This window comes from Aquimarina sp. TRL1, from assembly GCF_013365535.1.
GTDB lineage: Bacteria > Bacteroidota > Bacteroidia > Flavobacteriales > Flavobacteriaceae > Aquimarina > Aquimarina hainanensis.
The window spans coordinates 3959773-4075115 of sequence record NZ_CP053590.1 but is presented as its reverse complement, the minus strand read 5'-3'; the positions used below and the strand labels follow the sequence as shown (position 1 = coordinate 4075115).

The 115343-nt window shown below is 34.3% G+C and carries 98 protein-coding genes (2 of these 98 only partly in view); 54 read left to right on the top strand and 44 right to left on the bottom strand.

Going from position 1 to position 115343, the window contains the following annotated elements:
- Positions 1–1095, bottom strand: partial view of a M12 family metallo-peptidase gene (locus HN014_RS16700; protein ID WP_176029990.1) — the 5' portion only. 1038 nt of this gene lie to the left of the window's left edge; 1095 of the gene's 2133 nt are visible here — the first part of the coding sequence; it begins with the start codon at positions 1093–1095; its stop codon lies off the left edge, out of view.
- A gap of 360 nt (positions 1096–1455) precedes the next feature.
- Positions 1456–3555: a M12 family metallo-peptidase gene (locus HN014_RS16695; protein ID WP_176029989.1), complete on the bottom strand. Its 2100-nt coding sequence runs from the start codon at positions 3553–3555 to the stop codon at positions 1456–1458.
- 439 nt (positions 3556–3994) lie between these two features.
- Here HN014_RS16695 and uvrA point away from each other — a divergent pair, with 439 nt between their 5' ends.
- From uvrA to HN014_RS16675, 4 genes are all read left to right on the top strand, one after another.
- On the top strand, positions 3995–6829 hold the full coding sequence (gene uvrA / locus HN014_RS16690) for an excinuclease ABC subunit UvrA (RefSeq protein WP_176029988.1): 2835 nt from the start codon (positions 3995–3997) through the stop codon (positions 6827–6829).
- Between the two features lie 11 nt (positions 6830–6840).
- Positions 6841–7530: a TIGR00730 family Rossman fold protein gene (locus HN014_RS16685; protein WP_176029987.1), complete on the top strand. Its 690-nt coding sequence runs from the start codon at positions 6841–6843 to the stop codon at positions 7528–7530.
- A 301-nt stretch (positions 7531–7831) separates the two neighbouring features.
- Positions 7832–10663, top strand: a complete 2832-nt coding sequence (locus HN014_RS16680; RefSeq protein WP_254884027.1) for a metalloprotease — start codon at positions 7832–7834, stop codon at positions 10661–10663.
- Between the two features lie 204 nt (positions 10664–10867).
- Positions 10868–13282, top strand: a complete 2415-nt coding sequence (locus HN014_RS16675) for a thiamine pyrophosphate-dependent enzyme (protein ID WP_176029986.1) — start codon at positions 10868–10870, stop codon at positions 13280–13282.
- Positions 13283–13303: 21 nt separating this feature from the next.
- Here HN014_RS16675 and HN014_RS16670 read toward each other — a convergent pair whose 3' ends face one another.
- From HN014_RS16670 to HN014_RS16660, 3 genes are all read right to left on the bottom strand, one after another.
- A complete protein-coding gene (locus tag HN014_RS16670) occupies positions 13304–13906 on the bottom strand; it encodes a hypothetical protein (protein ID WP_176029985.1) in 603 nt (200 codons plus the stop codon).
- A gap of 44 nt (positions 13907–13950) precedes the next feature.
- On the bottom strand, positions 13951–14703 hold the full coding sequence (locus tag HN014_RS16665) for a hypothetical protein (RefSeq protein ID WP_176029984.1): 753 nt from the start codon (positions 14701–14703) through the stop codon (positions 13951–13953).
- Positions 14704–14879: 176 nt separating this feature from the next.
- Positions 14880–15722 carry a 1,4-dihydroxy-2-naphthoyl-CoA synthase gene (locus HN014_RS16660; protein ID WP_176029983.1) on the bottom strand — a complete coding sequence of 281 codons (843 nt, stop codon included), beginning with the start codon at positions 15720–15722 and terminating at the stop codon, positions 14880–14882.
- A gap of 155 nt (positions 15723–15877) precedes the next feature.
- Here HN014_RS16660 and HN014_RS16655 point away from each other — a divergent pair, with 155 nt between their 5' ends.
- Entirely contained in the window at positions 15878–17074 is a 1197-nt protein-coding gene (locus HN014_RS16655) for a hypothetical protein (RefSeq protein WP_176029982.1), read from the top strand.
- Positions 17075–17194: 120 nt separating this feature from the next.
- Complete coding sequence (locus HN014_RS16650) at positions 17195–17707, top strand: hypothetical protein (protein WP_176029981.1); 513 nt, start codon at positions 17195–17197, stop codon at positions 17705–17707.
- Positions 17708–17727: 20 nt separating this feature from the next.
- Here the strand turns inward: HN014_RS16650 and HN014_RS16645 are convergent, their stop codons facing one another.
- From HN014_RS16645 to HN014_RS16620, 6 genes are all read right to left on the bottom strand, one after another.
- Complete coding sequence (locus tag HN014_RS16645; protein WP_176029980.1) at positions 17728–18561, bottom strand: S1 RNA-binding domain-containing protein; 834 nt, start codon at positions 18559–18561, stop codon at positions 17728–17730.
- Positions 18562–18835: 274 nt separating this feature from the next.
- Positions 18836–19177 (bottom strand): DUF2853 family protein, encoded by a 342-nt coding sequence (locus HN014_RS16640; protein WP_176029979.1) that lies wholly within the window; start codon positions 19175–19177, stop codon positions 18836–18838.
- 103 nt (positions 19178–19280) lie between these two features.
- Positions 19281–21008 (bottom strand): 2-succinyl-5-enolpyruvyl-6-hydroxy-3-cyclohexene-1-carboxylic-acid synthase, encoded by a 1728-nt coding sequence (gene menD, locus HN014_RS16635; RefSeq protein WP_176029978.1) that lies wholly within the window; start codon positions 21006–21008, stop codon positions 19281–19283.
- A 55-nt stretch (positions 21009–21063) separates the two neighbouring features.
- Positions 21064–22143, bottom strand: coding sequence for an isochorismate synthase (locus tag HN014_RS16630; RefSeq protein ID WP_176029977.1), 1080 nt, complete (start codon positions 22141–22143; stop codon positions 21064–21066).
- Between the two features lie 4 nt (positions 22144–22147).
- Positions 22148–22573, bottom strand: a complete 426-nt coding sequence (locus HN014_RS16625; protein ID WP_176029976.1) for a PaaI family thioesterase — start codon at positions 22571–22573, stop codon at positions 22148–22150.
- Between the two features lie 383 nt (positions 22574–22956).
- Complete coding sequence (locus tag HN014_RS16620) at positions 22957–23832, bottom strand: haloalkane dehalogenase (RefSeq protein ID WP_176029975.1); 876 nt, start codon at positions 23830–23832, stop codon at positions 22957–22959.
- Positions 23833–23994: 162 nt separating this feature from the next.
- Here HN014_RS16620 and HN014_RS16615 point away from each other — a divergent pair, with 162 nt between their 5' ends.
- The 18 genes from HN014_RS16615 to HN014_RS16530 all read left to right on the top strand — a co-directional run bounded on the left by HN014_RS16615 (position 23995) and on the right by HN014_RS16530 (position 38945).
- Positions 23995–24882 carry a LysR family transcriptional regulator gene (locus tag HN014_RS16615; RefSeq protein WP_176029974.1) on the top strand — a complete coding sequence of 296 codons (888 nt, stop codon included), beginning with the start codon at positions 23995–23997 and terminating at the stop codon, positions 24880–24882.
- 208 nt (positions 24883–25090) lie between these two features.
- Complete coding sequence (locus tag HN014_RS16610) at positions 25091–26002, top strand: PLP-dependent cysteine synthase family protein (RefSeq protein WP_176029973.1); 912 nt, start codon at positions 25091–25093, stop codon at positions 26000–26002.
- 182 nt (positions 26003–26184) lie between these two features.
- The gene (locus tag HN014_RS16605) at positions 26185–26946 is read left to right on the top strand and encodes a phospholipase D-like domain-containing protein (RefSeq protein WP_176029972.1); all 762 of its coding nucleotides are present in this window, start codon (positions 26185–26187) and stop codon (positions 26944–26946) included.
- 646 nt (positions 26947–27592) lie between these two features.
- Entirely contained in the window at positions 27593–28051 is a 459-nt protein-coding gene (locus HN014_RS16600) for an SET domain-containing protein-lysine N-methyltransferase (protein WP_176029971.1), read from the top strand.
- Between the two features lie 559 nt (positions 28052–28610).
- Positions 28611–30491 carry a type VI secretion system tube protein TssD gene (tssD, locus tag HN014_RS16595; RefSeq protein ID WP_176029970.1) on the top strand — a complete coding sequence of 627 codons (1881 nt, stop codon included), beginning with the start codon at positions 28611–28613 and terminating at the stop codon, positions 30489–30491.
- 3 nt (positions 30492–30494) lie between these two features.
- A complete protein-coding gene (locus HN014_RS16590) occupies positions 30495–31079 on the top strand; it encodes a hypothetical protein (protein ID WP_176029969.1) in 585 nt (194 codons plus the stop codon).
- Positions 31080–31265: 186 nt separating this feature from the next.
- Positions 31266–31844, top strand: a complete 579-nt coding sequence (locus tag HN014_RS16585) for a hypothetical protein (RefSeq protein ID WP_176029968.1) — start codon at positions 31266–31268, stop codon at positions 31842–31844.
- 299 nt (positions 31845–32143) lie between these two features.
- Complete coding sequence (locus tag HN014_RS16580; RefSeq protein WP_176029967.1) at positions 32144–32530, top strand: hypothetical protein; 387 nt, start codon at positions 32144–32146, stop codon at positions 32528–32530.
- A gap of 31 nt (positions 32531–32561) precedes the next feature.
- On the top strand, positions 32562–33176 hold the full coding sequence (locus HN014_RS16575) for a hypothetical protein (protein ID WP_176029966.1): 615 nt from the start codon (positions 32562–32564) through the stop codon (positions 33174–33176).
- A gap of 249 nt (positions 33177–33425) precedes the next feature.
- Complete coding sequence (locus HN014_RS16570; RefSeq protein WP_176029965.1) at positions 33426–33776, top strand: hypothetical protein; 351 nt, start codon at positions 33426–33428, stop codon at positions 33774–33776.
- A 48-nt stretch (positions 33777–33824) separates the two neighbouring features.
- Positions 33825–34379, top strand: a complete 555-nt coding sequence (locus HN014_RS16565) for a hypothetical protein (protein WP_176029964.1) — start codon at positions 33825–33827, stop codon at positions 34377–34379.
- Between the two features lie 55 nt (positions 34380–34434).
- Positions 34435–35031, top strand: a complete 597-nt coding sequence (locus HN014_RS16560; protein ID WP_176029963.1) for a hypothetical protein — start codon at positions 34435–34437, stop codon at positions 35029–35031.
- 188 nt (positions 35032–35219) lie between these two features.
- Positions 35220–35570 (top strand): hypothetical protein, encoded by a 351-nt coding sequence (locus tag HN014_RS16555; RefSeq protein ID WP_176029962.1) that lies wholly within the window; start codon positions 35220–35222, stop codon positions 35568–35570.
- A 48-nt stretch (positions 35571–35618) separates the two neighbouring features.
- On the top strand, positions 35619–36209 hold the full coding sequence (locus HN014_RS16550; RefSeq protein ID WP_176029961.1) for a hypothetical protein: 591 nt from the start codon (positions 35619–35621) through the stop codon (positions 36207–36209).
- Positions 36210–36314: 105 nt separating this feature from the next.
- Positions 36315–36779, top strand: coding sequence for a hypothetical protein (locus HN014_RS16545; RefSeq protein WP_176029960.1), 465 nt, complete (start codon positions 36315–36317; stop codon positions 36777–36779).
- Between the two features lie 33 nt (positions 36780–36812).
- Complete coding sequence (locus tag HN014_RS16540) at positions 36813–37328, top strand: hypothetical protein (RefSeq protein ID WP_176029959.1); 516 nt, start codon at positions 36813–36815, stop codon at positions 37326–37328.
- Positions 37329–37455: 127 nt separating this feature from the next.
- Positions 37456–38319 (top strand): alpha/beta fold hydrolase, encoded by an 864-nt coding sequence (locus tag HN014_RS16535; protein ID WP_176029958.1) that lies wholly within the window; start codon positions 37456–37458, stop codon positions 38317–38319.
- A complete protein-coding gene (locus tag HN014_RS16530; protein ID WP_176029957.1) occupies positions 38316–38945 on the top strand; it encodes an alpha/beta hydrolase in 630 nt (209 codons plus the stop codon). The genes HN014_RS16535 and HN014_RS16530 overlap by 4 nt, the downstream gene beginning before the upstream one ends.
- Positions 38946–39253: 308 nt before the next feature.
- On the opposite strand, the gene HN014_RS16525 is transcribed toward HN014_RS16530, so the two are convergent.
- The 5 genes from HN014_RS16525 to HN014_RS16505 form a co-directional block, all read right to left on the bottom strand.
- Complete coding sequence (locus tag HN014_RS16525) at positions 39254–39634, bottom strand: nuclear transport factor 2 family protein (RefSeq protein WP_176029956.1); 381 nt, start codon at positions 39632–39634, stop codon at positions 39254–39256.
- A gap of 4 nt (positions 39635–39638) precedes the next feature.
- Positions 39639–40151, bottom strand: a complete 513-nt coding sequence (locus HN014_RS16520) for a DinB family protein (protein WP_176029955.1) — start codon at positions 40149–40151, stop codon at positions 39639–39641.
- Positions 40152–40323: 172 nt separating this feature from the next.
- A complete protein-coding gene (locus HN014_RS16515) occupies positions 40324–42909 on the bottom strand; it encodes a phosphoenolpyruvate carboxylase (protein ID WP_176029954.1) in 2586 nt (861 codons plus the stop codon).
- A gap of 97 nt (positions 42910–43006) precedes the next feature.
- Positions 43007–43486 carry an Lrp/AsnC family transcriptional regulator gene (locus HN014_RS16510; protein ID WP_176029953.1) on the bottom strand — a complete coding sequence of 160 codons (480 nt, stop codon included), beginning with the start codon at positions 43484–43486 and terminating at the stop codon, positions 43007–43009.
- A gap of 76 nt (positions 43487–43562) precedes the next feature.
- Positions 43563–44720, bottom strand: a complete 1158-nt coding sequence (locus tag HN014_RS16505) for a M14 family zinc carboxypeptidase (protein ID WP_176029952.1) — start codon at positions 44718–44720, stop codon at positions 43563–43565.
- 362 nt (positions 44721–45082) lie between these two features.
- On the opposite strand from HN014_RS16505, the gene HN014_RS16500 reads away from it, so the two are divergent.
- The 6 genes from HN014_RS16500 to HN014_RS16475 all read left to right on the top strand — a co-directional run bounded on the left by HN014_RS16500 (position 45083) and on the right by HN014_RS16475 (position 50810).
- On the top strand, positions 45083–45607 hold the full coding sequence (locus tag HN014_RS16500) for a helix-turn-helix transcriptional regulator (RefSeq protein WP_176029951.1): 525 nt from the start codon (positions 45083–45085) through the stop codon (positions 45605–45607).
- 67 nt (positions 45608–45674) lie between these two features.
- Positions 45675–46046: a DNA topoisomerase IV gene (locus tag HN014_RS16495; RefSeq protein ID WP_176029950.1), complete on the top strand. Its 372-nt coding sequence runs from the start codon at positions 45675–45677 to the stop codon at positions 46044–46046.
- A complete protein-coding gene (locus HN014_RS16490; protein ID WP_176029949.1) occupies positions 46046–46837 on the top strand; it encodes a TerC family protein in 792 nt (263 codons plus the stop codon). The genes HN014_RS16495 and HN014_RS16490 overlap by 1 nt, the downstream gene beginning before the upstream one ends.
- Positions 46838–47013: 176 nt before the next feature.
- Entirely contained in the window at positions 47014–47547 is a 534-nt protein-coding gene (locus tag HN014_RS16485; protein ID WP_176029948.1) for an HD domain-containing protein, read from the top strand.
- Positions 47548–47619: 72 nt separating this feature from the next.
- The gene (locus HN014_RS16480) at positions 47620–48396 is read left to right on the top strand and encodes a LuxR C-terminal-related transcriptional regulator (protein ID WP_176029947.1); all 777 of its coding nucleotides are present in this window, start codon (positions 47620–47622) and stop codon (positions 48394–48396) included.
- A gap of 68 nt (positions 48397–48464) precedes the next feature.
- Positions 48465–50810, top strand: coding sequence for a TonB-dependent receptor (locus tag HN014_RS16475; protein WP_176029946.1), 2346 nt, complete (start codon positions 48465–48467; stop codon positions 50808–50810).
- Between the two features lie 73 nt (positions 50811–50883).
- Here the strand turns inward: HN014_RS16475 and HN014_RS16470 are convergent, their stop codons facing one another.
- The 3 genes from HN014_RS16470 to HN014_RS16460 form a co-directional block, all read right to left on the bottom strand.
- Positions 50884–51729, bottom strand: a complete 846-nt coding sequence (locus tag HN014_RS16470) for a mechanosensitive ion channel family protein (RefSeq protein ID WP_176029945.1) — start codon at positions 51727–51729, stop codon at positions 50884–50886.
- Positions 51730–51804: 75 nt separating this feature from the next.
- Positions 51805–54471, bottom strand: a complete 2667-nt coding sequence (locus HN014_RS16465) for a DNA gyrase/topoisomerase IV subunit A (protein ID WP_176029944.1) — start codon at positions 54469–54471, stop codon at positions 51805–51807.
- A gap of 26 nt (positions 54472–54497) precedes the next feature.
- Positions 54498–56357 (bottom strand): DNA topoisomerase IV subunit B, encoded by a 1860-nt coding sequence (locus HN014_RS16460; protein WP_176029943.1) that lies wholly within the window; start codon positions 56355–56357, stop codon positions 54498–54500.
- Positions 56358–56699: 342 nt separating this feature from the next.
- On the opposite strand from HN014_RS16460, the gene HN014_RS16455 reads away from it, so the two are divergent.
- The 5 genes from HN014_RS16455 to HN014_RS16435 all read left to right on the top strand — a co-directional run bounded on the left by HN014_RS16455 (position 56700) and on the right by HN014_RS16435 (position 62560).
- Positions 56700–57119 carry a heme-binding protein gene (locus tag HN014_RS16455; protein ID WP_176029942.1) on the top strand — a complete coding sequence of 140 codons (420 nt, stop codon included), beginning with the start codon at positions 56700–56702 and terminating at the stop codon, positions 57117–57119.
- 408 nt (positions 57120–57527) lie between these two features.
- The gene (locus HN014_RS16450; protein ID WP_254884026.1) at positions 57528–59885 is read left to right on the top strand and encodes a GH92 family glycosyl hydrolase; all 2358 of its coding nucleotides are present in this window, start codon (positions 57528–57530) and stop codon (positions 59883–59885) included.
- Positions 59886–60193: 308 nt separating this feature from the next.
- Complete coding sequence (locus HN014_RS16445) at positions 60194–61243, top strand: NAD-binding protein (protein ID WP_176029941.1); 1050 nt, start codon at positions 60194–60196, stop codon at positions 61241–61243.
- A 49-nt stretch (positions 61244–61292) separates the two neighbouring features.
- Complete coding sequence (locus HN014_RS16440; protein ID WP_176029940.1) at positions 61293–62174, top strand: hypothetical protein; 882 nt, start codon at positions 61293–61295, stop codon at positions 62172–62174.
- Positions 62144–62560, top strand: coding sequence for a DUF3293 domain-containing protein (locus tag HN014_RS16435; RefSeq protein WP_176029939.1), 417 nt, complete (start codon positions 62144–62146; stop codon positions 62558–62560). Before HN014_RS16440 ends, HN014_RS16435 begins: the two co-directional genes overlap by 31 nt.
- Before the next feature lie 66 nt (positions 62561–62626).
- Here the strand turns inward: HN014_RS16435 and HN014_RS16430 are convergent, their stop codons facing one another.
- The 4 genes from HN014_RS16430 to HN014_RS22560 all read right to left on the bottom strand — a co-directional run bounded on the left by HN014_RS16430 (position 62627) and on the right by HN014_RS22560 (position 67010).
- Entirely contained in the window at positions 62627–63058 is a 432-nt protein-coding gene (locus HN014_RS16430; RefSeq protein ID WP_176029938.1) for a hypothetical protein, read from the bottom strand.
- A 36-nt stretch (positions 63059–63094) separates the two neighbouring features.
- Positions 63095–63472, bottom strand: coding sequence for a PH domain-containing protein (locus HN014_RS16425; protein ID WP_176029937.1), 378 nt, complete (start codon positions 63470–63472; stop codon positions 63095–63097).
- A gap of 90 nt (positions 63473–63562) precedes the next feature.
- Entirely contained in the window at positions 63563–65278 is a 1716-nt protein-coding gene (locus tag HN014_RS16420; protein ID WP_176029936.1) for a helix-turn-helix domain-containing protein, read from the bottom strand.
- A gap of 562 nt (positions 65279–65840) precedes the next feature.
- Entirely contained in the window at positions 65841–67010 is a 1170-nt protein-coding gene (locus tag HN014_RS22560) for a helix-turn-helix domain-containing protein (RefSeq protein ID WP_217704340.1), read from the bottom strand.
- A gap of 482 nt (positions 67011–67492) precedes the next feature.
- Between HN014_RS22560 and HN014_RS16410 the strand changes: the two genes are divergently transcribed.
- The 5 genes from HN014_RS16410 to hmpA all read left to right on the top strand — a co-directional run bounded on the left by HN014_RS16410 (position 67493) and on the right by hmpA (position 73838).
- Positions 67493–68059: a hypothetical protein gene (locus tag HN014_RS16410; RefSeq protein ID WP_176029934.1), complete on the top strand. Its 567-nt coding sequence runs from the start codon at positions 67493–67495 to the stop codon at positions 68057–68059.
- A 179-nt stretch (positions 68060–68238) separates the two neighbouring features.
- A complete protein-coding gene (locus HN014_RS16405) occupies positions 68239–71283 on the top strand; it encodes a two-component regulator propeller domain-containing protein (protein WP_176029933.1) in 3045 nt (1014 codons plus the stop codon).
- Between the two features lies 1 nt (position 71284).
- Positions 71285–72040, top strand: coding sequence for a LytTR family DNA-binding domain-containing protein (locus HN014_RS16400; RefSeq protein ID WP_176029932.1), 756 nt, complete (start codon positions 71285–71287; stop codon positions 72038–72040).
- A gap of 143 nt (positions 72041–72183) precedes the next feature.
- Complete coding sequence (locus HN014_RS16395; protein ID WP_176029931.1) at positions 72184–72666, top strand: HPP family protein; 483 nt, start codon at positions 72184–72186, stop codon at positions 72664–72666.
- Positions 72636–73838, top strand: a complete 1203-nt coding sequence (gene hmpA, locus HN014_RS16390) for an NO-inducible flavohemoprotein (RefSeq protein ID WP_176029930.1) — start codon at positions 72636–72638, stop codon at positions 73836–73838. Before HN014_RS16395 ends, hmpA begins: the two co-directional genes overlap by 31 nt.
- Positions 73839–73900: 62 nt before the next feature.
- Here hmpA and HN014_RS16385 read toward each other — a convergent pair whose 3' ends face one another.
- The 14 genes from HN014_RS16385 to ychF form a co-directional block, all read right to left on the bottom strand.
- Positions 73901–74608 carry a hypothetical protein gene (locus HN014_RS16385; RefSeq protein WP_176029929.1) on the bottom strand — a complete coding sequence of 236 codons (708 nt, stop codon included), beginning with the start codon at positions 74606–74608 and terminating at the stop codon, positions 73901–73903.
- Between the two features lie 327 nt (positions 74609–74935).
- Positions 74936–75856, bottom strand: a complete 921-nt coding sequence (locus HN014_RS16380; RefSeq protein ID WP_176029928.1) for a multidrug resistance efflux transporter family protein — start codon at positions 75854–75856, stop codon at positions 74936–74938.
- Positions 75857–76128: 272 nt separating this feature from the next.
- Positions 76129–78006: a PDZ domain-containing protein gene (locus tag HN014_RS16375; RefSeq protein WP_176029927.1), complete on the bottom strand. Its 1878-nt coding sequence runs from the start codon at positions 78004–78006 to the stop codon at positions 76129–76131.
- Positions 78007–78265: 259 nt separating this feature from the next.
- Positions 78266–78901, bottom strand: coding sequence for an outer membrane beta-barrel protein (locus HN014_RS16370; protein WP_176029926.1), 636 nt, complete (start codon positions 78899–78901; stop codon positions 78266–78268).
- Positions 78902–79119: 218 nt separating this feature from the next.
- Positions 79120–79584: a hypothetical protein gene (locus HN014_RS16365; RefSeq protein WP_176029925.1), complete on the bottom strand. Its 465-nt coding sequence runs from the start codon at positions 79582–79584 to the stop codon at positions 79120–79122.
- A 115-nt stretch (positions 79585–79699) separates the two neighbouring features.
- Positions 79700–80626, bottom strand: coding sequence for a DUF4249 domain-containing protein (locus HN014_RS16360; protein ID WP_176029924.1), 927 nt, complete (start codon positions 80624–80626; stop codon positions 79700–79702).
- 16 nt (positions 80627–80642) lie between these two features.
- The gene (locus HN014_RS16355; protein ID WP_176029923.1) at positions 80643–83231 is read right to left on the bottom strand and encodes a TonB-dependent receptor; all 2589 of its coding nucleotides are present in this window, start codon (positions 83229–83231) and stop codon (positions 80643–80645) included.
- Positions 83232–84194: a FecR family protein gene (locus tag HN014_RS16350; RefSeq protein WP_176029922.1), complete on the bottom strand. Its 963-nt coding sequence runs from the start codon at positions 84192–84194 to the stop codon at positions 83232–83234.
- A gap of 75 nt (positions 84195–84269) precedes the next feature.
- On the bottom strand, positions 84270–84581 hold the full coding sequence (locus tag HN014_RS16345) for a hypothetical protein (protein WP_176029921.1): 312 nt from the start codon (positions 84579–84581) through the stop codon (positions 84270–84272).
- Between the two features lie 320 nt (positions 84582–84901).
- Complete coding sequence (locus HN014_RS16340) at positions 84902–85285, bottom strand: hypothetical protein (RefSeq protein ID WP_176029920.1); 384 nt, start codon at positions 85283–85285, stop codon at positions 84902–84904.
- A gap of 67 nt (positions 85286–85352) precedes the next feature.
- On the bottom strand, positions 85353–85865 hold the full coding sequence (locus HN014_RS16335; protein WP_176029919.1) for an RNA polymerase sigma-70 factor: 513 nt from the start codon (positions 85863–85865) through the stop codon (positions 85353–85355).
- A 17-nt stretch (positions 85866–85882) separates the two neighbouring features.
- Positions 85883–88087, bottom strand: a complete 2205-nt coding sequence (locus HN014_RS16330; protein WP_176029918.1) for an ATP-binding protein — start codon at positions 88085–88087, stop codon at positions 85883–85885.
- 154 nt (positions 88088–88241) lie between these two features.
- Entirely contained in the window at positions 88242–89138 is an 897-nt protein-coding gene (locus HN014_RS16325; RefSeq protein WP_176029917.1) for a DMT family transporter, read from the bottom strand.
- Positions 89139–89262: 124 nt separating this feature from the next.
- Positions 89263–90357, bottom strand: a complete 1095-nt coding sequence (gene ychF, locus HN014_RS16320) for a redox-regulated ATPase YchF (protein ID WP_176029916.1) — start codon at positions 90355–90357, stop codon at positions 89263–89265.
- A gap of 343 nt (positions 90358–90700) precedes the next feature.
- Here ychF and HN014_RS16315 point away from each other — a divergent pair, with 343 nt between their 5' ends.
- Positions 90701–93526: a TonB-dependent receptor gene (locus HN014_RS16315; protein WP_176029915.1), complete on the top strand. Its 2826-nt coding sequence runs from the start codon at positions 90701–90703 to the stop codon at positions 93524–93526.
- A gap of 52 nt (positions 93527–93578) precedes the next feature.
- Here HN014_RS16315 and HN014_RS16310 read toward each other — a convergent pair whose 3' ends face one another.
- Together HN014_RS16310 and HN014_RS16305 are read right to left on the bottom strand one after the other, a co-directional pair.
- On the bottom strand, positions 93579–94190 hold the full coding sequence (locus tag HN014_RS16310) for an outer membrane beta-barrel protein (RefSeq protein ID WP_176029914.1): 612 nt from the start codon (positions 94188–94190) through the stop codon (positions 93579–93581).
- 128 nt (positions 94191–94318) lie between these two features.
- A complete protein-coding gene (locus tag HN014_RS16305) occupies positions 94319–94669 on the bottom strand; it encodes a 4Fe-4S dicluster domain-containing protein (RefSeq protein WP_176029913.1) in 351 nt (116 codons plus the stop codon).
- A 66-nt stretch (positions 94670–94735) separates the two neighbouring features.
- Here HN014_RS16305 and HN014_RS16300 point away from each other — a divergent pair, with 66 nt between their 5' ends.
- The 6 genes from HN014_RS16300 (at position 94736) to HN014_RS16275 (ending at position 99999) form a co-directional block, all read left to right on the top strand.
- Positions 94736–95797 carry an acyl-CoA reductase gene (locus HN014_RS16300; RefSeq protein ID WP_176029912.1) on the top strand — a complete coding sequence of 354 codons (1062 nt, stop codon included), beginning with the start codon at positions 94736–94738 and terminating at the stop codon, positions 95795–95797.
- Between the two features lie 126 nt (positions 95798–95923).
- Positions 95924–96988 (top strand): 3-phosphoserine/phosphohydroxythreonine transaminase, encoded by a 1065-nt coding sequence (gene serC, locus HN014_RS16295; RefSeq protein ID WP_176029911.1) that lies wholly within the window; start codon positions 95924–95926, stop codon positions 96986–96988.
- 27 nt (positions 96989–97015) lie between these two features.
- Positions 97016–97966: a D-2-hydroxyacid dehydrogenase gene (locus HN014_RS16290; protein ID WP_176029910.1), complete on the top strand. Its 951-nt coding sequence runs from the start codon at positions 97016–97018 to the stop codon at positions 97964–97966.
- Positions 97967–98228: 262 nt separating this feature from the next.
- Positions 98229–98864, top strand: a complete 636-nt coding sequence (locus HN014_RS16285; RefSeq protein ID WP_176029909.1) for a DUF937 domain-containing protein — start codon at positions 98229–98231, stop codon at positions 98862–98864.
- Between the two features lie 148 nt (positions 98865–99012).
- Positions 99013–99438: a DUF6146 family protein gene (locus tag HN014_RS16280; protein WP_176029908.1), complete on the top strand. Its 426-nt coding sequence runs from the start codon at positions 99013–99015 to the stop codon at positions 99436–99438.
- 39 nt (positions 99439–99477) lie between these two features.
- The gene (locus HN014_RS16275) at positions 99478–99999 is read left to right on the top strand and encodes a DUF6787 family protein (RefSeq protein WP_176029907.1); all 522 of its coding nucleotides are present in this window, start codon (positions 99478–99480) and stop codon (positions 99997–99999) included.
- On the opposite strand, the gene HN014_RS16270 is transcribed toward HN014_RS16275, so the two are convergent.
- Both HN014_RS16270 and folE read right to left on the bottom strand, forming a co-directional pair.
- Complete coding sequence (locus HN014_RS16270) at positions 99996–100295, bottom strand: hypothetical protein (protein ID WP_176029906.1); 300 nt, start codon at positions 100293–100295, stop codon at positions 99996–99998. The genes HN014_RS16275 and HN014_RS16270 overlap by 4 nt on opposite strands.
- A gap of 57 nt (positions 100296–100352) precedes the next feature.
- Entirely contained in the window at positions 100353–100949 is a 597-nt protein-coding gene (folE, locus tag HN014_RS16265) for a GTP cyclohydrolase I FolE (protein ID WP_176029905.1), read from the bottom strand.
- 342 nt (positions 100950–101291) lie between these two features.
- Between folE and HN014_RS16260 the strand changes: the two genes are divergently transcribed.
- Together HN014_RS16260 and HN014_RS16255 are read left to right on the top strand one after the other, a co-directional pair.
- Positions 101292–103721: a DUF5916 domain-containing protein gene (locus HN014_RS16260; protein ID WP_176029904.1), complete on the top strand. Its 2430-nt coding sequence runs from the start codon at positions 101292–101294 to the stop codon at positions 103719–103721.
- A 65-nt stretch (positions 103722–103786) separates the two neighbouring features.
- Positions 103787–104449, top strand: a complete 663-nt coding sequence (locus HN014_RS16255; RefSeq protein ID WP_176029903.1) for an ABC transporter ATP-binding protein — start codon at positions 103787–103789, stop codon at positions 104447–104449.
- An 82-nt stretch (positions 104450–104531) separates the two neighbouring features.
- Here HN014_RS16255 and HN014_RS16250 read toward each other — a convergent pair whose 3' ends face one another.
- On the bottom strand, positions 104532–105377 hold the full coding sequence (locus HN014_RS16250) for a M57 family metalloprotease (RefSeq protein ID WP_176029902.1): 846 nt from the start codon (positions 105375–105377) through the stop codon (positions 104532–104534).
- A gap of 1266 nt (positions 105378–106643) precedes the next feature.
- Between HN014_RS16250 and HN014_RS16245 the strand changes: the two genes are divergently transcribed.
- From HN014_RS16245 to HN014_RS16230, 4 genes are all read left to right on the top strand, one after another.
- On the top strand, positions 106644–107408 hold the full coding sequence (locus tag HN014_RS16245) for a TIGR02757 family protein (RefSeq protein WP_176031142.1): 765 nt from the start codon (positions 106644–106646) through the stop codon (positions 107406–107408).
- Between the two features lie 186 nt (positions 107409–107594).
- Positions 107595–109058 (top strand): alkaline phosphatase PhoX, encoded by a 1464-nt coding sequence (locus HN014_RS16240; protein ID WP_176029901.1) that lies wholly within the window; start codon positions 107595–107597, stop codon positions 109056–109058.
- 68 nt (positions 109059–109126) lie between these two features.
- Entirely contained in the window at positions 109127–110854 is a 1728-nt protein-coding gene (locus HN014_RS16235; RefSeq protein WP_176029900.1) for a cytochrome-c peroxidase, read from the top strand.
- 199 nt (positions 110855–111053) lie between these two features.
- Positions 111054–112256 (top strand): GAF domain-containing sensor histidine kinase, encoded by a 1203-nt coding sequence (locus HN014_RS16230; protein ID WP_176029899.1) that lies wholly within the window; start codon positions 111054–111056, stop codon positions 112254–112256.
- A gap of 11 nt (positions 112257–112267) precedes the next feature.
- On the opposite strand, the gene HN014_RS16225 is transcribed toward HN014_RS16230, so the two are convergent.
- Positions 112268–112990, bottom strand: coding sequence for a copper homeostasis protein CutC (locus HN014_RS16225; RefSeq protein WP_176029898.1), 723 nt, complete (start codon positions 112988–112990; stop codon positions 112268–112270).
- A 32-nt stretch (positions 112991–113022) separates the two neighbouring features.
- Positions 113023–114576, bottom strand: a complete 1554-nt coding sequence (locus HN014_RS16220; protein WP_176029897.1) for an NAD(P)/FAD-dependent oxidoreductase — start codon at positions 114574–114576, stop codon at positions 113023–113025.
- A gap of 326 nt (positions 114577–114902) precedes the next feature.
- Here HN014_RS16220 and HN014_RS16215 point away from each other — a divergent pair, with 326 nt between their 5' ends.
- Positions 114903–115343: the 5' portion of a class I SAM-dependent methyltransferase gene (locus HN014_RS16215; protein ID WP_254884024.1), read on the top strand. It continues 231 nt past the right edge of the window; only the first 441 of its 672 coding nucleotides appear in the window; the start codon lies at positions 114903–114905; its stop codon lies beyond the right edge, outside the window.

The following is a 115343-nucleotide window of genomic DNA, read 5'->3' as shown; positions in this document are numbered from 1 at the left end:
ACACGCATGCGTATGTCTAGATCCAACATTATGTCCTATTTCATGAGAAAGAAGGAAAACATCAAAAGAATAAGTAGGTACATTACTGAAAGATCCTTTTATTCCTGAAATAGCTCCTCTACGTCTGGAGTTACAAAAGGTTCCGAATCCTCCGGCGATACCACCACCTAATCCATAAGATACATAATGACCTAAATCACCATTAATACCATTTTGATTTAAATATGCCAAGTAGTTATCTAAGTTTCTACTCATATTTTGACCATCTGCATTAAATGGTGTGTTTGTTGTCCAAGCTTTTGTTCCAGATAATTTTAATGCAATATTATCATTCGCATATAGTGCAATCACCTGATTAAATAAGCTTTGCATAAAGTTAGTTGCTTGCTGAGCTCCTCCTTTATCATTTACAACATTACGTCCGATATCAAAAAATATCTTTACACATTTAGCTGCAGCTTTACTATTAGAAGGCTCTTTTAAGTCTTCTGCAGTATACCCTTTGGCATCATCTTCTACTTGACATCCAAGTTCATATAAATGCCCCATCTGCTTATCCTTATAAATGATGTGGTTTTTACTGTTTTTTACTTCTCCTAAAACAATATTACCGTGTTCACCACCTACACTGATAAAACCTCCTACTTTTTGACCATAAAAACTAATAGCTACTAAAGAATTAGAATTACCTTTTACAATTCCTCTATAGTGTGCTACATCTTTATTACGTGGCAACACTCTCCCTGAAGGCATTTCTATCGCCTGATAATCATCAGTAAAAATGTCTACTTTTACTAAGTCTAATGACATGGCTGATTTTTGTCCTGGTACAGAAATATTCATTGTCTCAGGAAAATCTCCTCTCATTGACTTCATTTTACTTTCATCAACAGTAAATAGGGAATACTCAGTCAGTTCTTTAGGGAGTTCTACATTACTTTTTTGTTGGTCACTTAAAGAAAAAAGCTCTACATGGTTAAATTTCGCGCCCGAGGATTTTTGTTGGGCTACCAGTTCACTGGGTTTTTGAAGTTGTGTTTGCGAAAAGCTCATCACCGTAAAAAAGGCAATGGCAATCATTACAAATCGTTTCATTATTTTAAGTTTTAATTTTTGAATTTTTACCTTTTTTATAATTCTGGCCCCATAAACCGATTATGGAAAAAATTCAAAAGAGTTTGTGTACCACAAAGTTACGAACTAAAAACCTGACCTAAAACACTCCCACTAAATAGTATTAATATACTGGCTGAATTCATATAAACAGCATTTTATTTTGTCTATTCTTCCCTTTAGAGTATTTAATCCTATTACACATTAACAAACAAAGCAACTTAACTCATTAATTTACAATTAATTCAAGCCCCCTATATCTATACATATATTTACAAAAAAAAAGCTGTCTTATAAAAAGACAGCTTTTTCAGGGCCGTGTAAATTATTTTTAATTACCTTTTATTGGATAAATACCTTTTTAGTAATTGTTTTCTTAGTATTTGTCACCTGTATAAAGTACATACCTGTCGACAACTTGCTTACATCTATCCTTTGTGTCATTACTCCACTTGGTGGGGTACTTAACTCAATAGATTTTAATGCTCTTCCATTCATATCTTTAATTTTGATATGAGAAGAGTTTGTACCAAGATTACTGATTTCTAAATTAATAAATTCATTTGCCGGATTCGGATATGCTAACAATCTAAACTCATTAGCTGTAATCTCTCCATCTAATGGAGGCATTGAAACAATGGTATTTCTGGTACTTCCGCATCTTCCTAAATTTCTCCATCCTGTAGCCGTTTTTTCGAATAAACTACCTTGATATGTTACTCGATCTCCTACAGAGTAAGTAGTTCCTGCTGACCAAGGTCTAACTCCATCACATGGATCGTTTGAAGTTGTACAGGCACCTAAGTTCTTCCATCCTGTCGCAGTTTTCTCAAATAGATTTCCTCTATATGTCACTCGATCTCCTACGGAGTAAGTAGTTCCTGCTGACCATGGGCTAACCCCATCACAGTTACCTCCTGTTCCCCCTCCACAAGACCCGGAAGAAGAATAAGTTGTTTGATTACAAACAATTGAGAAATTATCCACTGTAGCTCCTGACGATTTTTTGGCTTGCCAGCTATTTCCTACTCTTGTATTTGCTCTATAGGTACCTCCCGCATTAGCAGAACCTTTACGAGTATTATTCTCATAATACTCTAATGTACAGTCTGTATTATTTCTAAAGGTTACGGATACCTGATCTCCTGTATTACATCCTCCACCATCACAACTTTGCACACAGCTAGCTCTATTAATGAAATTACGCATTACATTTGCTGGTTGAGATCCAAATCCTTTATTAAAATTGATTCCTGCCCCTGTCAAATGGCAATAGCTCATAATTGTACCTCCACCGGAAGGAATTGCCGGTTTTGCACATCCTCCTTCTGTAGTATAGCAACCATCAATGGCTGTATTGTTTCCGTTCCATACACAGGCATGCGTATGATTAGATCCAAAATTATGTCCTAATTCATGCGCTATTACTCCAACTGTCCATGAATATGTAGGAACGTTGCTATAGTTTTTATTAATTCCTGATAACCCATACTTACGAGAGCCACATAAAGCACTTAACCAGGCTACCCCTCCAGAATAGTTATAGGTAACAAAGTGTCCTAAATCTCCATTAAAGCTATTTTGATTCCTGTAGCTTCTAAAATTATCAAGATTACTAAATGGCGTAGACGATGTCCACACTTTCATTCCTGATAATTTGATGGATATATTTTCATTCGCGTATAATACTGCTACCTGATTAAATACAGCCTGAATAAAATTGGTTGCTCCCTGGCTACCTCCTTTATCATTAACAATATCATTTCCTACATCAAAAAATATTCTGGGACATTTTGCTGCCGCTTTGTTATTAGTATCTCCTCCAAATAACTCTTCTTTGGTATAGCTTTTTACTTGTCCTTCCATTCTACACGCAAAATCGTTCAGATGGCTAATCGCATTATCTTTATAGAGGATATGGCTTTTATTATTATCCATCTTCCCCATTACGATATTACCAGTCTCTTCTCCTACGCTAATGATTCCTGACATTTGATCACCAAAAAAGCTGACAGCTGCGATAGAATTAGGCTTTCCTTTTACAATCCCTCTATAGTGTACAATATCACTATTGGTTTGCAATACTTTTCCTGATGGCATTTCTATAGCCTGAAAATCATCTGTTGCAATGTCTACCTTAACTAAATCAAGGGACATAGATGATTTTTGACCTGGAATAGGTAAGTTCATTGTTTCAGGTCTTTTAGACTTGAAAGACTTCATAGCACTTTGATCAAAAGAAAACAAGGTAAATTCCTTTAGCTCTTTAGGGAGTTGAGCATTACTTTTTTGATCATTTACGGTGGTAAAAAGTTTGACTTGTTGAAAATTCGAACCCGAAGATTTTTGTTGGGCTACCAGTTCACTGGGCTTTTGTAGTTGTGTTTGCGAAAAGCTCATTACCGTAAAAAAGGCAATGGCTATCATTACAATACGTTTCATTATGTTTAAGTTTTAATTTTGAATCTCAGGCAACAATAAATCCGGCCCCAGGTAAGTATTAATCGCCATAAAATCCAAAAGAGTTTGTGTATCACAAAGTTACAAACTTAAATCCAGCTCTAAAATACTGCTAACAAATAATATAAAAATACTGCTTGGTGTACATCTAATAGAATTTTATTTCATTTTATTAGATAATGAAAAGTTTTTTTACCTGTGCTATTTTAACATCCTAAAAATACGCTATCTCTTTTTCCTAGTCTCAAAACAAGTAATTACTAACGTTGATAAGGAAAGATTCCTCTTATTAATTTTTTATGTTTTCCATTTCCTCTTCTAACCAACAAATGTGGTAATGTATTCATTATTAAAAACAAAGACAATCTTGTTTTACAAAGAGCTCGCAAATAGTTACCTTTGCATTCTTGGTTAAAATTTTATGGCAATATCTGAAGAAAACATAGAGGTTTTAGGAGCGAGAGTTCATAATCTTAAAAATATAGACGTTACGATTCCTCGTGAAAAATTAGTAGTAATCACAGGTTTATCCGGTTCCGGAAAATCTTCTCTGGCATTTGACACTATTTATGCAGAAGGGCAAAGAAGGTATATTGAAACTTTTTCTGCTTATGCCAGACAATTTCTAGGAGGCTTAGAACGTCCGGATGTGGATAAAATAGATGGGCTTTCTCCTGTAATCGCGATAGAACAAAAAACTACCAGTAAAAGTCCTCGAAGTACTGTAGGAACTATTACGGAGATCTATGATTTTTTGAGATTGTTATTCTCCAGAGCCAGCGATGCTTATAGCTATAATACCGGAGAAAAAATGGTAAGCTATAGCGATGAGCAGATCAAAGATCTCATACTCAAAGAATATGAAGGCAAAAGAATCAATATTCTTGCTCCGGTAATTCGCTCCAGAAAAGGGCATTATCGCGAATTGTTTGAGCAAATTGCCAAACAAGGGTTTGTAAAGGTTCGAACTGACGGAGAAATCAGAGATATTACCAAGGGTATGAAATTAGACCGATACAAAACACACGATATCGAAATAGTGATTGATCGGTTAGCTATTTCCAAAAACCAAGACCTGTCAAAACGATTGATGGAAACCATCAATACAGCAATGTATCACGGAGATGATATTCTTATGGTTATTGATCAGGATACATCAAGTGCTCGTTTTTTTAGTAGAAATGTAATGTGTCCTTCTACCGGAATTTCTTATCCAAATCCGGAGCCAAATAACTTTTCTTTTAATTCGCCAAAAGGCGCATGCCCAAAATGCAATGGTATAGGAAGTCTATATGAGGTCAACATAAATAAGATTATTCCTGATCATTCCAAATCAATCCATGCAGGAGGTTTAGCTCCTCATGGACCGAAAAAGAATAACTGGGCCTTTAAGCAATTAGATTTTATAGCCAAAAGGTATAATTTTAAGCTTACTGATCCCATTAGTAGTATTCCTCAGGAAGCGATGGAAATTATCCTCTATGGAGGGAAAGAACAATTTAGTATTAAAAGTAAAACATTAGGAGTTACACAGGAGTACAAAATCGATTTTGAAGGAGTTGCCACCTTTATAGAAAACACCTATCATGCCAATGAATCTACCTCTCTAAAAAGATGGGCTAAAGAATTTATGGATAATATTTCCTGTCCGGAGTGTCAAATGGCCAGACTTAGAAAAGAATCGCTATATTTTAAAATCAACGATAAAAACATAGCTGATTTAGCCAAAATGGATATTAGTGAACTGGCTGAATGGTTTAAGGAACTTCCTAAATACCTTTCTGAAAAACAATTAAAAATTGCAGGAGAAATTCTAAAAGAAATCAATACCCGAATTCAATTCCTGATCGATGTAGGATTAACTTACTTATCTCTCAATAGAAGTAGTAAATCTTTATCAGGAGGAGAGGCACAACGAATCCGTTTAGCGACTCAAATCGGATCTCAGCTAGTCGGGGTATTATATATATTAGATGAGCCAAGTATAGGCCTTCACCAACGTGATAATGAAAAACTGATCAATTCACTGGTTCAGCTAAGAGACATTGGTAATTCTGTCATTGTCGTAGAGCACGATAAAGATATGATTGAACGCGCAGATCACGTTATCGATATTGGTCCTAAAGCAGGAAAACACGGAGGAGAAATTATTAGTGAAGGTCCTCCTACTGACTTAAAAAAGCACCAAACACTAACAGCTGATTACCTCTGTGGTAAAAAAGAAATTCCTATTCCTTCTGAAAGACGGAAAGGAAATGGAAAAAAGATTAGCCTAAAAGGAGCTACTGGAAATAATTTAAAAAATGTATCTATCGATATCCCTTTAGGAAAGATGATCGCAGTAACAGGAGTTTCGGGAAGTGGAAAATCCACGCTTATCAATGAGACACTTTATCCCATTATGAATGCGCACTATTTTAATGGGGTAAAAAAACCAATGCCCTATAAGAGTATTAAAGGTTTAGAGCACATTGATAAGGTAATCGATATCAATCAATCTCCGATTGGAAGAACCCCCAGATCCAACCCAGCTACCTATACAGGAGTATTTTCTGAAATCAGAAGCTTATTTACCAAAACTCCTGAAGCAATGATTCGTGGTTATAAACCCGGTCGATTTAGTTTTAATGTTGTCGGGGGACGATGCGAAACCTGCAAAGGGGGTGGATTACGAGTTATCGAAATGAATTTTTTACCAGATGTATATGTAGAATGCGAAACCTGTCATGGAAAAAGATTTAACCGGGAAACATTAGAAATACGATACAAAGGAAAGTCAATAGCTGATGTATTGGAAATGACCATTACCGAAGCATGTGCTTTTTTTGAGCATATTCCAAAAATTGCCCGAAAATTAAAAACAATTCAGAGTGTTGGTTTAGGCTACATTACACTGGGGCAACAATCTACAACGCTCTCAGGAGGAGAAGCCCAACGAATTAAATTAGCTACAGAATTATCCAAAAGAGATACAGGAAATACCTTTTACATTCTGGATGAGCCAACCACCGGACTTCATTTTGAAGACATTAGAGTACTCATGGAAGTACTCAACGAATTAGTAGATAAAGGAAATACCGTTTTAATTATAGAACACAATCTGGATGTTGTAAAAATGGCAGACTATATCATTGATATAGGCTATGAAGGAGGTAAAAACGGAGGTCAAGTAATTGCCAAAGGAACACCGGAAGAAATTGTAAAAAACAAAAAAAGTCATACCGCCCGATTTCTAAAAAAAGAACTGGCAAACTAAACATAAATCACATGAGAAAAGAACAACACCACAAAGGCTGGAATGAAATAAAAACCAATGACTCTTGGGCTATTTTCAAAATCATGGGAGAATTCGTCAACGGATTCGAAAAAATGAGTAGAATTGGTCCCTGTGTATCCATTTTTGGTTCCGCCAGAACTAAAACTGATGACAAATATTATCAACTGGCTGTTGATGTTGCCAAAAAAATAGTAGATCACGGATACGGAGTAATTACCGGAGGAGGTCCCGGGATTATGGAAGCTGGTAATAAAGGAGCTCACCTTGGAGGTGGTACTTCTGTCGGACTTAATATTGACCTTCCTTTTGAACAACATGACAACCCGTATATCGACAGTGATAAAAGTCTTGATTTTGATTACTTCTTTGTCAGAAAAGTAATGTTTGTCAAATATTCTCAAGGATTTGTTGTAATGCCAGGAGGTTTCGGAACATTGGATGAACTATTCGAGGCAATCACTCTTATCCAAACTAAAAAAATTGGAAAATTCCCGATCATATTAGTAAGTTCTGACTTCTGGGGAGGACTACTTGATTGGGTAAAAAACACTTTACTAGATAAGTTTGGAAATATCAGCCCAGAGGATCTGGATCTTATTCATTTAGTAGATACTCCTGAAGAGGTATTACAAATATTAGATAAGTTCTACGGAAAATACAACCTAAGTCCTAATTTCTAATCTGAAAAAAGTATTTTAAAACCTCCGGGATCGAATCCCTTTTTAGATTTCAAAAAACACAAATTGCTTTCTGTTTACTTCAGAAAGCAATTTATACTTGGATATTGTATTTTATTTACGATTTCATTATTTTTTTATTAAAAACGCAACAGTTTTAACAAAAAACAGTTATTATTAAATAATAGTTCAATGAATTACGATATATTTAAAAAAAATTAAATCATTTTTATGACTTTTATCAACAACACACTACTATATTTCGCCTCCTTAATAAATAACTAATATTTCTTTTGCTACTTTCTTGAGAAACCATAGATTTCTTCATATCGTTCTATTGTACTTTGCATTTATATGTACGCTATATTCTCAACATCAAATCACGATTAGCAGTACATTATATCCGGAGTCCAATACAATTCAAATAGAACAAGAAATCGTATACAACAATACATCCAATGATACATTAGCTTCGCTCTATCTAAACGATTGGGCAAATAGTTTTTCCAGTAAGACTACCCCTCTCGGCAAACGTTTTTCCGAAGATTTCCTAAAGCGTTTTCACTATGCCAAAGAACATGAAAGAGGCTATACCGCTATTAAGTTTATTACTGCTGATGATAGTAGAATTGCATCGTGGAAGCGATATGATTCTGTTCCTGATATCGTACAGGTTCAACTACGCACCCCCTTACTTCCTTCAGAAAAGATCGCTTTTAGACTTCAATATGACGTAAAATTACCCAGCGATAAATTTACCCGATATGGCTATCATGACAATGGTGATTTTAGCCTTAAATATTGGTATATATCGCCTTCGGTATACACTAATAAGTGGAATACTTACAGTAATAAAAACCTAAACGATCTATACAATCCGTTATCAGACCTGCATATAAAAATGAGGCTTCCCTCATCTTATAAAATACACAGTGAATTACAACAATATATTATTCCAGATGAAACAACGGAAGAAACACAAACCATACAACTAACCGGAAAACAGCGAAATAAAGCAAATCTTTATATCGAAAAAGACAGTTCTTTTTATGATTACCAAATTAACGATCTAAAATTCATCAGTAATATTGACGAAAAAGATATCGCTCCAGAATTAAAATCCATTGCTATTCACAAAATACTAACTTTTCTGGAAGCACGCTTAGGGAAATATCCTTTTGAAAAAATTATTACTTCTCAAAAAGAATATAAGAATAGCCCGGTATATGGTCTTAACCAATTGCCAGATATCCTCCGCCCTTTCCCCGATGGGTTTCAGTATGAAATAAAACAACTCAAAACCATTTCTAAAAACTATATAGAAAATACCTTATTGATCGATCCCAGATATGATGCCTGGATAAAAGATGCGATTCATGTCTATCTGATGATTGCCTATACAGAGCAATATTATCCAGAAATGAAAATGATAGGTAACCTCAGTAAGATAATAGGTGTAAGATGGTTTCATGCAGCAGATCTGGATTTTAATGATCAATACTTTTTAGGGTACAAAAATGTAGCTCGATTGTTTCTTGATCAGTCACTCACCACCCCACAGGACAAGTTAGTTAAATTCAATAAAAATATTGCGAATGCTTATAAAGCAGGTGTTGGCTTCAAGTACCTGGAAGACTATCTGGAAGACGACAATGTTATTCCGCTTAGCATCCAAAAGTATTATTCGGAAAATTTATTAAAGCTAACCGATTCTAAAAAATTTGAAGCCACCTTAAGCCCGCTTACACCTAAAAATATAGAATGGTTTTTTGAGGATTATATCAATACCAATAGTAAAATAGATTTCAAATTTAAATCCGTCAAGAAAAGGGAAGATTCAATTGAGGTCACAATTAAAAACAAAAGCTATAATGCAATGCCTGTATCTGTTGTTGGGCTTAGAAAAAAAGAATACGTATCAAAAACATGGGTAACAGATATAACAGGAACCAAAACGATCAAGATCCCTAATGAAGGGCTTACTAAACTCGTTCTCGATTACGATCAAAAAATTCCGGAAACCAACAGAAGAGACAATTACAGAAACCTGAAATGGATTCAAAACAAACCCTTTCAGTTTCGCTTCTTTCAGGATATAGAAGACCCAACCTATAATCAGATCTTTTTTATCCCAGAGTTTGAGTTTAATGTATATGATGGATTTACTATTGGTTCCAAGTTTCACAACAAAACTGTAATCAGAAGACCCTTTAACTACAATATCACGCCTAGTTATGGCTTTAAATCACAAAAATTATTAGGTTCAGCTTCTCTTTCATACAGAAGGCAAATTGCTGACTATGGATTATATCAAATCCGTTATGGAATCAGTGGAAACACCTATAGTTATGCCCCGGATCTATTATATCAGCGGGTATCTCCTTTTATCTCTTTTTCTTTCCGACCAGAAGACCTCCGGTCTAACCAACGACAACGTTTAACCGTTAGAAGTGTGAATGTATTCAGAGAACGTGCAGAAGAGAATCCGGTAAATACTCCCGATTACAGCGTTTTTAATACGCGGTATTTGTACAGCGATAACAATTTACTCAATATCTTTAATTATTCAATAGATTATCAGCTGGCCAAAAACTTCAGTAAACTATCCACTACCTTTAAGTACCGAAAGATATTTTTGAACAATCGTCAACTAAACCTCCGTTTATTTGCCGGAACATTTATTTTTAATGACACATCTCGTGATGGAGACTTCTTCAGCTTTGCATTAGACAGACCTACTGATTATCTGTTTGATTACAGTTACCTGGGACGAAGCGAGTCGACAGGATTGGTCAGTCAGCAAATTATCCTGGCAGAAGGGGGCTTTAAGTCTAAGTTAGACTATTCATTCTCTAATCAATGGCTCACCACCTTTAATGCGGATTCTAATATCTGGAAATGGATTTTTGCATATGGGGACGTAGGTTTTGTCAAAAACAAAGGGGTTTCTCCCAAATTTGTTTTTGATACAGGGATCCGGCTAAGTTTAGTAGCTGATTATTTTGAAGTCTTTCTTCCTATTGCTTCTAATAATGGATGGGAAATTGCACAACCTAACTACAACGAAAAAATACGGTTTATTATCACCCTTAGCCCCCAGACCTTAATAAGCCTGTTTACCCGAGAATGGTATTAAACTTTTTTAGCCACACCAACCTATAAAAAAGGAAGTTTTAAAAATTAAATATTCCTCAAAAAAACCTCATTTTAAATACATAAAAATCACTTTTAATCATCAAAACAAGTGTTTAAATATCAAATTCGTAATAAAAATACAAATACAACATTTGCAAATCCCTCTAATTTTAATTAAATTTGTATCGAATAAAAAATCGTTCGTATGCAGCCTGAAACAACAACTACTCCTAATATTTCTTTTGAAGAATATAGAAATCAAATACTTAAAGATTACAAAACAGCATTATTAAGTAGAGAATGTAGTTTATTAGGCCGACGAGAAGTACTTACCGGAAAATCAAAGTTTGGTATTTTTGGAGGAGGAAAAGAACTTCCCCAATTAGCAATGGCTCGAGTTTTTAGAAATGGAGACTTTAGATCGGGTTATTACAGAGACCAAACATTTATGATGGCAATTGACCAATATACTGTACAGCAGTTTTTTGCCGGATTATATGCACACACAGATATAGAAAAAGAACCTTTTGCAGCAGGAAGACAGATGGGAGGGCATTTTGCTACTCATAGTCTTAATGCAGATGGCTCCTGGAAGAATTTGACTGCTCAGAAAAACTCCAGTTCAGACATCTCTCCTACTGCCGGGCAAATGCCTCGTCTGTTAGGCTTGGCACAAGCTTCTAAAATATACAGAAACGAAAAAAGTGTTGCCGGAGAAAATAACTTCTCTATCAATGGAAATGAAGTTGCCTGGGGAACAATTGGTAACGCGAGTACCAGTGAAGGATTATTTTGGGAGACCGTTAATGCTGGAGGTGTTCTTCAGGTACCAATGGTTATAAGTATTTGGGATGACGAATACGGTATTTCTGTTCATGCAAAACACCAAACAACTAAAGAAAACATTTCTTTAATTCTGGAAGGTTTCAGAAGAGATGACAAACACGAAGGGTATGAAATTATCTGTGTAAACGGATGGGACTACCCGGCATTAATTGATGCCTATAAAACAGCAGAAGATTTAGCTCGTGAACAACACATTCCCGTTATTATTCATGTAAAAGAATTAACGCAACCACAAGGACATTCTACTTCTGGCTCTCACGAGCGTTACAAAAGTGAAGAACGCCTTAACTGGGAAAGAGAACACGACTGTATCAAAAAATTCAAAGAATGGATTATTGATCACAATATTGCAGAGGCAGATGAATTGGTCGCTATAGAAAAAGAGGCGAAAAAAGAAGTTCGCTTAGGAAAAACCGCTGCCTGGAATGCATATCTTTCTGAAATTAAGACTGAACAGCGAGAAGCAGTTTCTATCCTTAGAGATATTGAAAAAGTAAGTGCTAATAAAAATTTTATCTCTCCTTTGATCAATGCGTTGGAAAATAAGGATGAGCCGATACGAAAGGATATTATGGAAGCCACCAGAAAAGCGCTTCGATACCTTATTAAAGAGGATTCTGTAGAAAAAACACACTTACAAAACTGGATCAATTCCTATTTTAACAAGATACAACCAAAATACAGTGACCACCTGTATAATGAAAGTGATAACAAAGTTACTGCTATAGAAGAAGTAGCTCCTGTATATGGGAACGATGCTCCATTAGTAGATGCACGAATTATACTAAGAGATAATTTCGACCGTATTTTCGAAAGACTTCCTGAAACAATGATTTTTGGTGAAGATAGTGGAAAAATTGGAGATGTAAACCAGGGATTAGAAGGGTTACAGGAAAAATATGGTGAATTACGTATTTCCGATACCGGAATCAGAGAAGCTACTATTATTGGTCAGGGAATTGGATTAGCCATGAGAGGGCTGCGTCCTATTGCAGAAATACAATACCTGGATTATATTATGTATTGTATTCAAGGACTTAGTGATGATCTGGCGACATTGCGCTACAGAACATTTGCCAAGCAAAAAGCTCCTATGATCGTAAGAACCCGAGGACACCGACTAGAAGGTATCTGGCATTCCGGATCTCAAATGGCTGGATTAATTCACTTATTAAGAGGAATACATATCCTCGTACCAAGAAATATGACAAAAGCAGCTGGTTTCTACAATACCTTATTAGACAGCGATGAGCCGGCAGTTGTTGTAGAATGCTTAAACGGATATCGACTAAAAGAAAAAATGCCTAGCAACTTAGCAGAAATACGTACCCCTGTTGGTGTTGTAGAAACGGTAAAAGAAGGAAACGATATTACATTAGTTTCTTACGGATCTACCTTACGACTGGTAGAGCAAGCAGGAAAAGAGTTACTTTCTGTAGGCATTAATGTAGAGATTATCGATGTTCAATCACTTGTGCCATTTGATCTTTCTCATGATATTGTAAAAAGTGTTGCCAAGACGAATCGATTACTAGTTATTGATGAAGATGTTCCTGGAGGAGCTACCGGATATATCCTGCACAAATTAATCGATGAGCAGAACATCTATAACTACCTGGATAGTAAGCCTCAAACATTGAGTGCTAAAGCCCACCGTCCTGCTTTTGGCACAGACGGAGATTATTTCAGTAAGCCTTCTGCCGAAGATATTTTTGAAACAGTCTACGATATTATGCACGAAGCAAAACCTGCAACATATCCTAAACTGAGATAATATAAAAAAGAAATAAGGAAATCAGTCTACGCTATTTTCTATGCGTAGACGTTTTCCATTTTTATATGATATCACAAAAATATTCTTACTAAATCCCAGATCTATTAAAAGCTTTCGGAACTCCTGGGCTTCTTGCAAAGTTTCAAAAATTCCCAAACTTAATTTATAATAAGAGGTATCACTATAAAATCTCATATTAGTAAATTTTTCTGAGATCAAAGAAGTTTTATTCGTAGAAAAAGACCGAAGCTGCACTGAATATACCGTATCTTTATCAATGAGTTTTCTATAGAGGTACAGCGTTTTGATCTCTTCGAGATTAACCTTATCCTCTCTCAATTGCCTCAATTGCATTTTTAGAGAATCCATCTCTGTTGAGAATACCGCCATATCCTGATTCGCATCTTGTTTTATTACAGCATCTTCTCCTTTAAAAAAGAATGCACCAATACATGCGATTAACAATACTAAAGATACAATAGACAATATTTTTTTGATTCGATTGTTTTGATCAAATTCCTTCTCTCTTTCTTCCAGAAACTCTTCCAGTTCCAGCTGTTTCGTCTCTGCTTTCTCTATTTGATTATGTAACGATATAAGATCTTCGTCTTCAATATGTGGCATTATATTTTTTTTGGGGTGAGGGTTACTATATATGCATTCGCTAGTTATACCGATAAATCTTTTTTGAAAATCCCATATACCACACCATCACTCATTTCCAAAACCAAAAGCGATTTATCTTTAATTATCTTCTGAAATAGCGCCAAAGAATAGTTAGCTTCGGAACTATTTTTTATATTTTTTAATCGTACGTTATCATTTACTTTTAGAACTCTGATCTTAGGATTCACATTGCTTACAAAATATTTTTCCGGTAGGGAGTACAACGTATCTCCTTTACTGGTTATCGCCTGCATTGCCTTTCCTTGTTCTTTTGCTTTTTGAACTGCCTTTTCTCCTTTAAAAAAATCTACAAAATCAGCTTCTATAAAAATTATACCATTGTTTTTATACACTTTATTAAGAATACAGTATCTTCTTCTATACTCTTTCTTTTCAGATGCTTTTATCAATGTTTTTCGAAGCTTTTCTTCTTCTTTTAGCTCATTTTTATACGAATTCACATCACTTTTTACTGCGATGAGTTCATTTTTAATTTTATGAATTGAAACCACATCCACGACGCTGGTATGTTTCGTTTCATTTTTTTTAATTATACCTCCCCAATGATACAAACACAAAAAAACAATGGCACTAAAAAAAACCAATATTCCTGATAAAAAATACCAGTACTGCTTTCGTTCCTTTTTAATTTTCCCTGAAACAGCGTTTAGTTTCCCTTCTAAACTTTGTTGTTTCAATAATGTTTTCTCAATTTTATATCTTATGGATAAGTACTCCCCTACTTTAGTATCCATACAATATTTATTTTCCCTTATTCTGATGACAAAAATAGCATCAAAACAAAAAATAACCCAACATATAAACGCATTGTAGCTGTTCTTAATACATTAAACATTAAAAAACAGCTACGAAAACGTATATTAAGATATAAAATCTTTAGCAGACTTCATCTTTATTTTTTATTTAATTTTTAAGGAATCCACTTGATATCCTTGAAGTTAGGTTTTCTTTTTTCCAAAAATGCATTCCTTCCTTCCTTTGCTTCGTCTGTCATATAGGTCAATCGTGTTGCTTCCCCTGCAAACACCTGCTGTCCTACCATACCATCATCTGTAGCGTTAAAAGCAAATTTCAACATTCGTATAGAAGTTGGCGATTTTGCTAATATTTCCTGTGCCCATTCATAGGCTGTTTCTTCTAATTCATCATGAGGAATCACTGCATTAACCATCCCCATATCATGAGCTTCTTGCGCAGAATAGTTTCTCCCTAAAAAGAAAATTTCTCTCGCTTTTTTCTGTCCTACCATTTTTGCCAGGTACGCGGACCCGTAACCTCCGTCAAAGCTGGTTACATCAGCATCTGTTTGCTTAAAAATCGCATGCTCCTTACTCGCCAAGGTAAGATCACAAACTACATGAAGGCTATGTCCTCCTCCAACTGCCCATCCCGGAACTACCGCAATGACAACCTTAGGCATAAAACGAATAAGACGCTGAACTTCCAGAATATTTAATCGGTGCATTCCATCTTCTCCTACATATCCCTGATGACCACGAACACTCTGATCTCCTCCGCTACAAAATGAATAAACTCCATCTTTTGTAGAAGGTCCTTCTGCTGATAACAACACAACTCCTATAGAAGTGTCTTCTCTGGCATCTAAAAAAGCTTCAAATAATTCGGTTACTGTCTGCGGTCTAAATGCATTTCTTACATTAGGTCTGTTAAATGCTATACGTGCAACTCCTTCTGATTTTTTATAGGTTATATCCTTGTATTCTTTTACTGTTGTCCAGTTTATTAAGCTCATTATTTACTATTTATTATCTACCAAAAATAATACATTAAATCGTATTCTGCACATGATTTTATAAGTTAACAAAAAGTAAAAATACCAACTGTTTTTAACACCGCCTTAATAGTACTTTGCACAGTTATTGTATTTACTGAAGAAAAAAATTAAACATGAAACAATTTTTACTTATACCTCCAAAATTTCCTAAAATTACCCACACCAACTTTACAGTGATAAAAACAGTTTTTTTCCTAACTGCATTTTGCATGCATCACACCTCCTATACTCAAGAAAAATTACTACACATAGAAAATATAGAAGCTAATGAACATAAAGTAATCAAGGCGTTTGGTAAATTAAAAAAAAGACCCAAAAAGAAAAGGCTACAAGAGAAGTTCTCTATAGTATTCAACAACGCTATCTCAAAACACAAGGATCGTTTACATACGTTATCACACCCCAGTCCAATAGAAGACAAAAACTGGGAAGGACTAACAAACGCTCTGCGATCAATACAATTCTTAAATGAGCTCGCAACATCGTCTGGCATCACACCGCTTACTAAAACTCCCTCTATAGACAGCATTACTGCATTAGCTACTACTGACCTCTATACTAAAGGAAAAGCATCTTTAAACAAAACAGAGAACAGTTACGCCTATGAAATTGCCTATACATATCTCACACGTGCACTCCAATTCACCCCTAATTACAAAGACCTGAAAAAACTAATCGATATCACTATTGCAGAAGGAACCAGGAATGTATATTTCACCCCTGTAACCTATCAAAACCTAGGTAATTATGTTGAATGGGGAAATGATAATTCGAGTGTAAGTAGTGATTTCATTATTGAACATTTATCAAAAGACATTTCTGTAAATAATGTCGGGAGTCATTTTGTTCAGAACAAGTTAAAGGCTGATCGAGTTATCGCGATAGAATGGGTTTCAATAAATATATCTCCAGAAAAAAATCACCAGTATACAATCAAAAGAAGCTCGCAAATAATGGAAAACGGAAAAGAAAAAACAGTATCCGCTACCGTGCACTATCACAAAAAACATAAAGACATTACCGGAACACTAAATATTAAAATAAAAGATACTAAAGCTGCCCCGTATTTAATTAATGAAAACCTTTCTGGTACCAGAACATTCGAAAAAACAGAAGTTACTTATACAGGGGACAAAAGAGCATTAACTCAAGAAGACAAGAGCTTCATAAACAACTCTTATGGAACTAACAACCTGAATTTTAACTACACCAATAATTACAATCTGATCACAGAAATGTATTTAGATACGATCCATAACCAAGTACTCAATCACATTGGGAAATTATTAAATTGGAATTACAATATGTAACAGACAATGATCTGATTTCGATACATCTTTTTGCCTTAAAAAGTAAAGGCACTACCATCCTGGTGCCAAAAAACGGATACAATTACTGAATCATCAAAAACATTTTAATTTTTATCAGCAATGAAACATTTTTTATTTTTATTCTTATTTACACAGCTGATCGGCTTCTCTCAGCAATCAACTAATTTTTTTAACACAAACTACGCGGTTTACACCATACCTGTTTCTCATATATCCCAAACTCATCATTCCGGGAATCAGCAAATTTCCTCTTCTTCTATATGGTACAAGTTTACCTGGAGTAAGAAACGAGTAAAAGTCAAAGATTCTTCTAGTATTGCTTCCCTACAACAAAGAAAAAGCAGTAACAAGAAAACTTCTAAGAAAAAAGCAACAGCAGAAAGTTATCAAAACAGTAAATTCCTCGACAAGAAAACATTTGAATACGATCGTATTGGTTACCTGACGGATTATATGCGGTATCGAAAATCTTACCAAGTCAGAAATCTTTGTTCCCGAGTATTTTATTCTCCGGATAATCCAGAAATCCCTATTACGGATGGTATCATCAATCAGGCAGTACTGGAAACAATTCGCCCCACTATTGATCCATTCTGCATTCCTAATCAGTAATTTATCAGAGAAAGCTGTTTTTATTCCACAAGTCGGATCCCATCTTTTTCGATCAGTATCTGTCGTTTTTTATAAAGTGTCCCTATCGCTTTTTTAAAACTCTTTTTACTCATCTGAAACACCTCTTTAATATCCTCCGGATCTGACTTGTCATTCAGGTCTATAAAGCCTCCACTGGCTTTGAGTTCTTTCAGGATCTGATCTGCATTCGGGTCGATACTTCGGTATCCGTGCCGCTGAAGTGTCAAATCTATTTTTCCGTCCGGGCGTACTTTTTTCACATAGCCTTTAAACGTATCTCCCACTGTAATTTTCTGAAAAATTTCATCCTGATAAACCAGCCCCAGATATTTCCCATTCACTATCATATTCCAGCCATATGGAGAAGGATGGGATGCAATCAGGCTTACCTCATCAAATGGCGCTAATAATACCAACGAGTTATCCAAAAATGAGTTTGTCTTACTCGAGGCTACTAATCTGTCCGTTTCTTCATCCAAATACATATAGACCAGATACCAACTCCCTTCTCTCATCTTAGATGCTTGTTCCTTAAAAGGAACAAAAAGCTCTTTATCTACCCCCCAATTCATAAACGCTCCTATTTTGGATACGGTAGTACATTTCAGATACGCAAATGAATTGACAGTGATAAATGGTTCCTGGGTAGTAGCTACTATACGCTCTTCATTATCCAAATACAAAAACACCTTAATCGTATCTCCTATTTCAAAAACCTCAGGAACAAACTTATTAGGTAATAAAACTTCATTTCCTTCTTCATCACTCAAAAAAAGTCCCGGATCCCGGTCTCTTACAATCTCTAATGTGTTATATTTCCCTAGTTGTAGCATGTCATTTGTATTTTGCGGCAAAGATAACTCTTTAACCGTGATTATGCATTAAAAAATCATTACAGTCCGAAACTACTCTAAAATATACGTATGGTTATATTTCTTATATTCCCGCATTGGTGCTCGGCTGAATTTGATGAAATATTATTTTTTGTGTTATTTATAAACTTTAGCTCCAGGTTCTAACACACCAATCTAGGTTTAACGTTATTTTCTACACAAAAAAAAGGTACTCCCAATCGAAGTACCTTCTTTTGCTAAAAACAAGATTTTTTTAGTTGTATATAGCCTCTTTACCAAAATGTTTTGTTAGTAAATAATATACTACGGCTCTATACTTATTTCTATTAGACTTTCCATACTGTTCGATAACAGCATTGATCGCTTCGTCTAATTTTGGTCCATCACTAAGACCTAATTTTTTTATCAAGAAATTATTTTTTACTGTCTTCAACTCTCCTTCATCACTACCAGAAACTGTAGAGGCATCACTATTATAGATAGATGGCCCACAACCAATAGTAACTTTAGTCAATAAATCCATATCTGGAGTCTGACCGATTTTATCTTTAATATCAGCTGCGTATTTTTGAATTAGTTCGTCTCTTTTACTCATAAGGTAATAATAGTTTAAGTGTTAATAATTAGTTCTTACTCTCTCAAATATAAGATAATTATAGCGCAATTATTTACTGATTATCAAGATTAAACTTCTTTTTTCAGACGAAAGACCTAAAATAACCGATTAAAACCTTATCATTCTCTATTCTTGGGGTGAAAATTTCTAATAAAGCCGGAACATCGTCTGAAGCATACAGGGACTCCATTCCCGAGACAATGGCTTCTTCTGAGCTCGCTTTATGATACACTATTCCATACATAGCACATAATTGTTCTGCCGTTAACGAGTGTTTTGTTTCAAAAAAAGTAGAAAAGGCTTCACTTTCTTCTTTTCCCGGCAATATTCTAAAAATCCCTCCTCCACTATTGTTAATGACAATAATCTTAAAATTAGCAGGGATATATGCATTCCACAAGGCATTACTATCATAGAAGAAACTAAGATCTCCTGTAATTAAGGTAGTAGGTTTTTGAGAACCAATTGCTGCTCCAATAGCAGTAGAAGTGCTCCCGTCAATCCCACTTGTCCCTCGATTGCAAAACAGCCTGAATGAAGGACTTAAAGAAAACAACTGGGCATATCGCACCGTAGAACTGTTACTCAACTGGATATATTGTCCTTCGGGCATCTGCTCAAAAATTCTTTCAAAAGCTTTTAGATCAGAATACGCGACTTGTTTCAGGTATGCCGCATGCTTATGCCTTCTTTCTTTTCTAACAGCCAGCCAGTCTTTTTTATAGGTACTCGCTACACTTACCAATTCATCCGCTAATGTTTCAAAAAACAAATTGGGATTCAACTTAATATGCTCTGTCAGACAGAAATAGGTATCAAATGCTTTTTTCTCATCAATATGCCAATGTGATTGTGGCTGGTATTTTCTCAAAAAAGCTTTGATTCTTTTAGAAATTACCATTCCTCCTATTGTCAGCAGTACTGCTGGTTGTAATGCCAAAAACTCTTTATCACTAAGAGGTGTTATCAACTGATCGATACAGTTTATATGAGAATCGTGGTAAATATTAGAGGTCGTCTCTGTCAATACCAGTACCGAAGGGTCATTAGCCAATACATCTACCCATTTTTGATCTAGTGTGTTCAGACTATTCACTCCTATAAGAACTATTTTCTTATCGGTTGTATTCCATCGTTCCAGCATTTCTTTTTTCAGTGATTCAGAAAAGTGATAGCGACTATCTTCCAGTGGAATATTTTTCGGAAAAACGGTTTGGTTTTCAAGCTTATCATATAGAGGTTCATAAAAAGGTGCGTTGATATGTACCGGTCCTTTTTGCTCGATTGCTTTATTCAATGCCAGATTTACTTCTCTCGCATTGTGTTTATACACCTCATGATGGCGTTGTTTAACATGAATATCGACCACCTCCTGAGTAGCAACTACCTCAGAATAGAGACTGGCAGAATACAAAATATGATTTTCAAATATATTTTTTTGCCGTATGGTTTGTCCATCACCAATGTCAATTCGTTCTATAGGTCTGTCTGCACTGATTACCACCAAAGGAATATCACTGTAATACGCCTCTGCCACTGCCGGATAATAATTAAGCAGTGCACTTCCCGAAGTACATACCAGCGCTGCAGGTTTTCCGGTTTGCTGTGCTAATCCCAGGGCAAAAAAAGCAGCACATCGTTCATCAACTATGCTATAACAGTTCATTCTCGGATTTCCGGTAAACCCAATTGTCAATGGAGCATTCCTCGATCCCGGGGATATTACAATATGGTGAATTCCTTTTGCTTCACACAAGCTTACGATTGTCTGTGACAACGGAATTTTAGAGTAGTAGCTATGTTTTTTCATTCTGGATGCAAAATACAATATCAATACTTTTTTCGCTAAATTTTTTTAGCGATTATCAAGTACCAACAATTCGCAGTACTTTTTTCATGGTTTCTGTTTTCTTTACTGTTTCTTCCCACTCAGACACTGCAACAGAGTCTTTGGTGATTCCTCCTCCTACGAATAGCTTAACATGTGCTGCAAATACCTCCATACACCGCAGGTTTACAAACAGCTCGGATTTCTGTGCTACTCCCATATGCAGTGGTCCAAGAAATCCGGTATAGAATGTGCGTTTATAACCTTCATTGGCCATAATAAATGATTTCGCTTTTTCTTTAGGAAGTCCGCATACAGCCGGAGTCGGATGCAGGACTGTAATGATGTCCTTCAGATTTGTTTTTTCTGCAATAGTACATTTCAGGTCCGTTCTGAGATGAAACAAAGAACCTGCCTGATGGGTATACACTGCTGATTGCTGCAGGTTATCAGTTATATGAGATAGCCCTGACACAATAAAATCCGTTACTATTTGCTGTTCTTCTTTCTCCTTATCTCCCCATATGACAGGAGTACCGTCTTCTGCTGTTTTTGTCCCGGCCAGTGCCATGGTAGACAATATACCTTGTTCTACTTTTAGAAGGGTTTCCGGAGTAGCTCCTACCCACTGCCCTACCTGAGGATGGTACCAGAAATACACAAAGGCATTGGAATACAATAGAGTTAACTCATGAAACAATTGCAAGGCATCATCCAGCTGGGTCGTCACTTTTTCTGTACGAGAAAGTACTACTTTTTCTAAACTGCTGTTTTGTATTTCGTGAATCCCTTTTTCTACCAAGGTAATATGGGCCGTTTTCTCACAATCAGCTACCTTATCCGCTATATTCTCAACTCTATCTACATCAGAAAAAGGCATGGTTGCCGACGTAATCACCTCACTCTTTGCATACGGCATAACTATCGCTTGCTCGCTTTCCAGGTCAAAGGGTGCGAATACGAATCCTGCTTCTGAATAGCTATTGGTAGTATATACCGTCGCATCCTGCTGCAAAAAAGCAGTACAGCTATTTTCTTCTTTTTTTCTATAAATGACAAAAGGAAGTTCATTGTCTAATTGTGCCCCTATTTTAGCATACACTTCTGCTAAGTTCATATTCTTATTTATTTTTTGGCAGGGCAATCGTTGTCAATTTAACCGAAGAAATAAGCTGTTCGTTTTCATCCTTAATTTTGATATCCCACAACTGGGTAGTTCTCCCTCTGTGAACCGCACGAGCCGTAGCATATACATATCCCTCTCGAATGCTTTTTACGTGATTGGCTGAGATTTCTATCCCACGGATATAAAATTCACTGGAGTTTAAAAAAATCATGGAAGCAGCACTCCCTACACTCTCTGCTAATGCTACCATAGCGCCTCCATGCAATACCTTATCCGGTTGGTATACCCGGGAGGTTACCGGCATTTTTGCTACCAGATAATCTTCTCCCACATCACAAAAATGTATCGCCAGTGTTTCCATCAAGGTATCCTTACAGATTTTATTACATTCCTGCAATATTTGCTCTTTTGTCAAATCCATCTATACGTCAATTTTCAAAGGTAAAAGTACGCATTGATCCGCAATAATTCTATTTTTAGTAACAAGGGTACTCCTCCCCTGATCAGAACACCATCTGTTTGTTTTTATACACCTCGCAAAAAACACTGCTATACAATCGATTAGACCCGCCAGTATACATTTCAGGAATCAGGATCTTTATCTGATTTTTTTCTGACTTTGAGAAATAATAGCTTCCTCCCTCTTTTCTTTTTGATCGGTATCATTGACTAATCAAAACAAACATCCATATCAGATAAAAAAATAGTAGCCATTATCTGACTACCATTTATAAAATAATATAAAAATATTCAAAAACATTTGAGCCCGAACATTATACCATTTACACTACTAAACATATGATATTATCCCTTAAGTTTTAGAACAAATTCTCTAATTTTTTCTCCTATTAATTCTGGGTTATCCTCTTGAATAAAGTGTGTTCCTGAACCAATATTTACGACTTCCGTATTTGGAATGTTTTCAATAATCCAATTGCGTACCTGCACTGGCATAAATGCTCCAGGTTCTGCATAAAAAAATAATTTTGGAATATTAGCTTTTTGTAATTGCTCTCTATAGTTTTTTACAACAGCAGCTGTTAACTCTGGTTTTCCTTCAAACGGTACTTGAGAAACGAATTTCCAAATAGGTTTTCTGCTTTCTACTGTTTCAAAAGGAGCTTTATACGCTCTCAGTTCTTCCTGGGTCAATTCTCTAACAACCCAAGTAGGTAAAACTTCATTTAAGAAAATATTATCTTCTGCAATCATTTTATAGCCATTTTCTCCTCTCAGTTTTTTGAAAAAAGCCTGCGTATCTTTATCAAAAAAAGTACTTATATCTTGTAGTATCCCTTCCATAAATACGATTGCTCTTACATTGTCTTTATAATTCGTATAATAGTGAAACCCCAACGCTGAACCCCAATCATGCAGTACCAGAATAATATTTTTAAGCTCCATTTGTTTTATTAGCTTTTCTACATATGCATAATGTTCCATAAAAGTGTAATCAATCGCTGGTTTATCCGATTTCCCCATACCTATAAGGTCAGGAACAATAATACGATACCCCGTATCTTCTACATACGGCGTAATATTTCTCCATAAAAAACTATTAGAAGGGTTTCCATGCAAAAAAACAATAGGATTGCCCTCCTTTATCCCATATTCCAGCACATGTATCTTACTCCCGTAAATTTCATAATAACCTGATGTCGACTCTGCTTTTTGTTCCATAATGTTTGTCTTATAAATATTAATTTAAGTAAGAAAAAGCCCCTTTTATTACTTAAAGTTTAATCCGTGTTTATTGTACTTAAAACTCTACAGACAAAGGTATTTTTTTGTTATCATAAAAAAAATGAATTAATTTTATCAAATCAATAAAAAAATTGAATATTGGATATATCATTACGAAATTTAAAACTGGTCAATGTTATTGTAAAAGAAGGTTCTGTAACCAAAGCTGCGGAAAAACTCTTCCTTTCTCAACCAGCATTAAGTCATCAATTAAAAAAACTGGAAGAAGAAATAGGTCTTAAAATTTTCAACCGATTAAACAAAAAACTGATTCTTACAGAAGCCGGACAAATACTCTATGAAACTTCTGAAAAATTATTAGTCTCGTTTCATCTTCTCAACTCCGAACTAGAAGAATTAAAAAAAGGGAAAAAGAAAAAAATCCGTTTGACAACGGAATGTTACACTTGCTATCATTGGTTACCTAAAGTTGTTCAGGAATTCAGAAAAGAGAATCCGGATATAAATGTTCAAATTAATACTGAGGCTACAAAAGAACCTCTTCAATATCTTCTCGAGGGTAAAATTGATATGGCTATTGTAAGTAATCGGTCAAATAGCCCTTCTATACACTTTGCCCCTTTAATAACGGATGAAATGGTTGTTATTATCTCAAAAGAGAGTGATTTGAGGGATTTTGAGAATCTCGTACTATCTGACTTAGCAAATCAAAATCTAATTCTATACGATATCCCTGAAGAAAGAAATTATGTTTTAACCAATATTTTGAGAAACGATCTTAGTCTGGTGAAGTCTGTTCAAAAAATACAACTAACAGAAGCTATCATACAATTGGTCAGTGCGAACTTAGGCATTTCTATTATGGCAAAATGGGCTGTCGAACCTTTCTTACAAAATAATTATCTAAAAATTATTCCTTTTAAAACAAATCAAGGACAAAGGAATTGGTTTATTGCCAGTCTCAATAAGGCAGCAGAAATAGAAAATTCATTTATCAAGCAGATCAAAAAAAAATTTAATCAATAAAAATCTGATTCAGAAGTTAAAAACAGTTAATATCTATACATCAAACTCCGGATCTATCAAAACAAACTATTTGCTTTCTTCCTGCAAACTATCAAACGGGATAGCGTATAGCGTTTATTTTTTATTTTTATCTTTATCCATACCCGCTACATCATAAAAATCAATCTGTAGTATCTAATCATCTTGTACACAATTTCAAAAAATTCAGATGGAAGGAATAGGAAACACCCCACTTATCAGGTTACAACAACTAACGGATACAGATAGTGCAACTGTTTATGTCAAATTTGAAGGAGCAAATCCCACAGGAAGCATGAAAGACAGAATGGCATTATCGATGATTGAAGGTGCCGAAAAACGAGGGGAATTAAAGGCTGGCGGAACCGTTGTTGATTATACAGGAGGAAGTACCGGAAGCTCTTTGGCGATGATCTGTGCTATAAAAGGATACAAAGCACATTTTGTATCATCGGACGCCTTTTCTGAGGAAAAACTACAAACAATGCGGGCTTTTGGAGCGACATTAGATCTGGTTCCTAGTGAACAAGGAAAAATAACAGCTAATGTTATTGATACAGCTATCAAAAAAGTAAGTGCACTCGCAACCCAGCCCAACACCTTCTATACAGACCAGTTTAAGAACATCGATAATCGAAATGCGTATCACAAAATGGCGTATGAGATAATGGATGTTTTAGGAACAAACATCCATGAGTTTATAACAGGTGTAGGAACGGGAGGTTGTTTTTCGGGAAATGCAGAAATACTAAAAAAAGAAATTCCTGGTATTAGATGTATTCCTATAGAACCTTATAATGTCAGAACCTTATCCGGAGGGGATACTTCTGGTACACATCGACTCGAAGGAATGGGCGCCGGATTTATTCCTGCAATTTGTAGAATGGATTTAGCTGATGAGATTATTGCCGTAACAGATAAAGACGCCTATAAAACCGCCAGAATATTAGCCAGAACCGAAGGGATTTTTGGAGGCATCACCTCTGGAGCCAATGTATGGGCAGCTTTGCAAAGAGCAAAAATAATCGGAAAGGGAAAAACAATTGTAACCGTCGTTTGTGATTCTGGTTTAAAATATCTAAACGGAGATCTGTATACATAATATCCATTCATAGTATTTCTGCATGGAAGGTCTCCTTTATAAACGTTCCCAGGATATTATATTCTCCAACAATACCACAGTACTCCATACCTCTTTTTATCGATATTCACTTTCGGAATTCCGTAAGGTACTTTTATTTTTTATCTTTATCATTGGCAATCAAAACAATAAAAAAAAACAGCATGTTTTACAACGGTGCTAATTGTGATATTTATATCGGAAAAGGAGCTGGAAAAAAACTCCTAAATGATATCCGGAACGCTAAAAAATCTATAAAAATTGTTTCCCCCTTTCTTTCGCCATTTTTAATCGCTGAGTTAATCCGTTTCAGAAAACGAAACTTAGATATAGAACTGATTACAACCGACACTATTGAAGATTTTTATGGGGATTATGAAAGAAATATACATCAGCTGATTCTCCAAAATAAAGAAACAGACAGAGAAGCAGTCGAAAAACGTGAAAAATGGAAAGATATTTCAAAAATTCTAACCTACATCACCTTGGGGCTTCTAGCAATATGCATTGGAATTGCCTATTTCTTTAGAGATATAAAAATTGCCCTGGCGCTCATTCCTATTGGTATAATGGTACTGATCATAAAGCTTTATAAGAACAAAATAAAAAACCAAAGAATCTACTCCTATTGGTATTCACAGCTTTTTCCCTTTAAGGTGTATATGTCACCCGATACGACAGCATTAAGTGATACATTTATTCATGGAAAAATTTATTTGATAGACGATCAAATTGCCTATTTAGGTTCCTTGAATTTTACCGCAAGCGGAACAAAACACAACTATGAAACCCGAATACGAACAACTGATCCTAATGTGATAAAAGAGATCAAAGAAGAGCTGTACCAACTCTTGCATCATTCTGATATACCAGAAAGAGACATACAGTATTGGGGAAAACAATTGTACCCTGAGCCTATTAATTAAAAATAAGAAGTAAATCGGGTGGCTCTGCAGTAATTAGTATAGACTGATAAAAATAACATATTCAGTAAAAAACACTAAAGAGAGCAGTACGAAATGTATTAAGTCGCTTTGATCATAATTATCAGTCTTTAGATCGTAAGATTATAAAACGAGTAAATTTCAGAATGGGACAATTAGCAAATCAACTCTCATTTCATTTCCCGGTATTCAGTGACATACATATAGAACGAGTTTCTTTTGTTCCTGTTATTAATTAAGAATGAATTCATAGAAGTATAGAGGTTGCTTATATTCCTAAGTCAAATGTATCCAAATATGGAGGTGCTGGTTATCCCGGAAAAGAAAATGGGCAGTTCTGCGAATATCCAAAAGGGGTTCCGAAATTTTATACGTGGAATGAATTTCTATGTCGATGGGAGGTTTGTTTTCTCTTTTTATTATTGATTTAGTTGCCGGATGTAACACCTATAAAACCATAGTGTTCCTCCCCCTTTTTTATTGGTTTCACCTTACGGAAAACCGTAAGGTATTTTTGTTTATTCTCTTTATTATTACCTGATCAAACATATAGACTCTATATGTTTTGATACATATATCTAATTGTCTTAATCAACCAATAAAAGAAACATTTTACAAATTAAGAATAATGAATAAAGTAAAAAAAACAACCTTAAAAGGAGATGGAGTGTTCGCTGAAATTTCTTATAAAAAAGAAGAAACTGTACTAGTTGGAAGAATAGAAAAAGAACTAACAGCTAACCATTCACATGCCTCACAAATAGGTTTAGATAGATTTGTATTCCATAATGAGATAATCCGTATGGTAAATCATTCTTGTAACCCTAATTGTGGTATTAAGGTTAATCCCACTGGGGCTCACAATATTGTAGCCATGAGAGATATTCTAAAAGGAGAAGAGATTACATTTGATTACGCTATGAGAAATTATACAGTTCAGTACTTTCCTTCTTTATGTAAATGTGGAGCCGAACAATGCCGTGGAAAAATTACGGGTTGGAAAGATTTACCAATTAATAAAAAAGAAGAATATAGTCGTTGGGCTGCCCCTTATCTTTTAGAATTAGACGCAGTGAACCTTTCTTAAAACTACTGATCTCCACAGCTGTATACAGTAAACAAGGGGGCGACCCCCTCCGGCTATAGGGTCTAGCCCGGCAAAAAGTATTTCGAAGCATTAAATTAATATTTCGAAGGCTTCCGGGACGGGTTCTAAACCTTGCTGTTCATAGCTGTTTGCCCAAAATAATAGAAAAAAGGGCGTTCATTAAGGGGCTTATGCCCAAAACTGTGGATAGACAAGCATTAAATGAATGTTTCGATTGATTAAAAGCATTCTTCGAAGCAGTTCGGGAATGCTTAGAACGTGTGCTATAAGGAGTTCTAAGGAGTATCAGCACCCATCGATCCTCTATAAGACAGGCTATAAGGGGTTGCGATGGGGGTTCACCCCTGTTTAAGTGTGTGTGTGTTCTTTTTTACATAAAAACACTGCTTTTATCCCCTTACGTGCTTCTTCTTCTTAACAAGTAGCTATTAACCAGGATCATTTCCAATAACTAGAATACGCTTTATATACTGGGCATCGATACACTATTTACTGAAACTACTGCAAAAAAAATGGATACTATTGTATACAGTATTACATGATTAGTTATATTGTGCTATCAATAGAAACACAAATCATCAACAGTATGGGCTTTAAAGCAGAACTAGTACTAGACAATAAGATATATCCGCTATTGCTCTGTGATTATGAGTTCTCACAGACAGCAGATCATACAGGACGCCCCAATCCCTATATTACTGCGGGGATTATCGATATTCGGGTTCCTATGACCCGGGACGATGTATTAGTGGATTGGGTATTGCAACCTTCTCTAATGAAGAAAGGAACCATCACCATCTATAAATACGATTTGAGTGCTGTAGAAACGACTATTAATTTCTATAATGCACATGGATTACACTACCACTTAGCATTTGATGCCGAATCTGCACAGACTGCCTATATCGATTTTAGAATCAGTGCGGGAGAATTACATCTTAATGAGCTGATCCATGAGAATAGATGGAACCCGGAGAGACATCAAGCGGTAGTGACGCCAAGAGAGGAAGAAACTGTTTTAAACCCCAGAATCGTATCAGGTTGGTGGTCGTATGACAGAGAAGGAAAAGACCGCTACCTACAAGAAAAGGACGGAAAAAAAATTGCTTTAGAATTAGGACAAAGTATGTACTTTCATGTAGAAACCGCTGAGATACCCGCAGGGGGAGAACTACAGTTACAGCTATTTGATTATGACCATTTTTTATGGGTAGATAACCTAAACTATGATACTTCTAAGTTTCCCAATGACCCTGTATATAAAAATGCTATTGTAGAAGCTGTAGAGGGAAAAAGTATTGCCACGGTACAGGTTGATCTAGATGATAGTTGGGAGCCTGTAATAACAGATGATCATGACGAACCCTCTATTGATCAAAAAATAGAGTTGTACTGGGATATTTCTTATACTAAAAATGATGGTGCTAGCATATCAGCAACTATGCCCAGAAATCAAAGAGATTTCTTAAAAGTGGGGTATAACACTAGAGACTTATATATACAACCTAGTTTAATTGATGCTAATATACCAGAGTTTAGACGAGGTGATAATGGTAATCATTTACTAATTCTTAATTTTGGTATCGATTATGTAAAAGGGAAAGTAACAGATAAAGTTAGTGAAACCATAGGCGAAGTGGTAAATGCTAAAGTAGATAACATTACTCATAACTTTGCCATAGGAGAGCTAAAAAAAGGAAAATTAGTAGATAATTTTGGCAAAGTATATCAGAACCCCAAATCTAAAACTTATATATCAGACACCTATACTAATGAAGGAGACCTGATAAAAGATGTTGAGCGCAGAAAAGACTTTACCTACCGTTCTCCTGAAGGAGTAAGAACTACTAAAGGAATCAATCAATATGATTATTTTAGCAAAAATGGGGCGACCCATATAAAGGTATTAGGTTTTTTAAAAAATGCTCTTAATGGTGTGGACACGATAACACAGGCATTAGATGTAATGAAAGCAGGGGTTAGTGAAGCTTCTCCCTTTGATGAACCTTTAAACCTAGATTTTTTAATCGGACTTACTAAAAACCATCCGTTAGTTATTAAGTTTACATTTGCTCTAAAGATTGCAGGAGTACTTATACAAGGGGTAAAATCTGAATGGGATGAGGAATTAGAAAATTCCTTACAACATGATTTGGATATCGCCAAAGCAAAAGGGTTACAAGCAGTTAAAAATTGGGTGTTTTCCTATGGAAAAAAAACAGGGTATAAGATTTCAAAAATTACTACTGAAGCAGCTAATAAAATGTTACAAGGAGAATTAACAAAAATGGAAGAAGTACTCAATTATAGAAATAAATCTGAATACCCCGAATATATCTCAATATTGTATAAAGAGTTTTATGACTCTAACTCTGATAAAACAATTACTATTTTAGAGAGTTTTTATTTAAATAATTAAAAGATGAGCAGACTTTTTTTAAATGCATTAGTGTTTATGTTATTCATTAACTGTTCTAATGTAAAGAATATAATAGAAGTGAAACAACTAGAAACAGATGTTCCTGTAGTTCTGTGGGTTAACCATAAGTATAAAAAAATTATAACAATTGATATTCCCTTTAAATTCAAAATACACAATAAATCTTTGATAAACAAGAAGTTTACTTCTTATGAATATTATGACAATGATATTCAAAGTAAGAGAGGTTTTGTATTGTATCTAGTTAAAGGTAATCAACTTATTAAACAAGGTTTTCAACCTAAAACCATTAAACAGAATAGTTCAGGAGATTACATAGCTTACACTTCTCATATATTAGATTCTCTACCCAATACACAAAATAAATTAAGAGCTTATCTTGATGATATGTTAATTAACAAAAAAGACTCTCTATTGGTAGGTTCTTTAAAATCCTTTTCTAAAAATCACAATGAATTAATTCAAAAAACAGTTAAAAACGATACTATTATAATTAATTTTCTAGAAAAAGAATCAAAAGGAGGAACATGGTCTGAGGTCAAAACACCCATTGATTCCTGGTTTTAAAACAAGTATAATAGGAATATATTCAGAGGTTTAGATGTGGAAAAAGAGAGTTTAATACTTTTAAGGAGTTTGATGTATTCAATACAGAGAATGTGTTTAGGCGTGAAAATATTGAAATTTTATATCGAACAACAAGAAACAATAATCGAAAAGAAGATATTTATATAATTGAAACAATTTTTATCAATGAATAATTTTTTACTGCTATTATTCTTGTTTTTAACACAATGCAAAAGTGTAAATCAAAAAATCGATATTACACAAAAAGAAGTTAATCAAGAGATAATTATTAGGACTGCTAGTGATGATAAAATGAGCATTATAACAATACAGTTTCCTAATTCAATTGTTTTATCTAATAATTCATCAATCGATAGAGATTTCTTAACCATTGATTACAAATACAACAATATTCCATATAATAGAGACTTAAATTTAGGTTTATATGTAATGAATGAAAACGGTAAACTAAAAAGGGTAAGAAATAATAAAAAGAAAACGATTCTTTCTAAAGAAAAGCGTAGCTTTATTTACTACTCAAGGCATTTTGTAGATTCTTCAAAATCTACTCAACAGTATTTTAGATCTTATATAACTAAAATGCATGAAGAAAATAAAGATACACTACATATAGGCACTGTTTCAGAATTTAAAAAAAAATATGAAGAATTATTCAAACAGTTAACACAAGGGGATAGTATATCTATACGGTATTTAGAGGGTAACAAAATAAGCGGGCGGACAATTATACCTATAAAATGGTAAGTTTGATATGTAATAACATGATTTTAAAAAATGTTTTAAGTGATAGCTTGCTTACATTTTTAATAGGCTTTATTATATCCTCCCTTGGTACTTATTGGTCGGGGAGCATTCCCTGACCCGGGACGATGTATTAGTGGATTGGGTATTGCAATTGAATTTAAACCTTCTGATATAAGCTTTATTGAATGGAACAAGCCAAATGGAGATAGAGAAAAAAAATATGGGTATCGATAAGTGTGTTTTTATTAAAAGAAAATGACTCATTTATCGGAAGAGTATTAAAATCATTAATTTTTATAATGAAACCTGATAAAGAAATTTTAAGCGATTACGGAAAAAAAGTAATCTCAGAATGTTATGATCCTGGGATTGCCTATATAGATCAATTAAAGATGGAAGAAAACCCACCTTTTATAATAGCAGATGAAGTGGATTTTGTAAAAAACCTTACAGATAATCAGATAAAAGGTTTAAAAAAAATAATTCATCGTACTCAAAGCAATTTATTATTTTCTTTATTTAGGATTTTCGAAGAATGTAATGAAGAATATAAGATATTTTACAAAGATGATAAAAAGATGGTGGATCTTGTAGAGATTAGCGAGATGCTAAAAGCTGAACATATGATTAAAGGAGGGTGGATAGATCGTTTTAGTAAAAAAGTTAAAGATGATGAGGCTATATAATTATCATTAAAAAACATTAAAAGAAAACAACATGATTAACCAATGGAAGGCTCTTAGTTTTAGGTCTCTTTTATTCGCAATACTTTTTTCGAATTGGTTATATCCTCAACATAAAGATCGTACCATAGAAGACATAACTCTGTCATGTGTTTACGAAGCATTTACTAAAGGGGGAGTTGATCTAAAAAAAGAATTAGAATCATATGAAGCTTTTTTAGTGCAGAACAACTTCCTGAAAAATAAATCTGGAAAAGAATATATTGCTTTTTTGCAAGAAATGAATAGAATAAACTATATTCCTGCTACTCGACCAAATGCTTTATTCATTAGATTGTTGGAGGCTGATTTCAAGACAAATTATGATAAAGATTGTGTTCTTAAAAAAGTTATAACAGAAGGGAATTTTTCTTCTCTATCTGATTTTAAGAATACAAAATTACATCGATTAGAGCAAGCTGTAAAAAAAGTGATGTATCGAAATGAAGCTGATTTTAAGACGATATCTAAAGTACATTTGGACATCTTAGACGAAAGTGATTATGAGAAACCATATTTTAAAACGATGTTTCTTTTATCAATAGCGTTAGGGTCAAATGAAGAAGGGCATGAAGTATTTGAGAAATTGCCTCCTCTTCCAGATAATTAAATTTCTATCGTCAAAATTAGAAGAAATATAAAAGTATTACTTATGAAAAAATAAGTATATGAAGTTCCAGAGGGCAAGATAATAATTCCCCAAAATTAATTTTTTGGGGGTGTTATTTGTAATACTCCCCTCAAAACATGGACTTCTTTTATTCGAAAAAATAATACTGAAAAATAAAACAATGATAAAATATTTCAACAAAAACAAGAATATAGCCATATCCACTTGAATTATAAAAGATAATCTATTATGCATTTTGAAAATATTAATCAGGCAAAAAAAGAGTTAGTTGAAGCTATATTAATTCAACACAAAGCACTACTTGAGGATGATGATAAAACTCAGGAAAACAGTATAAATAGAGCTTTTAAAATCGATGAGTATATTACTCAAAACTTTGATTTAAAAGAAATGAAAGATTTACTGATGTATAATGATCCTGGTGTTAAATCATGGATTGCAAATATGTTACTACCTATATATGAAGATATATCTTTAGAAATTCTGAATAATATTTACAAACAGAATATTCCATTTATATCAATGAGTGCTCGAGCTATGTTTTGTAAATGGAAAAATGAGCCTATTTCCTTTGATTAACTACAAACTAATAATACTGACTTATACTCAATTAAACCCTAACTAACCATGAAACCTGCATTTATAATATTAGTGTTCCTTATATCTTCATGTCAATCTGGGAATACTGATTTATTAGAAAAAAACACTTATCAAATAGTTTCTCTATTAATAGATGAATTTGGAACTTCCTTGAAGTTTGATCATCCCCAAGGAGAAAAAAAAGCGGATTTAGATACTAATTCTAATCCTACTATAGGAATAAATAAAGTATTAAAGTTTACAAGGGAAAGGCTTAATCTATCAAATAAAAAAGAAGAAAAATCCTATCTAAAGCTATTAGAAACATTTAATACCTTTAGAGAAGATATTAATCTTGATCTAAAAAAAATAAAGGTTAAAGAAGGATATAATTTAATATTTATAGACACTACAAAAACAAAACAAGAACAGTATAACAAGTATGATAGACAATTGTATTTGTCTAGAATTTCGTTTGATAAAAACTATAAAAAAGCCCTCACGACAATATCAATAAAAAATGGAGGATATTATTTATGTCTACTAAATAATATCAAAGGAAATTGGGAAATAGAGAAGAGTGAAATGCTATACATCTATTGACAAAGATTGATAGAGTACGATAGTTTTTTTAATAGTCTAATAACTGTAACTAATAATGAAAAATGTATTTTTAATAATTGGGGGGCTATTTTTTTTAAATTCTTGTCAATTTAATGAAAAAGAGAAAGAAAAGAATACATATGAGATCATATCATTGCTTATCGATAAGGCAGGTAGACCTATTAAGCCACCTCCACCACCAGAAGGTCAAGAACCATTTTTTACAACTAACCAAATTGATTCTATTATGAAACAAAGTCAAGATGTAGCTTTATTTCCAGTGTTAGAACAGGAGAAAAAAAGATTTGTTAAAGATGATAGTTATGGGGAAGAGTTTAATAATCTTTTAAAAAAATTAGCTACACTTAATGATGAGGTGTTAATTGATATATCCAAAATTGAAGTTCCCAAAGCGTTTAAATTGGATATTGTTGACACTCTTTTGTTAAAATCAGATAAGAGACATATAAATAAGAATTATGATATTCTGATTTATTTTTCAAATATATCGTTTAGTGATAATTATACTAAAGCTGTTTTGTCAATAGGTACTACAAGAGGATATTTAAACGGTAGTTCAGCTATCGTTTTTTTAGAAAAAAAAGATGGTGTCTGGAAAATAGTTTATTCGAAAGAGTACGAAATCTCTTGATTAAAACAACAAAGAAAGTTAACTAACAACCAAGCTATTGTAATCTAAATAAAAGGGAGTGTTACATTAAAAGATACTCCCCTTTATTGAATTTTTGGTGAGTACATGTTTATGTCTAGAAACTATGTAGTACCTTAATAATTAGTTGATTACAAAGAGATACGTGAAATTATCAGAGGAAAACAAGAATGCATTTTGAAAATATTAATCAGGCAAAAAAAGAGTTAGTTGAAGCTATATTAATTCAACACAAAGCACTACTTGAGGATGATGATAAAACTCAGGAAGACAGTATAAATAGAGCTTTTAAAATCGATGAGTATATTACTCAAAACTTTGATTTAAAAGAAATGAAAGATTTACTGATGTATAATGATCCTGGTGTTAAATCATGGATTGCAAATATGTTACTACCTATATATGAAGATATATCTTTAGAAATTCTGAATAATATTTACAAACAGAATATTCCATTTATATCAATGAGTGCTCGAGCTATGTTTTGTAAATGGAAAAATGAGCCTATTTCCTTTGATTAACTACAAACTAATAATACTGACTTATACTCAATTAAACCGTAACTAACCATGAAACCTGCATTTATAATATTAGTGTTCCTTATATCTTCATGTCAATCTGGGAATACTGATTTATTAGAAAAAAACACTTATCAAATAGTTTCTCTATTAATAGATGAATTTGGAACTCCAACAATACCACCTAGAGAAATTTATGGGTTAAAACCTTTTACCAAAATTCAGATTGACTCAATAAAAAATCGGAAACAAAAAATAGCTTTATACCCTAAACTTCAAAGCTCTGATGAAGAGTTTGTATATAATGATGATTTTGACAAAGAGTTTAACAAATTGGTAAGTATGCTAAAACATATAAAAGATAGTAAAGCAATTGATTTGACTAAAATAAAAATTGATAGACCATATCAATTATCTTTTATTGATACTGTAGCAATGAAAAATGATCGACGCTATATCGAAAAGAATTTCGATAAGTCGTTATATTTTTCTCGAATATCTTTTAACCAAGATTATACAAAGGCAGTTTTAATAGTAGGTGTTAGTATGGGACCTTTAAACGGGTATGGATCATTAGTGTTTTTGGAAAATACTAATAATACATGGAAGATAAAGGGAGCTGATACATTTTCTATCTCATAATGTGCTTTAAAAAAATATTAAACATAATGAGGTTATTCTTATTAATGCGATAACAATAAATATGAAAGACAGGAAAACACATCAAAAATAAAGGCGCTACTAATTATGTGTAACTTAAAGATAAGTTTAGTGTTGTTCTTTATCACTTCTACTCTAGTGCATTGTCAGAGTAAAAAAACATCTAATGAAGAAATGATAACCTCTTTTTTTAATACGGTTTATAAATCGAATATTCCTTCTGATGATTTATATAAACAATACTTTTTTGAAGACTCTAATGCTATCGAAATAAGGGATCGTATAATGAAACTTTTTAGGAAGCATATTGTTCATATAAAATCTAAAAAAAACTATTTGTTAAATACGAAATCCGAATTTGAGGTTGAGAATTATTCTCAAAGTAAAAGAACTGATTTAGTTAAATTTATAGAAAATGATGATAAAGAAAATATTTACTTTTTGACTGTAGATAACAAAATAGAATTTTATGTTTTACTTAAACAAAATAAGATATATTCCTTTGAGTATGTAAAGAAGGGAGGAGAAGGACTTTTTATAGCTTATTATTAAGTTTGGTTTAATGATGCATTGTAGTATAATACTATGGAATTTGAAAAATTATTAGGAAAACATATTTCTGTATTTGAAAAAGTAATAGGAAATGACTTCGAGAACAAATTGCATGGAAAATATCTTTATTATATTCCTAATAAGGATATTAAAAAGTATTTTCTTGAGGTATCATATTATGCGATATCAATTGTTGTTGATAAAAGCGACGTACTCGAATCAATCTCATTACGTTTTTATAAAATTATAGATAAACAATTTTATTCCTCGTTAGTTGACAAATATAGAGTGCCTAATTCTATTTTAGTGCCTTCTGGATCATACACAATAACAAGTGAAAGTATCACAAAAGAGGATTCAGACAGTATCGTAGCAAGTACAAGAAAGAGGGAAGTTGATCTAAGAGAAGGTACTTTTAATGAGAAACCATTCGTTATGATATGGAAAAAGGAAAACTTCTATATTCAAGCTTTTTTAAGATATGAGCAGAATATTAGTGAAATTACATTTAGTATAGACGGTTCTCCTTTTATTATAAAACCAAAGTAAAAGAATTGAAATATCAAAGCTGTTATATCAATAGATATAACTTCCTTGTTTCTCAAAATACCGTATTATTGTTTTCTTTCAGACAATAAGAACTACTGTTGTACAATCAAAAAAACAGAGAACATATATGATTCAATACCTGCTTCCCTCATTTGATTCTTTTCCTATTTCAGTTCATGAATTTACTCCTGAATGCTCAATACAAAAAACCATTGTTTTTGCCCCGGCAGTTGCTGTTCCTCAAAAGTTTTACTTCCACCTGGCTACTTACCTATCTGAAAAAGGATATCACGTAATCACTTTTGATTATAGAGGAATCGGATCTTCGAAACCCAAAAAAATTACTCGCTTAAAAAAAGATGGGTTTCTTTCCTGGGCACTGGATTTTAAAACGGTTTCGCTTCATGTCAAAAACAAATACTCTCATCATGCGCTATACATGATCGGTCATAGCTATGGAGGTAATACAATTGGACTCAGTGACGTATATCAGTATTATGACAAACAGCTTTTCGTTGCTTCGCAATTTGGAGTTTTTAACAATTTTTCTGCTACAATGCGTTTTTTAATCACTCTCAATTTCAGGTATCTCATTCCTATCACCACATTCCTGTTAGGGTATTATCCTGCCGGCTGGTTTGGGTTAGGGAATTCATTGCCTTCTCAAGCAGCCAAAGATTGGGGGACCTTCTTATTACATCCGGATTCCATGCTTTATTTCGCCAAACAAAACAACACTACACACCACACACGAATTCATACCCCTATGTTATTGATCAGTATCGAAGATGACACCTATGCTCCTACAAAATCTGTAGAAGCCCTGACCCAAAACGTATATACAAATGCGATGAGCGAACAACTGCATCTCTTGCCTAAAAATTACGGATTGTCTCAAATCGGACACTTTGATTTTTTTAGACAAAAAAATAAAGATATATTGTGGCCGATTGTAACAAACTGGTTCGAAAAACAACATAAAACCCCATGAACAAACAGGTCAATTATCAGGCTTCCAATACTTATGATACATTAAATTCACTTACAGATCACACCAAAAATGTATGGTTGGTCTTTCACGGAATCGGCTATCTCAGCAGGTACTTTATTCGGTTGTTCTCCAGTTTTCCTCCAGAAGAAAACTATATAATCGCTCCGCAGGCACCTGCCAAATATTATAAAGACGAGCAATATAAGCGTGTCGGATCGAGCTGGTTAACCCGGGAAAACACCCTTATAGACACACAAAATGTACTGAATTATATTGATGCTATTATGACCTCAGAAAACATTCCTAGTCATGTAAATCTCAATGTTTTGGGCTATTCTCAGGGAGTAAGTATTGCCAGCAGATGGATTGCCAGCAGAAAAATTAACTGCAATGCGTTGGTACTGATATCAGGAGGATTTCCTAAAGAACTGACTAAAGAAAACTTCTTGTTTTTGCCAGAAACAACGCAAAAACTACACATCTTAGGAGCGAATGATCCCTATTTCGAAAAAAGTAAAGTAATTGCTGAGAAATCCAGAGTACAAGATATTTTACCTGGTATCAGATTTATTACCCATCAGGGAGGACATGAATTAGACTGGAAAACCCTACAGCCACTACTCTAGTCTTCTATTGGTAAACTACCTTGGGGATTATCCTTTTTTTGAGTGTCAAAAAAAATACTTCTTCACCTGATTACGTGGTCAAGTGAAGAAGCTTTATGTACTAAATACATTCTTACAGTCAATGGTAAAAGTAAACCTATCTTCTGTGCTATCCTAGAGGAAAAACACGGTTTTTACAGAAGGGAAATTTCCCCATAAAGGTCATAAATACAACTGTAGCCCTACCCTGTGTATATTTTGTTTCTTACGTAAGAAAGAAATCGATTACTATTGTAGTAAACTATGCTTACCTTACATCAGAGATGGTATTACTCTAATTGAGAAAAAGCTTCTTTGGATCTGGCAGTATCATAGATAATTTTTAAGGTCGTTATCTTATTATCTGAATCAAACTCCAATACATCTACTACATTAAAAATAACCTGCTGATGATTACGTAGTTTCCATTGGTATTCAAAAAGTATCAATATTCTGCTTGAAGTAGGCTCACTAAAAATACCATCTAACCTCAGTGTAGATGACATTGTATCTGCAAACAACTGGGTATAAAACAATCTTGCCGGCATTCGCCCGTATAGCGGAGATTCAATAACTGCGTCTTCTGCAAATAATAACAGGGTCTCTTCTACCAATGCCTTTTCCAGACATGACAAGTATTTTTTGGCTATGGTTTCTCTGAGTTGATGCATCTGTTTATAAATAACGTTCTTGTAGTACCTGAAAATGATGAATCTGATGTCCCTGCAATATATACCCTACAGCTCGGGCGCTCATTGGGCTTCCACTTGCGTTTCCTATTCTGGTTAACATCTCCTCGGTAAAACCGGAAAAAAGAGTGATCGTACCACTTCTTACTGCCTCGAAATCTGCTACTAACTGCGGAATTGTATACTGATTCGCATTAGAAAACGGGACATACTCATCTTGCTCAAATCCCATAATAGGAGTTTTATCATTTCGCGCAAATCGCAAAGCTCTGTATGCAAAGATCCGTTCTGTATCGATCAGATGCTGAAAAACTTCTAAGACAGTCCATTTGCCATCAGCATAGGCATACCGGTGTTTTTCAGAAGGAATTGCACTGATAAAATTGACAAACTCTTGTTTTCTTTCCCGAAGCCCTTCAAGGATATTTGCACTTGTTGCTTTTTGTATATACATACGATAATATGTATTGTATTCCTCTGTAGTTAGCTGATCTATCATATGCTAAAAAATTAAAAGTGAGGTAGAAATTTAGCATTTTCCACCTCACTATATATGTTTATTAACATTTTTTTATCCGATAACCGGGATATAAATGCTCTGTGAGCACTACTTCTTATTAGAAATACCAAACAGAGGTTATAAAAAAGCGACCTCTGATCGCTCTGCAAATTTATGCAGAATTACGACTGGCATTAATATTTCCAAAAAGAGAACGGGTAACCATTTTTTCATAAATCGCAAGCACCTCCGGAGTAGCATCTCCTGACTCGTTTAACTCCTGAATCATCTTCAGGGCATACTGTTGGATCGTAAGCAACGGCAATACGATTTTTTCTCTGGCTTCTACAGAGGCTTTTCCTGCCGGTTCATTCTCCATCAGTTCTGTATATCCTGTTAATTTAAGCAGTAGTTTTTTGGTTAGCTTGTACTCATTATAGATAATATCCCAAAAAGCACCGTATTCTTTATCTTCTTTCATATAGGCAGTAAGACCAAAGAATGATTTTGATAAACTCATCATACTATTTCCTACTAATGCTCTAAAGAAAGCGGATTCATTATACAGAGCAACTACCTTATCAAAAGCTCCTTTATCTTCGAAGTGTTTTAAAGCAGTTCCTACCCCGTAAAAACCGGGTACATTTTGTTTCAACTGACTCCAGCTTCCTACAAAAGGAATAGCTCTCAGATCTCCAAAGTCCAGAGTAGCACTCTTACTTCTCTTGGATGGGCGGCTTCCTATATTGGCTTTTCCATAATACTTCAGCGTACTCATATGCTCCAGATATGGAAGGAATTTAGGATGATTCTTAAAATCAACATATGTCTTATAGCTTACTTCTGCCAACTCCTCCATTGTCTCTTTATTTGCTGTAGAGAACAGGTTTTTCTCATTATTGGTCAATTCATTTTCAACTCCTGCTCCTAATAGTTGCTCCAGGTTGTACTGACATGAATCCAATGTTCCAAAATTAGAACTAATCGTTTGTCCCTGAACAGTTAATTGAATTTCTTCATCTTCTACTGTGGGACCTAATGAAGCATAGAACTGATGTGTATTTCCTCCTCCACGAGCTGGTGGTCCTCCTCGTCCGTCAAAAAACATCACCTTTACATCGTATTGTCTGGAAATAGCTGTCAAGGCTTCTTTGGCTTTGAATATTGCCCAGTTTGCCATCAGGTATCCTCCGTCCTTGGTTCCATCAGAGAATCCTAACATAATGGTTTGCTTCATACCTCTTCGTTTCAGGTGTTCCATATACACCGGATTGGTATATAATGCTTCCATTACCTGATGGGATACTTTCAGATCTGGTACGGTTTCAAATAACGGAATCACATCGACAGTAGGCTGCTCCCAATCACATAATCGGATCATCGCAAAGGTCTCCATAACATTCAAAACACTTCCATTATTACTTATAATGTACCTATTCGATCCGCGCTCTCCGTTATTTTTCTGGATGGTTTTTATCGCATAGATTGACTCTACGGTTGCTTTCGTAATATTTTCATCAAAAATTGAAGGGTCTAGCGTTCCTTTTACATTAGACAATACCTCAATTTGTTCTTCTTCTGACAGGCTTGTGTACGTTTTTGGAAAAATCCCTAAATCCAACGCATTTGTTTTTTCGACAATTTCTGTCAATACTTTATGGTGTACACGGGAGTCTTGTCGTATATCCAACGCTCCAAAATGGAATCCAAAGATTTTGACCTTGTTGATCAAGTCTTGCACATCTTCTAAGAACAACGATTGATGTTTTGCTATCAATTCTTCTTTGATCTCTTTTAATCCCTCCATTAAGGTTTCCAGCTTTAACGGTGCTGCTGTTTTGGCATAATAGAAGTTATCATATAGCGCATTTTCTAACACTGCTATCTTATCCTGAAGATTTCCGAAAGTAATTCTCCTCTTTAGTTCTCGTATATCTCTGTAATAGTTGATCAGAATCGTTTTCCGCAACCTCTTTGCTACTTTTAGGGTAATCTCAGTGGTTACAAACGGGTTCCCATCCCGGTCTCCTCCAGGCCAGAATCCCAGATTGATTAAATCATTCGAAAGATCTTCTCCTTCAAAAATATTTTGCTGTACGTAGTTATATATTTTTCCTACAGAATGATAAAACACATTTTCTAAATACCAGATAAGACTAACGGCTTCATCAAATGGTGTTGGTTTTTCTTTTTTGAAAAAAGCAGTTTTCCCTAACTGTGCCAATAGTTTTTTTATCCGTAATAAATCATTAGCTCTGATCGCAATATCCAGGTCATGAATAATTCCTAAAACAGTTCCCGGATAAAACTGGGTGGGATGCGCTGTTAAGGTTGTTCTAATTTTGAACCTTCTCAGGTATTCTTGTAATTCTTTAAGCTTTCCCTTGGCTTGTGCTTCTTCTTTTATACTTCGTAAGGTACCACGCCCATCCATATTATTAACAACAGGAAAGGCTGCATCTTCTATTGCATCAAATAATACAACCTGACGTTCTATATATTGAATAAACCGAAATAATAAATCGTGTTTATCTTTATCCGAAGGATTGTTTTGATACTGCTCAAAAAAACTTTCTACAATTTCTTTTGGGTTTTGCTTATCAGCATACCCTTTAATACATACTTCCTGAAATAATGGGAGTAGTACTCCTGTGTTTGTAATCGTATCAAACGGTAAGGTAATAAATATACTATTGTATATCTGATACTTAGAGAGAACGTTGTGGTTAAAACGTTCGATTTTTGGTTCTCTTGCCATCTTAGGTTATTGGTTACTATATGGTTAATAATCATAAAAAAGCCCCTTAAAAGGTATCTTTTAAAGGGCCGTTATCTTTTCTAAAGAGAAAAACCCTTTACAAATCTTTAAAAATAGAATGCATTAAACGTTTCTTATCATTAATGCTTTCCTCTAAAGAGATCATAGTTTCTGTACGGTACACTCCTTCGATATCATCTAATAAAAAGATAATGTCTTTTGCATGAGTAGTATCTTTCGCTCTAATCTTACAGAAGATGTTGAACTTTCCTGTAGTGATATGTGCTACAGTTACAAAAGGAATATTGTTAATCCTTTCCAACACAAACTTAGTTTGTGATGTGTTTTGAAGATAGATCCCTACATAAGCTATAAAAGAGTAGCCTAGTTTTCTATAATCTAATGTTAAGGAAGACCCTTCTATAATTCCTGCTTCTTCCATTTTCTTTACTCGTACATGAACTGTACCTGCAGAAATCAATAATTTTTTCGCAATATCCGTAAAAGGGGTACGGGTATTTTCAATCAACATGTCTAAGATCTGGTGATCAATTTCGTCTAATTTAAACTTTGCCATAGTTCGTTTTTATAATTTTCCCTATTATTTATATATGCAAAAATAAAAGAAAAATAATGTCTTAACCTGCGTATCGTTAACTTTTTGACAATTCTAATGAGAATATTTCAAAATCCAGGGTGATTTTAGGTAACACAACCTCTCGAACTATCTCTACTACATCGTTATAGTAGCGTATCGCTCTTTTTTTTCCAAAAATCTCTCTATGACCAAATTTTTTTTCCAAATTTCCAATTTCAGCCACTTTTGGGATGAATTTCACTTCATTTTCGATCAATTTTTCCTCATACTGGACACCTATATCGACAATTTCCCCTTCCAGAAGTACCTCCCTGATGATGATATCATAAAAGCATTTTTCATTTTCCGGTATGGTAAAATATGCTTCGAACTGATCTCCTGTCACAGTATTTGATGCCAGATATAACGCAGACGATATCAGTGAATAGTAGATAAGAGCTCTTGTTTTCTCTCTATCATAATCGGTAGGGTAATGTCCCGCTTCAAAAAGAACCGTAGGAATCCCTCTAAACTCCATCGTATCTCCCGTACAATTGATATTAAACCCATCATCATATCTTCCTACACTATCCGGGATGCATTGCTGTAATATAGTATTCATCTCTGCAATTACCTCCATCGCTATTTTTCGACTGGGAGATATCGATCTTTCCTGATCTCCTGCCGCAGACAAAAAAGAAACAATAGCTGATGCATTCGTTTCACCTGCACTAAAAATAGTACGTTGCCCATGTAGATTAAAGGCAAAATCAGGTTGTAATTCATCAATTACCTTTTTAAGAACCACACTTTCTTTCTGTGTTAAGTCCTGAGCATCTCTATTAAGATCAACCGAGTTATAATTTAATCGGGTATACGCTTTTGCGCCATCAGGATTAAGTATTGGTATAATATATAAGCTGCAATTTTCTAATACTGTAGAAGATATTTCGTTATCAGCAGCTATCAATGTATTTATAAAATCAAAGACCGCCTTAGTGGTGGTACTTTCATTTCCATGCATCTGAGACCAATATAATAGTTTCTTTTTTCCGTTTCCTAAACGAGTCATATAAATAGGAGCATTGTTTTCTGAACGCCCAATAACAGTTACCTCAATGGTGTCTGACAAGGATTTTAACAACGGTTCTATATGTTCTAAATGGATGTATCTCCCAAACAAACTCGATTCTTTATAGTTTGCAAATGCGGTCTTTAATCTCTCTATATTCATAAAAATGTATCGAAATGGAAACACGAAAATACTATAGTTTACTTTGGTATCATAAGAAAAAGAAAGAAAGTTACAATTGTAAAACCCTTCCTTGTTTACAACTGTAAAACACCTGTATTTACAAATGTAAACCAATGTGTATTGATTAGTTGTTTAGTATTGTAAACAGTGGTTTATGGCAAAAATATTTTACAACAAAAGCTTTATTAAAATACTTTCAATTAATTAATTTCTAGATATTTAAGTGTTATTATATAAATTTATAGTTTAATACTGTAAAATTCTTTTTTACAGGGTTTACCATTTGTAAACACTCTTTTGTTTATCTTTGTAAACATATAACTTTTAAACTGTAGTTTACAATGGTAAACAGTGAAGATTTCTCAAAAAGATTGGAAGAATTAATGAATTATTACGCACTGTCAGCTTCTGCTTTTGCGGATTCTTTATCTATAGGACGTTCTTCTATTTCTCATATTCTCTCAGGAAGAAATAAACCGAGTTTGGATTTTGTTTTAAAAATTACGGAGCGTTATAACGAGGTTGAGTTGGAGTGGTTACTTCAGGGAAAAGGAACTTTTCCTGCTAGTAAACAAACTGCCCCACCGGTAACGAGCTCCCCTCCTGTTTCTGTTTCTCCACAGGTTCCTGCTGAAACAGCAACTGACACAGCTCAGGATTTATTTTCAGAACCAGCATCGACACCAGTCGTAAACACACCTGTACATGCCCCCACTGCTCCCTCTTCACATCAAGTGCCTGATACATCTGCTCCTGTAGAGGCTATAAAAAAAGCAATCGTTCCTTTTAGTAATGATATTGATCGAATCGTTATTTTCTTTTCTGATGGGACCTTCACCTCCTATCGTCAAAAAAAATCTCAATAATTTTTTTCAGCATTCTTGTATTTTTTCTGGAAATAGATTTATTTTCGTTCAGCCTTATTATTCATATATGAAGCCAATCGCTTTTATCTGCATTTTTTTAATGCTTACCGGATGTTATCAACAAGAGAGGAATTGTAAAAAATTTCAAAACGGGACATTTGAGTTTGAAACATACCTCGACGGGGAACTCGCCAAAACCCAATTCATCAGAAATGATTCTATAGAAATTGATTTTTTTCTTGGCAAAAGTGACACTTCCAGTGTACGCTGGATAAATGATTGTGAATATATCGTCAAGAAACTTCATCCTAAAAACAGATCTGAAGAAAAGGCTATTCATATGAAAATTTTGACAACCGATGGAGATTCCTATACTTTTGAATACGGACTTGTCGGGTCGTCGACAAAACAACGTGGAACCGCTAAAAAAATAAAATAATGTTTGACATTTTATCATCCCCGGATGCATGGGGAGCCCTGGTTACTTTAACCTTCCTGGAAATTGTATTAGGAATAGACAATATCATTTTTATATCTATTGCTTCTAGTAAGCTAGAAAAGACACAACAAAAAAAAGCCACTAATATTGGATTATTCCTGGCTATGATTATGAGAATTGTATTGTTATTCGGTATTTCTCTTCTGGTAGCGATGGAAGCTCCATTCTGGCATATCAACCTCCCCTGGTTAGAAGCGGGAATTAGTGGTCAGGCACTTATACTATTTGGAGGAGGGATTTTCCTTCTTTATAAAAGTGTACATGAAATCCACGAAAAAGTGGAAGAAAAAGGAGAAGAAGAAAAAGAAGTCAAGGCAAAAAGCTCTAATTCACTATCACGAGCTATTCTTCAAATCACTCTGATTAATATTGTTTTTTCATTTGATTCAATCCTGACAGCTGTAGGAATGACAAGCGGTCTTAGCGAAAATCCTAATGATGCGTTGATCATCATGATTATCGCTGTCGTTTTATCTGTTTTGGTTATGATGATTTTTGCTGTACCTGTCGGACGTTTTGTCAATAAACACCCTTCTGTTCAAATTTTAGGTCTTTCTTTCTTAATCCTGATAGGGTTTATGCTTATCACAGAAGCTGCCCACCTGGCTCATTTCAAAATTTTTGATGAAGAGATTGGTGCAATTCCTAAAGGGTACCTGTATTTTACCATTACCTTCTCTCTATTTATTGAATTTTTAAACTTTAAGCTGAGAAAAAAGAACAGTCAATAAATTTTAACATATACCGGGAATACCAAAACCCGTCATACAATATATTTAAAGCTAGTATACTATCAGATACTAGCTTTTTTGTTTTGCTTCGCCTCCCCTGTTCTTCTTTCAATTTCCTGTAGTATAATTTGCTGCTCAATTTCCTTAATAGTATATTTATCGAAATCACCTATGTTTTGACAAACGAGTTATATCAAAAAGCGATCAAATTTGCAGGGGAAAAACACGCTACGCAAAAAATTCCCGGATCTGAGGCAAATTATCTGGTTCATATTTCTAATGTCGCTATGGAAATCCTAATGGCATATAGTGCACAGAAAAATTTCAACATCGATCTCGCAATTCAGGCAGCAATTTTGCACGATGTAATCGAAGATACTGACACCACCTATGAAGAGGTAAAAAAGAATTTTGGAGGTTCAGTAGCAGATGCTGTATTAGCGCTGACCAAAAATGTGAGCCTTCCTGATAAACGGGATCAGATGAAAGATAGCCTATCCAGAATAAACAAGTTATCAAAAGAGGTAGGCATGGTGAAACTCGCAGATCGAATCACCAACTTACAATCCCCTCCTCCTCATTGGAAAAAAGAAAAAATACAGGCATATCATGAAGAAGCAAAATTAATTGCGGATACATTGACAGAAAAAAATACTTATCTTATGACTAGATTACTAGAAAGAATAGAAGCATACCATCAATATCTATAAATCTTTTTTGTAACGAATACTATCTAATTATAATCTTCTTAAAATTATTAATAAATCTAACCCTTTAAAAAAATGGATGATTTACAAAAAATCATGCAAGAATACTACACTGTTCTTGACCAACAAAAATTTGTAGAAGACACCCTTGATTATTCTATATTCGAAAATCAAATTCCTTTTTTGGACCAAATGGCAAAAGTAAATAATAGTGGAATTACTGTTTTTGACCTTTTTCAGAAAAGACATATTTATTCTTCACGTAACTTACAGGATATTTTTGGATATGATACCGAAAAAGTAAAAGATACGACTAATGAATACAGTAATTCCAGAATACATCCTGATGATTTAATGCAATTAACCGCACATGGTATTGCTCTATTAAAATTCATGTATTCCATCGCCCCGGAAAAAAGAAAAGACTATAAACTACAAAATGAATACAGGGTCCTCAACCACGAAAATCAATATGTTCGTGTTATAGAACAGCATATGGTCTTAGAATTAGATACGCTTAATAATTTTTGGCTAGCTCTTAATGTTATGGACGTATCTCCCAACCAAGAAAGTTATCCCGGAATCAAAAGTCAATTGATAAACAGTAAAACTGGGGAAGTTTCTTCTGTAAAAGAACAATTTCTTAAAAACAATACTACAGATCTGCTCTCTAAGAGGGAATCTGAAATTCTAATTTTGGTAAAAGAAGGTTTTTTGAGTAAAGAAATATCTAATAATCTGTCAATTAGTATTCATACAGTAAATACACACCGTCAGAAAATACTCAAGAAATTAGGAGCGAACAATTCTTTCGAAGCAGTTGAATATGCCTCCCGTTTAGGCTTAGTATAATATAAATACTGATTAATCAGTATTGCGGTTCCTTATAAAGAAAGATAGTTTTGATATCAAAAAAGTAAATGAATATTAAAGCTTTCTTTCTTTATGTACTACTCTTTGCTTTGGCTCCATATTGTGTTTTTTCGCAGGAACTTACACAAAACATTAAGGGAACCATCATTGACGAAGTTACCCAAACCCCGCTACCCTTTGCTACAGTAGTATTAGTCGGTACAGATCCTGTTATCGGAACAACCAGTGATATTGATGGTCAATTTTTGTTTGAAGATATTCCTGTAAAACGATATGATATTCAGGCTTCTTATGTAGGATATGAACCTGTTATTATCCCTGAAGTTTTAGTAACCAGGGCTAAAGAGGTGGTACTGACATTCAAACTAAGAGAAATGGCTGCCAGCTTAGACGAGGTGGTTATCAAACCGAGAATCCAAAAAGAGAAGGCATTAAACGCCATGGCTACTGTTAGTGCCAGAATGCTCAGCGTAGAAGACGCTAATAAATATGCCGGAGGATTTGATGATCCGGCACGACTTGCTTCTGCTTTTGCTGGAGTAGCCAGTAGTGTCAGTAGTAATGCAATTGTGATTCGTGGAAATGCTCCCAAGTTTCTACAATGGAAAATTGAGGGGATAGAAATTCCCAATCCTAATCATTTTGCAGATCTCAACTCTTTTGGAGGCGGTGGATTAAGTGCTTTAAGTAGTAACTTACTGGCGAATTCCGATTTCTTTACCGGAGCTTTTCCCGCAGAATATAACAATGCCCTTTCTGGTGTGTTTGATATTCGTATGCGATCAGGAAACAGTGGTAAGCATGAACATAGCGTACAATTAGGATTGATTGGAATCGACGTGGCTTCTGAAGGTCCTTTAAGTAAAAACAGCAAGGCATCTTACCTGTTTAATTATCGATATTCTACTCTTAGCCTTATCTCTCCTATTCTTCCAGAAGGAACAGAAGGAATAAATTATCAGGATCTGGCCTTTAAATTTAAATTTCCAACCAAAAAGGTCGGTACTTTTTCTCTTTGGGGAATCGGACTCATCGATAAATCCGGGAATGAAATAGAAGAGGTTGTTGCCGATCGTCAGTATTATGATGATATCGAAGATGAAGATGCCAGACAATACATGGGAGCTGCCGGAATCAATCACAAGATTATGCTCTCGGATAAAAGCTTTCTTAACTCTACCCTAGCGATAACAAATAATGGGCTGGATATAGAAACAGACCGGTTAAACAATGCTCAGCACCTGGTACCTCAAAGTACGATTGATAATCGCTATTATAACATTGTTTTTAAATCATTTATCAAAACAAAGTTTTCTAAAAAGCATGCTAATAAAACCGGGGTTACTGCCACCAGAATGGCTTATGACTTATCGCTTAAAGATGCTCAAAATACAGGGAACCCGCTAAATACCATTGTTTCTGAAAACGGATCTAGTAACCTGCTGGCTTTCTTCTCTAATTCCAAGTTTTCTGCACAAAACTTTACCCTTAACCTCGGTATAAATGCTCAATATTTTACCTTAAATGACAATTATACGATAGAACCGAGAGTTGGACTTGCTTATCAACTGCACAAAAACCACGAACTGAGTATCGGATATGGATTACACAGTAGACTGGAACCTATTAATTTCTACTTTATAAAACCACAAACTGCTAATGCTGCTGTGACGAATAAAGAGCTTGATTTTACAAAAGCACATCATTTTATTCTTGGATATGACTGGAATATTAATGAGCACTTGCACCTAAAAATAGAACCTTATTATCAGTTATTATATGATATTCCTAGTATAGAAAACAGTAGTTACTCACTTTTAAATTTGCAAAATGACTGGTTTATTACCGATACTTTTACCAATTCTGGAGAAGGAAAAAACTACGGAGTTGATGTAACTCTGGAACGGTATCTCGATAATGGACTATACTATATGTTTACCGGGTCTATATTCGAATCAAAGTATAAAACTGATCTAAACGAATGGTATAATACCCGATTTAATAAAGGATACTTAGTAAACGCTCTAATCGGAAAAGAGTTCCCTATGGGAAAAACCAAACAAAATATACTGGGAGTAAACCTGAGAGTAGGACTTCAAGGAGGAGAAAGACATTCTTTAGTTGATGAAGAAGCTTCTCTAAATGCAGAGAAGGTAATTTATGATGAGACCACTCCATTTACAGAACAGGTTGATCCTTCTTTGGTTTCTCATATCACTGTCAATTATACTTGGAATAAAAAGAAATCATCTCAACAATTGTCACTAAAAATTATAAATGCGAATAAAAGTGAAGAATTTTTCGGGCATCGCTACAATTTTAAACATCAGACCGTAGATGAGCAAAATGAAACCATCATGATTCCTAATATAAGCTATAAACTCTCTTTTTGATTTTTTACATATACCCTGAGTGCTGTCTATGTTGAATTGCAATAAGCCTATTTGACGCAGGCGGCACTCCTTCTTAAGCTTCTGAAATAATTTTTCTGAGAGGAATCGGCATCTCTACCCCTTCTGCCAGAAAGCGCTTATGTATATTTTCTTTCAGTTTGCATTTCATTTTAAACTCTTCAAAAGGTTCGGTTATCCATACATAAGCACGAACATGAATATAAGATTCATGTACATCAATCACCCGTACTTCTGAAGCATCTTTTACTTCATTACTAAAATCCGCAATGTATTCCAGTTTATTCGCCTCCTCCAAAATGATTTTTCGCACCAGATCCAAATCTGCATTAATCCCCACTTTAAAATTATTAAAACTCAAAACCTTACTATCCTCGATTGTATGATTCAGGATAGATTCTGTACTAATAATGGAATTAGGGATAATTAATCGTTTATTCTCAAAGGTATTTATCACGGTATGTCGAAGCGTGATATCTACAACAATACCTACTCGCTCCAAATCCAATTTTATATAATCCCCAATTCTGAAAGGCTTGAAGATAACGATAAACATCCCCGCAATAAGGTTAGAAATCGCTGCCTGCGCTGCAAAACCTATAATTGCTGCAAGAATTCCTGCCCCTGAAAAAATTAAACCTGCTTGTCTTCTTAGAAAAGGTACTGTGCCTATTACAATAATAAAGGCGATTATAAAAAATATAAATCGCACCGAATTACTGACAAATCGCAAGCTGGTCACACTATACCTGGATTTTTGCTCTTTTTTATTCAGAAAAAGCATCAGCATTTTCCTGAAAACTATTGAAATTCCCCAGCTAATAAAGAAAATAATGAAACTGTATAGAATAATACCTTCTATACTATCTACATCTATATATTTTTTAATAATCTCTGTCAAAACATCACTTCTTTATGGGATATTCACTCCCTGAGATTCTACTATTCCTAGATCGTATCAAAAGACTTTTTCTTTCTAAAAAAGAGAAGTTTGCTCTCCATTATCTTCAGAAAAATCATCATCAAGCTCTATTGTTTCTCCATTTGCTGCTCCTGCCGCTTCATCTTCTGTAGCTTCTTCCGCATCAGGAACATCTGCTTCCTCTTCCGGCAATTCATATGGCAATGGATCCAGCAAGTTTATCTGTTTTATTTTTTCTGTTGTCAACTGATTCCCTAGTGCTTTTAATCCTTTGATAGCAATAAACTCTTCCAGGTTTACTTCCCAGTTTGGTTTTTGGTCTTTTCCTCTGATTTTAGAATAAACTACTTCGGCAATAGGTCTGTAATCCGTAGAAACGATCTCCATTCTCGATTTTGGATGGTCTGTAATAAACAGATCTTCTCTGTCAGCACTTTCTATCAGGAAACGTTTCACATAATACCGTTCTTTATCCCCCTCCCAATAAATAGCTGAAATTGGCTTTTTAGGTTCCCACTTTTCTAATACAATCATATCAGAATCAAAATGCAAGGTCATTTCTGGTACTAAGGTTTTGATATATCCTTTCTGAGTAACAATTAACAAGCGGTCCTCTCCTTTAAATTCTCCTAACAACTCTCCTCTTCCATCAACATTTAATCGCTGTACCGTATCATCAAACCATATTTTTCTCGGTTTTAAGGTAGAAACTCCTTGTTCTTTTAATTCTATTCGTTTGATATTATACTTAGTTACTACATTCCCTTTTACGCCTCTTCCTTTGATCAACAAATCGGCAAAGTTAAGGTCGAATTTCAGTTTTTTGATACTTCCTGCTTGTCGTAATAAAATGGTTACTACTTCAGCTTCTCCATTTGGATTTGCAGAAAAATAGGTAACCTTAGAACCTTTTTTTCCTTGTGTAAGATCGTATTCTTTATCTCTGGTTACTCCTGTTACTGCGAATCGTTTCACATAGGATGTACCTCCTCGCCCATCCTGATAGATCATATTATAGATGGTTCGTTTATCTTTTTTCTTAAAGACTGCTACGTGAATAATATCCTTACCGACAAAAGTTTTGGAATCAACTCGAGTAATCATCATTTTTCCTGACGCCATAAAACAAATTACATCATCAATATCCGCACAATCTGCAACATACTCATCTTTCCGAAGAGAAGTCCCTACAAATCCTTCTTCTCTATTCACATAGAGTTTAGTGTTTCGGATTACAACCTTAGTTGCTTCGATATCATCAAATATCTTCATTTCTGTTTTTCGCTCTCTTCCTTTTCCGTAAGTATCTTTTAATCTTTGGAAATAAGAAATCGCGTATGCTACCAGATGTTCCAAATTGTGTTTTACCGCTGCAATATCTTCTTCTAATGCCTCGATACGTTGCTGTGCCTTATCAATATCAAATTTTGAGATTCGCTTGATTCGGATTTCTGTAAGACGAACAATATCTTCTTCTGTAACATCTCTTTTCAGATGTGTTATATGTGGTTGCAGCCCTTTATAAATAGCAGATATAACTCCTTCCCAGGTTTCTTCTTCTTCTATTTCCCGGTAGATGCGGTTTTCTATAAAAATTCGCTCTAAAGAAGCAAAATGCCACTGTTCCTGTAATTCATTTAATTGAATTTCTAGTTCTTGCTTCAATAATTCTACTGTATTATCAGTAGACCTTCGAAGCATTTCTGATACCCCAATAAAATTAGGTTTATTATCTTCAATTACGCATCCCAAAGGAGAAATTGATACCTCGCAATTCGTAAATGCATACAATGCATCAATTGTTTTGTCAGGAGATATTCCAGAAGGCAGGTGTATCAATATTTCGACTTCTGCCGCAGTATTATCTTCTATCTTCTTGATTTTTATCTTGCCTTTATCATTTGCTTTAAGAATAGAATCAATCAGAGAAGTCGTAGTGGTAGAAAAAGGAATTTCTGTTATGACCAGGGAATTCTTTTCGTGCTGTGCTATTTTAGCTCGTACTCTCGCTTTTCCTCCTCTATTCCCATCATTATAGTTTGTAAAATCCGCAATCCCCGCAGTAGGGAAATCCGGATATATCGTAAACTTTTTCCCTTTCAGATGTTTTATAGAAGCATCGATTAATTCTATAAAATTATGAGGCAATACTTTGGTACTCAACCCTACTGCAATTCCTTCTGCTCCTTGTGCTAATAGTAAAGGGAATTTTACCGGTAAGTTTATAGGTTCTTTTTTCCTCCCATCATATGACAATTGCCAGTCGGTAACTTTGGGATTGTACACAACATCCAATGCGAACTTAGACAATCTGGCTTCGATATACCTGGAAGCAGCCGCCCTGTCTCCTGTGAGAATGTTCCCCCAGTTTCCCTGCATATCGATCAATAAATCTTTTTGACCAATCTGCACCATCGCATCTGCGATACTGGCATCTCCATGTGGGTGATACTGCATCGTATGCCCGACTATATTGGCAACCTTATTATACCTACCGTCATCCAGGTCCTTCATAGAATGAAGAATCCTTCGTTGTACAGGTTTTAACCCATCTTCGATAGCCGGAACAGCACGTTCCAGAATTACATAAGAAGCATAATCCAGGAACCAATCTTTATACATTCCGGATACCTTGGTTATCACTTCTTGTTGCTCTTGATGCTCCGAAGATTCTGAAGGGTTATATAATTCTTCGTGTTCGTGTTCGTTTTCTATATCCATATACTATAATGCCCTCACTTTAATAATTATGCTTCATCTTCCGGGGTATCTAATTCCACTTTTAGATTATCAATGATAAACTCTTGTCGCTGTGGTGTATTCTTACCCATATAGAACGACAATAACTCTTCTATTGACTTATCTTGATCCAACATTACAGGATCTAATCGTATATCATCTCCGATAAAATGTACAAATTCATCAGGAGAGATTTCCCCAAGTCCTTTAAATCGTGTTATTTCAGGTTTTCCGGATAGTTTATTGATCGCTGCAATACGCTCTCTCTCGGAATAGCAATAAATCGTTTCTTTTTTATTTCGTACCCTAAAAAGTGGTGTTTGCAATATATACAGATGTCCTTCTTTGATCAGCTCCGGAAAAAACTGCAAAAAGAAAGTTATCAATAATAAGCGTATATGCATTCCGTCGACATCGGCATCGGTAGCGATCACAATATTGTTATATCGCAAATCTTCCATTGATTCTTCGATATTGAGCGCCGCCTGAAGCAGATTAAATTCTTCATTTTCATATACAATCTTTTTAGTCATATTATAACTATTCAAAGGTTTCCCTCTAAGACTAAAAACCGCCTGCGTATTTACATCTCTTGATTTCGTAATGGAACCACTCGCCGAATCTCCCTCCGTAATAAACAAGGTACTCTCCAGGTTTCTTTCTTTTTTACTATCCGAAAGGTGAATTCTACAGTCTCTTAGTTTTTTATTGTGTAAGCTTGCTTTTTTAGCTCTGTCTTTCGCTAGTTTCCGAATTCCCGAAAGCTCTTTTCGCTCTCTTTCTGCTTGTAGTATTTTGCGCTGTAGTTTTTCTGAAGTCTCCTGATTTTTATGTAAGAAATTATCGAGATCTCTTTTTACAAAATCATTGATATACGTACGCACGGTAGGTAAGTCTCCTCCCATCTCCGTAGACCCTAATTTTGTTTTTGTCTGACTTTCAAAAACGGGCTCCATCACCTTAATGCTGATCGCAGAAACTATTGATTTTCTTATATCACTCGCCTCGTAATTCTTTCCATAAAATTCGCGAATTGTTTTTACTACTGCCTCTCTAAATGCTGCCTGATGGGTTCCTCCCTGGGTGGTGTTTTGCCCATTGACAAAAGAGTGGTACTCCTCGCTATACTGAGTCTTACTATGCGTTAGGGCAACCTCTATATCATCTCCTTTGAGGTGAATAATATCATACAGTCTGTCTTCTTCCTTGATACTTTCTGATAATAAATCCTTTAATCCATTTTCCGAAAAATACCTTTCTCCATTAAAGACAATGGTCAACCCCGGATTCAGGTATACGTAGTTTTTCAGCATTTTTGCTACATACTCTAACCTGAACTTGAAGTTCTTAAAAATCGTTTCATCAGGAACAAAAGATACTTTGGTTCCTCTCCTTCTGGAAGTTTCGTCCAGGCTCTCCTGATTCGTCAGGTTTCCTTTTTCGAATTCTGCCGAAGCTGATTTTCCATCCCTGGTTGATTCTACTCTAAAATAGGTGGATAATGCATTTACTGCTTTGGTACCGACTCCGTTTAGTCCTACCGATTTTTTAAATGCTCTGGAATCGTATTTTCCTCCGGTATTCATCTTTGATACCACATCGACAACTTTTCCTAATGGAATTCCACGTCCGTAGTCTCTGACAATCACTTTGGTACCTTGTATGGATATTTCAATTATTTTACCGGCTCCCATCACATATTCATCGATAGAGTTATCCAGTACTTCCTTGATCAAAATATAAATCCCATCGTCTGCCGATGAACCATCTCCCAACTTTCCTATATACATCCCGGGACGCATTCGAATATGCTCTTTCCAATCCAGGGATCGTATATTATCCTCTGTATACTTACTTTTTTGACTCATATATTTTTAGGTAGAATGCTTGCTAATATAAGGTTTCACCTAAAGAATTAAAATAGTGTTCTTACAAAGTAATTAACAATTATTCCCTCTTTTTTGTTGATTATTTGAAACAGAATATCTTACCTTTTCCCGCATTACTTTCTACAAATAAAAAACTAAAAGTCTCCTTCATTATTGTCTTTCTTTTACTACCTTAGTTTGGTACTAGAGGAGCAACATTGTTTGTTGTTACAAGCCGATTCTTTTTTACTGAGTATGCAATATTATAATTAGTAGGAATACCGGTAGTATCAAAAATAGTATTCTCCTAATTTTATTAATCCTTTAATTTCACACATAATCATGAGTATCACCCTAAAACAAGCCGAAAAAATTATTGAAGTTGCCAAGCAAAAATCTATTGACTTAGACACAAAGATGAATATTGCTATTGTAGATTCTGGAGCGAATCTATTGGCATTCGTGCGCATGGACGGAGCCTGGATTGGTTCTACTGATATTGCTCTCAAAAAAGCAAAAACAGCTCGTTTATTCGATATGAATACTGGTAATATCGGTGCCTTATCCCAGCCCGGAGGCACTCTGTACAATATAGAACATTCTAATAATGGACTGATCACTTTTCCTGGTGGAGTTCCTATCAAAAATCAGGAAGGAGATGTCGTTGGTGCTATTGGTGTTAGTGGTAGCACTGTAGAAAATGATCACGCCGTAGCAGAAGCAGGAGCTAATGCATATAGCACTGCTCCGGTACTACAATAGAAACGTTCGCTAATAAATAGTAAAAACCCCTCAGGTATGATCAATGCTTGAGGGGTTTTTAAGTATTCTCCTGATCATCAAATGAAAATATTTAATTTTTAGTCATTAAAATAACATTCATTAGTAGATAGAAAACGGCATTTGGGATAGCAGGATTCAAAAAAACTCTTATCGCATACCATAAAAGGAATAAAAACTACAAAATCTCATTATCCCCATAATTATCACTTAATTTTAGCTTATAAAAAGAATCGATGATTAAGTTTTGTATTTTGGGCAATAGATTTTAATAAAAACAGATGACGATTTCCCGAATTAAAAGGAGATTGTATCCTCAAAATGACCTAATGAGTCATTTTAGTTTTTAACTATTTTCTCTGAACTATGAAAAACACAAAGAACAAACGAATGAAACAACTAATCATTCTCTCTGTATGCCTTTCTATGGTATATAGCTGTAACTCGGAAAAAAATACTTCTACTAAGGAGGAAACAACTCCAAAAGAGGTGGATACTCCCAAAGAAACACCTCCTGTTTCAGATCTTGCTCAATATGTAAACCCCCTGATCGGAACTAAAAATATGGGACATACTTTTCCTGGTGCTACAGCTCCTTTTGGAATGGTTCAGCTAAGCCCTGAAACAAATCAGCAAGCCATGTTCAAAGAAGATGGCAGCTACAATAAAGACACGTATAAATATTGTTCTGGATATCAATATGATGACCAAACCATTTTTGGGTTTAGTCATACTCATTTTAGTGGTACCGGACATTCTGATCTTGGAGATTTTCTGGTAATGCCAACTACGGGAGAACTTACCTTGGAACCAGGGAAAGCGGAAACTCCTAAAAGTGGTTTTCATTCTCAGTTTGATCACGCCACAGAAAAAGCAACTCCAGGGTATTATGCTGTAGATTTAGCAGACTATGGAATCAAAGCCGAGTTAACAGCTACAGCCCGTGTTGGTTTTCATCAGTATACATTCCCAAAATCAGATAATGCTCATATTATTCTGGATTTAATTTCCAATATATACAACCACGATGATAAAAATGTCTGGACCTTTGTCAGAATTGAAAATGATTCCCTGGTGACCGGATATCGTCAGACCAATGGATGGGCACGAACTAAAAAAGTGTTTTTTGCCATGCAGTTTTCAAAACCTTTTCATAGTTATGGTCATAAACGATATGAAAAAGTTATTTATAACGGATTCTACAGACGCTTTAATGAAGAGGAGAACTTCCCTGAAATGGCAGGAAAAAATATACGAGCTTATTTTAACTTTAAAACAGAAGAAAACGAGAAAATAAAAATAAAATTTGCCTTGTCCCCTGTTAGCACAAATGGAGCTGTCAAAAATCTGGAACAGGAAATTCCACACTGGGAATTCGACCAGGTAAAACAAGAAACAAGAGATAAGTGGAATACTGAGCTTTCCAAAATACAGGTCAAGACAAGCACTAAGGAACAAAAAGAAACATTTTATAGTGCACTGTATCACACCATGCTAGGACCTATTATCTACGAAGATGTAGATGGATCTTATAGAGGACTGGACCAAAATATCTATCAATCTGAAGGATTTACGAACTATACGATCTTTTCTTTATGGGATACCTATAGAGCACTGCATCCACTGTTCAATATTACACAACCTTCCCGAAACAATGATATGATCAAGTCTATGATAGCACATCATGATCAAAGTGTTCATAATATGCTTCCTATCTGGAGTCATTATGCGAATGAGAATTGGTGTATGGTAGGATATCATTCTGTATCAGTTATTGCGGATGCGGTTGCCAAAGGAACCACAGATGTCAATTTGAACAGTGCTTTGACCGCAGCAACTAATACCGCGACAGTTCCTTATTTTGAAGGTCTTGATAGTTATATGGAAAAAGGATATGTACCAGAAGACAAAAGCCCCTACTCTGTTTCCAAAACATTAGAATATGCTTATGACGATTGGTGTATTGCCCAAATTGCAAAAAAGAACAACAATCAGAAAGTAGCTGATCTCTACACCAAAAGATCTAAAAACTATCTTCATGTTTATGACAAAGAGATCGGATATATGCGCCCTAAATTATCTGATGGAAGCTGGCGCCCAAAATTCGATCCAATAAATACACATGGACAAGGTTTCATAGAAGGGAATGCCTGGAATTACGGGTTGTATGTTCCTCATGAAACCGAAAATATGATTCGTATCATGGGAGGAAAAGATGCTTTCTCTCAACATCTGGACAAAATATTTACCACTGAGATTGAAGATAAGTATATTGAGAAAAATGAAGATATTACCCGCGATGGAATTATTGGTAATTATGTACATGGCAATGAACCCGGTCATCACATTCCTTATTTATACAACTGGACGAATGATCCCTGGAAAACACAAGCACGTGTACGAATGATTCTGGATACCATGTATAGTAATGGTGTAGATGGTTTATGTGGAAATGATGACGCAGGACAAATGAGTGCCTGGTATGTATTTAGTGCATTAGGTTTCTACCCTGTTAACCCAGGATCTGATCTATATGCAACCGGAAGCCCAATGATAGAAGAAGCAGATATCTATCTGGAAAACGGAAAAAAATTAACAATTAATACTGTTAATCAAGGAAAAGAAAATGTTTATGTATCCAAAATAGAGATTAATGGTAAAACTTTAGAAGGTACCAACATCCGACATAAGGACATAACAAACGGAGGCATTATTACTTTTCATTTAAGTAACACCCCTAAAAAGTAATCATATTTTTTTATTTTTTTCCCTTTTCGTATCTATTCACAGGTATGGGAAGGGATTTTTATTTTTATGATTTACCGTTATAACGTATCTTCTTTAGGTTATAGTTCCCTTAAAAAAGGACAAGCTGCACCACCCGATATTGATTAGCAACTCATTATTAAGATTTTAACAAAAAAAAACCTTATTAAATAGATTTCTAAACAAACTGTTAAAATAAGCACAAAAGACTCATAAACAAAACATTAAAAGTGTACAAATCATAAAAATTGTGATTAAGTTGCTGTAAAAACAACTTAAAACCACATGCTATGAAAACCCTGTTTCAATTTATTGATTCGATAAAGAAAGAGTATCCAGATTCGGAACTCCCTTTTCTAAAACGACAATTAAAACGAGTACAATCGTCAAAACCCTATCAGGGAATCCGTATTCTTCACAATATCCCCTTTACTAAAGAAACCATTGTCAAACTGGAGGTTTTATATGCTGGCGGAGCAGATGTTACGGTAATTTCCCCCTCATTTATGGAAGTAGATCCGACTCTGGTAGCTTCATTTATTGATGCGGGAGGCATATGGAAAGACGCTCTTACTCCTAATGATTCTTTCGACATTCATTTAGACTGCGCAGCAGAGTTACTAACTCATAAACAACCAGCCATAGGTACCGTAGAGATTACAGGTACCGGAACCAATAAATATAAAGCAACTACCACATACCCTGTTATCTCTGTGGATCAAAGTGCTATCAAGATGTTAGAAGGAGTACTAGGAACAGGGGAAGCATTTATACGAGCTTTTAAACAACTTGCTACAGAAGAAATACATAATAAGCATTTCATGATATTCGGGTATGGAAAAGTAGGGAAAGGCATTGCTCATTATCTAAAAAAAGAAACTCCTCATATAACAATCGTAGAAAATGACCCGCTTAAGGTAGCACAAGCCCAACAAGCAGGGTTCAATGGATTAATTGCCCGGGAAACCACTCAAGTACAAGCGGCAGCAGATAAAATGGATGCAATTGTCACAGCTACCGGAGTTAGAAATGTAATTTCAGATACTTATGACTCTACATTCTTCGCTTCTAAATATCTGGCCAATATGGGAGGTGAGGATGAATTCGGGACCGCTTTTGCTACAGAAGATGTGCTGTGCAATAAAATGCCAATCAATTTTTTTATAGAAAAACCAACACTGATGCGGTATCTAGATCCTGTTTTTTATGCTCATAATTCAGGAGTCGACCTCTTATTATTTGCTAACTTAAAAAATGGGCTCCATCCTTTTCCTGCTTTTATAGCAGATGAAGTTGTAGAAGAATGGAAAACACTCTTTAAGGAATCAATTCCTTCTTAACTTTTTTTCAAAATAACTATCTCTTAAACAAACAAATCAGCTTACTCTTATGAAAACCTTACGTAAACTTGTCAAAGACTGCGATTTAATTGCTGTCAATAAAGGGAAATGTCCTATGCTATTAAAAATAGCAACAGAGTATAAAAACAAGTATCAAATCAAGCACAAACATCATCGATACCGGGATAAGATGTGTCAGAAAGCAGGCGTATTAATTGCCGATCTATTCGAAAATGCTGTACACAGCCCTTTTGATCCAATGGTACAGGCAGCATATACTCAATTAGCGGAAGAGGTCGTGTCTCAATTCTCCTTTCTGAAATCCAAAGAGAATATTGTTTTCGAGCCATATACAGGAGAAGGAGAACCATATGCTGATAGTTTTGAAATGTTAAAAGACATACATCAACATCATCTGTACTTCTTTACTACTTCTTCTGGTTTTGGAGAAGATACCCTTCCTGAAAGTAGTATTATGCTACAAAAAACAGGTATCTATATCGATGATTACGAATTGGTGATCAACGATATTTTTAGAATTGTTCATGATATTTTCGGGCATGCCATGGAAGGTTATGGATTTGGTCCTATTGGAGAGGACTACGCTTGGTTCGAACATCTCAAAATGTTTTCTCCTCTGGCAGCTGCTGCCCTTACTACAGAAACCAGAGGTCAAAATTGCTGGGTTAATTTTGGTCCTCATATGAGAGATGCGAAAGGTAATTTACGTTCTAAAGAAGACCCTAAGTGGCTTGCTCCTAATAAACGCCCTTTTGCCGAACAAAAAATGGCTTTATTACCTGAATATGTCAGCGGAATACAAATTACCAAAGAGAATACAGAATTTAAAACCTCTTTATTTGATTTTTGGGATCCTTGTCTTAGTCTAAAACATGATGCATGGAAACAAGCTTATACAACGCCTATTTAGAGACAACCTATCAGATCAGTCAGGGTAGCCTTCCTATTTCTCTAAAAATAGGACATAAAAATGGGAGGTTTAAAAAATGGTGCGAGGAAAAAAAAGTACTTTCCTGGGCAATTATAACTGCATACAACCCTTATTCTATGCTGTGTTCCAATGTAGAAAACGAAAACCGGCAACAGATACTCAAAACTTATTTGGTTCAAAATAAGCTTTGTAGTATTAATGCTCTGGGGGTTCCTGCTGATGCTAACTGGGAAGCTGAAAAAAGTCTTTTTATCTATAACCTAACTATTGATAAGGCAAAACAAATCGGGAAGCTTTTTGAACAAAATGCCATCGTTTATGGTAATATTCTCACCCCTCCCCGATTATGTGTTCTCGTGACGTAACCCCCTAATAACTCAAGAAGTGTTTTAGCAAACACTTCTTGAGCTTACTAAAGTATTGTGATTATGTTATGGAATAGTAATCATTCCTTCAAACCAGTATGTATCGTTTTTTTTTCTAAACATATAAATTCGATTCCATCCTTCTAGCCTAAAAATATTCTCTTGAAACTCATAACTGATTCGTACAATGGAATCGTCCTCATAAACCGTATATGATCTGTTATTTAACTCATTCTTATTGTATAATCGGTCTCTGTAGTTCTTATATACTAGCCAGGCAGGGAATCGTTGTTGGTCTGCTCTCTGATTACAGTCTACACAATCAATCGTATCTAGTGAATGTGCTAACAAATATGCTACATCTCCTGTTTCTATTTTTTTTGTAAAAACTTCCCAAGCCTGATGTTTTTCACTGCTAATATCAGACCGACAAGAGCTAGTTGTTATCCATAGAAGACAATAAATACCAGCAAGCTTTATACAATCTTGTATTCTCATAATTTCATGGAATTAACAGCTACTAACTAAGTCTACTTACATGACTTTTGTAGCCAGATATCTTTGCACTTCATAAATATCAATACTCTTATTAAATTTTTTGCTCACTGTGGGGGTATTCTCACTCGATATCCAGATTTTTAGTTCTGCATCCAAATCAAATGTCCCTGCTGTCTCGAGAGAAAATCTGGAAATGTTTTTATAGGGTAAGAACTTATATTCTACTTTGCTACCTGTAAGCCCTTGTACATCTATTAAGATTAAACGCTTATTCGTAAACATAAACACATCTCTCAGCAGCATAAATCCTAATTCTATTTCTTCCTTTTCAATAAGGAGTTGTCCATATTTTTCCTGAAGTTTATCAATAGAGACTTCGCTGGCATTCCCTAACAATTTATTTAGTATTCCCATTTTTTTGATTGTTTAGCTACTAAAATAGTAAAAGAAAGCGTATGATTTCAACCAATAGGAATTATCGTGGAGTCGATCAATAAGTAAGGGTTATACGACTTCTTTTAACTCTCTGATATAGTGAGAAGGACATACTCCTACATTCTTTTTAAATATTTTAGAAAAAGAAGAAGCATTAGAGTATCCTACATCTTTTGCTATTGCATCTAACGAGTGTTTCCTTAATCGAGGTTCTTCCCGCAATGCTTTCATTATATATTGAATACGTAAATTATTAATATACTCTTTTACTGTTTTTTCTGTATGGTGATTTATTATTTTCGAGACATATGAAGTATTACTTCCTAGCTCTTTGGCTATATAATTAAGGTTAAAATCATCTCGTAAAAATGCTTTTTCCTTTTCTAGTTTTGTAAGCCCTTCTATAACCTTTTCTACAATCTCTTTTTTAATGTTCAACTGCATGGTTTGTGGTGGGGATACTTCCTCCTTTAGATTAACTACTTCTGTCTCTTTTATCCTGGTTTTCCCTGCTAAAAGCTCTTTCTCTTTCTTCTTTTTCTTTTTTGAAATTTCGGTACAACAAAAGCGCCCAATGACTATTAATAAAAGTATTAATCCTACAGCAACAATGATCTTATGTTGAAACCAAAATGACTTCTTTTGCTCCAACAATAACAACTCATTTTCTTCCTGTATCTGTTTTAAGGCTAAAAAATTAAGTTTATCCAAGCCTTTACTTTTTAAGGTGTCTAGTTTACTGTTTTCGATTAAGGCCAGGGCTGAAAAATTATAGGCTTTTTGTAGCTCCTGTAGCTGATGGTGTGCATTGGCTAATAATGTATAACATTCCAACTTTAACTGATCATTCCTTGCGTATTTTTCATTTTTTTTCAGGAATTGATTGCCGTAATAGATAACAGAATCTGGTTTTTTTAATTTATCGAATGTTTCTGCTATTAGAAAATCTATTTTTTGGTCCGTAAAATGTCTGATCTCTATCAAGGGGATTTTTTTTGCCCTTTTAAAATATGATAGCGCTTCTTTCGTATTTCCTTTATGTTGTGCAATAACGCCTTTATTAATAAAATTCAATTGTTTGGTATAAGCTTCTTGCCCCTTGAGGTCTTTAGCTTGTTCAAAGTGTTTTTCATAATATATCTCTGCCGAATCAAGATCTGTCTGTTGCTGAGAAACTTCATAGTTTTTTATATATAAATCTCCCAAAGCCATATAAATAGATGGGATTGAAAGATTGCTTAATAAACTTGTGGCATCATCAAGCAAAATATTATGTAAAGTTGTTATTGCTTCTTGATACCTCCCTAATTCTTTATATATCAATGCTGATTGATACAATACGGAGATTGCTGATCTTTTCGAGGGGGGTTCTTTAGTCGCTTTTAACAACTTCTTATTCATCTCTATATATTCCAGTGCTTTTGTGTAATTCCCTAAGCACTTTTCTATATACATCAGCCTGCCTAGAACATGGGATTTTAATCGCAAATAGCATTTTTCATCTTGTATTTTATCCAGTTTTCCCAAAATATTTTTGCATAGCTGTTTTGACGCTTCACAATCTCTCGAAAAATAGATAGCATTCGCTTCGAACATTACTCCATCGACATATTGACAGGATGAAGTTGCAGTTTCTTGCATCTTTTTGGCATAATGCATTGTACTGTCATTATGTATTCTGTAAAATTCATCTGTTTTTTGACGCCAATAGGAGTACTCCTGGGAGTCTTGTTGTCCGTGTACAGAAAAAAGAATCAAAAAAGGAATAAAATACAATTTGCTCATGGAGGGGTTATTAATTTCTGTGTACAAATAATTTTATAATGTTTTTTTACGTGTCACTTACTTTATAAATGATTCGTTAGCTGCTCTATATACTAATGTCTTCAATCAGAAAATTGTTACAGGCTTTCTCTTATTTTTATGGGTCTTTTTAAAGCCTATTCTCTAAAAATTATCTCTTTTGATCATCGGGAAGTCTCCAAATATCAACAGCATCTACTTTTACAACAAATAAACAATGGTTCAACCTTTTATTCGCCCCAATAGAAGACTTGATACCTTTTTTAAAACTCTGTTTTACTATCTAATAAGGGAATTTTTTCTATTTTTTTTCTGAATCGTATCGAAACGTATCTGATAGATTTCTCATGTATACATTTTTATCCATACGGAATAATACAGCCTTATATATCCTGCAAAGAAATAGTACATTATACTCTTATACCTGACACATTTGTGACTAACTTATTTTTATCTTTATTGGCACCGCCAAAGAGTATAACATCCTTAGACACTTGCCATAAAATTGAAAATTTGTTTCTAACGAATGCCCCAGGTAGTTTATTTATAGCTGTTTTGTATTGCTATCTGAATGAAGTTTTTTGTATTCGGATGGAGAGATTCCTTCTATTTTTTTAAAAATTCTATTGAAGCTTGTTTTTGAATTAAATCCACTGTCATATGCTATTGCCAATAAGGTAAGATGATCAAAAGTTCTATCATTTATTTTTTTCTTTACCTCCTCTACCCGATATCCATTTATATAATCATAAAACGATATGTTCATATATTGATTTAATAATGCTGATAGTTTTTTATCTGTTATCGAAATTAAGGACGCTAATGATTTCAACGATATATTGGGGTCTAGAAAAGGTTTGTCTTCTCTCATTATTTTTTTTAATAACCCAATCTGTTCTTTCACTTCTGAAGCATCTATTTCTTCCCCTTTCTTTTGTTCTTTTACAGCAGTACCTCCAGAAGACTTTTTTTCTATATCGAATGTGTCTTTTAGTAAAAACTCAGGTAATAGTACCTTTGATTGCATAATCCCATAATACCCCACATATCCAACAAATACACTAACTCCTATTGCTATAACATAAAATGAATTAAACGGTAGTTCTTTTTCATCTATCAACAACTCCATGATGGTCGTAAAAATATCCAGGCTGATAACGATAATACCTCCATATAATAGTTTTTTTATCCATATCAAATCTATTCCACTGGTATTGGAATAATAATGCTCCATGATATGACGAACTTTTTTCAAGACATTCAACGATACAAAACAATATATCAAAGAATAAATAATTGATAATGAAGATAGATCTTCAACATATTCGAGATAGGAAAAAATAAACAACTGACTCCATGTAGAAACAAGAAATGGTATACTGATAAATATGAGATAAAAGAAAGGAATAATAAAATGTATCAGATTCTTCTTTATCAATGAATCTGTTGGTAAAAAAATGGACTTTACATAGAGTAATAATAAAGGACCAAAACAAACATTTGATACATCTTCAAAAACAAAAGTGCTATAAAACAGAAATGGTATTTTATGTAGAAATCCGTAGAAACATATCAATACTAACAATACCAAAAAAAAGATAGCAAATAATATTCTCCTGTGATATTCTTTATGCTCATTTTTAAAAAGTATAAACAGAATCATACTATTTACCAATAGTCCCATTACTAAAATGAAATCCAGTAGTAATTTCATATACAAATTCGATATCTCTCGTTGATAAATTGTTTTTAGAGAAATCGAAGTTACTACTATTCATGTTTAAAATTTCATTTTAATGTTATTTTTTTAACAAACAACAAACTGATGCTCTTTCTAATATTTTATAACCATAATGGCATTCTATCACAGGTTGACTACAACAGAGATCCCATAACATTATCTGTTTCAATACGGTATAGTCCTTTTCTCTATACCAGAAGAGTCAGTCCTTTAGAAATTGCTTGTTATGCTGTAATATTAAGCAGATAACTACAATGCAATACACTATCAAAAACGAATTCTAGTTAGGTATCGACGAATTCTAGTTTACCTACATTTCTCATGTGTTTTGACTGTACATTTACATCACAAATCATCGGAATATTTTCAAAATATGAGAAACGGATTTGCCTTATGCAATCCGTTTCCATATAACAAAAAACGATGTTATTCAGTAATCATTAAAATCCAAACAGATGAAAAAAATAGCTTTTATATTTATCTTGATTTTGAGTTTACACACAATTAGTGGTCAAGAGTTCACAGCTTCTACTGACTACATTTACACGAAAACGATCAAAAAAACAGGTAAAGAATATCCATCGTATGTGATTGATTTATATCAGAATAGTGATAACGATAAATCGCTGGTTTCTTTTACTATAGAAGACACAGAATTGTTTGAGGGTATCTTCTTATCTGTCAATAAAACTCCTGGATTAGAGGGTATCACTGAAGTTATAAAAATAGAAGTTGAATACCTGGGGTGTTGTGCTCATGTAGATGCATTATATTATATGCTTACAGATGAGAACAAAGTAATCAAACTTCCTAATCTAACCAATGTGTATTGTACAAATTCTAATGCTGATTTTCAATATACATTTCCAAATCAGCAACACGGTATTAAAAATAATATCTTAAAAACTAAAACTACCTATACAGATTCGCACAATAAAGGATTTGTGACCACAAAAGAAAGTTTCACATGGAATAACATGAATTACGCCCCTTCTCAGTCTACAGCTATAACAAGCAACTAACTATTAACACAAACTCAACAACAAGTATACAAAAGAAGGGGAATCCTTTTGTCTATTCGCCGGCTATTCTATTACGTGAGGAATAGTCGGCTTTTTCTATGATACAATAAATTGGTTTATTTATATTTGTGATACTCACAGAACGAGATAAATATCATAAAAACACTTCGGTTCTTCTTATGCAATCATTTCTATATCGATATGTGCAACTTTTATTCTTCTTTCTTCCGCTACTATCAACAGCTCAAAATAGTCAACTAAGAGCCTATTCTTCTGAAGATGGGTTACCGCAATCAGAAGTATTTGATATCATACAGGATGATAAAGGGTATTTGTGGATTGGAACACAAGGAGGCGGTCTTTGTCGTTTTGATGGAGATGAAATAAAAGTATGGAATGAGAACCAGGGATTGCCATCTAATTATATCAACGCTTTATTATATCAGGCTGATACGCTTTTTATTGGTACAAAGCGAGGATTATCTTTAAAGACTAAATCAAGTTTTTATCATGTAGAAGGTCCCAGAATCAACAAAATATTCACGATAAAAAATACGCTATATCTCAGTAGTACGATCGGATTATATACGTATAACAAATCAAATGGAATCCAAAAGGTTCCCCTCCACCCCAAAATCAATACCAGTAGTATTAAAGATATTGTATACGATGGAAAACTATATTGGATTGCAACAGATAAAGGATTGTGGAAGCTCAATTCTCTACAACAAAATGCTAGTATTATTGACCTTCATAGTCCCTATCATTTTACTACAGCCCGAATGCATCAGCATATTCTCTATGCTGCCGTAGCCAACACGGGAATTTTACGAATTAATACTCGTGGAAAAAGTTATGAAAACATCTGGATCAGGCACCGAAATATCAGAATTAACCAACTGTCATTTCAAAAAGAAAATGAACTATGGATGGCTACTGATAATGCGGGTATTATTATTTTAGACTTACATAACTACCATATAAAAGAAAAAATAAACCGAAGAAAAGGGCTTGCTGTTTCTCATATAAAAAAGACATTTACCGATACACATGACAATATATGGATTGCAACTGTAGGAGGCGGTTTTTATAAATATTTTACGAATAATTTTATTCATTATAATAAAAACAATGGCTTAAAAGGCAACCGGGTATATGCGGTTCATCATATCAAAAATAATATATGGGCTTCTAACTCTGAAGCCGGACTGGTTCAAATTGATTCCAGTGGTGTTACACACTTCGAACAACATCCATCATTATCAGATGTCCGTATCAAAACAATTACACATGATTCTAAAGGAAGCCTATGGGCTGGTACCGAAGGAAAAGGAATTCTCTATAGGCGTTTTTCATATAGAGACAGTATTGTAATTGATAGTAGTATCGCTACATTACCCAGTATTGACACAATACGAAAAAAAGTGAGTACGGATTATGTCATTGATAAAGCGACCTATAAAAAACTCCCTTCTGATTGGATTAAAGTACTCAATGCGCATAAAAATACGATCTGGGCAGCTTCTTATTCTTCAGGTATTTTCAAATTTCAATTTGACCCTGATCAAAAAAAGATACAAGAACTTACAGTTTTTAGAAAAAAACAGGGGATTAAAGACTTGCTTATTAATGATATGAAGACAGATTCGCTGGGAAGGGTTTGGTACAGTACCCAAAACGGTCATTTAGGATACATCCTAAACAATAACGTCTTTCATTTCGATAGTATCATCAAGCAAAAAACCTCTATCCGTTCTATTTTATTTCACAAAGGAATTATTTATATCGGAACCGCTGGAAAAGGTATTTGGGCTGCAAAAATGACCGACAAACCATACTTCACACAATTAAAAGGTGTCAAAAAACTGTATTCTAACAATATTTATCAAATTATCTTCGATAATGAAGGGTATTTATGGGCTGGAAGTGAAAGTGGTGTCGATAAAATTAGTCTGGATAAAAAGGGGGCGATTCTCGATGTGTTTCATTATGGAAGAAACGATGGTTTTCTGGGGATTGAAACCTGCCTTAATGCAGCTACTAAAGACGACGATGGGAACTTGTGGTTTGGAGCCATATACGGATTAACCAAATACAAGCCTTCAACTATTGAAAAACGAAGCCATGCTCCCTCTATTTATTTTGAAAATATAGAAGTATCCTATAAAAGTATTGATTCCATCAACCTCAACCAATGGGTACAAGAAGAAAAAGTACTACAACTTACCCCAGAACAAACTGAACTATCCTTTGATTATATAACAGTAGATATCGATCACCCACAGGATATCGAATACCGGTTTAAACTCAACAATTCGGAATGGAGTGATTGGTCAACCGATAGTAAGCAAAATCTGGCAGGGTTAGCATATGGTCCTCATACTTTCACAGCACAATCCAGAAACTACCGATGGCAGGAAAGTAATCCGATATCATTTCATTTTTTTATAGATAGTCCCATCTATGAAAAAGTATGGTTTCAATGGTCCATGGTAGGGCTTAGTATCTTTTTATTACTCGTTATAACTGCTTCCTATATCAGACGAGTAAAACGTGCCGGGAAAATTGAACGGGAAAGATTAGAACTTAAGAATCACCTTTTATCATTAGAGCAGAAAGCATTGCGACTACAAATGAATCCTCATTTTATCTTTAATGTACTGAATGGTATTAAGGCTATGGGAACCCGGGATCCTGAACGTATGAATACAACAATAAATACATTTGCTGTATTACTAAGAGAAACTCTATATAATTCGAGAAAAGATTATATCTCCCTGGATCAGGAAATAAAAACTATAAAACACTATATCGAAATTGAACAGCTGATGTCCAGCAAGCTGTTTACTTATGAAATTAATACAGATACAGAACATGATCCAGAAGAGATTCTAATTCCCCCTATGTTAATTCAACCTTTTGTAGAAAATGCCATTCGGCATGGAATTCTTAAAGCAATCTACCCTGGACACCTAAAAATATCATTTCATACCAGTGAAGATTTCTTATATTGCAGTGTACTTGATAATGGGGTTGGTATTTTTCAATCTCAAAAATCAAAAACCAGTACAGATCATCAATCAATGGCACTTACTGTAACGGAAGAAAGATTAGTTTCTATTTCAGGAAAAGATGCGCTGAAAATTAGTGAGATCATTGATGATGATCAAACCGTAAAAGGTACACAAATACAATTTAAAATTCCCCTAGAAACTGAATATTAATATGAGCCTACTAACTGCTATACTTGTTGAAGATATGCCTGATGCGCTTCAGCTTTTAGAAAAAGAAATAACAAGCCACCACACTGACATAAGTATCTTAGGAACAGCTCAAAGCGTCGTAGAAGCAGCAAAACTCCTACGGGTCAAAGAACCGGATATTCTCTTTCTGGATATTATGCTGGGTGATGGAACCGGTTTTGATATTCTCGAAATTTTCCCACATCTAAAGTCTAAAATTATCTTTGTTACAGCCAGTGATGAGTTTGCCATTCGCGCATTCAAATTTGCGGCTATTGATTATGTATTAAAACCCTATTCCAGTGAAGAACTAAGCCTGGCGATTAGCAGAGCAAAAGCTCAAATACACCCTACTAAAGAGCGATTGGATATTTTAAAAAACACCTTATCTGCTCCAGAAGAAAAACCGAATAAAATTTCTCTTCATACACTAGATAAAATTATTATTGTCAGCCTGGATGATATCATTCGCTGTGAATCTGATAGTAATAATACTATTTTTTATCTCCTGGACGGTCAGAAAATATTTGTAACCAAAACATTAAAATATTTTGCTGATATGCTTAAGTCATATCAGTTTATTCGGGTACATCAAAGTCATTTAATCAATTTACAACAAATCAGTGCTTTTATAAAAACTGACGGAGGGTACCTTTTATTAAAAAACGGAGAAAACATCCCTGTATCCGTTAGAAAAAAAACAGAAATCATAGAAATTCTGGATCAAATGCACCGCTAATTTCTTTAGTTTACTAACTCAATAACCAGCTCTAACATATTCATACGCTTTTTTTCTCTTTTGCGTTTATGATTCTAATCATAAACACCTCTCTATACGAGGTATTATTTTTGCCTTCTCAAAAAAATGTACAAGTGAAAAGAATGCCTGAAATACTTTTATCATTTATACTGGTAGCTAGTTGCTTCTCCTGTATATATCTGGTTCATGCTATCTTTTTTGCTACAATAAAGGAAGATGCCATTCTTGCGGCATTTGGAGCTTCTGCCGTGTTATCTTTTGGAAGTCAAACCACTTCCTATGGTACCAAAGACGCCTTTTTTGGTGCAGTTATCGGAGCTATTGTAGGTGTTAGCATTACCTATCTGGAAATTCCCGCTACTGTAGGCAGTATTCTCTCTATAAGCATCTGCATTGCAATAATGCAGGCAAGTCAAATTATCTATCCTCCCGGAGGAGCAATATCTTTAATCCCGATTATGGCAAATCAGCAGCTACAAGAACTCGGGTTTTTATTTGTCTTATCTCCTGTTTGTACAGGAATCTGTGTACTACTATTATTTTCTAAACTTAAAAACCTCATAAATAAAACCTCATGGCAAGTACAAAAACAATCGAAATCGTAAAAGCCACCGCTCCAGTACTGGAAGTACATGGAGAGACCATTACAAAAGTCTTCTATAAAAGACTCTTTAACCAGCATCCTGAGCTCAAAAATATTTTTAATATGAGTCATCAAAAACAGGGAACGCAACCAAAGGTCTTAGCAAATGCCATTTTTCAGTATGCACGTCATATTGACCAATTAGATCTATTAAAAGGAGCTGTAGAGTCCATTGCTCAAAAACATAGCAGCTTATCAATACGCCCGGAGATGTATCCTATCGTAGGAGAAAACCTATTGGTAGCAATAAAAGAAGTATTAGGCGATGCTGCAACTCCTGAAATCATGAATGCTTGGGAAGAAGCTTATGGGGATCTGGCAGCTATTTTTATAAATAGAGAGGAACAACTCTATAATGAAAAGGAAAAATCCCTTCATGGATTCAGAGGGCAAAAAGAATTCATCGTTTTTAAAAAAGTAGCAGAAAGTAATGTCATTACCTCTTTTTACCTAAAGCGAATTGACGGTACTCCTGTTCCTAGCTTTATTCCCGGACAATATGTAGGTATTACACTGGAAATTCCCGGTACCTCTCATAAACACACCCGTAATTATAGTTTATCAGATGCTCCGCAAAAAGACTATTTACGCATCAGTGTCAAAAAGGAGAAAGGAGACCCTGATGGGATTGTTTCTAATTATTTACATAATAATATAGAAACTGGTGATACCTTATCTGTAGGTATGCCATCAGGAGAGTTTGTAGTAAGAGATTCTAATGCTCCTGTTGTCTTATTAGCAGGAGGTGTCGGAATCACTCCTCTATTAAGTATGTACAAAGCTTTGGTTAAAAATCCACATAGAAGGGTGATTTTTATTCAATGTGTATTACATAGCGGTACTCATGCTTTTAAACAAGAAATAGCAACCCTAGCACATCCTGATGTTTCATCTGTTCATATATATAGTGCTCCTCTGACAACTGACACATTAGGCGAAACTCACGATTTTGAAGGGTTTCTGAGCAAGGAAATTCTCAAAACGGTTGGTATTACTGCAGAAAGCGACTTCTACTGCTGTGGTCCTGCTCCTTTTATGGCTAATGCATTACACCTATTAGATGAATTGGAGATTCCCACATCTCAAATTCATTATGAGTTTTTTGGTCCCGCAGAAGAACTGGAATTGGTTTAATACTAAAAATAGCACCTCTTTTTTAGAGGTGCTATCTAATTTTCTCTCCTATACCGGAAATATCACCATACTTCCACAAAACCGAGACTCTCTAATCGATTAGGTTCTCTGGATATTCCAGGAATTCTAGGTGCAGAAGTCAGACTCTCTTCTATAATTGGCGTACCTATAATCTCTCCCGTATCTTTTCTTAGTTTATAAAATGACCCCTTATATGCGCTATTGGGGTTTTCTGGCTTTTCTTCTATAGCATAATGATCTAGTTCTTCAAAAATGGTCATTTTTATATTCCAGGCATATGTATTAATAGCTACCTGCTCTCCATAAATTACCTTCATGGCTTTATTAATAATATTTCTATGATCAACAGATTCAAGATATAGTTGTGTTTTAGAGGAAAATCCGGTACCACTTGCTTCATAAAAATTCCCTTTATTACCATAAAAATTATTACGATACCCACTTAATTGTACTTTTCCTGAAGGCAATTCTACTTGTATGTCATAAAAAAACTTAGCATACATAGGAACGAATCGTACATTTCTTTCAAAGGAAACGATTATTTTTCTTTGATTAGTCATAACTCTCACAAAGTCAAAATCAGCAATTGTCATAGCTGGTCGAATCGTTCTGTCTTGTTTGATTAATTGTAGCGCAATATCTATGATTTTTTCCCTACCTAATCTTAACGTTTGTTGAAGGTTATACCTCTTTTTGATGTTTTCTAATAAAAATAATTGCCCTTTTTCTCCAATAACTTGCGTGTTCATAGTCAAGATTTTTTCTTTTAGTTTTAAGATGTAATATGGTGGGGATAAAGTAAGCTAGTACATTTCATATTTTTATAAATAAACAGGTATGTGATTAAGTATAAAAACCATATGTACTTCTTATAGTGCTATATGGATATTATATGTATTGTACTTCTGTAAAAGTAAGAGGCTTTTCTTCAGAAAACAATAGCTCAAAGGGGGGATTTTTCCCCTAATTGCAATAGTTTCAGTAGATTTTTAGAATAATGAAGATGATAAATTTTCATTATTTGTTTTTTAAAGCATTTAGATAGGATTTCTTTGAGAATAAGAACTATGATATTCTTAAGACATAATACTATGCAAAACCATTCCTATACAAATCAGTAGCATACCAATAATTGCATATTCATCGGGCATGTGTATTTGTAAGAGAATTACCTCTCCTAAAAATGCGAATACAACTTCTGTTGCTTGAGTTGCTTCTACCGCTGCTAGCCTATTTTTATTTGTTCTAACCTTATCTGTAGCCATAAAAAATAAGGTAGTTGCTATTACTCCCGATGCTATAGCAACAATAAAAGTTTGAGATACTTCTACTATGGTGGGTTGAGGTGCCGTGAAAATTCCAACAATGGTTATCACAAACCAAAATGGCATACTTGCTATGGTCATTCCTAAAGTACGTTGCAATCCACTCAATTTCCCATTCGTTAATTCCATCATTTTTCTATTCCCTAACGGGTAAGCAAAAGCAGCTAGAATCACCGGTAGTACACTTATAAGCAAAAGGGATCCTGATATTTGTTCTAGTTGCCCAATTTGAGTTAAGAAAACACCTGTCAATATGATCCCTGAAAAAAGATATCCTTTTTTCTGTTTATTTTTATGATAAAAGGTCCCTTTGGATAAGGTATCTAATATAAGTCCTGCAACAATGGTTATCTGCCAGGTACAAGCAATTAACCAGGAGGGAGCATATGAAGCTGCAAAAGTAAGTGGTAGATAGAATACCCCAAAACCAATAGTACTCCAGATCATCCATTTACTTGGTTTTTTTAAGATCTCTCTTATCAATGGTTTTATTTTTTGTTGGCTTCCTACTACAATTAGTAATAATGGCAACATCCAGAAAAAACGAAAAGAAGCACTCCATATCCAGTGACCGCCAGATACAGACATAAAACGATTCAAAACAAAAGTGACTGCAAAGAACAATGCTGATAATATCCCTAAAAAAATTGGGATTAATTTTCTAAACTTCATAACTAATATTTTTTAATGGCCCGCAAAAAAAAATATTATTGTGTTATGAAAATTGTAAAAAAACGAAATATAAATTCAAAACATTAGCACACACCTCCTCTTTGCTAATACACATGGCATTCATATTCAGAGTAATCCTCAAGGCATTTAAACCTTATTATCCAGTAAAATACTTTATATGGACAACCTTATAGATTTATCCCTATAAAAAAGCAGCAGTGTTAATTATCGAATTAACACTGCTGCTTTTTATTTTATTTTCCTGAAAGGTTTTATCCTTTTAACCAAGATTTTCTAAGAGATTGTTGTTGTTCTGTCGCGTTTTCTAAAGTACCTAGTATTTTACCAACGGTATAAGACTTGGCAACTTTGGTATCTATCACTACTTCTTTACCTGCTCTATTTAGTTTTAGAGTAACCGGGTCTCCTTCCTTCCACTGCATTGTTGCTCCTAATACATCTTGCGCATTCATAATGGTTACTTCTTTCCCATTCAATGAAACGATCTCATCATTAGGTAAAACTCCATTATCAGCCCAGAAGCTATTATTTTTAACCAATTCATTAAAGTAAATGGTTCGTTTCTCCTGATTACCTGCCAGAATTAATGCCCCGTTATTCATAATATAATTGGTTTCGACTTTTTCTTCTTTCTTTCCCAATCCTACTTTATCAAAGAATTTTTGATAATCAATAGGGGTTGTTCCTACTACATGAGTTTTTAGAAATTCTCCAACAGAAGGATATGTCATTTCTGTAATTTCATCAATAATTTTATCATCTTCAAAAGGTTTGTTTTTTCCATATTTCAATGATAACTCTTTCATTAATGATAATATTCCTCTGGTACCATTACTTTCTTCTCGCATAAGGATATCAATACACATTCCTATCAGTGCTCCTTTTTGATATACATTATAATAGTTCGGAGCATAAGGGTCTTCCAGAATATTTTCACTCATCACTGTAAAACTCATGGAATCATCCATCGTTTTTGAAGTTTCAATTTTTTCAGTGATCTTTTTATAGAATTCTTTTTCTGACACTAAATCCTGATCTACCTGAAAAATACTTGCAAAATATTCAGTTACTCCTTCATACATCCAAAGATGTTTAGAAAAAGTCGGTTGGTCATAATCAAAATAATGAACATCTTCTGAATGTACACTTAGAGGAGTTACAATATGAAAGAATTCATGAGAGACTACATCAATCATTGATTGCGCTAAAGCATCCGCAGGCATTTGTTCTGGTAATACTACTACTGTAGAGGTATGGTGCTCTAAGGCTCCAAACCCTGTTGGTGCTGTTTCTGTTGCTGGAGCCAAGTATAAATAGATATCGTATCTCGGAGTACTATTAATATCTCCTAAATATGTCTTCTGCGCCTGCATCATCTTGTATACAGTCTCTTTTATCCCTGCTGCAGTATGTACTTTATTAGGAGAATACACACTCAATACAATTTTGATATCTCCTACCTGAAATTCTTCTACATCCAGATTTCCATAAAACATCGGATTATCGGTTATATCGAAATAACGGTTTGCTGCATACTTATCAGTAGTAACTGTTTTTGCTTCGTTTTGTACAGAACTTACTTTTTGTAATGCAGAAGTTCTCTTCATAGAACTAGCTGCTGATACATCTAATGAATACTGTGCATTTTTTAACACATCAAAATACCCAATAAATCCGTGAAGGTTTAGTACGAAGTTATCTGGTTCTATGTTTGTTCCTGATGGAGAAAAAGGAATTTCTTCTTCTTTATTTTCTATATCATACGTATCATTAACCTTATAGGTAATTTTATCTAATTCTTTGGCATTGACAATCCTCCAGGAATTCGCATCCTTTTTTTCTACAGATAACTCATTCCCGTCATAATCCAATGCTTTAAAATCGTCTACAAATCGCCCAAAATCACTTACAGCATATGTTCCCTGTACGACACGTGGCAATAAGTATGTTACGGTGTCCTGTGTAAACCTACCAGGGTTTACGGTTACCGGAACTTTATCCTCTACTACTTTTGTCAAGTCTATAGAGGTAGCTATTGGTGTAGTTGTTGCACCATCTGTAATTTGTTTAGTCGCTCCACATCCAACAAGTAACATTCCTATCGAAATTGTGGCTAGTGTATTTTTCATCTATAAAGTTTTTTGTTTTCATACAATTACTTTTACAATAATAACCTTCTTTCTCAGTCTATCCTAGAAAAATAAATTGTATTGTAAAAGTAGACGCTTATTATGGGGCAATGTTACATATTCTCAAATTAAAATGACATTTTTATTTTTAATTCGCAGCTAATCATGTTTTTTTAGTTTAAAAAATTTCAAATTAATAAAAAACTCCCCCAGATAAACTATGTCTGAGAGAGTTTTTAAATGCTTTTATATTCTTTTTTTAGAATTGATATGAAATTCCCACATTTCCAATTCCTTTATATCCATATCCTGCTTCTAATGATACGCCCAGACGCTTTCCGAATCGCACTCCCAATGCAGTAACATGAAAGTTAATCAGGTTTTCATTCTTTTTATAAGAAACAGCACTACTATTCGCTGATGATCTAAAATCTTCTTTGACATTTGTGAAACCAAGTCCTAAACCTGAATACAACTTGAACCAATCTTTATTTAGGTATTTATAATTAGCTTCAATAGCTATTGTTCCATGCTCCTGCTCTCTTTTTCCCAAAAGGTTTTTTCGGTCAGAAACTAATTGTCTCTCAACAATATCATCTTTAATTTGTTCATACGATACAAAAAGACCTAATTGAAACCTTTCTGATATGGAATGATTGTATGCCAGATATAATGTTCCTGTTCCGGATTTAAAATCACTTTCTAGCTTATTAAATCCCTGGCTTATACGAAAATCTTTTCCCAAATCTGCACTCTTGATACTGTTTTTAAAAATTAAACTTGATGAAGGTAGTCCCAAACCAATTTTCACTTCATGTTTTTTACTCTCCTGAGCATAAGTAGTATAACTACTGATTGCCACTACTAAAAATGTAATTACTTTAATTGTTTTCATAACTATTTATTTATTAATTATTAGGGTATTTATAGATTGAGTACTCTACACATAGAGTAAGTTTCATTACTCTAAAAAATCCAAATTACACCTCGACAGCTGTGTTTTTCGATAAAAGAAACCTTTACTTCTAATAAGTTCTCTATGATATCTTTTTCTCCAATCCAGCTCTTACTTAAGTGCACTTTGAAAGGTGTGAAGTTCTCAGGTTATTCATTTTAATTTTTATTTGTTTCGAGAAAAGTAAAACTATAGGTATCAGACACACTCACATGCCCTTTACTATCAATAGCCTCTACACTCCAGAAAACTCGTACTGGATTTAGTACTTCTACTTGATTTCCAGCTGTGAGAATACTTAAATCATTTAATTGTTGAATTCTTCTCGCTAATTTTTGAGAAAAAACAAATGAGGTTTCTTCCCCTACATCAAATTTTTCTTCCAGAGAAGTTAATGAGGTATACACTATTGTTACCCGATATGTAACCGCTTCTTTTTCTTTAGAAACCGATGGAGTCCATTTTAATTTTAAACCTTCTAAAAAAACGCGCTTTGCATTATTGATGGGCAATACCAACTTAGGTGGTGATAATAATGAACTTTTAATCGGTGTATCTTCTTTTTCACAGGAAGTGAGTATACATAGAGTGGTCATTACAAAAATGAAAATACTCTTTTTCATAGTTTTAAAATCGTTAAAAATTAATAATACAAGGGCTGTCTACCTACATTTTGTAAGCAAACCACCGTGTAAAAACCAGAATATATTATACTGGTTGGTTATAAAAAATGATTGATTATTGGACGACTACAACATTGGATTGTTCGAATAATTGATATCCGCTAAACACGCCAATTCCATTAGTAACATTACTTCTAAAATTGGAGGGTTCATAGAATGGGTGATTAGGATTGTATTCTGACAACAATTTATGGAAATCATAATACAGTTTATCGACGGTGTATAGATATGTTTTAATTCTCATCTTCTGTCCTTCATCTCTAGTAAACAAGGCCTTTCCATAGAAATCGATAATTCCATCAGGAGATCTTTTATCGGTTAGAAATTTAGGCGACGGATAAATTTCATCAGATATCTCTGAATAAAAATTATCAAGCATATCACTATTAATCCCAAAAGATATCGCCCTTTCTGTACCATCTGAAGGTCCATCCGAAGTTTCGTAAGTATCTGTAGCAAACACAATATAATAGTTCTCTTGATCTGGTATATCCCCGATCTGAAAAAACACATTTTCTGTCTGATTTGTTCCCCCAGAAAAAAACTTAGGTTCCAAAATTGTAGTATTCATAGAAGGGATGGTTGTCTCTGCTGTCACTTTTTGGAAACCATCTACTATAACTTCCAGGGTATACATCTGCCCTTCTTTTATAGGAAACTCAGTACCTGGCAACATATATTTCTTACGAACCGGGTTATATGATAACTCTTTTCTCAGTCCATTTCCCTCAATGGTTACTTTGGCATCTTTAACCAATAAATCATCCAGTAAGGTGTCTTCCAATCCTAACTGATCAGCTCTATTAAATGATTTTGACACATTTATCTTTATAGTATCTTCTTGAGGTGATATAAAACCAAACACTACTATTTTTTCTCCATATATGTCTAATCTATCTGATAAATCTACTTCTTTTTCACAGGATGAACTGCATATTAGCGCTATGCATAGTACCCCATAAAATAACTGTATATTCTTCATGATCTTATGTTTTTTTTTAAAATTCTAATTTGTATGAAAAAGAAGGAATAATCCCCAATAGAGATATACGCTGTAATTCATACAAATTAGAATCGTAATTTTTCTTTATTCGATACCCAAAAGGGTTATATCTGGCATACGCATTATATATACTAATCTCCCAAGTTCTTTTTCTTCCTTTCTTCTGTTTGTGAAACTGAATCCCTAGATCCAATCGATGTGTACTCTCTCCTCTAAAATCATTTTTTTGACTAAAAACCCCTAGATTACCGATAACATCGTCTCCATTGGGTCTGTACAAATCATTAATCGGAGTATTAAAAACAGTTTTAATACCTCCATTAGCCAAGCTATAGTTATTTCCTGATCCATATATCCAATTCGCTCCTAATGTTATTTTCTTGCTCGGTTTATAACTCAATACGACAGATGCATCATGTCTTCTATCGTATTTTGCTAAAAACTTTTTCCCAAAATTAACGTCATCAAATTGTCGTTCTGACCAGGATAATGCATACCCAATCCACCCAGAAAACTTTCCAAATTTCTTTTGTAAAAAAAACTCTGTTCCGTATGCCCATGCTTTTCCCGATGTTACTACTTCATTAAAATCGAATTGTTCTACACTTGATGAATTTGTTCCCAAAAAACCAGCTCCTTCCTTATAACCTATTACATTGTCTGATTTTTTATAATACGATTCTATTGAAAGTGATATATTATTTTTAAAATCTTTTATTGCTCCTATTGCTAGTTGTTTTGAAGATTGGGGTCGGATTTTTTCGGTAGATGGTACCCATAAATCTGTGGGTAATAAAGCTCCGGAACTGGTTAATAAATGCACATATTGATTCATTGATGAATAAGAGGCTTTTATTGCCAGGTTTTTTTGTATTCTATAACCGAATGATATCCGTGGTTCTGGTTTAATATAAATTTTACTCCCGCTTTTAAAACTACTGATCCGCGCTCCGATATTAGCCTTCAATCGTTGGGTTATTTTCCAGTCATCTTCTACATAAACTGCCAACTCATTATTGATATATTTTCTTCCCAGAAAAGTCGAAGCATTGCTCGAATGGTCTACTGATAATACCCCTGGATTAAATTCGTGATTTGTAAAATGTACTCCTGTTCGAATATGATGTTCCAGAGATGGTATTATATCCATGTCATACTTAATCCCCAAATCCCTTATATTCGATTCATACATGGTTGCGACAGTATTTTTTTCCAAACTTCTCTCTGTTTTAATATAGAAAGAATAATCACTATAGATTAAAGAGGTATTGGCAAAACTTTTGGCATTGAATTGGTGGTTCCATCGAAGGGTTGTAGTTGCATTTCCCCATGACATTTCTGAAAAATCATCTCCAAAAACTTTATCTTTTTCTTCTGAACCAAAACTATCCCGTCCAAAATACCCACTGGCATACAACTTATCTTTTTTACCCAGTTCAAAATTGACTTTCATGTTCATATCAAAAAAACTAAGTGTCGGACGTATATCATCTTTTTTAACAAGAGGTCTTACAATTAAATCGATATAACTTCTCCTTCCTGAAAACAAAAAGGAACTTTTATTTTTCTTAATTGGTCCTTCTAAGGTAACATTCGAAGAGATTAATCCTATTCCTATTTTTCCGTGATATTCTTTTTTATTCCCTTCTATCATTCTCATATCAATAACAGATGATAAACGCCCCCCATATCTGGCTGGAAAGGCACCTTTGTATAATTTTGCACTTTTTAATGCATCTCCACTAAATACTGAAAACAGCCCCAAAACGTGATTTACATTATACACGGTAGCATCATCCAATATAATCAGATTCTGATCTGGTCCTCCTCCTCTTACGTACAGCCCGGTATTCCCTTCTGCTCCTGCATGTACTCCCGGCATTAACTGAAATACCTTGAGCATATCTTTTTCTCCTAATAACATGGGAACATCTTGTGCTTGTTTTATCGGTAACCCTATTTCACTCATCTGAGAAGATCTGCTTTCTTTTTCTTTTTCTTTTTTATCAGAGACTACCACTACTTCATTGAGATATGTAATATCTTCTTCCATAAAAAAATCTTCTTGTATGTTTGATGTCAAAACAATGTCTCTGGAGATTGTTTTAAACCCTAAAAACGAATATGTAATTTCATGTGTCCCCTCTGGTAATGTCAATGAATAAAAACCATATCCATTGGTTATTACTCCTTTCTGTAAAGAGGTTGCGTAGATCGCAACTCCTGGTAATAACTCCTGACTATCTTTATCTTTAATATATCCTGAAATAGTATATTTTTTTGGAGGTTCTACTTCAAAAATCACGACTGTTTCTCCTATATATTTATAGGAAAGAAACGCCGGGGATAATATCTCTTTTAATATGTAATCTAGACTTTTATTTACATACGTTTTATCTATTTTATTTTGAAGCGATTTCAGATTATTATTGAAAGAAAATGAACCTTTTTTGGTATTCTTTTCTAATTTTTCTAATGCTTCTTTTATTGTTATATTTTCTAATACTATTGAAATACCACTCTCTTGCGCTTGTATTGTTTTTGCAATACAGAAAGTGAATAAAATCCAAATAAGTTGTCGCATTTATTCTATTTTATAACCCTCTTTTTCTTCTATTATCTGAATTCCACATGTAATTCTTAAAATTTCGATAACTTCTGAAAGGGCTATTTTACTAAACTTGGTTGATAAATTACAATCTATTGATGTTTCATCAACTACACTAATTTGTTTTTCGTAATATTGATTAAGATATGTTATTACTTCGGTAAGCGGTGTATTATTAAACTCGAATATTCCTGTCTTCCAAGACATAAAATTTTTGTCTCTGTTTTCATATGCTACTAGTTCATGAGCATTCAGGAATGCAGTATATCCGGGAGTCACCACAACAGAAGCATTTATATGAGATGCTTTTACCCCAACTTTTCCCGTTGCTACTGTCACTTTTGTTTCTGTACTATCGTTTTTAATATTGAATGAAGTTCCCAGTACTGTTACTTCTGAATCATTCATTGTAATTACGAAAGGTTTCTCTTTATTTTCTGCTACATCAAAGAACGCTTCTCCTTTTAGCTCCACATTTCTTATACTAGAAGAAAATCGATTCGGATATTGTAGTGTTGCATTTTTATTTAACCATACCTTTGTTCCATCAGCCAGTATAACTTCTTTTCCTTTTGAGGTATTCGTATTTTCTGCTATAACAATGTTCTCCTCAGTCATATCCGAATACAAATAATAGCCGGCAGCAGTAACCATAAATAGCACTACTAATATCGCAGCTATTCTTCTTAGATACGTATATAATGGAATGACTTTGGGCGTTTCTTTTTTTCTAGCCTGAACAGCTTTTTCGATCTTATCCAATGCTGTTTTTGTATCAAAATCAGTTATATTAACCTCTGCCCCTTCTAAGTCCCATAGCCGCTTAAGCATTAGATATTCAGTTTTATTTTGCTCTATAAACAAACTTACTTGTGCTTCTTCTGCAGCTGTTGTTTCTTTTAAAAAGTGCTTTGATAATATTTCATAAAAATTATCCATATTCTGGTGTTCTTAGATGGCTACACTAATATGTCGATAAAAATTGACCACCCCCCTATTCCGAGCTTCTTTTTTTTAATTGTATCTCGTTGGTTGGTCAAAAACCATGATATCATATAACTCTCTCGTCATTTTATCAAACATTGCAGTAAATTCTTCATTCTCGTTTTGAAAAGAGCATTTAGTATTCTTTTTACAAAGGCGCTTCTCTCTTCCTTCCCGAGAATTCTTTTCTATTTTTAGCAAGCCTCCATCTAAATTACTAAAAAACGGAAAGACAACTGATATTTCATTAATATTATCACATCTTTTTATGATATCAAATCGTAACTCATTTGAGTCTGATACTGCTATAAAAGCAATCATAAGTAACACATATAGTTTCATATCGATCCTTTTTATGGGTATTACCCTATTAAAAGATAGCCGATATTTAATTTGTGCTCGAAAACACCATTGAGCAAAAAAATTATCCTAGATCTAAATTCCTCAAAGGTTCGTACAAATCATATATCAAAACTTCCTCGCGATTTTTAATTCCTAATAAATTCATTAACAAAGCTGGTTTCTCGTTTTTCTCATAAAAAGTTCTTTCTGAGAAAGTGTTTTTTTTTGGGTACATCATATTAATTTGTTTATTTCTATGTCGAATAAAAAAAGAAAACACCCCTATAGGTGGATTTCTTTTTTTAATATTTATCTTATTTTTAAGCTATAATTCCTAATAAATAAATCAAAATAAGAAAATCATGTCTGCTTAGGATTTTATACATATGTCTGAAAGTTTTCTCAATCTGACTTTGTATAGAATCATCTTTTACGGAAAATTGTGTAAACATTTCCAGGTACGATATATTTTCTTTATTTTTTTCAAAAAAGAACTCTCTTATATTTGGAGAAAGCTTACAAGCAAAATATTGAAGTAAGGTACCTAAATATTCATTGTCCAACCGAGTCGTCACATAGGTCTCTAAATCATAGATTAGAAATTCGTTTTTGATTCTCTCTTTGAATTGCATAATCATCATTTGCTCCTGATGATTATTTTTTCCTAAGATTGATTTAGACAAAACATAATTTATACTATACATAAAGCAACATCTTTAATAGTTCTTTTACTTTATGTCGTAAGAAAACAGTCCCTCCCCTATTCTGGGATTAAAAAATTTTAAGTAGAACTAATAATGCGAAGAAATCATGAGTTTTGAGAAGGCTTCTCATTTCTTTTAAAGCTTTTCCCATTTGGTTTTCGACTGTTTTTATCGATACTCCTTGTTCTTCTGCTATTTCTCTGTATGTCAGACCGGATTTTCTACTTAAAAGAAACACTTCTCTGGTTTTGGGTGGGAGTTTAGAAGCAAAAAACAATAGTAGCGGTTCAATATCCTGTTCATCCATATCTGCAGTTTCTACAGTTCCAAAATCAGAAAAAGAATCAACTGCTACTTCTTTTTGAGTAGTTTGTTTCCGTAAATAATCAATACATTTAAATTTTGTACTTCTCAGGAGAAAGCGCTCTGGTTTATCTATAGTAGTAACCTTATCATTTTCCCATAATTGTATAAACAACCCTTGCACAATATCTTCTGCAATATCATTGTTATTGACAATTTTAGTCGCATAATTACATAAGGGACTATAATACTCCTGAAATAAATCTTTGATTGACAATTGGAATTTTTTTGGGTCTATTCACGCTGTAAAGATAAATTTTTTAGAATTATATTTTTCAAATCATCTTTATTTAACGGTTTATTTATGATATCATTCATTCCGATTTCAAAGCATTCTTCCTGAACCTCACCTAATTCCGAGGCTGTTAACGCTATGATAGGAATGCTGGTATTAAACTCCCGAATCTGCTTGGTAGCTTCTACACCATCCATATATGGCATATTCAGATCCATTAAAACAAGGTCAAAATCGTATTCTTCGACCATACGTTTTGCATTAAATCCATTCTCTACAATAACACATTCATATCCTATAATTTTTAACAGGTTTTGAGTAACAATCTGGTTTATTTTATTGTCTTCTGCTACTAGGATTTTTTTCCTTTCCACTTCTCTGGATACCTCTATGTTATCTGGTTCTTCTTTTTCTGCTACTATTTTCAATTCTATATCGAAGAAAAATTTCGTTCCTTTTCCTTCACAACTTTCCAGATGAATATCACTATTCATTGTTTTGAGCAAGTTTTTTACAATGGAAAGTCCTAAACCAGTTCCCTCTGATGTATTGGTCTTGCTATGTATTTGAGAAAACTTTTCAAACACATATTCTTTCTTATCTTCAGGTATTCCTACCCCATTATCCTCTACCTCAAACTTTAAAACCGCATGGGTATCTGTTACTGACTGAGTATTAATTCGCAACCATATTTTTCCGTCATCTGTAAACTTAGAAGCATTTCCTATTAAATTAACCAGTATCTCCGACAGGCGAAGAGAGTCTACCATTAATGATTTAGGGATATCTTCTGATACTTCTAAGACTAATTCATTGTTTTTACTTTTTGCCTGATATTCGAATGAGTTTAATAAATTTCTGGACAGCTTTAAAATATTGGTTGGTGTTTCTGTCAGTTTTATTTTCTTAGACTCTATTTTACTAATCTGGAGCACATTATTTACCAGGTTTAATAAGTAGTCTCCTGAAAATTTTAAAGAATCTAATAATTTTCGGTGTTTTCCTAATACCCGATTATCTTCGAGTAAGAGTGATGTAATTCCTACCACTCCATACAAGGGAGTTCTCAATTCGTGGCTCACCGTAGAAATAAACTGAGATTTCATCAGGGTCAACTTTTCTGCTTCTTTTTTAGCTTCTATTAACTCCTGATTTTTTTCTTTGAGCACTTCACTTAATTTCTTTTCAGAACGATACACTTTATTAAAAAAGAATACTGCTCCCAGCAATGAAATTAACCCCACAACAGAAATGACATTAATACTTCTATTATTTCGCGCTACACTTGCCTGATAGTTTTTTTCTTTTTTAGCAGATTCTAACTCCCTTTCATATTCGGCTACACTAAAACTAACTTTGGCTATTTCTATTTGTTTTAGTTGTTCTTTATTGTACAATCTATCCTTGAAATGCTCATATGTCTTTAGATCATAGTAGGCATTTTTATAATCTCCTTGATTAAAATACAGCTCCGAGCGTGCTTTATAAACATCTGATAACTCTATCAGCATATCATTTTTTCGAGCCATTTCTATGGCTTCGTTAAAACATTTTTTGGCGATAGCTAGCTTTTTTTTGCTCATGTAATATCTTCCAAAAAGATATTTTACATTACAGAACATACTATCATCCCCAATTAACTTTAAAAGCTTATCTGCTTCTAGCAGGTATGCATACGCTTTATCAAATTCTTTTCTATCTATATATGTCCAGGCTAGGTTGATTAATGGAGTAGCATACTGATAACTATCGTCTACTGATCGACCTATTTCTCTGGCTCTATTATAGAATTTTAACGACTCTTCGAGGTTATTATAGCCATCAGAGTATACATTCCCAAGACCATTAAGATTCCATAAAATCAATGTAGAATCTTTAGCTAGCTCTGCATACCTCAGTGCTTTTCTATAATTTTTTTCGGAACTTTTGAAATCTACCAGTACCTCATAATTGGTCCCTAAGAGGAAATAGGCTCTACTTTTGTAATAATCACTATTAATTTCATATGCATAATTTGTTGCTTTTATTGCATAATCAATTGATTCTTTTATACGGTATTCTTCAATAAGTATATGTGATCTTTCTATGAGTTTTTGCAAGCTATCATTAACTACATGGGTAGGCTTTTTTTGGGCAACAGCAGCAAAAAATGAGTAAAACACCAAATATGTCACCATTAATATCCTTCTCAAATTTCGTTTCATTTTATTTCAGTATTTTCCTCTATTTTTTCCCTTAATTCATTTAGTGTTGTGAGTTTTTTAGATTAAATATTGCCCTTAGTTGTTTAAGTTACTAAAAAATATTTTTAAAAAACATTGTTTTCCACATTAATTAATAACTTTTTTTTATTCGTGTTTATTGTCTTTTTTTTCGCGTAACTATATATATTCCAATTATTACAATACCAGATCCGATCATTTGTACAGATGAAAGCTGCTCCCCTAGCAGAAAATAAGCTAATACAATGGTAGAAGCCGGTCCTAAACTCGCTATAATAGAAAAATTAGATGCTCCTAATCTGGCAATAGCCGCCGAAACCAAATACGAAGGGGCTAAAGTAGAAAAAATTGCCATAATTCCTCCTATTAAATACACTTCTGTTGGATAAACTGTCAAATCTTCTCTATCAAACAACAAATACTGTACTAGTACACATATCGAAGAAACAATCATCACATACGAAGTAAATGTTACAACCCCAAACTTAGGGATAAGCCATCCGCTTCCTACCAGATAAGATGCATATGTTAATGCGCTTAGAAATATTAAAAATGCCCCTAGTTCTAAGTGTGAAGAGTTGGCTCCCACCTCCTCCCAGAATGTTATTGTGACTCCCACATAAGTTATCCCTATAGCGATCAACTGCCTATTACTTATTTTCTTCTTAAAAAAGAACCGAGAAATCAGAAGAACCAGCGTCGGATAGATAAAAAGAATAATTCGTTCTAAACCTGCCTTTATATATTGTAATCCCAAAAAATCAAAGTAACTAGCTAAATAGTATCCAATTACTCCAAAAAACAAAACCCAGCCATAGTCTGATTGTGTTACTTTTTCTGGATGTTTCAGACGACTCCATATACCGATAACAATATAGAACGGTAATGAGAAGATCATTCTAAACAATAATAAATGTTCTGAAGAAATCTGATATTCATACGCCATTTTTACAAGCACTGCTTTTGCCGAGAAAAGAATAACTCCCAAAATAGCGAATACGATTCCTGTATATGTGCTACTATTTGTTTTCATAAAACCAAAATAACTTCTTTGAAATAACATAGGAACTACGAAATAAATATGAATTACGATTCCCAATAAAAAAAGCCTTTTGAATTATCAAAAGGCTCTCTTTCTATTTTTTTATATTTTAATTTTAGACATTAAATAAGAAATGCATCACATCTCCATCTCCAACGACATATGCTTTCCCTTCTACACCTAATTTTCCTGCTTCTTTTACTTTCGCTTCACTTCCATACGAAACAAAGTCTTCATATTTTATCACCTCGGCTCTAATAAAACCTTTCTCAAAATCTGTGTGAATAACTCCGGCTGCCTGAGGGGCAGTTGCGCCAATAGGAATTGTCCAGGCTCTTACCTCTTTTACTCCTGCGGTAAAATACGTCTGTTGATTTAATAGCTTATATGCTGCCCTAATTAATACAGAAGCTCCTGGTTCCTCTAATCCCATATCTTGTAAGAATAACTGTCTTTCTTCATAATCTTCCAATTCTGTAATATCTGCTTCTGTAGCCACAGCCAAAATAATGACTTCTGCATTTTCTGATGCTACTACTTCTTTTACTTTATCCACATATGCATTTCCTTTAGTAGCAGCTCCTTCGTCTACATTACATACATATAACACAGGCTTATCTGTAATAAACTGTAATGGTTTTACATATGCTAAATGATCATCTTCAGATACCTCTATTGCCCTAACAGAGACTCCTGATTCCAAACCTTCTTTCAGCTTTAATAAAACAGCTTCTTCTTTTTGGGCTTCTTTATTTCCTGTTTTTGCTGCTCTTTTTACCTTATCCAGTTTTTTATCAACTGTTTCTAAATCTTTAAGTTGCAACTCAATATCAATAGTTTCTTTATCTCTTATCGGATCTACAGACCCATCCACATGAACTATATTATCATTCTCAAAACATCTCAAAACATGAATAATAGCATCCGTCTCGCGAATATTTCCCAGAAATTGATTTCCTAACCCTTCTCCTTTACTAGCTCCCTTTACCAATCCTGCGATATCAACAATTTCTACAGTAGCAGGGATTACTTTTTCCGGATTTACTAAATCTTCTAATTTTTCTAATCGAGGATCCGGAACGTTTACCACTCCTATGTTAGGTTCTATAGTACAAAAAGGAAAATTAGCACTTTGGGCTTTTGCATTCGATAAACAATTAAACAAAGTAGATTTTCCTACATTGGGTAACCCTACAATTCCTGCTTTCATAGTTGTATTAAATTATTTGTAATCTAAAAATAAGATATAACGTATTCTATTTTTTTAAAGAGAGCAAAGATAAGAGTATTCCTCTATAGAAAACAATATTAATTTTCTGAATACAACACATCTTTAGTGCTTTCATAATCTTTATCCTGTTTTCATTCTAAAACCAATCAAATTATTGATGTAAAAACATAATTGAATTACGGAAAAACCGCTAATGTTTTAACATTAAAAATTATTTTTAATCAATAAACTTAACCGTTTATTAGCAATTCCTCATATTTTTATGTTAATAAACAATAGTTTTTAAATATATTTAGCGTCAAATTAATTTAAATATTCTTTTATGAAAAAATTCACAATCATCCTTTTTGGCTTAATAACCAGTGTTTGTTTAGCCCAACAGACCGTCACAGGTACCATTACGGATTCTAATGGTTCTCCCTTACCTGGAGTTAATATTATAGAAAAAGGGACAAATAACGGAGCTTCTTCTGATTTTAATGGAAAATATTCCATTGATGTCGATGCAGGTGCTACTTTGGTATTCAGTTATGTTGGTTTTACCACAAAAGAAGTTGCCGTAGGTAGTCAAACTGTAATTGATGTAACACTTGCTAGTGGAGATGAATTAGAAGAAGTATTATTGGTTGGTTCCAGAGCCTTACCCAGAAGTAATACAACATCCTCTCTTCCTATTGATGTTTTACCGGCTAAAGAACTTTCTTCTACTGGTCAAATCACATTCGATAAAGCACTGCAATACAAAATTCCATCATTTAACACCGTACAAACGCCTGTTAATGATGCTACCTCCTTATTAGATCCATATGAAATCCGAAATATGGGACCTAGTAGAACTTTAATTCTGATTAACGGAAAACGAAAAAATCTAAGTGCGCTATTATATACACAAACATCTCCTGGTAGAGGTGAAACTGGAGCTGATATCTCGGCGATTCCAACTGATGCGATCAAACGAGTAGAAATTTTACGTGACGGAGCATCTGCTCAATATGGATCTGATGCAATTGCTGGGGTAATGAATATTATCCTGAAAGATGATGTGAATCAAGGTTCTGCAACCTTACGTACAGGAATTACTTCTGAAGGAGATGGAGAATCTATCGCTTTTAGTCTTAATAACGGAAGTACTATAGGAGATGATAAAGGATATATTAATTATACTATAGACCTGTCCAAAGTAAACCTGGCAAATCGTCCGGGTACTGTTGATGCAGCAGGAGAAGCTGCCGATTTCGAAGCAGACATAGCAGATGTAGAAGCCTTTCTAAGGTTACATCCTGATGCTGGAAATATCAATGGTTCTCCAGAAACTGCAGCTTCTAAGTTTCTGGTAAATGGAGCATACAATGTAAATGAAGACTCTGAATTATATTTTAATGCTGCCTATGTTTATAAAAAGGTAAATAGTTTTGCTAACTACAGAACTCCATACTGGAGAACCGAAAGTGACTTCCCATACTTAGCTGACTTTTTTCCGAATGGACCAAATGGTGAATATATCGGGTATCTTCCTACTTTTGAAGGGGACTTAAATGATTATAACGGTACGATAGGTTTCAAAACTAAGAAAAACGGATGGAACTACGATATCAGTTATACTACAGGAGGAAACTCACAAGACTATTCCGTAAACAACTCTCATAACAGAAGTGATGTAAGAAACCCAGATACATATCTTGGAGATATAAATAATAATGGAACTGTAGATCTTACACCATACGATCTTAATAATGATGGTACCGTAGATCCTAATGAAGGAGTTGAACTATTACAAGGAGATTTTAAGTATAGAGAAAACAGTCCTATTTCATTTGATCCGGGTGGTACAAAATTTAGACATAGTGTCGGAAATATCGATATTGCCAAGTTATTATCAGAACAAGTTAGTATTGGTTTTGGTGCGGAGTTTAGAACAGAAACATTCGAGATCATTGAAGGTGATTTAGCTTCATATGACGGAGGAGGTGCAGATTCTTTTGCTGGAAACCGTCCTGAAAACTCTGGAAAATTCAATCGCTATAACTTTGGAGGATATTTCGATATCTCTGCTGATATTACAAAAGATTTCCTTGTTAACGGAACCATTCGTTTAGAAGACTATAGCGATTTTGGAGAAGCATTTGTCTGGAAATTGAGTACCCGATACAAGTTCCTTGATGACAAATTAACGATAAGAGCCTCTGCATCAACTGGTTTCAGAGCCCCTACATTACATCAAATTTACACCCAAAAAGCACAATTTAGTTTTGTTCCTGGACAGGGAATACAGGTAGGTGGATTAATCAATAATGTATCCCCTCAGGCTAGATTACTGGCAATTCCAAAATTAGACGCAGAAAAGTCAACCAATATTACGGTAGGTTTTGGAGCAAAATTAAACAGAAATATCAATTTTACATTTGACTACTATAACATTCAGGTAAAAGACCGAATTGTATTAAGTACAGAAATTACTGGAACAGAAGCTGGAAATACTCCACTGGATCAGGTATTACAGGACAACAACCTATCTGATGTAAGTTTCTTTGTTAATGCATTAGACACTAGAACTTCTGGTATAGATGTAGTAGCCAGCTATAGAAACATTGAAGTAGGTTCCGGAACTCTTGGTTTTAGTCTTTCTGGTAACTATACTATTGAAAACGAAAGAGACGGAGATGTAAAAAACCCTACCTTAATAGCCAATGCAGGACAATCTGTTGTAAATGATACCCAGGAAGCCTTATTCTTTACCTCCAGACCAATAACAAAATGGATCCTGGGGACTAATTATAAAGTAGGTCAGTTTGGTTTCTCTTTAAACAACACATACTTCGGTAAAACGACGTTCAGACAGCAAGGGATGAGCAATGACCTAAAAACCGAATTTATCCCTAAAATTGTAACAGATCTAGGAGTGAATTATAATGCTACAGATAACCTTACATTTAACCTTAATATAAATAATATTCTGAATGTACTGCCTGAATGGGAATTTAAAGCAAGAAATGCTGCCGGAGAAGCGATCCTGAATGACCCTGCACAGGTTAAAAATCAATCAAACCTGATTACCTTTAACCAGCGATATTCTCAAATGACATATGATGGATACCACTTTAGTCAATTAGGGACGTTATTCAATCTGTCGATGAATTATAAGTTTTAAAAAACGTGAATTATATAACAAAAAAAACCTGCTTTGTGCAGGTTTTTTTATTTTATCTCGTTGCATCGTATATCCTGAACCTAATTCCTATACGGGCATAATAATCAAAAAATTTACTTTCTACATCTACCAGGTTATCTACGAAATCATTTGTGATCCCTGCTTCTGCCATCACATCTACCATTTCTCCAATTCCCCAACTTGCTCCTACTCCATAAACACCACTAATGATAATTTGTTCATATTGATCCGATTCTAATTTCTGATCTCCAATTTCAAAACCGGTATTTACTCTAAAAGAAGGTCCTACATTAGCAAAGACTCTGAACTCTTCTCCTCCTATAAAATACCGAAACTTAGGACTGAACCCTACCTGTAGTGCTTGAAACTGATCTCCATAGGCAACTCCTAATCCAGTATTACTCTCGGTTATTTTACTATTTCGCTGTAATAATTCAAAAGAAAATACAATACTGGATCTGGCTCTGTTATCCAACATATATCCATAGCCGGCATTTAAATAAAAACCATTACTAAAAACAGTCTCTACATTCTGATGATCCATTTTGGATCGGAGTAAACCTCCTGTTACTTCCCATCGATACTGTCCGTAAGAAGCCATTGAGGAAATAATTAGTACTAGTAAAAGTGCTATTCTTTTCATAAATAAAAATAATTACATCTGTTGTATTCGGTTAAATAATGTACAACACTGCGAAAATACTAAAAAATTAAGGGCATAAAAAAACCTGTCTATACAGACAGGTCTTCTTTATTAACACGTGTTATATATTACAATTTGTGCATGAACGCTTGTTTCTGTAATAAAAAATCTTCTGTTTCTTCAATATCCTCATCAGGCACGCAACAATCCACTGGGCATACAGCTGCACATTGTGGTTCTTCATGAAACCCTTTACATTCAGTACATTTATCCGGAACGATATAATATACTTCGTCACTTATTGGTTCTTGTGATTCATCAGAGTTTACTTCTTTTCCTCCCGGAAGTACTACATCTCCTTCCAGTTCGGTACCATCGGAATATCTCCAATCGTCGGCACCTTCATAAATAGCGGTATTTGGGCACTCAGGCTCACATGCTCCGCAATTTATGCATTCATCCGTAATAATAATTGCCATAGCTTTTTTTTCTTCTAAATTTGTACTACAAAATTAAGTCCTAAACTAGTTATAAACAAATTAGAAATGATTTTATCTGAGCGAATTGCTGCTTTTTCTAAGTTGAGTAAATTTTTAAATCAATTCATCCATCCCGATTATACAAGGGATGAAAGCGTTTTATTAAACCATAATTTTTTTGATAAAATGACCGAACTTATCCATGCGGCTAGCCATCATAATGGCTGGTTTACCCCTGATAATGTCATTTTTTCACTATCCCAATGGAGCAAAGCGCTTCAAAAAGAACAACTTACCAACTGGATTTCAGCATACAAACTCGAGGAAAAACCACCCAAAAAGATTGGACTTATATTAGCTGGAAATATTCCACTTGTCGGTTTTCATGATTTTTTATCTGTTTTGATCTCAGGAAATGATGCTATTATCAAACTCTCTTCTGATGACACCAAACTATTACCTTTTCTCGCTTCTTACTTAATCGCAGTGGAACCCAGATTCAAAGAAAAAATCAGTTTCACAGAAGAAAAACTACAATCTTTTGACGCTATTATTGCTACTGGTAGTAATAACACTGCCCGATATTTCGAACATTATTTTAATAAAGTTCCCAACATCATCAGAAAAAACAGAAATTCTGTTGCTATACTTACCGGAAAAGAAACTCCTGAACAATTAAATGCCTTAGGAGAAGATATTTTCCGCTATTTCGGTCTAGGTTGTAGGAGTGTTTCAAAATTATTTGTTCCCGAAGGATATGACTTTGATACTTTTTTCAAAGCTACTTTCCAGTATAATGATATAATAAACGGTGCAAAATATGCGAATAACTATGATTATAATAAAGCGGTGTACTTAATGAGCAATTATACCTTATTAGAGAATGGTTTCCTAATGCTCAAAGAAGATAGTAGTTACTCCTCTCCTATCGCAACCTTGTTTTATGAGAAGTATAAATCCTTAGAAGAGCTAGATAAAAAACTAACAGCAGATCAAGATAAAATCCAATGCATTGTAAGTGCCGATCTAGACAAAAAACACATTGCTTTTGGGCAAACTCAATCTCCCCAGCTTGATGATTATGCTGATGGGGTGGATGTTATTGAATTTTTGATAAAAATTCAGTAAATAATTTATTATTTTCACAGCTGTTTTGTACCTAATAATTAGCACCTTTGTAGAGGTTCTTTTAATAACGTAGAACCGTAAAGGGAAAATGTGAAATCAATTAATTAACAACAATAAAAACTACTGATGAAAAAGCACAATTTTAGCGCTGGACCTTGTATCTTACCACAAGATGTATTTAAAGAAGCTTCTCAAGCCATATTAGATTTTAATAATTCCGGCCTTTCCATTTTAGAGATATCGCATCGTAGCAAAGATTTTGTTGATGTTATGGAGGAAGCCAGAAGCTTAGCATTAGAGCTTTTAGGGCTAGAAGGTAAAGGATATAAAGCGCTATTTCTTCAGGGGGGAGCCAGTACACAGTTCTTAATGACCGCTCAGAACCTACTCAGTAAAAAAGCGGGATATATCAATACCGGAACTTGGAGTAGTAAAGCGATCAAAGAAGCAAAGTTATTTGGTGAAGTAGTAGAAGTTGCTTCTTCTAAAGATGCTAATTTTAACTACATCCCAAAAGGTTATGACATTCCAACAGATTTGGATTACCTACACCTAACCAGTAATAACACTATTTTTGGAACTCAAATAAAAGAGTTCCCTACAACCAATGTTCCTTTGGTCTGTGATATGAGTAGTGATATTTTTTCCAGACAATTAGATTTTTCCAAGTTTAGTTTAATTTATGCTGGAGCACAAAAAAATATGGGACCGGCGGGAGCAACATTGGTGATTATAAAAGAAGATATCCTCGGGCAGATAGAAAGAGAAATCCCTTCTATGCTGGACTATCAGATTCATATAAGTAAAGGCAGTATGTTTAATACACCTCCTGTATTCGCCGTATACACTTCTATGCTTACATTGAGATGGGTAAAGAAAATGGGAGGAATTGCTGCTGTAGAAGAACTCAATGAGAAAAAGGCTAAACTGATATATTCTGAAATAGATGTCAACCCATTATTCCAAGGATTTGCTGCTATAGAAGATCGCTCTGATATGAATGCCACTTTTAAACTTGTTGACGGAGACCTAAAAGAAGCCTTTGATTCTATGTGGAATGAAGCAGGAATTAATGGTCTAAACGGTCACAGAAGTGTGGGAGGCTATCGAGCAAGTATATACAACGCATTAAGTTTAGACAGTGTAGCCGTACTGGTAGACGTAATGGGGGATTTAGAAAGAAAAGCATAAACATTTTAATTTTTTTAAGAATCTATAATGAAAGTATTAGCTAATGACGGGGTTTCTAAAAGCGGAGTTCAAGCGCTGGAAAATGCCGGTTTTGAAGTAATTACTACCAATGTAGCACAAGATCAGTTGGTAGATTATATTAATCAAAATGAAATTACAGTATTATTGGTACGCAGTGCTACCAAAGTGCGAACAGATATTATTGATAACTGCCCTTCTCTGAGAGTTATTGGTCGTGGAGGAGTAGGAATGGATAATATTGATGTAGCCTACGCCAGAGAAAAAGGATTGAGTGTTATCAATACCCCTGCAGCTTCTTCGGGATCAGTTGCAGAATTGGTATTTGCACATTTGTATAGTGGGGTTCGTTTTTTACACGACTCTAACAGAAATATGCCACTGGAAGGCGACAGTAAATTCAAAGTATTAAAGAAAGCATATGCTGCCGGAACTGAATTACGAGGAAAAACCCTAGGAATTATAGGAATTGGAAGAATCGGACAAGCAACTGCTAAAATTGCTTTAGGAGTTGGAATGAAAGTGATCGCTTATGATCCTTTTATTGAAGAGGTTAGCATTCCTTTAGAGTTTTATGATGGACAAAAGGTAACCTTTGACATAAAAACTATTTCCAAAGAAGAAGTACTTAAAAATTCAGATTTTATTACCCTGCACGTACCTGCTCAGAAAGAGTATGTAATCGGTAAAGGAGAAATCGAACTTATGAAAAATGAAGCAGGAATTATCAATGCTTCACGGGGAGGAGTTATTGACGAGGTTGCTCTTGTCGATGCACTTGACAAAGGAAAACTAGGTTTTTCTGGCTTAGATGTATTTGAAAATGAACCAACTCCTGCAATAAAAGTATTAATGAACTCGAAAATATCTCTTACTCCTCATATCGGTGCTGCTACCGGAGAAGCACAAGATCGAATCGGGAAAGAGCTTGCAGAACAAATTATCGATATTTTAAAGTAATTTTTTAATATCATATTTATTTTATAAAACATCGTTTTTTCTGATCAGAAAAAACGATGTTTTCTTTTTAGAATAAAAAATATACAATCTCTATAAAAAATTAAAAGAAGCTACAAGTCAAAAACATTAATAAAAAAGCCTTAAAAAAGCTCTTTAGCGACAAAAAGCAACATTTTATCGATATTGATTTAAAAATCATATAATACAATTCTATTCCTTCGAAATAAAATGTAAATTTATGTTATAACAAAATAAACAAAATATGTCTGGAATTTTAGATTTATTAAATAGCCCTATTGGTAAGCAAATTATTAGTGGTGTTAGTAATCAAACAGGTCAGTCTACTGACAAAACAAGTAATTTATTAAGTATGGCTATGCCTGTATTAATGGGAGCAATGCAACGAAACGCATCTACTCCTGAGGGAGCCTCTGGTTTATTAGGAGCTCTTACAGGTAAGCATACCGGTGGAATTTTAGATAATTTAGGTGGTCTTTTTGATGGAGGTGTTGACGAAAGTGTAACAAACGATGGAGCAGGAATATTAGGACATATTTTAGGAAGTAAACAAACAGCTGTAGAAAACAGTCTAAGTCAGAAATCAGGTATCGACGCTGGTTCTGTCGGACAAATCCTGAAAGTAGCGGCTCCAATCTTAATGGGAGTACTAGGAAAGCAAGCTTCGCAAAACAATGTAAGTGATGCTAGTGGATTAAGTGGTTTACTTGGCGGAATGCTTGGTGGAGGAACTGGTTCTAAAGAGCAATCACTTATCGAAACATTCCTTGATGCAGATGGAGATGGAAGTGTGTTAGATGATGTAGCTGGTATGTTATTAAATAGTGGAAAGAAAAAAGGTGGTCTGGGAGGACTATTAGGAGGACTTTTTGGTAAATAACCTTCTGATATTATCCGGCAGACGTCATTATACGATGCATAAAATTAACGCTCTTTTCTACAAAGGAGCGTTTTTTGTTTTCCTTCTAAAACGTTAAAGACATTCTATTATCAGTATCTTTTTCGTACCTTGATCACCGTATAAGCATATGAAAACTATCCTACAAATATCATTACTCTTCATTTTTATTTATAGTTGTTCTTCTACAAATAAAGGAAAAGATATGAATGCTCCAATCACCACAGATATTGCTTCTGATACGATTAGAATTAGCAATGATAGTCTGTCATATGAAATTATCATTATAGAGCCCGGATTCAATGCCTGGCTAGTAACCCAAAGACCCAGAGGATTTTACTCTAAACAATTTCTTGCGAATCGAAACAGACAATATGTAATTGAATACAATCAACGAGTATTACAACCTCAGCGATTTAACCCCAATATATACGAGCAACAAATCAATTATCAAAGCAATATTGATTATGGATATGAAGTAAATTACTTACTGTTTAATTACTTCTTATTCTTAGAGCAGCGGTATCGACAACGATTCATATTAACAAGATCTTAAAGTTTTGATTCTGGATCTTTTTAATTGTATTTTCGTGCTATGAAGAAACTAAAAGATCGGTGGGAAATCAAAAAAAACTGGCAATTAATTTTTCCCTTTTTAGGTCTGGTTGCCCTACTCTTTTGCTCTTATTTATTAAGCAAAGCTTTTTTGAGTTTTTTTCCTTCCTTATTACATACTATTACCTACAAGAGTATTTTATATCCTCTTATCTTATTAATTACATACGTGCTATATAGAGTAACCATATATCTATTTCATAAACTGGAAAAAAAATGGAAGATCACCTATAAATGGGAAATGATAGCCATCTTCATTGTGTTTGCAATTACGGGATCCGTTTCTGCAAAAATATCAGAGCCTATCATTTCTTTTTTAGGAATTCATAAAGGCAATACAAACGGTTGGATTTATTGGCCTGTACGGTTACTATTAATATTTCCCGCCTACCAAATATTACTTTTAATTACCGGGTGGCTATTCGGGCAATTCACATTTTTCTGGGACTTTGAAAAGAAAATGCTTCGAAGAATGGGATTTGCCAAGATGTTAAGAGATTAAGAAGGATCAATATCTACAATTGTATCTTCCTTTTTCTTTTTGACAACATAGGTATACAGCCACATAATAGAAAACGTAGGAATTACATCTAATCCAGGAAGTGCTTCTTCAATAAGAGTAAATATCCCAGCTGCTTTTCCTGTATTCCCTTTATACATTCTGGTCATCAACCAAGCAGCGATCGGAGCCCAGACAATATCCCCGAACTCCCCTACTCCGGGAATAAAAAAAGTTACCATTCCCATGGCATCAAAAAGTATACTCAGGGCTAGTTTTTTGTATTTATCATCTTTCATATAATAACATAATAGGTTTTATATCATAAAGATAACAAATAGTATTCCAAAAAAATACTATGTCAAATCGGCTGTAATCAACCTCAAAAACTCCGTTCTTGTTTCTATTTTTTCGAACTGTCCTCTAAAACCAGAAGTTGTAGTAACTGAATTTTGTTTCTGAACTCCTCTCATCATCATGCACATATGAGATGCTTCAATAACTACTGCCACTCCCTTAGGCTGTAAAGTACTATTAATGCATTCCAAAATATCATGCGTCAATCGTTCCTGTACTTGCAATCTTCTGGAAAACACATCGACAATTCTTGGAATTTTGCTCAAACCTACTATATATCCATTAGGTATATAAGCAACATGTGCTTTCCCAAAAAAAGGCAACATATGATGCTCACATAAGGAATACAGTTCAATGTCTTTCACTATAACCATATCATCATAATCTTCCTTAAACATAGCACCTCTTAGAATTTCTTCCGGGTTAAGGTGATATCCCTGGGTAAGAAATTGCATCGCCTTAGCTGCTCTTTCTGGGGTTTTTACAATTCCTTCTCTTTCTACATCCTCTCCTATATCTTCTATTATCGACCTGTATTCATTTTTAATACTTTCAGTAACTTTTATATTGTATTCTTCAAAATTTTTATACGCCATTTTTTTTCTTTTACCAGGTTATCTTTCCTCTTTTCATCTAGCATAATTCATACCAAGTTCAGAGATTTTACAAACCTAATTGTTTCCTTTTTTTATCAGTTGTTAAAAATAGTCAAATAATACCCGTAAACATATTTTAGGATCAAGAAATTGATCGGAGTTTATTTCTTACTTATCATTTCTTTATTTTTCATAAATTATTGTTAAAAACAATATTTATTTAAGAAAAACAAAGGGAATCAAGTCACTATAATCCAGTTTTTAACTTTTTATTAGTAAGGGTGCATGTATTACAAAGCTAGTTTTGCAAATGAAAACAAAATAAGAAACGCCAAAAGATTTATGAATTTGCAATTTCCTCTAAGAATAAGCCTTCTTCTTTTATTCTTTAGTACCGCTGTAATCGCACAAGATAAAAAGGTATTAACTGCGACAAGAATTGATACTCCCCCTACTATAGATGGCATTCTTACGGATAAGATTTGGGATGAACTTCCTTCTTTTGGAGATTTTCATATGTGGCAACCTGGAAATGACGGTGATATTCCTTCTTCAATTCGAAGTGAAGTAAAAATGGGATATGATGATAAAGCTGTTTATTTTGCTGCATATTTATATGATGACAAACCGGAACAAATTTTACGACAAATTAGTCAAAGGGATGATGTTTTTGTTCAAGCTGATTTTTTTGTTATTTCTTTAAACACCTATAATGACGGTTTAAACGAGACGCGTTTTTTTGTAACCAGTGCTGGTACCATCGGGGATGCCCGTGCTGATCAGTTTCAAGAAGATTTTAGTTATAATGTAGTATTTGATGCCAAAGTATCTATTGATGAAAAGGGATGGTATGCTGAGTTCAAAATCCCGTATAATGCCCTCCGGTTCCCTGATACAGAAATACAGGATTGGGGGATCAATTTCTATAGAAAATTAAGTCGTCAGAACGAAACACATACCTGGAATAGAATTGATAACTCAATAGGACAGCAAACACAATATTCAGGAATAGTAGAAGGCGTTAAAAATATAACTCCTCCTATTCGTCTGACCTTTTTCCCTTTTGCTCAGGTTGTAGAAACCTTTAAAGAAGGAAAAGCAAAAACTGATTTTACTGCCGGAATGGATCTAAAGTACGGTATCAGTAACAGTTTCACACTGGATGCTACCCTTATCCCTGATTTTGGACAAGCTGCTTTTGATGAAGTCCGGTTAAACTTAGGTCCATTCGAACAGACCTTTGATGAAAACAGGCAATTTTTTACTGAAGGAACAGAACTTTTTAATAAAGGAGATATTTTCTTCTCCAGGCGTATAGGAAATGCTCCTACCAAAAGAGTTTCTGATGATGAACTTTCGGAAAATGAAGTAGCAGAAGATGTTCCTGCAAAGGTAAATCTGCTCAATGCGTTAAAAATTTCGGGAAGAACCAAAGATAATTTAGGAATCGGCTTCTTTAATGCTGTCACCGAAAAAACCGAAGTCACTATTACAGATACTGTCTCGCTAGAAACAAGAAAAAAAGTAGTTGAGTCCCTAGCTAATTATAATATTCTGGTATTTGACCAACAATTTAATAACAATTCCTCTATCTCTCTGATCAATACTAATGTCACCAGAAATGGTAGTGACTTCAGAGATGCTAATGTTACTGGACTGGTATGGAACTTAACAAATAAAAGGAATTCTTACCGGTTAACCGGTAGAACTATAATGAGTCAGGTTAATACTCCCGGAGATAATATTGCTGGTTTTGCAACTGAAATTGATTTTGATCGAATTAAAGGAAATTTCAGATATGGTTTTGGATATGACCTAGCCAATACTTCATATGACATTAACGATATGGGGGTTAATTTCAGAAATAATTTTAACAATTTTAGAGTAAATGCTTCTTATGAAAGTTTTAAACCTGTAGGCTGGTTTAACAAATATCGGGTCAATGTATTTGTACGACATAATCGATTGTATGACCCCAGTACACAAACAAGGAATGTATTTGGCGGAAATGCTTTCTTCAGTACTAAAAACCGAACTGCATTCGGTGGGTTTACTTCTTTTAATACTAAAAATAAAGACTATTTCGAACCCAGAGTTTCCGGTAAATTTGTATTGATTAATCCGAGTTACGGAGGATCTATGTGGATATCTACTGATTACAGAAAAAAATTCGCTTTTGATGCTGATCTCCGCTATAGAAAATGGTTCGATGACCCAAGACGATTTTATAGAATGGAATTCTCTCCTAGGTTTCGGTTTTCTGATCGTTTTCTGCTCATTCTCTTTTCTCAATATCTAAGATCTGATAATGAGTTTGGCTATGTAGATAATGATGATACAGATGTATTTTTTGGTCAAAGGGATATTACTTCTTTAGAAAACTCCATTAGTGCCAGCTATAATTTTGATCCCTTTAAATCAATCAACTTAAGGTTTAGAAACTTTTGGAGCACTGCTGATTATTCTGATAATATCTTTACGCGATTAAATGATAATGGGACCCGTTCTTTGATTGAGAATTATGATATCTCTGAGAATGATCCTAATCGAAATTTCAACATTTGGAATTTAGACCTTAGTTTTAACTGGAGATTTGCTCCCGGAAGTCTTGCTACTCTTCTATACCGAAATCAAATTTTTAATCAGGATGAGCTCTCTGATATTGATTATATAGAAAGCCTGGATACCCTATTTGATCAGAACATTACTCATAATGTATCCCTGCGCATTGTTTACTTTCTGGACGTAAATAATGTAAAAGAATTCTTTTAATTCACGATCATTATGATTAAGCAGTATATTTTGATTATTTTCACTGCTTCAAGCTTGATGATACTATGATAAAAGCAACCGATATTCATAAATACTACGGAGATTTACATGTTTTGAAAGGTGTTAACCTTCATATCAAAGAAAGTGAAATCGTCTCAATTGTAGGTGCTTCCGGAGCAGGAAAAACTACATTACTGCAGATTTTGGGTACTTTGGACACTCCTAATCGTACAACAAGTTCCTTTCTGGAAATAAGCGGTTCGGATATTACCCGGCTTTCAAAAAAACAACTGTCTAAGTTCAGAAACGAAACCTTAGGGTTTATTTTTCAGTTTCATCAGTTGCTTCCAGAATTTACCGCTTTGGAAAATATATGTATCCCTGCATTTATAAAAAATACTCCAAAAGCAGTTGCAGAAAAAAGAGCAAAAGAATTATTGCATTTTTTGCAGCTATCCCACAGAAGTAATCATAAACCTAGCGCATTATCCGGGGGGGAGCAACAAAGAGTTGCTGTTGCCAGAGCATTAATAAATAACCCCAGAGTTGTTTTTGCTGATGAACCATCTGGAAATCTGGATAGTGAAGCAGCAGAAAACCTACACAAATTATTCTTTAAGCTTCGGGATGAATTCGGACAAACCTTCGTCATAGTTACTCACAACCAAGAACTTGCTAATATGGCAGATCGAAAATTGGTGATGGTAGATGGTAAAATCAGTACTTAAAAAAAATAATCGCATACAAAAAGAGTTGCCTTTGGGGAGACAACTCTTTTCTTACCATTAATTCAAAATTTCCCTTATAAAATTAATATAAGTATTGTATTGCCCTAACATCGTTGGCTGTGAATTCTCCGCTATAAGTATTAGGGTCTGTTCCTGGTGGGGGGCATGAAATCATAATGGATGTAATATCAATATAATTTGGAGTTCCTGGAATATGGATAGCTCCTATTCCTCCATCTCCTTCATTTACACCATTACATACTCTATTAAAATAATCTGTGTGACGTAATCCGATACAATGTCCTATTTCATGAGTGATTACATGTTCAATAAAATTTGTAGGATAACTTTCGTTTCCCTGATTCAGTTGAATCCATTTAAAAGCTCTTCCTCCTTCAGGAAATCCTGCTTCTCCTCCTAAATTCGGAAGATTATTATTGTAAACAACCATATCAGCTGCCTGGTAGTTTGTTCCAAATGTCAGCCTAAAATGTAAAGAAGTATTTAGACTATTATAGTTATTTACAGCCCATTGCAATGCCGTACGCATTTTTCCTGTCAATGCATTTCCATTACCAGTATATCCTAAAATATCGATGGTTCTATTAAAGTTAGAAATAAGGTTCCTTGTTCTGTAGTGCTTATTTCCTTGTTTATTTTGTCCTAAATCATCATAAGAGCTCAAATCATATGAAAACAATAAATCAGTATCGTTCTTAAGAAAACTTTGAGTTACTCCATCTAAAAAAGTCCTCTTAACAACAGTAACATCATCTGTATTCACCCCCATTGCTGCGAGCTTAAGTAATTGTTCTTTTGACACTTCTTCTTTTTCATCTTGTATTTCTTCTGCTACATCATTCTTCTGACATGAAATAACACTTCCTACTAATAAAGTACAGATAGCTAAGTATTTAATTCTTTTCATAATATTTTGAGGTTTGTTTAACTGTTAATTATATCTTAAAATTACGTTAACAATATGTTTATATGAAATACAAATACACCAACTGTATGTTTTAGCGTACGAACCGTACATTTTTTACAATAAAACCGTAATTTAATGTAAATAAACGTAACATTTTAACATTTTAACCGTTAAAAACCAACCAAATAACTGTTTTCAGAACAAAAATCACATACTAGCAAACACTACTCGTATACTTTATAAATGATTTCCTATCTAAGTAGTTCTCTTATTTCTAAATAATAGATGTTTTTAATCAATGTATAAGTGAAGTACTTCTGAACAAAACGTTTTGGAAATATTCATATGTAGGATACGATTTTTTTAATTTAGAGGTAAAGGTAACCGTATTTACATATCCTACGATATAGGAAAGAAAGTATTTATAATACATCTCAAGAATACAGGGATGTGCTACTTATCCCGAAGATAGTTAAAAAAATAAAAGAGGTTTCCAGTTAAGAAACCTCTTTCTTTCAACAATAATATTGTCTTTTAGATTACTAAAGTAGGTAAACTATTGCTTTATAGAGATAGATGCATACAATACCAATCTATTAAATAAATTGCGCACCCGTTGATATTGTAATTTATGTGAAAAAGATACTATTAAAATAAGATATGGGTTTATGTCATCGGTAATAAACAATCTTATACATCTTGATAATATCCACTCTATATTAAAAAACCTACCAAAAAGACAATGCTTTGTCACATATGAAAAACTATTCCATATGCAGTAAAACTCTTCCCATAAACATATAACTATAACCTAATATTTATAAGACTTTTTTAATAATGGGTTTACCAATTTCCTAATACAAAATATCTTTTTCCTTTGGAATAAGAATAAAATACCTCCGATGTTCGTGCAAGGGACACAGGTGAGATAAGAGTTTTCATTTGAGCTTGTGTTAAATTAAAAAGTTGCAACAATTTATACTTAAAGTAAATTTAATGAAAGTTGCAACATACTAAATGTCGTTTTCACTGTACGAAGTGTATTAAATCAATGACTAAATCCATTTTTATTATAATTTTCACTTCCCGTATAAATAATACTTAGTTATCACCTTCTGAATCGTATCTTTGCCTCTGTAACATCTGTCATTATAGTAACTTTAGTAACATATAGAGGCTTAACGGGAAATTGTATATTCTTCCCACATAACCTCTCATAACAAAGGACTTAGTGATCTATTTTATACAAACTTCTTAGTGAAAAAATTGACAAAATCAGAAATAAAGAGCTTTTTAAACGAAAAAGCTTCCTTCTATGAACATCCTAAATTCATTGAAACTGACCCTATTCAAATTCCTCATTTGTTTTCTCTCAAACAAGATATCGAAATTGCAGGATTCCTGACTGCCACCATCTCCTGGGGGAATAGAAAAAGTATATTGACGAATGCTCATAAGCTAATGAAATTACTGGGAGATAGCCCGTATGATTTTGTTATGTCTCATACACAATCACAATTAGAAGGGTTGGATGGTTTTGTACACCGTACCTTTAACAGTATAGATCTTGCTTATTTTATTACTGCGCTAAGGCATCTTTATACCATATATGATGGATTGGAGCCTTTTTTTGCCATACATGCAGAAAAAGACACATTACAACATGCAATCCATGAATTCAAAAAAGAGTTTTTTAGCATCCCCCACCCCAGTAGAACACAAAAACACATTAGTGATCCTCATAAAAATTCTGCTGCTAAAAGAATCAATATGTTTCTCAGGTGGATGGTTAGAGACGCCAAAGCAGGAGTTGATCTCGGCATATGGAATAAAATCTCACCTGCGCAGCTATCCTGCCCTCTAGATGTACATTCTGGCAATGTTGCCAGAAAATTAGGACTTCTAAAAAGAAAGCAAAATGATGGGAAAGCGCTTGCTGAATTAGATCAAACACTACGGAAATTCGATAAAAATGATCCTGTGAAATATGATTTTGCGCTATTTGGTCTGGGAGTATTCGAAAAGTTTTAACCTACTATATAGTAATAATATAAACCAAAAACAGTTCTTAATAAATTAGATTCATTCTAAAAAACAACACTAATTTTACATAAGAAACAGTAACTTCACCATACCTTAATACTTATAAAATATCTACATAAGAACTAAGTAAGTACTCTTAAGTTATTTTGTGATTATAAAACACAATGCATAATCATGAAAAATTACTTACAAGTAACTACACTAGCTTTTCTATCACTATGCGCATCATGTAACAAAGATGATGATCAGGCAAATAACTCTTCCAGAGGAGAAGCTATAGAATTAAAAAGTCACTCAAAATCTCCTTCGTTTTTAAAAAAAATGTCAGGATTTGAAGATGTCGAAGTATATACTCTTTTATCATCAGAAGATACCTATATTCCTAATTTCACCTATGGATCTATGGCCGATGGTGCGGGCTTATTATATAATGAAGATGAGACATATACTTTAATAAATAATATAGAAGCTGATTATGCCATTGCCAGAATCACACTGGATAAAACCTTTAAACCAATCAAAGGAGAACATATCCTTAATGCAATTGCTACTGCTGAGACAGCTCAATGTTCCGGATCTATGATCTCTTTGGAGGAACACGGTTTTGGTCCGCTATATTTATCAGGAGGTGAATGGGGAGGTTCTTCCAAAGGGGTATTTGCTACCAATCCATTTAAAGCTGCTACTGCTGCCAGCTCCCCAAAAATGTTAACTGCTATGGGACAGTGGTCCACTGAAAATGCCGTAGCAATCGGGCAAGATGCATATCCGGGAAAAACAGTTGTATTCATAGGAGATGATCACTCTGATAATGAAGTCCCTTCCGGACAATTAGGTATGTACGTAGGAGATAAAGGAGAACTGGAAAATGGAAAACTATACGGTCTAAAAGTAATCGCTCCTGGAATCACCTATGAAATGGATATGAAAGAAGGAACCTCTTACGATATCGAGTTTGTAGAACTAAAAGAAAAAGAAGTAAGTCTTCTAGATGCAGAAGCCAAAGAAAAAGGAGTTATGGGATTCTCTAGATTAGAAGATATCGACTGGAGAAGAGGATCTGCAGCTAATAACAGAGAAGTTTATTTTTGTGTAACTGGAAGAGATAAACCTGGATTGGTAGGAAAAGGAAGTAGATCTGGTCGCGTATACAAAGTAGTTCTTAACGAAAATGACCCTACCAAAGCAGGGAAAATAACCTGCATTCTCGACGGGGATAAAACAGATGGAAAAGCTGGAGAGTTTCACAGTCCTGATAATATTCTTGTTACAGAAAATTACCTTTATATACAGGAAGATCCTAATGGAATTCAGGATTTCAAACCTGCTGCAAATCATTATGCCAGATTATATCAATACGGGATCAACACTGGTCAATTAAAACCTGTATTCGAATGTGATCAAGTAGCTGCTGCTGCTGCTGGATATGGAAATACTGAAAAAGCATGGGAAATAACAGGAATGATTGATATTTCTGATATTATCGATGTAAAAGAAACATTCTTGCTTATTACCCAGAATCACGGATGGGAAAAAGCAGATGGAACTCCATTTACAGATCCTACAGCCAATCCGAATATCGCTGAGAGTAGAAAAGAAGGTAGTACCCTATATATAATCAAAGGTTTAGATCGTTAACATTATAATTTTACAATTTGAATTACAGAATATTTAAAGGGGCTTATCTATGTATAAGCCTCTTTCTCATGTTCCTTACTGCCTGTAAGCAATCTCCTGAGAAAACAGAAGCCATCCCTCCTGAGGTTTTATCCAAAAACAAATTTACAAGAGATATTACCCTGGCTATTCAATACCTGGATAGTATTATTATTGATAGTACAAATGCGAAAAAACACTTTCTAACATCCAGAAAGTATTTTAAATACATGGAACCTCTTCTAGCATCACTGGATGAAGAAAATTATAATTTTCTCAATCAGCCAAATATTTTAAAAATTGAAGAAGAAGACTATACAGACATCAAAATTAAATCTCCGGGTGGTTATCAAGTGATCGAAGAAACATTATTCGCTGACACACTGATTCCTGATGCTATTACCCGGCATACAACTCTTGCTAAAAACAGACTAAAACTGGTAAAAAAGAATATTTCTTTCAAACATATAAAACCATATCATTTTTTATGGATGTTTCGAAAAGGAATTCACCGGGTAGCACTTACAGGAATCACCGGTTTTGACTCTCCTGTGTTAGAAAATTCGCTCTTCGACGCTCAATCCGTCTATACTAGTCTTAAGGAATACTTATCATTTTATAAAACTGAATTCCAGGAGATTCAATTATACCAAGCATGGAATCGAGAAATTGATCAAACTATTCTTAGCTTACAGGGTGACTTTAACGATTTTGACAGGTATCATTTTATCAAAAATCATACACACCCGCAAATGGAACTTTGGAAGAACACTGTTACAGATTGGCATGTTACTTTTCCTTTTGAACTTGCTATTAAAAATGAAGCGACTTCTCTTTTTTCTAATTCGACATTCAATACGAATTATTTCTCTGACAGAAATTCAGGAGCAATCACTAAAGAAAAAATAGCTTTAGGAAAAAAATTGTTTAATGATACTAATCTAAGTGCCAATCAGAAAATCAGTTGTGCTACTTGTCATCTAAAAGAAAAGGGGTTTACAGATGGTCTGAAAACACCAAAAGGATTAACCAGAAATAGTCCTACCCTGCTATATGCTTCCCTACAAAAAGCTTTTTTTTATGACAAAAGAGCCGGAAGCTTAGAAGGACAAATTGTTTCGGTAGTAAACAATAAAAATGAATTTCATACAAACCTTCTGGCATTAGAAACTGTAATTAAAACTGATAGTTCTTATAGAAAGCAATTTGCTGATGCATATTCAGGACAAGATATCTCAGAAAAGCAGATCAGAAATGCCATTGCAAACTATATAAGAAGCCTGACTCCTTTTAATTCTAAATTCGATAATAACATCAATGGTTTGGAAAATACACTAACCGCAAGTGAGATTAATGGTTTTAACCTGTTTAACGGAAAAGCTAAATGTGCTACTTGTCATTTCCCACCTTTATTTAATGGTACCGTCCCTCCTAATTATAAAGAATCCGAAATAGAACTATTAGGTGTTCCCTCTACAAATGATACTATAAATGCTATGATCAGTGACGATCTGGGCAGATATTATGTATATAAAACTCCCGAACGAAAACACTTTTTCAAAACCTCTACAGTAAGAAATGTCAGTAAAACGGCTCCCTACATGCATAATGGAGTATATACAACTCTGGAAGAAGTAATTGATTTTTATAATCGTGGCGGGGGAAGTGGTATTGGAATCCATCAGGAGTACCAAACCCTCCCTTCTGATCCTTTACACCTCAATCAACAGGAAATTAATGATCTCATTGCATTTATGAATGCATTGGAGGATCACTAAAAAACAAGGCACATCTAAAAGAGAGATGTGCCCTATTTTTTACGGAAAATCCCCTAAAAAAAAGGAATATATATTGTCATTTTATCCTTTTATCATGTTTTTACAGTAATTGAATAAATAAGCACTAGGTAATTAACTAATTTTTAACTAATTTTAGTTTGAATTGTATATAAGTAATGCAATTACTCTTAAGAAGCCCATGATCATACCTGAAACACCTACTAATGAAAGCTTTAGAATCAAAGCATTAAAATCTCTTCATATTCTGGACACAGAATCTGAAAAAGAGTTTAATGAAATTACAACATTGGCTGCTCACCTCTGTGAGGTGGAAGTAGCTTTGATTTCTTTAGTAGATAGTAATCGGGAATGGTATAAATCTAAATATGGAATTTCTGTATGCGAAATCCCGAGAAAATATTCTTTCTGTGCTCATGCAATTCTGACTCCAGAAAAACCCTTGATTATATCGGATACCAGAAAAGACCCAAGGTTCCATAAAAACCCATTTACTGAAGGTGATCAACCCTTCATCTTCTATGCAGGAATTCCGTTAATTGATCATAATGGATTTGCCCTTGGTACTTTATCAGTTATTGATAGTGCCCCCAAAACCTTATCTGATACACAAATCAGTTCCTTAAAAGCGCTAGCTAATCAAGTGATTATTCTTTTTGAGCTTAATAAAAAAAATAAGGATTTGGAAAAAATGCAAGGCAAATTAAAGCATCGAAATGAAACCCTGAAAGAATTTGCTCAGGTTATATCACATGATCTCAAAATGCCTTTGGCCAATATTATAACTACCTCTGATGTTTTAAAACTCAAATTGACTAAATATCTGGATAAAGAAACACTAAAGTATTTTGACTATATCAGACATTCTTCTTTCTCCATGAGTACATATATAAATGATGTACTGGATCACTATGAAAGTGATTCTCTGATCCAAAAAGAACCGGAACAATTTCTTTTTGAAGATTTACTCCGTGAGATTCTGAATTTATTAAACATTTCTAGTAACTGTACTATTCAATTTCCTAAAAACACTCAAACATTAAACTGTAATCGATTGGCTTTAAAACAGATTTTGATCAATCTTATTGGTAACAGCTTAAAATATAATGACAAAGAAAAAATACATATCAACATTGACACTTCAGAGGATACAAGCTATTACCGTTTTAAAATCACTGATAATGGTATGGGAATTCCTGAGGAGAAATTAAAAACCATCTTTGATTTATTTGCAACTGCCAATACAGTGGATCGTAGTGGAAATAAAGGAAATGGGATTGGTTTATCTACTGTAAAAAAATTAGTAAATAATTTAGGAGGTTCTATCAATGTCGCTTCTACTATGGGGGTTCAAACAACTTTTGAGTTCCTGATCAAAAAATAAAAAGCACGAATTTACTTTATCCTTTCTAATAGCCCTTTAATCTTTTGCTTATCAGATATTATTTCTTTCCCATCATCAATCATAACGGTGGTATTCATAGATATTCCTCTACCAATACCAGAAGCTATAATCTTCGTTGCCGAGGAGTGTACCTCTTCAAAACCCTGCTCTTTAAAAACGGATACATTCGATGCTGTAATCCCTCCTCCAGGCATGATAATCAACTGATTCGAAGCAATCTTTTTTAAACGATTCAGTAAGTCTATTCCTGCCACGGCACTTTTTTCTTGCCCAGAGGTCAATACTCTATCAACCTTCAGAGACAATAATTTTTGAAGTTCTATTTCCGGAGACAATACCCAATCAAATGCCCTGTGAAATGTAAAAGACATGCCTTCTGACGCAGTCATCAATTCTGCTGTTTTTTCTACATCAATCGACTGATTACGATCTAATACCCCGGATACAATACCTGCACACCCAATTTCTTTACAAAACTTAATATCTGATTTCATTACAGATAACTCTTCTTCAGAATAAGTAAAATGACCTCCTCTGGGACGAATCAATACATGAACCGGAATATTCAATGTTTCCATTACTTGCTTTAGCATGCCATAGGACGGAGTGATTCCTCCTATTCCCAGTGCAGAACATAACTCTATTCTATGAGCTCCTGCTTCCTGTGCACATACTGCTGATTCGAAAGAATTCGCACAAACTTCTAATAACATTACTATATTTTTTCTTAGACAATACTATAATTTTATAACGAGCGAATGCAAGCTTCCATGCACTTTTCGCCGTCAATAGCAGCAGAAATAATCCCTCCGGCATATCCCGCTCCTTCTCCACATGGATACAATCCTTTTACGACTATGTGTTCTAAGGTTTGTCTATCTCTGGGAATCCGGACAGGAGAAGATGTTCTGGACTCAGGAGCATGCACAACAGCCTCATTGGTTAAATACCCTTTCATGCTTTTATCAAAATCGACAAAGCCTTTTTTCAAAACATCATGAATAAAAGGTGGAAAAACAGCTCCCATATCTACTGAGCTTAGTCCTGGTTTATAAGATGTCTGTGGCAAATGAGTAGAAACTTTTCCTGCTACCAAATCCATTAAACGCTGTCCCGGAACTCGTTGGGTTTTTCCTGCCAGCTCCCAGGAACGTTGCTCTATTTCTTTTTGAAAATAAACTCCCGCCAGTGGGCCAAAACGTTCATACGCTGCAAAATCCTCTAATCTCAATTCTACCACAATCCCACTGTTAGAAGTTGGATGATTACGCTTTGAGGGAGACCAGCCGTTAGTAACTACCTCTCCAGGACTAGTAGCACAAGGAGCAATAACCCCTCCTGGGCACATACAAAATGAGTACATCCCTCTTCCATTGACTTGTTTTACTACACTATAAGGAGATGGTGGTAAATATCGACTTCGTACATCACACTTATATTGAATCTGATCTATTAGTTCCTGGGTGTGTTCTACTCGAACACCAAGTGCAAAAGGTTTCGCCTCAATAGCAATTTTTTTTCGATATAGCAGCTCAAAAATATCTCTGGCAGAATGCCCAGTCGCTAGAATTACCTTATTGGTATCTATTACCGTTCCTCCCTGAGTAATAACCGCTGATATCTCCCCATTTTTCAGTTCAAAATCTGTAACCCGGGTTTCGAATCGAACTTCTCCACCATGAGCCACTATCTTTTCCCTAATTTCGGCTATAATAGCCGGCAACTTATTTGTTCCTATATGTGGATGCGCTTCTACTAAAATTTGCTCCGTAGCGCCAAATCCAACCAGTAATTTCAAGATTCGTTGTACATCTCCCCTTTTTTTAGATCTGGTATATAGCTTTCCATCACTATAGGTACCTGCTCCTCCTTCTCCGAAACAGTAATTAGAGTCTTCATTAACAATATGATCATTGTTGATAGCTTTTAGATCTCTTCTTCTGGCTCGTACATCTTTCCCTCTCTCTAATACAATAGGTTTATATCCCAACTCTACACAACGTAATGCTGCAAATAATCCTGCTGGTCCGGCACCTATTATAACAATTTCTCTGGCAGTATCAACAGTCGGGTATTCTGGTAATTCAATGGGCGTTTTTACAAAATCTTCATTTACAAAAACCTTTACTTTTAGATTAATCTTTACAATTCTTTGCCTGGCATCAATAGATCTTTTTAGTATTTCTATATGCCGTATTTCTTTCAGAGAGAGATTGTTCTTTACTGAAATTTCTTTCTTTAATAATTCTTCTTTTGCCGCTACCTCCGGAAGTACCTGGATTGTAAATTCGTATTGCACCTGCTCGTATGTGTTTATCCTTATATTTGGCGAAGATACAACAATAGATATTTCAAAATTCTATATTCAAGTCTTTACACGCCTATACAATTTTGTATTCGTTAAAATTTTGTTAGAACTCTTTCTACCTGTTCTATTGTTTTTATTTTTACTTGTTAGACATTGATTTTTATTTGTGCTAACAATAGTACAATTATACTGTCTATAAACCATTTACTGGTTTATACTTTTATTTTTGTTACGGAAAACCATATATTCAATACAATCTCCTAAGATGCCCCCAATATCTAATGTAGTTTTTAAGAATGTATTAATCATCCATGCCCATGAAAACAGTACAAGAACTGTCAGAAACAGAAATTAAAGAACTTGCCGAACAACTTAGCTGCCCTAATGGCAAAAAAGGGATTGATATCGCCAATCTTATGAATGAGACGAATATCAGTATGACCCTTCAGACCGCTAATGCTTTAAAAATAGCAGACTATGACATCATTTTAGAAATTGGTCACGGAAATTGTGAGCATCTATCCAGATTGTTTGATATCAAACAGACAATCAAATATAATGGTCTTGAAATTTCTGAGTTAATGAGGGAAGAAGCCATCCACATTAATCAATTTTTTATAAAAGAGAATGGGGCTACTTTCACACTTTACAATGGAGAACAGATTCCATTTCAGGATCATTATTTTGATAAAATAATGACCGTCAACACAATTTACTTTTGGAGAAACCCTACTACTTTCCTTAATGAACTATATCGG

What these genes read in the sequence shown, in the direction of transcription:
- HN014_RS16655 (WP_176029982.1), top strand. Translation starts at nt 15,878, where the DNA reads ATGAAACAATTTTTACTTATACCTCCAAAATTTCCTAAAATTACCCAC.
- HN014_RS16460 (WP_176029943.1), bottom strand. Translation starts at nt 56,357, where the DNA reads ATGAGTCAAAAAAGTAAGTATACAGAGGATAATATACGATCCCTGGAT.
- HN014_RS16640 (WP_176029979.1), bottom strand. Translation starts at nt 19,177, where the DNA reads ATGAGTAAAAGAGACGAACTAATTCAAAAATACGCAGCTGATATTAAA.
- uvrA (WP_176029988.1), top strand. Translation starts at nt 3,995, where the DNA reads ATGGCAATATCTGAAGAAAACATAGAGGTTTTAGGAGCGAGAGTTCAT.
- HN014_RS16305 (WP_176029913.1), bottom strand. Translation starts at nt 94,669, where the DNA reads ATGGCAATTATTATTACGGATGAATGCATAAATTGCGGAGCATGTGAG.
- HN014_RS16585 (WP_176029968.1), top strand. Translation starts at nt 31,266, where the DNA reads ATGAATAATTTTTTACTGCTATTATTCTTGTTTTTAACACAATGCAAA.
- HN014_RS16325 (WP_176029917.1), bottom strand. Translation starts at nt 89,138, where the DNA reads ATGAAAACAAATAGTAGCACATATACAGGAATCGTATTCGCTATTTTG.
- HN014_RS16580 (WP_176029967.1), top strand. Translation starts at nt 32,144, where the DNA reads ATGAAACCTGATAAAGAAATTTTAAGCGATTACGGAAAAAAAGTAATC.
- HN014_RS16395 (WP_176029931.1), top strand. Translation starts at nt 72,184, where the DNA reads ATGCCTGAAATACTTTTATCATTTATACTGGTAGCTAGTTGCTTCTCC.
- HN014_RS16465 (WP_176029944.1), bottom strand. Translation starts at nt 54,471, where the DNA reads ATGGATATAGAAAACGAACACGAACACGAAGAATTATATAACCCTTCA.
- HN014_RS16545 (WP_176029960.1), top strand. Translation starts at nt 36,315, where the DNA reads ATGTGTAACTTAAAGATAAGTTTAGTGTTGTTCTTTATCACTTCTACT.
- HN014_RS16345 (WP_176029921.1), bottom strand. Translation starts at nt 84,581, where the DNA reads ATGAAACTATATGTGTTACTTATGATTGCTTTTATAGCAGTATCAGAC.
- HN014_RS22560 (WP_217704340.1), bottom strand. Translation starts at nt 67,010, where the DNA reads ATGAAATTACTACTGGATTTCATTTTAGTAATGGGACTATTGGTAAAT.
- HN014_RS16285 (WP_176029909.1), top strand. Translation starts at nt 98,229, where the DNA reads ATGTCTGGAATTTTAGATTTATTAAATAGCCCTATTGGTAAGCAAATT.
- HN014_RS16230 (WP_176029899.1), top strand. Translation starts at nt 111,054, where the DNA reads ATGATCATACCTGAAACACCTACTAATGAAAGCTTTAGAATCAAAGCA.
- HN014_RS16645 (WP_176029980.1), bottom strand. Translation starts at nt 18,561, where the DNA reads ATGCTACAACTAGGGAAATATAACACATTAGAGATTGTAAGAGACCGG.
- HN014_RS16405 (WP_176029933.1), top strand. Translation starts at nt 68,239, where the DNA reads ATGCAATCATTTCTATATCGATATGTGCAACTTTTATTCTTCTTTCTT.
- HN014_RS16540 (WP_176029959.1), top strand. Translation starts at nt 36,813, where the DNA reads ATGGAATTTGAAAAATTATTAGGAAAACATATTTCTGTATTTGAAAAA.
- HN014_RS16500 (WP_176029951.1), top strand. Translation starts at nt 45,083, where the DNA reads ATGGTAAACAGTGAAGATTTCTCAAAAAGATTGGAAGAATTAATGAAT.
- tssD (WP_176029970.1), top strand. Translation starts at nt 28,611, where the DNA reads ATGATTAGTTATATTGTGCTATCAATAGAAACACAAATCATCAACAGT.
- HN014_RS16515 (WP_176029954.1), bottom strand. Translation starts at nt 42,909, where the DNA reads ATGGCAAGAGAACCAAAAATCGAACGTTTTAACCACAACGTTCTCTCT.
- HN014_RS16235 (WP_176029900.1), top strand. Translation starts at nt 109,127, where the DNA reads ATGTTCCTTACTGCCTGTAAGCAATCTCCTGAGAAAACAGAAGCCATC.
- HN014_RS16330 (WP_176029918.1), bottom strand. Translation starts at nt 88,087, where the DNA reads ATGAAACGAAATTTGAGAAGGATATTAATGGTGACATATTTGGTGTTT.
- HN014_RS16550 (WP_176029961.1), top strand. Translation starts at nt 35,619, where the DNA reads ATGAAACCTGCATTTATAATATTAGTGTTCCTTATATCTTCATGTCAA.
- HN014_RS16385 (WP_176029929.1), bottom strand. Translation starts at nt 74,608, where the DNA reads ATGAACACGCAAGTTATTGGAGAAAAAGGGCAATTATTTTTATTAGAA.
- HN014_RS16260 (WP_176029904.1), top strand. Translation starts at nt 101,292, where the DNA reads ATGAATTTGCAATTTCCTCTAAGAATAAGCCTTCTTCTTTTATTCTTT.
- HN014_RS16445 (WP_176029941.1), top strand. Translation starts at nt 60,194, where the DNA reads ATGAAAACCCTGTTTCAATTTATTGATTCGATAAAGAAAGAGTATCCA.
- HN014_RS16315 (WP_176029915.1), top strand. Translation starts at nt 90,701, where the DNA reads ATGAAAAAATTCACAATCATCCTTTTTGGCTTAATAACCAGTGTTTGT.
- HN014_RS16430 (WP_176029938.1), bottom strand. Translation starts at nt 63,058, where the DNA reads ATGAGAATACAAGATTGTATAAAGCTTGCTGGTATTTATTGTCTTCTA.
- HN014_RS16505 (WP_176029952.1), bottom strand. Translation starts at nt 44,720, where the DNA reads ATGAATATAGAGAGATTAAAGACCGCATTTGCAAACTATAAAGAATCG.
- HN014_RS16685 (WP_176029987.1), top strand. Translation starts at nt 6,841, where the DNA reads ATGAGAAAAGAACAACACCACAAAGGCTGGAATGAAATAAAAACCAAT.
- HN014_RS16440 (WP_176029940.1), top strand. Translation starts at nt 61,293, where the DNA reads ATGAAAACCTTACGTAAACTTGTCAAAGACTGCGATTTAATTGCTGTC.
- HN014_RS16290 (WP_176029910.1), top strand. Translation starts at nt 97,016, where the DNA reads ATGAAAGTATTAGCTAATGACGGGGTTTCTAAAAGCGGAGTTCAAGCG.
- HN014_RS16665 (WP_176029984.1), bottom strand. Translation starts at nt 14,703, where the DNA reads ATGGATACTAAAGTAGGGGAGTACTTATCCATAAGATATAAAATTGAG.
- HN014_RS16400 (WP_176029932.1), top strand. Translation starts at nt 71,285, where the DNA reads ATGAGCCTACTAACTGCTATACTTGTTGAAGATATGCCTGATGCGCTT.
- HN014_RS16240 (WP_176029901.1), top strand. Translation starts at nt 107,595, where the DNA reads ATGAAAAATTACTTACAAGTAACTACACTAGCTTTTCTATCACTATGC.
- HN014_RS16630 (WP_176029977.1), bottom strand. Translation starts at nt 22,143, where the DNA reads ATGAACTTAGCAGAAGTGTATGCTAAAATAGGGGCACAATTAGACAAT.
- HN014_RS16380 (WP_176029928.1), bottom strand. Translation starts at nt 75,856, where the DNA reads ATGAAGTTTAGAAAATTAATCCCAATTTTTTTAGGGATATTATCAGCA.
- HN014_RS16490 (WP_176029949.1), top strand. Translation starts at nt 46,046, where the DNA reads ATGTTTGACATTTTATCATCCCCGGATGCATGGGGAGCCCTGGTTACT.
- HN014_RS16620 (WP_176029975.1), bottom strand. Translation starts at nt 23,832, where the DNA reads ATGGAACAAAAAGCAGAGTCGACATCAGGTTATTATGAAATTTACGGG.
- HN014_RS16670 (WP_176029985.1), bottom strand. Translation starts at nt 13,906, where the DNA reads ATGCCACATATTGAAGACGAAGATCTTATATCGTTACATAATCAAATA.
- HN014_RS16575 (WP_176029966.1), top strand. Translation starts at nt 32,562, where the DNA reads ATGATTAACCAATGGAAGGCTCTTAGTTTTAGGTCTCTTTTATTCGCA.
- HN014_RS16565 (WP_176029964.1), top strand. Translation starts at nt 33,825, where the DNA reads ATGAAACCTGCATTTATAATATTAGTGTTCCTTATATCTTCATGTCAA.
- HN014_RS16435 (WP_176029939.1), top strand. Translation starts at nt 62,144, where the DNA reads ATGGAAACAAGCTTATACAACGCCTATTTAGAGACAACCTATCAGATC.
- HN014_RS16625 (WP_176029976.1), bottom strand. Translation starts at nt 22,573, where the DNA reads ATGGATTTGACAAAAGAGCAAATATTGCAGGAATGTAATAAAATCTGT.
- HN014_RS16340 (WP_176029920.1), bottom strand. Translation starts at nt 85,285, where the DNA reads ATGTATAGTATAAATTATGTTTTGTCTAAATCAATCTTAGGAAAAAAT.
- HN014_RS16600 (WP_176029971.1), top strand. Translation starts at nt 27,593, where the DNA reads ATGAATAAAGTAAAAAAAACAACCTTAAAAGGAGATGGAGTGTTCGCT.
- HN014_RS16560 (WP_176029963.1), top strand. Translation starts at nt 34,435, where the DNA reads ATGAAAAATGTATTTTTAATAATTGGGGGGCTATTTTTTTTAAATTCT.
- HN014_RS16365 (WP_176029925.1), bottom strand. Translation starts at nt 79,584, where the DNA reads ATGAAAAAGAGTATTTTCATTTTTGTAATGACCACTCTATGTATACTC.
- HN014_RS16610 (WP_176029973.1), top strand. Translation starts at nt 25,091, where the DNA reads ATGGAAGGAATAGGAAACACCCCACTTATCAGGTTACAACAACTAACG.
- HN014_RS16535 (WP_176029958.1), top strand. Translation starts at nt 37,456, where the DNA reads ATGATTCAATACCTGCTTCCCTCATTTGATTCTTTTCCTATTTCAGTT.
- HN014_RS16695 (WP_176029989.1), bottom strand. Translation starts at nt 3,555, where the DNA reads ATGAAACGTATTGTAATGATAGCCATTGCCTTTTTTACGGTAATGAGC.
- HN014_RS16425 (WP_176029937.1), bottom strand. Translation starts at nt 63,472, where the DNA reads ATGGGAATACTAAATAAATTGTTAGGGAATGCCAGCGAAGTCTCTATT.
- HN014_RS16360 (WP_176029924.1), bottom strand. Translation starts at nt 80,626, where the DNA reads ATGAAGAATATACAGTTATTTTATGGGGTACTATGCATAGCGCTAATA.
- HN014_RS16255 (WP_176029903.1), top strand. Translation starts at nt 103,787, where the DNA reads ATGATAAAAGCAACCGATATTCATAAATACTACGGAGATTTACATGTT.
- HN014_RS16225 (WP_176029898.1), bottom strand. Translation starts at nt 112,990, where the DNA reads ATGTTATTAGAAGTTTGTGCGAATTCTTTCGAATCAGCAGTATGTGCA.
- HN014_RS16530 (WP_176029957.1), top strand. Translation starts at nt 38,316, where the DNA reads ATGAACAAACAGGTCAATTATCAGGCTTCCAATACTTATGATACATTA.
- folE (WP_176029905.1), bottom strand. Translation starts at nt 100,949, where the DNA reads ATGGCGTATAAAAATTTTGAAGAATACAATATAAAAGTTACTGAAAGT.
- HN014_RS16475 (WP_176029946.1), top strand. Translation starts at nt 48,465, where the DNA reads ATGAATATTAAAGCTTTCTTTCTTTATGTACTACTCTTTGCTTTGGCT.
- HN014_RS16650 (WP_176029981.1), top strand. Translation starts at nt 17,195, where the DNA reads ATGAAACATTTTTTATTTTTATTCTTATTTACACAGCTGATCGGCTTC.
- HN014_RS16350 (WP_176029922.1), bottom strand. Translation starts at nt 84,194, where the DNA reads ATGGATAATTTTTATGAAATATTATCAAAGCACTTTTTAAAAGAAACA.
- HN014_RS16370 (WP_176029926.1), bottom strand. Translation starts at nt 78,901, where the DNA reads ATGAAAACAATTAAAGTAATTACATTTTTAGTAGTGGCAATCAGTAGT.
- HN014_RS16270 (WP_176029906.1), bottom strand. Translation starts at nt 100,295, where the DNA reads ATGAAAGATGATAAATACAAAAAACTAGCCCTGAGTATACTTTTTGAT.
- HN014_RS16660 (WP_176029983.1), bottom strand. Translation starts at nt 15,722, where the DNA reads ATGAGCTTAATAAACTGGACAACAGTAAAAGAATACAAGGATATAACC.
- HN014_RS16480 (WP_176029947.1), top strand. Translation starts at nt 47,620, where the DNA reads ATGGATGATTTACAAAAAATCATGCAAGAATACTACACTGTTCTTGAC.
- HN014_RS16310 (WP_176029914.1), bottom strand. Translation starts at nt 94,190, where the DNA reads ATGAAAAGAATAGCACTTTTACTAGTACTAATTATTTCCTCAATGGCT.
- serC (WP_176029911.1), top strand. Translation starts at nt 95,924, where the DNA reads ATGAAAAAGCACAATTTTAGCGCTGGACCTTGTATCTTACCACAAGAT.
- HN014_RS16455 (WP_176029942.1), top strand. Translation starts at nt 56,700, where the DNA reads ATGAGTATCACCCTAAAACAAGCCGAAAAAATTATTGAAGTTGCCAAG.
- HN014_RS16555 (WP_176029962.1), top strand. Translation starts at nt 35,220, where the DNA reads ATGCATTTTGAAAATATTAATCAGGCAAAAAAAGAGTTAGTTGAAGCT.
- hmpA (WP_176029930.1), top strand. Translation starts at nt 72,636, where the DNA reads ATGGCAAGTACAAAAACAATCGAAATCGTAAAAGCCACCGCTCCAGTA.
- HN014_RS16520 (WP_176029955.1), bottom strand. Translation starts at nt 40,151, where the DNA reads ATGATAGATCAGCTAACTACAGAGGAATACAATACATATTATCGTATG.
- HN014_RS16375 (WP_176029927.1), bottom strand. Translation starts at nt 78,006, where the DNA reads ATGAAAAATACACTAGCCACAATTTCGATAGGAATGTTACTTGTTGGA.
- HN014_RS16410 (WP_176029934.1), top strand. Translation starts at nt 67,493, where the DNA reads ATGAAAAAAATAGCTTTTATATTTATCTTGATTTTGAGTTTACACACA.
- HN014_RS16605 (WP_176029972.1), top strand. Translation starts at nt 26,185, where the DNA reads ATGTTTTACAACGGTGCTAATTGTGATATTTATATCGGAAAAGGAGCT.
- HN014_RS16675 (WP_176029986.1), top strand. Translation starts at nt 10,868, where the DNA reads ATGCAGCCTGAAACAACAACTACTCCTAATATTTCTTTTGAAGAATAT.
- HN014_RS16420 (WP_176029936.1), bottom strand. Translation starts at nt 65,278, where the DNA reads ATGAGCAAATTGTATTTTATTCCTTTTTTGATTCTTTTTTCTGTACAC.
- HN014_RS16250 (WP_176029902.1), bottom strand. Translation starts at nt 105,377, where the DNA reads ATGAAAAGAATTAAATACTTAGCTATCTGTACTTTATTAGTAGGAAGT.
- HN014_RS16510 (WP_176029953.1), bottom strand. Translation starts at nt 43,486, where the DNA reads ATGGCAAAGTTTAAATTAGACGAAATTGATCACCAGATCTTAGACATG.
- HN014_RS16300 (WP_176029912.1), top strand. Translation starts at nt 94,736, where the DNA reads ATGATTTTATCTGAGCGAATTGCTGCTTTTTCTAAGTTGAGTAAATTT.
- ychF (WP_176029916.1), bottom strand. Translation starts at nt 90,357, where the DNA reads ATGAAAGCAGGAATTGTAGGGTTACCCAATGTAGGAAAATCTACTTTG.
- HN014_RS16355 (WP_176029923.1), bottom strand. Translation starts at nt 83,231, where the DNA reads ATGCGACAACTTATTTGGATTTTATTCACTTTCTGTATTGCAAAAACA.
- HN014_RS16275 (WP_176029907.1), top strand. Translation starts at nt 99,478, where the DNA reads ATGAAGAAACTAAAAGATCGGTGGGAAATCAAAAAAAACTGGCAATTA.
- HN014_RS16280 (WP_176029908.1), top strand. Translation starts at nt 99,013, where the DNA reads ATGAAAACTATCCTACAAATATCATTACTCTTCATTTTTATTTATAGT.
- HN014_RS16525 (WP_176029956.1), bottom strand. Translation starts at nt 39,634, where the DNA reads ATGCATCAACTCAGAGAAACCATAGCCAAAAAATACTTGTCATGTCTG.
- HN014_RS16570 (WP_176029965.1), top strand. Translation starts at nt 33,426, where the DNA reads ATGCATTTTGAAAATATTAATCAGGCAAAAAAAGAGTTAGTTGAAGCT.
- HN014_RS16450 (WP_254884026.1), top strand. Translation starts at nt 57,528, where the DNA reads ATGAAACAACTAATCATTCTCTCTGTATGCCTTTCTATGGTATATAGC.
- menD (WP_176029978.1), bottom strand. Translation starts at nt 21,008, where the DNA reads ATGAAAAAACATAGCTACTACTCTAAAATTCCGTTGTCACAGACAATC.
- HN014_RS16590 (WP_176029969.1), top strand. Translation starts at nt 30,495, where the DNA reads ATGAGCAGACTTTTTTTAAATGCATTAGTGTTTATGTTATTCATTAAC.
- HN014_RS16495 (WP_176029950.1), top strand. Translation starts at nt 45,675, where the DNA reads ATGAAGCCAATCGCTTTTATCTGCATTTTTTTAATGCTTACCGGATGT.